This is a genomic window from Bradyrhizobium sp. Ken64 (assembly GCF_055807555.1).
Genome location: NZ_JBVVPA010000013.1, coordinates 1 through 112,799 on the forward strand (window position 1 = coordinate 1; position 112,799 = coordinate 112,799).

The window sequence follows — 112,799 nt, forward strand, 5'->3', positions numbered from 1 at the left end:
CGAACTGATCTCGATCTATCAGCGGCTGCGGAGCTTTGAGGCAAAGATCCACGGTGGGCCACTGCCGTCGATCGAGATAAGGAAGCCAGCCACATGATTCCTATAGCTGTAGGGAGTTGACGGACACCTGACCTTCCGTTCCGCGTCAATCGGTCGCAACGCTGCTGAATTGCTTAAGTTGTGAGAAGGGGCACTCGAGAGAATGGCGCTCGGCGTGGAGAAACTTAGCAACTGCATATCGGAACCCCCGTGACGTGTTGTTGTGGATGACGGCTAGCGCGCTGTTGCAGCGCGCGGACTGAGGCAAAGGGGCGGCGGATGGCTGTAGGGGCCATTACAGCCGCGGCGGGTAAGCTACAAAGCAGCCGCAGCGGGTTCATGACACCGAAGACTTGCTCCGAGAAAACAGCCATGAATCTGATTTGCTCCTGGAAATGGGTTCTCAGAGTCCACACCGCCTAGCTCTACAAATAAGTACCAGCGTGTCGTAAGTTCGACAGTCTGAGTCAGACACGCCTCAACGGTGTTGTCCCGCGAGCAATCATAATTGTGTCACACATGGCACCGGACACTGACTGACTAGCCAGAACGACCATGCGGGATGTTTCAAACTTGATCCGCCTCCATGGAATACGGTGCTAAACAGGGGTAGGCATTACGTGGGGCGGCGAGCCCTTGTGACCGCCGGATGTGTTGGTGTCCATTCTGGTTCTGGCGGAACGGTAATCGAGCCCAGTGGCACCCAAGCTCGTTCTAGCGTCACTGGATCGCGCAGCTGGGCGAAAGTTTCGGTGCGAATATCGAGCCACTCGAACCAGCGATCCTGGACGGCGACAAGCTGGGCTGGCCGGAGCACGCCGAAATTATCTCGAAGAGAAATTTTTATCACCGTAAGCTCAACTGTGAACCGTGCCAGAAGAGTTCAAGATGATGTTGCGTCGTGTTTCAACTACCAGAACCGGGATTTGACAACTCTGAGCCTGCGGACCAATCCGTTTCCGCCGAGCCGGAGCTCTGGCCGTGAACATGACCGCCAGATTGAGCAGCGTGGATTTCACAAGCGTGGCTCGCCGACTATAGCAACCGCGCCGCACATCCGGCTCAAAAGGCGCGACGAGCTCCTAAGCTGGAATTGGCGCGATCGAAACAAGCAATCCACTAAGGCTGCCCAATTCACGGCTCGGCGATCCTCACCAAATGCTTTACGAACTTTTGTTGATAGCGTCAGCAAGCGTCGACTTGAAAACCAAAGGACCTATCCGCAGGATGCTTTCTTAAGCCGTCATGCATCCAGAATGAGCGGAGCACGAACTGTCACATTACCGAAACCTAGCTCTTGTACTTGTAGGCTCGGCCGTCTCCCTTACTCCTCCCGCTCCCTGGAGCGAAGAAGGTTTATTCCGCACGGCTTTCCGGGGGCCACCGGCCAGGCGGGCCGGAGCCGAGGTCGGCCAGATCTCCGTTGTTTTTGGATTAGCGCCATGACACCGAAAACCAAACTATGCGCTTTGTTGCGAGGTGTTCTGGACGATGCGATCGGGATGGTGCCCGAAGCAAACCGGACGTCTTCGTTGAAGGCGTGCCTCGCCGAAAAGGTATTAGCTCTGGCCGCAAAAGGCCACTTGGATCCAACTGTCTTGACGCGTCTCGCGCTACGGAGTCTGCAGGAATCCTGTTGTGGTTGCTACGGGTGCGAACTGCAGAACCCCCTTCGAGGTGTGAAGAACCGAGAATGAACTCCAAACCTATTCCCCGCGCTCCGGCGTGGCTGACCGACTGGGTTTCGGCGGGTTGCAAGGCGACGCGAGACTAGAGTTCTGCCCGGCCATGGAGCTTGCGCCCGGCAGCGATGCCATCTGAGCGCGAGGGTTATGGCGTCCTGGCCGGAGAAACTCGGGTCAGTCCTGCTGTGGATGCCGCCTTGCTTCATCATGGAGTCGCCCGTGTCCGCGGCTTTCACTGACGTCATTGCGCCCCGCCCGCGGCACCGATGATTTCTCCTCGGTCCGCATCGGCGCTTGGCGCGCGATGTCGGCGATGTCGGAGGGCAGGTGCTCGCCTGCTCGGTTGCCGCTCGTAGCCGAAGCAGGCGAGGCCGAGTGATCCGAAAGATCGGACGGGCCGGTGAGATGCTGGAAAGCCGAGCTGCCTATCGTCCGGGTTCGCGACAGACGCGGATGAGCCGATCTATTATGTCCTCAACGCTTGCAGGCGGATCTTGCCGTGGCCGCCTCAGCGGAGGCAGCTGTGTTCGACGATCTCGTCTGCCTCGATTGCGACGGCGATGCGCCGCTTACCCTGGCAAGGCGGCAGCCGCAAGCTAAGCAGTATCATTCCCGCGGGATCGACGCAGGTTCCGAGCTCGTCGCCCTTGCGACTACCCTGTCCACGATTACGGCCGACTTTCGGTGTCGAATGTGCTCCAGCGCTGAGCCGGCGGTTCCCCGCCAAGTGCTGCCGAGCTTGCCGTCCGGAGAAGGAGGGATCGCAGGCCAGCGAAAGGCGAAGGGCCGGGATCGCGCGCTTGAATCTCACGTCGGAATTGCCTGAATGGCCGGGCTCTGAGCGGGCCATGCTTTCCTTCAAATGGCCCCGGCTAGGCCGGGGCCATCGACACAAGTACGGATCAATATTTCAGGAGAATCGGACCGCCAAACTTATAGTTGACCCGTACCGTGATAAGGTCGAGACCCTCGCGGATGCGATCGGCCCCACCGATGTTCCCGCTGAATTTCGCCGTGCGGGGCTGGAAGAACAGGTGGTCGTACTCGAAGCCCACCGTCCAGTTCGGTGCGAGGCCGTGCTCGAATCCGACCCCCAACACACCGCCCCAAAGAACGTCACTTTTCCTACTGGCTCCTGCCACGGTCGAGCTGATCTGATGGATGTTGCTCGTGACTGCGGCGCCGCCTTTGCCGTAAAGTACGTTGTTCCCGAAGGCATAACCAATCTGCCCCGTCATGAGACCGAACGCGTCAATCTTAGTCTGGTTGGTAGTATCGGAAAACGCGATGCTGTGATTGGACCCGGTCAAATCAGCCCAGTTGCCCTGGCCCTCAACACCCAGCACGATCTGGCCCATCTGCCATCGATAGCCGATCTGGAGGCCCACGCTACCGCCTGTCGGATGATGACAGCCCTCGGGCGTGCTGCCAAGGTACTCCCAACAACTCTCGCCTGAGCTCAGACCACCGTTCACGCCGAAATAGTAAGCACTCCAATCGAAGATTGCAGCCGCGACAGGTCCTGGAGCGGTGGTGTAGAGAGGCCTGATGGGTTGCGCAGGCAGATCAGCACTGAATGCGGGGGCCACCGCAGCAAGCGCCACCGTACTGACTGTCATAAGCAACAAGTTCTTCATTTCTATTCCCATGTCTTGAGTGCCCCCGAGCCGGCTGCGTCTTAACAACGTGCACGCAAATTGCTGTAACTGCATCGCAACATTGGCGCTGGAAGAAATGCGTGAATCAAACGCCGCGTCAGGTTGCGGCGTTGCAGATATCTCCAACTCCTTGACATGCCCCTTCGCTTGCGAGCGTAGATCAGCGCGGTGTCCTGCCTCTTGCGCACCCGACAGCTTGACGGCATCGCTCCACGTCGCGACGTAGTAGCGTGGTAGGTCGACGGGGCGCCCGGTAAGTGCGTGTTCCAGCCGTTCGTGATCACGAAGTCCAAGCCATCGTGATCGCCCATTCCAGAGCATCGTGATCACCGTTTCCAGCCGATCGTGATCGCTATTTCAGCGATTGCGATCGGGGGTAACCAGGAGGCGCGCACCGCTGACAGTCTGCAACCCAGCTACCTTGGTCTTTTGCCTAACTCCGACTGCTTCAGCTATGCGAACGCTACAAGCAATGGGCCGGCCCCCTCAAGCCCATCCTGTCCCCAGGTCCATGTCGCCGGCGAGAAGCTGTTCGTCGACTATTCCGGCCAGGCCATGGAGCTGGGTTGACGGAGTACGATACACGCCAGTCCTGCTCCGGCTCCGCGGACAAAACCGTCAATGCAGGAGCGATCGGTTGGGCTTTCGGTCAGGGGCGGCGCCGACGGAGCAACGAACCCGGAAACTCTCACGCAAATAACCGCACACGTTCTTAATGTGGGTCAGCGGTGTGAGGTCCGCGATAGGATCTCCCGAATCAGGCTCATAAGTGCCGCGGTTTCGCCCATGGCACAAGTACGGGTCTAATTAGGTTGTGGGCGCGTCCGCTCCGCGGACGGGGCTCTATGAGCCAGCTTGCCGAGCCATGCTGTCTCGGCCCTTCGGATCACGATGCCTCGCGCAAGCCATAAAGTGCTCCTCGCCGGGGGCACTCGGAAAACGGGCTCGCCTGTGGCGAGCGTTATCACGGCCCCGTTCCCGCGTACCGCTCAAACACCGGTGTTGTCGCTGCACTCGTCCCGCATGCCCCTTCGGGCCGCTATGCTCGCGGCCGGGCTGACATTTCTCTCGAGGCGAGCTAGGTGAACACTGAAGCTGATCCCGAAGGCGCTGCGGCTCGCCATGAAAGGGACGTAGAAAAATCTGCGCTTGTTCACGCTATCGCCCTCCAGCGCCCCAACGAAATCAAGAAGTTGGTATTCTGTTGCGATATCGTCAAACCAGAGTTTTCCGGCATCGTCTATCACGCCAACTATTTGCGCTTCATGGAGCGCGGACGGACCAACCATCTGCGACTGATGGGTGCCGAACAGCAGGCGCTGTTCGAGCAGGCCGAGACGGAAGACGCAAGCTTTGCCTTCGTGGTGCGTTCGATGCATCTCGATTTCCTCAAGCCTGCCCGGATGGATGACGTGCTCGATGTCGTGACCTGGCCGGTCGCCGTGAAGGGTGCGTCCATCGTGCTGGCGCAGGAGGTGCGGCGCGGGGAAAACGTGCTGGTGAAAGCCGAGGTGCGTGTCGCCTTCATCAGCGGCGGCCGCGCCCAGCCGATCCCGAAGTCGATCCGCGCCTTGATGAAGGCTGATCTGATTTCGTGATCGGGCGATAGCGGACGGCCTCTCGACTCCCCCGCGCGCGGCGATAGATTGCACTCCCGCCAACCGATGAGGCCATCATGTCGCGCCCGCCGCTTCCGCCCTTTACCCGTGAGACCGCAGCGCAGAAGGCCCGCATGGCCGAGGATGCCTGGAATTCGCGCGACCCGGTGCGCGTGTCGCTCGCCTATACCGAGGACAGCCGCTGGCGCAATCGCTCCGAGGTTTTTCAGGGGCGTGAAGCCATCGTCGCATTCCTCACCCGCAAATGGGAGAAGGAGCACGACTACCGCCTGATCAAGGACCTCTGGGCGTTCGACGAAAACCGCATCGCCGTGCGCTTCCAGTACGAATGGCACGACGCGAGCGGCCAGTGGTATCGCTCCTACGGCAACGAGCAGTGGGAGTTCGACGAGCACGGCCTGATGCGGCGGCGCGAAGCCTCGATCAACGACATCGCGATCGCGGAGAAGGACCGACGGTTTCACTGGCCGGCGCCGGGGCCGAGGCCTGCGGATGTGGTGGGGTTGGGGACGGATCCTTTCTGAGCCGAGAAACAACTGTCACCCCTCATGGTGAGGAGCCGCGAAGCGGCGTCTCGAACCATGCAGGCCCCCGTTGCAGCATCCGGGCCTCTATCCTTCGAGACGTGCGCGAGAGCGCGCCCCTCAGGATGAGGGGATGGATTTGCGCGCCAGAAATTTCGTAATCGCGCCCCCCAGCTTGGCGTGATCCAGCGGCTGCGCCAGTGACTTCCTCGCGGCGGCAACGACATCGTCCGGCGCTTTGCCGTCGCGCAGCTCGCAGCACACTTGCGCAAACTCCACGTCGAACTCCGGATGCGGCTGCACGGTGAGCGTTGCGCCGTTGGCGTAGAGCAGGCCGGCATGCGGGGTGAACTCGGAGGAGAGGATCGTCAGCGCATCATTCGGCGGCTCAATCACCTGGTCCTGATGCGAGCAGGCGATGGCGACCGCTTCGCCGTCGACGACGCCGTTGTCCGGCAGCACCCGATAGACGTGCCGGCCGATGCCCCAGCCCTTCTCCGATTTGCGCACGGTGCCGCCGAGCGCCTGCGCGATCAACTGATGACCGAAGCAGATGCCGACCATGGGCGTCTTGTTCGCATAGGCGGTGCGGACGAAATCCTCCAGCGGTGCGATCCAGTCGAGCCCGTCATAGACGCCGGCCGCCGCGCCGGTGATCAGCACCGCCCCCAAACTGCGCGGGTCGGGAAGCGCTTCGCCATTCGGGATGCTGACGATGTCGATCGTGGCCGTCGGATCCTCGGCGCGGACCATGCGTTCGAACATGTCCGGGAACGAACCGTGGCGCTCGCGATATTTTTGTGGGACCTGCCCGGTCTCGATGATGGTGATGCGTGCCATGTGCCCTCTGGTCAAGGTCAAGCTCAGTCGCTTCCTGCCCCATGTTGCTGGTGTGGCGCTGTGGGCTCCAGCAGCGCACTCTCTTTACGGACCTCGTTGAGAAACGCCTTGGCCAGGCGCGACAGCGGCTCGGCTTCCGACCATAGCATATAGGCCACCGCGTGCGTCGTCGGCGCGAACGGCCGTACGACAAGGCCGGTCCCGCCGTTCTGTCGCGGCGAGAAGGGGTCGACCACCGCGGCGCCGACGCCGGCGGCGGCGAGCACGCAGGCCGTGTTGCAGTAGCGCACCTCGACGGTCGGCTGGAACGGCGCGCCGGCGCGTGCGAAACTGTCGCGCACGGCCTCACCAAGCCGCGTGCCGCGCTCGAGCCCGATGAAGGGCAGGCCAGACAGGTCCGCGGCCGAGATCACCGGCCGGTCGGCGAGCGGATGCTGCGGCGGCAGCACGCAGACCATCTCGCCGGTGTGCACCACCTCATGGGCGATGCCTGGATGATGTGTCAGCCCGAGCGCAAAGCCGAGCTCGGCGACGCGGTTGAGCACGCCTTCGATGATGCCCTCGTAGCGCCGCACGTCGAAGAACACCCGCGTCTCCGGGCGGCGGCGCAGGAAGCCTGACAGCGCCGAGGGGATGATGCTGTAGGCGAGCGGCGGCGTCGCGACCAGCGCGAGATGCCCGGAACGGTTCTCGCGCAGATCGCGCACACGGTTCTCGAGCTTGGCGTGCAGCGCGAAGATCGCCTCGCTCTCCTTGTAGAGCGCCATCGCTTCCGTGGTCGGAAACAGCCGGTTGTTGACGCGCTCGAACAGCGCAAAACCCGCCTGCGCCTCCATCGTCTTCAGCGCATTGCTGACCGCAGGCTGCGACAGCGCCAGTTCGTCGGCGGCCGCAACCGTGGTGCGGTGGCGGATGACGGCGCGGAGAATCTCGAGCTGGCGCAGGTTCATATCACTGCCGATTATACTCTGGGCCAAAACATCATAGCAGAACGAATTGATTTTGCAGCCCCGCTTCCGCGTAATGGCAGCGGATTTGCACGTCGCATCAAAGGGTTCATTCGCCCATTGAGGCAGCACTGCGCACAGATTGGAGGCAATCTTGGTTCGTGTCCTTCGCGCCGCCGCCGCACAGATGGGGCCGACGCAAAAAGCCGATACGCGCAAGCATACGCTGTCGCGGATGCTTGCGCTGCTGGAGGAGGCGGCCGGCCGCGGCGCCAGCCTCGTGGTGTTTCCCGAGCTTGCCTTCACCACATTCTTTCCGCGTTGGCTGCTCGAAGGCGAGTCGCTCGACCATTATTTCGAACGCGGGATGCCGAACCCGAACGTCGCCGCCTTGTTCGACCGTGCGCGTGCGCTGCGCGTCGGCTTCTATGTCGGCTATGCCGAGCTGACGCCGGATGGACGCCGCTACAATTGCGCCATCCTGGTCGATCGCGACGGCGAGCTGCTCGGCCGCTATCGCAAGGTGCATCTGCCGGGCTCGGTCGAGCCGCGACAAGGTGCGCGCTACCAGCAGCTCGAGAAACGCTATTTCGACTATGGCGACCTCGGCTTTCCCGCCTTCCGCGCCGGCTCGGCCTGGGCCCACGCCATCATGGGCATGATGATCTGCAACGATCGCCGCTGGCCGGAATCCTGGCGCGTGCTTGGCCTGCAGGGCGTCGAGCTTGTCTGCATCGGCTACAATTCCGCGGCCTATGATCCCAATGGCGGCAGCACGGAGGATGCCTCCTTGCGCACCTTCCACTCCACGCTGGTGACGCAGGCCAACGCCTACATGAACGCGACCTGGGCGATCTCGGTGGCGAAGGCAGGCGAGGAGGACGGCTCCGGGCTGATCGGCGGCTCCTGCATCGTTGATCCCAATGGCCGTATCGTCGCGCAGGCCGCAACGCTGACTGACGAGGTGATCGTCGCCGACATCGATCTCGACCTCTGCCGCCAGGGCAAGGACAAGATGTTCAACTTCGCCGCCCACCGGCGGCCGGAGCAATACAGGGTGATCACCGAACGTGCCGGCGTGATCGAACCCGCGGTTCTCGACGCAGACTGACAGGACGTTCCAACAACGTTGGCAAAGGAGCTGACATGACACGCCTCTCGCATTTCCTCGGGTTCGCAGCGTTGGCTGCCGTGATGTCCGCGCAGGCGGCGGAGCTCCCGGCGGAGATCAAGCAGGCGGGCGCGTTGAAGCTCACGGTCAACTCCACTTACGCGCCGATGGAATATCGCGATCCCGCGACGAATGAGCTCGTCGGGCTCGATGTCGATCTGGCGAACGAGCTCGCCAAGCGTCTCGGCGTGAAGATCGTCTGGAGCGAGACGCCGTTCGCCGAATTGATCCCGTCGCTCCAGACCAGGCGCGCCGATTTCATCATTTCCGGCATCTCCGATCGCGCCTCGCGGCGCGAGACCGCGGATTTCGTCGATTATCTCGGGACCGGCCCGCAGTTCTTCGTGATGGCGGAGAACGAGGCCAAGGTCGCCACCGATCTCTGCGGCAAGAAGGTCGGGACTACCCGCAGCACCAGCTTCCCGGTCGAGATCGAGAAGTGGAGCAAGCAGAATTGCGAGCCGGCCGGCAAGCCGGCGATCCAGTACGTGCCGGGCGAGAACTCGATCGACGTTCGCAACCAGCTCAAGCAGGGCCGCATCGACGCCGCCGTACAGGGCAGCGAAACCCTGCCTTACGCGCAGACGCAGGAACCCGGCAAATACCGCGTGATCGGCGAGCCTTTTGCCAAAGGATATCAGGGCATCATGTTCCGCAAGGACGATGCGGCGCTTCGTGAGGTGGTGACCGAGAAGCTCACCGCCATGATCGCCGACGGCTCCTACAAGGCTGTCCTCGACAAATGGGGTCTCGGCGCCAACGCAGTCGAGAAGCCCATGCTGAACGCGGCGCCGCAATGAAGACGGTACCGGCACTCGCGGAGGGTTTTCCCGATCTGTCGGGGATGCGGATCGCGCGCGAGCCGCACTGGTTTCGCTGGCTCAGCGCAGCGCTGATCGTTCTTGTGCTCGCATTGATCGTGCGTGCGTTTGCGGCTGGCCAGATCGAATGGTCCTATGTCAGCCGCTTCCTCACGGCAAAGGTCATTCTCGAAGGCATCGTCAACACCATGGTGATGGCGGTGCTGGCGATGGCGCTCGGCATCTTCCTCGGCGTGGTCGTCGCGGTCATGCGGCTGTCGCCCAACCCGGTGCTGAAGACCGTCGCCGCTGGCTATACCTGGCTGTTCCGCGGCACGCCGCTGATCCTGCAGCTGCTGCTGTGGTTCAATCTCGCGCTGGTGTTTCCGACCATCGGCATTCCCGGCCTGTGGAGCGCGCGCGCCGTCGACGTCATGACGCCGTTCCTTGCCGCGCTGCTCGGGCTCGGCATCAACCAGGGCGCCTATACGTCGGAAGTGATGCGCGCGGGCATGCTGTCGGTCGATATCGGGCAATATGAGGCGGCGCAGGCGATCGGCATGGGACGCTTGCGTGCGTTGCGCCGGATCGTTCTGCCGCAGGCGATGCGGGTGGTGATCCCGCCGCTCGGCAACGAGTTCATCGGCATGGTGAAGGCGACCTCGCTCGCCAGCGTCATTCAGTATCCGGAACTGCTGCACAATGCCGAAAACATCTACTACGCCAATTCGCGCGTGATCGAGCTCCTGATCGTCGCCGGGCTCTGGTACCTGCTCGTCGTCTCGGTGCTGACGCCGCTCCAGATGCTGCTCGAACGCCGTTTTGCGCGCGGCACATTGCGGCTCACGCGATGACAAAACCCCTCGTCGCAATCCGCTCCGTCAGCAAGAGTTTTGGCGAGTTTCAGGCTCTCAAAAACGTCACGCTCGATGTCCGGCCCGGCGAGGTGATGTGTCTGATCGGCGCCTCCGGCTCCGGCAAGACCACGCTGCTCCGCTGCATTAACCAGCTCGCCGCGATCGACAGTGGCGGCATCTGGCTCGACGGCGAGCTCCTGGGCGTGCGCGAGAAGGGCGGGCGGCTCCATCGGCTCACCGAGCGCGAAATCGGGCGGCAGCGGCTGAAGACCGGCATGGTGTTCCAGCGTTTCAACCTGTTTCCGCACAAGACCGCCCTCGAAAACATCACCGAGGGTCCGCTTCAGGTTCAAGGCCGAAAATCCGACGAAGTGCGTGCGGAGGCGATCGAGCTGCTGCGGCGCGTCGGATTGTCGGCCAAAGCCGACTCGTATCCCGCCCAGCTCTCCGGCGGCCAGCAGCAGCGCGTCGCGATTGCCCGCGCGCTTGCCATGAAGCCGATGCTGATGTTGTTCGACGAGCCGACCAGCGCGCTCGATCCCGAGCTCGTCGGCGAGGTCTTGGCGGTCATGAAGGAGCTGGCGCGGAGCGGCATGACCATGATGGTCGTGACGCACGAGCTCGGCTTCGCGCGCGAGGTCGCTGACCGCGTCGTCTACATGGACCAGGGCGCGATCATCGAGCAGGGGCGCGCATCCGACGTCTTGGGCGCGCCGCGCGAGGAGCGCACCAGGGCATTTCTTTCGGCAGTGATCTGAATGGGGGCGTATCGATGATGAGACTTCTGGTTACGGCAGCACTCGTGGGCGCCATGAGCGCTCCGGTCATGGCAGTCGAGCTGCCGGCGGAGATCGCCAAGCGCGGCAGCATCAAGGTCGCGCTGGTGCCGAACTATCCGCCGATGGAGTTCCGCGATCCCGCCACCAACGCGTTGTCCGGTTTCGACGTCGATCTCGGCGAGGCCATCGGCCGCAAGCTTGGCGTCAAGATCGAATGGCAGGAGACCAGCTTTGCCGAGTTCATGCCGTCGATCTCGACCGGGCGGGTGGACGCCATCCTGTCCGGCTTCACGGACTATGCCAGCCGGCACGAGATCGCGTCCTTCGTCGATTATTTGCGCAGCGGTCCGCAGTTCTTCGTGCAGCAGTCGCGCAAGGCGGAGTTCAAGGACGCGGCCGCGCTCTGCGGCAAGAAGGTCGGCGCCAGCCGCCGCACCATGTTCCCGGCCCAGATCGCGGCCTGGAGCGAGAAGAATTGCGGTACCAATCCGATCCAGTTCGTCGGCACCGACGGATCGGCCGACGCCCGCACCCAGCTCAGGCAGGGCCGCATCGATGCCGCCGCCCAGGGCAATGAGACGCTGCCCTACATCATGGACCTCGAGCCCGGCACCTATGCGACTGTGGGCGAGCCCCTTGCGCAGCAATTCACCGGCATCGCTCTGCCGGTCAAGGAAAAGGCGCTGCAGCAAGCCATGCTGGAGGCGGTCGATGCGCTGATCGCGGACGGCACCTATCGTACGCTGCTGGCCAAGTGGAAACTGACTGACAACGCACTCGAAAAGGCGACCATCAATGCTGGACAGTAAGGCACTCCAGAGCATTCCGCTCACCCCAGCCAACACCGCGGATCCTGCGCCGGAATACCCCTGGCCGAAGCCGTACAATTCGGCGATGTTCCTGTCGTTCGACGTGGACGCGGAGAGCGCCTGGACCAGCAAGGACGCGATGCATGCGCAGCGGCTCATCACCATGAGCTATGGCGGCTATGAGGCGCGCGTCGGCACGCCGAAGCTCCTGGAACTGCTCGACCAGCTGGATCTCAAGGCGACCTTCTTCGTCACGGGATGGTCGGTCGACGCGCATCCGGCGATGGCCGAGGCCATTCTCAAGGCCGGTCACGAGATCGGCCACCACGGTTATCACCATCTCATACCCGATCCCGGCGATCCCTGGACCGAGGAGGAGCTTGAGCGCGGCTTCGAGACGCTCAAGCGCCGGCTTGGCGTCAAGCCGACCGGCTATCGCGCGCCCTACGGCGAGTTCACCGAGGAGCTGCGGGTGGCGTTGGTGCGCTACGGCATCGTCTACACCTCCTCGTTTCGCGACGACGTGCGTCCCTATCGCCATCGTCTCGCCGACGGCAAGCCGGGCACGATCGAGCTGCCGGTGACCGCAAGCTATGACGACTGGATGCACGGTCTGTCCGCGCGCTTCAGCCCGCGCTCGATTTTCCCCAAGGAGCATGTGCTTTCGATCTGGAAGGACGAGCTTGACGAAGTCCGCGACTGGGGCGCGATGGTGACAACCGTGCTGCATCCGCAATGCAGCGGTCGACCGATGCGGCTGCGCCTGCTGCGTGAGTTCCTGACCTACGCAAAGTCGTGCCCGGATGTCTGGATCACGACCGGCGAGAAGATCGCGGCCAACTTCCTGCGCCATGAGGCCGGAAAAAGCTGAGCCACACCATGACCCGCATCCTCGTCATCAACCCCAACTCCTCCGCATCGGTGACGGCGGCGATCGACGACGCCGTCGCGCCGCTGCGCATCGTCGGCGGACCCGAAATCGAGGTCGTCGGTCTTGCCGAGGGGCCGCCCGGCATCAGCTCGCAACGCGACGCCGACAGCGTCGTGATGCCGCTGGTCAATCGCGTCACGCGCGACGATGCGGATGCCTTCGTGCTCGCCTGTTTCAGCGATCCCGGCCTGCATGCGGTGCGCGAAGCGGCCGGCGGGCGCCCGGTGATGGGCATCGCCGAGTGCGGCATCTTTCGCGCGCTGATGCTGGGTGAACGTTTTGGCGTCATCGCGCTGTCGCCGTCGAGCATCCGCCGCCAGCAGCGCATGGTGCGGCTGATGGGCGTCGATAGCCGTTATGCCGGAAGCTGGTCGGTCGGCGCGAGCGCGGCGGAGACGGCGGGCGCGGACATCCGCGGACGGTTGATCGAAGCCGGCCGCGCGCTGATCTCGCAATGCCGTGCCGACGTCGTGGTGATGGGCTGCGCCGGCATGGCCTCGCATCGCGCGGCGATTGCGGAGGCCATCGGCGTTCCCGTGGTCGAGCCGGCGCAACAGGCGGTGGCTGCTGCGATCGGTGCCGTCTTGCTGAACACGTAAGATCCTTCAGGAGCCTCTTGCAATGCCCGTCTCCCGCCGTTCGCTCCTCAAGGCCGCAGCCGCTGTACCGGCGCTGTCATTCCCGGGCATCCTGCGCGCCGAATCCCAGACCACGCTGCGCTTCATTCCCGTGATCGACCTCGCCTTCGTCGATCCCATCTATTCGACGGCACAAGTGTCGCGAAACCACGGTTTCATGGTCTACGACACGCTCTACGGCATGAGCTCCTCCCTGCAAGTCTCACCGCAGATGCTGTCGGGCCACGCCATCTCCGGTGACCAACTCCAGTGGGATCTGACGTTGCGCAACGGCCTGTTCTGGCACGACGGCGAGCGCGTCCTTGCGCGGGACTGCGTTGCCAGCATCCGCCGCTGGGCCGCGCGCGACGGCTTTGGCGGTGAGCTGATGGAGGCGACTGACGAGCTGTCGATCACTGACGACCGCACCATCCGCTTCCGTCTCAAGCGTCCGTTCCCGCTGCTACCGCAGGCGCTCGGCAAGGCCGCGATCAACGCGTGCTTCATGATGCCGGAGCGGCTGGCGAGCCAGGATCCGTTCAAGCCGCTGACCGAAGTGATCGGCAGCGGCCCGTTCCGCTATCTCGCCGACGAGCGTGTGCAGGGCGCGCGCAATGCCTATGCCAAATTCGAACGCTATCAGCCGCGCGGCGACGGCAAGCCGGATTGGACCGCGGGTCCGAAGATCGTGCATTACGATCGGGTGGTCTGGACCACCACGCCCGATGCCGGCACCGGCGTCGCCGCGCTGCAGACCGGCGAGCAGGACTGGCAGGAGACCACGCCGCACGACCTGCTGCCGATCATCAAGGCGGCCGGCGACATAGAGACGCGCGTGCTCGATCCCCGAGGTTATGCCTGCATGCTGCGCCTCAATCATCTTCAGCCGCCGTTCGACAACCCTGCCGTTCGCCGCGCGCTGCTGGGGGCGATCGATCAATCCGCCTTCATGACCGCGGTGGCCGGTACCGATCCGAACTTTCAGGTCTCTCCCATCGGCTATTTCGCGCCGAATACGCCGATGGCGAGCGAGGTCGGCCTCGATGTCTTCCGCGGCCCGCGTGACTACGCCAAGGTGAAGGCCGATCTCAAGGCCGCGGGCTACAATGGCGAGAAGATCGTGGTGCTCGTCCCCACCAACTCGCTGGCGCAGAAGCCGCTTGGCGAGATCGCCGTCGACAGTCTGCGGAAGGCCGGCATGAACGTCGAATATGCCGGGCTCGATTTCGCCGTGGTGTTGCAGCGCCAGCTCAAGAAGGACCCGATCGGGCAGGGCGGCTGGAGCGCCGCGGTCGGCAATTGGCAGGGCATCGACTGGCTCAATCCGGCCGGCAACACCAACATCCGTGGCGAAGGCAAGGTCGCGGGCTGGTATGCGAGCGAGAAGATGGCCGGCCTGCGCAGCCAGTGGCTCGCGGCATCCGAGCTTGCCGAGCAGCAGCGCATCTGCCGTGAGATCCAGGCGGTGGCTTTCCAGGAAATCCCCTATATTCCGATCGGCCTGTACAAGCAGCCGACCGCCTATCGCAAAGCCATCACCGGCATCCTCGACGGCACCGCCGTCTTCTGGAACGTACGCCCCGCATGAGCACGATCGCAATCTTCGGCAGCTATGTGCTGTCACGCAAGGACGGCGCGCAGGACGTGTTGCGCGACCATTGGGTCTTGGTCGAAGGCAAGAAGATTGCCGCGGTCACGCGCGACAAGCCACGCGCGGACGAGGTGCATGACCGTCCCGGCCGCTTCGTTCTGCCCGGCCTGCTCAACCTGCACAATCACTGCTTCTCGGAAGCGGTTGCGCGCAGCCACACCGAAGACGGCAACGGCCGCCGCAACAACCAGAGCATTGTCTACACGGTGCTTTTGCCGCTGACCAAGCGCGGCGCAGATATCTTGTCGGCGGAAGAGCGCATGGCGGTCGCGCGGCTTGGCATCCTTCAACTCCTGAAGGGCGGCGCCACCACGGTGATGGAGCCGTTCCGGAATTCGATCCCGGAGATGTTCGACGCCGCCGAGGAGATGGGCATCCGTTTCTACGGCGCGCCCTATCTGTTCTCGACGTCGGACGCCAAGGCCGGCCCCGACGGCGTGGTTCACTACTCCGGTGATGACGGCACCGCCGACATGGCGACCTGGGATGCGCTCTACCAGCGCTGGAACAGCCGAGGCGACGGACGGATCGGTCTCGCGATGGCTCCACATGCCACCGACACCTGCGGCCCCGATCTCTTGAAGGCCTGTGCCGCACGGGCGCGCGAGCTTGGTGTGCCGATCACGACGCATATGGCGCAGAGCCGCGCCGAGGTTGAAACCATCGGCAAACGCTATGGCGGCCGCACGCCGGCGCAATATCTCGACTGGCTGGGCCTGCTGACTCCCGATCTGATGGCGGCGCACTGCATGTTCAGCACCGACGACGATCTCAAGCTGATGGCCGCGCGCGGCATGACGGTTCTCAACTGCCCGCGCGTGTTCGCGCGCGCCGGCGTCACCGCCGCATTCAGCCGGTTTGCGGAGCACGGCGTTCGCACCGTGGTCGGCACCGACGGCTACAACATGGACCTGCTCGGCGAGCTCAATGCGGCGTCGCTGATCTCCAAGATCACCTCGGCGCGCGCCGATGTCGCGAACGCGCCCGAGTTGATCGAGGCGAACACGGCAATCGCCGCCGATGTCATCAAGCGGCCCGACCTCGGCCGGATCGAGCCCGGCGCGACCGCCGACCTCACGATCGTCGATCTCACCCATCCGCATCTTCAGCCGCTGTTCGATCCGCGCCGCGCGCTGATCGCGCTCGCCAATCGCGCGAATATCGATCAGGTCATGGTCGACGGCCGCATGCTGATCGATGCCGGCCGCTATCTTGGCGCCGACGAGGCGGCGATCACGGCGGCGGGCACCGCTGCGATCGGCAAGATCTGGGACCTGCCCGAGGCGCAGGCTGCGTTCAACGGTTGAGGGGTCTCCTGGAGCCACGAAGGTGGTGCGCTCCCTCTCCCGCTTGCGGGAGAGGGCAGGGGGGAGAGGGTTCTCTCCATACGGGGACACTCCCGATGAGGAGAGAGCCCCCACCCGGCGCTTCGCGCCGACCTCCCCCCGCAAGCGGGAGAGGTTGCAGCGAGCCCGCGGCGAGATCGATTGAACTCAAATCGTTCTTGGCTAGTCGTCGAATTCGGCGAGCGACTTGCGCATGGTCTCCACCAGATCCAGCGCCACCGGCGAGGGGCTGCGCTGCGCTGGAAAGACCGCCGAGAATTCGAAGTCGATGCGAGGCAGAAAGCGGCGCACGACGATGCCGCGGGTCGAAAATTCCTGCGCGGTGAAGGGATCGCAGATGGCGACGCCAAGTCCCGACGACACCATGCCGCACATGATCTCCGACAGCGTGGTCTCGACCCTGAGCACGCGGCGGACATCGTGGCGATGGAAGACCTGGTCGACGAGATGCCGGCTTGATGATCCCGCCGACAACGAGATGAAGGTCTCGCCCTCGAAATCGCGGGGCTCCAGCACTTCCTTTTCCGCGAGGCGATGACCGGTCGGCAGCACCGCGACGCGGGCCGGCGCTGGCAGCTTCTGGCTCGGCAAGCCCGAATGCGCGATCGGCACCTCGGCAAAGCCGACGTCGCACTGGTTGTTCAGCACCCAATCGACCACGATCGGCGAGATCACGCCGAAGAAAGCGAGGTTGAGGTTCGGCCGCTCCTTCAGGAAGTGCCCGGTGAGCCGCGGCAAATAGCCATTCGACAGTGCTGGAAGTGCCGCGATCCGCAGCGAGCCGGTGCGGCGGCCGCGAATTTCTTCGGCTGCCGCGGTGATGCGTTCGAGGCCGACGAAGGAGCGCTCGACTTCGGTGTAGAGTGCCATGGCCGCAGCGGTCGGCACGAGGCCGGTGCCGCGCCGCTCGAACAGCTCCATCTTCAACAGCGCCTGGAGGTCGCGCAGCAACCGGCTGACCGCCGGCTGCGTCACCGTCATCAGCGCCGCCGCCTCGGTCACGCTGCCGGTCAGCATTGTGGCCCGGAAGGCCTCGACCTGCCGCGAATTGATCCGTGCCATCCTCAATTCCATTCATAACATTTAGGCATGCAAAGGGTGCCATTATTCATTGGACGATGGAAGCCTGGGTTTGCAATCTTTTTCATCAGGACTGGAGACAGCCCGCTTTTCCGGCAGATTGGAGGGGTTCGAACCTCCAGATCGCGCCAAACCCGCCAAGCAGGGGCCGGAGCCCTGATCAGAGAGGGATTTGCGCGGAAGGAAATGCGGCAACGCGCTTCGGCCAGCGAGACTCGTCGGCACATCACCTCATCCCGGTATGGAGATCGGACCACATGAAGACTTTTCGCCTTCTGACAGCGGTCAGCATCGCGGCGCTCATCGCCGCCCCGTCGGTCGCCACGGCCCAGCAAAAGACGCTCTATGTCGCCGGCTATGGCGGCTCGTTCGAGAAGACCATCCGCGACGAGGTGATCCCGACCTTCGAGAAGGAGAACGGCGTCAAGGTCGAGTACGTCGCCGGCAACTCCACCGACACGCTGGCAAAGCTCCAGGCGCAGAAGGGCAACCAGCAGATCGACGTCGCCATCGTCGACGACGGCCCGATGTACCAGGCGATCCAGCTCGGCTTCTGTGGCAAGCTCGAGGGCCTGCCGGCCGATCTCTACGACACCGCGCGCTTCAAGGACGATCGTGCGGTCGCCATCGGCATCGTCGCGACCGGTCTGATGTACAACACCAAGGTGTTTGCGGAGAAGGGCTGGGCGCCGCCGACCTCCTGGAACGATTTGAAGGACACGAAATACGCCAAGCAGCTCGTGATCCCGCCGATCAATAACACCTATGGGCTCGAAGCGCTGGTGATGTTGTCGAAGATGAATGGCGGCGGCGAGTCCAATGTCGATTCCGGCTTCAAAATCTTCAAGGAGCAGATCAATCCGAACGTGCTCGCCTATGAGCCGTCGCCGGGCAAGATGACCGAGCTGTTTCAGTCCGGCCAGGCCGTGATCGCGGTGTGGGGCACGGGCCGCGTGCAGAGCTTTGCCAATACCGGTTTCCCCGTCGACTTCGTCTACCCGAAGGAAGGCGCCGCGACGCTGCTGACGACCGCCTGTCCGATCACCAAGCCGAACGCCTCGCCGCTTGCGTCCAGCTTCGTCAAGATGCTGCTCGAACCCAAGATCCAGCTCGTGATGCTGAAGGATTACGGCTACGGCCCGGTGCTGAAATCGCTGGTGATCCCGCCCGAGCTCGGCAAGATGGCGCCGATCGGCGAGCGCGCGGCAAAGCTCTATAATCCGGACTGGACCGTCATCAACGAGAAGCGCGAGGAATGGACCAAGCGCTGGAATCGCGAGGTCGAGCGCTGATCGGTCATACCGGAGTCAGTATGATGGCCTATCTCGAGCTCGAAGGGGTCGCCAGGCAATTTGGAGCGCAGACTGTCGTCGACGACTTCAGTCTCGCGGTGGGGAAGGGAGAGTTCATCTCCTTCCTGGGTCCCTCCGGCTGCGGCAAGACAACGACCCTGCAAATGATCGCGGGCTTCCTCGATCCCACCCGTGGCGCGATCCGGCTCGAGGGCAAGGATCTGACCGCGATCCATCCGGCCAAACGCGGGCTCGGGATCGTGTTCCAGAGCTACGCGCTGTTTCCGCACATGACAGCGGCCGAGAATGTCGCCTTCGGCCTCGAGATGCGCAATGTGCCGCGCGGCGAACGGACCGAGCGCGTCCGCGCCGCGCTCGCGATGGTCGGGCTTGCCGGCTACGAGGAGCGTCATCCGCGCCGCATGTCCGGCGGCCAGCAGCAGCGCGTGGCGCTGGCGCGCGCGCTGGTGATCAAGCCGAGCGTATTGCTGCTCGACGAGCCGCTGTCCAATCTCGACGCCAAGCTGCGCGAGGAGATGCAGATCGAGCTGCGCCAGATCCAGCGCACCATCGGCACCACCACGATCCTCGTCACCCACGACCAGAACGAGGCGATGTCGCTGTCCGACCGCATCGTGGTGATGAGCCAGGGCCGGATCGAGCAGATCGGCACGCCGCAGGAGACCTATGAGAAGCCGGCCTCGGCCTTCGTCTCGCAATTTTTGGGCAAGACCAACGACTTTGCCGCGACGATCGATCAGACCAGTGCGCCTGCGCGATTGATCGCCGGCTCGTGGAGCGCGCCTGCGCCTGCCGGGCGCAGCGGTCCTGTCACCGTCAGCATTCGCCCCGAGCGGATCGACTTTGGCGACGCAGGCCTCAGCGCAAAGATCGTCACGCGCATCTTCCAGGGCAATCACTGGCTGTACCAGTGCGAGAGCGAATGCGGCCCGGCGACCGTAATCCGCCAGAATGACGGCCGGTCGCAGCCGGTCGAAGGCGAGGCAGTTCACCTCACCTGGAGGCCGGAGGACATGGGCGTGAGAGGCGTCGCATGAGCGCTTCCGCCGAGGAACGAAACGCACGCACGCCCTGGGCGCTGACCGCGCCCGCCTTGATGTTGTTCTTCGGCGTGCTCCTGATTCCGCTGGCAATGACCGTGATGCTGTCGTTCCACGATTGGGGCCAGTACAAGGGCATCGAGCCCGTCTTCATCCTCAAGAACTGGCGCGAGATCGTAACCGATCCCTATTACGCCGAGATGTTCTGGCGGACATTTCGCATCGCGATCCTGACCACGCTGCTCACGGCACTGCTCGGTGCGCCCGAAGCCTACATCCTCAATCGCATGGGCGGACGCTGGAAGAGCGTTTTCCTGCTGGTCATCCTGGGGCCGCTGCTGATTTCCGTGGTGGCGCGGACGCTCGGCTGGGCGCTGCTGTTCGGCGGCAACAACGGGCTCGTCAACAAGCTGCTGATGTCGGCCGGGCTGATCCGCGCGCCTATCCCCTTCATGTTCACCGAAACCGGTATGGTTGTCGCGCTTGCGCACGTGATGATGCCGTTCATGGTGCTGTCGGTGTGGGCGGCGCTGCAGCGTCTCGATCCGCAGATCGAGAATGCCGCGATGTCGCTCGGCGCCGCCCCTGTGACCATCATCCGCCGCATCATCATGCCGCAGATCATGCCGGGCGTGCTGTCGGGGGCGATCATCGTGTTCTCGCTCTCGGCCAGTGCGTTTGCGACGCCCGCCATCATCGGCGGCCGCCGACTCAAGGTCGCGGCGACGCTCGCCTATGACGAATTCCTCAACACGCTGAACTGGCCGCTGGGTGCGGCGGTTGCCACGCTGCTGCTGGCCGCGCTGGTGCTGATTGTCGTCGGCAGCAACGCGCTGATCGAGCGCCGTTACGCGGAGGTGTTCCGATGAGCCGGAACGGGCCGCTCGCGCTGATCTTCCACACCATCTTCGTCATCGTCATGGTGGCGCCGATCCTCGTCGTCTGCCTCGTCGCGTTCACGCCAGAAGGCTTCCTGTCGCTGCCGACCAACGGCTTTTCGCTGCGCTGGTTCAGGGCGATCGCCAACTATCCCGAATTCATCCATGCTTTCTGGGTCAGCCTTGGCCTTGGCGCACTATCCTCCTTCGTGGCGCTGCTGTTCGCGGTCCCTGCGGCGCTGGCGATCGCGCGCTATCGGTTTCGCGGTCGTGACACATTGGCGGCGTTGTTCCTGTCGCCGCTGATGATTCCGCATGTGGTGCTCGGCATTGCCTTCCTGCGCTTCTTCACCTCGGCTGGCCTCGGCGGCAGCTTCGCCGCGCTGATCATCGCGCATGTCATCATCGTGTTTCCGTTCGCGCTGCGGCTGACGCTGGCGGCGGCGACCGGCATGGACCTCTCGGTCGAGATGGCGGCGGTCTCGCTCGGCGCCGGCGGCTGGACGCTGTTCCGCCGCGTGACGCTGCCGCTGATCCTGCCCGGCGTCATCAGCGGCTGGGCGCTCGCCTTCATCCAGTCCTTCGACGATCTCACCATGACCGTCTTCCTCGCGGCACCCGGCACCGAAACATTGCCGGTGCGCATGTTTTTGTACATCCAGGACAACATCGATCCGCTGGTGACGTCGGTCTCTGCCTGCGTGATCGCGATCACCATGACCGCCCTCATTCTGCTCGACCGCTTCTACGGGCTCGATCGCGTGCTCGCCGGCAAGGGCGATACGGGGCGATAGGAGAATCCATGCGAACAGATTACGACGTCGCCGTCGTCGGCGGCGGATTGCTCGGCTCCGCCATCGCCTGGGGCCTCGGCCGGCTCGGCAAGCGCGTCGCCGTGCTCGACGAAGGCGACATCACCAAGCGTGCCTCGCGTGCCAACTTTGCGCTGGTCTGGGTGCAGAGCAAGGGCCTCGGCATGCCGGCCTATACGGTGTGGACCGTGCAGGCGTCACAGGCATGGAGCCGGCTCGCGTCCGAGCTGAAGCAGCAGACCGGCCTCGACGTCTCGCTTCAGCAGAATGGCGGCTTTCATCTCACGCTCGGCGAAGACGAATTCGGCCAGCGCGCCGAGCTGGTCAAGCGCATGCACAACCAGACGGGCGCTGCCGACTACAAGATGGAGATGCTGCCGGCGTCCGAGGTCAAGAAGGTGCTGCCGCTGATCGGGCCTGAAGTCTCCGGCGGCAGCTTTTGTCCACTCGACGGTCACGTCAATTCGCTGCGCACGTTTCGTGCGTTCCACACCGGCTTCAGGGCATTCGGCATCGATTATCTTCCGGAGCGCCCGGTCTCGTCGATCAGCCAGAACGGCGGCGAATTCCGCCTGATAACGCCGCAGGGCGAGCTCCGTGCCGCCAAGATCGTGCTCGCCGCCGGCAATGCCAACCAGACGCTGGCGCCGATGGTCGGTCTCACCGCTCCGATGGGCCCGACCCGCGGCCAGATCGTGGTGACCGAACGCACCATGCCGTTTCTGCCGCACCCGCTGACCACGATCCGCCAGACCGATGAGGGCACGGTGATGATCGGCGACAGCAAGGAAGACGAGCTCGACGACCGCACGCTGAAGCATTCGATCAGCGCGGTGATGACGGATCGCGCCCAGCGCATGTTTCCGCATCTCGCGCGGCTCAACGTGGTCAGGAGCTGGGCCGGCATCCGCGTCATGCCGCAGGACGGCTTTCCGATCTACGACCAGTCGGAAACGCATCCCGGCGCCTTCGTCGCCTGCTGCCATTCCGGCGTGACGCTCGCCTCCAACCACGCTTTCGAGATCGCGCGCATGGTCGCGCAAGGTTCGCTCGAGCCGGAGCTGGTCGGCGCGTTCTCGGCCAGCCGTTTCGGCGGCGCGGGCGCTGCGAACAATAGCGGCTACTAGGGATATTGAAGGAGCCCAGATGTTCAAACGATCCGAACAGGACAAACGGCCGCCGGTGCAAATCTTCGTCGATGGCGTTGCCGTCGCCGCGCGGCAGGGCGACACCGTCTCCGCGGCGCTGCTGGCCTCGAGCTGCGATGCACGCCGTTCGACCGCGGTGAGCGGCGCGCCGCGTTTGCCCTATTGCATGATGGGCGTGTGCTTCGATTGTCTCGTCACCATCGATGGCGTCGGCAACCGACAGGGCTGCCTGGTGCCGGTCACTGAAGGCATGCAGATCGAGATCCAGAAGGGCAAGCGGGAGATCGGAAAATGATTATGGCTCCCAAGCGCGAAGATTATGATGTGGTGGTGATCGGTGCCGGCCCCGCCGGCCTCGCCGCCGCCGCGACATCCGCCGAAGCCGGCCTGTCGACGCTACTGCTCGACGAGAATATCGGCCCGGGCGGCCAAGTGTTTCGTGCCATCGCCTCGACGCCCGTGACCGACCGCAAACAGCTCGGTGAGGACTATTGGGTAGGCACCGAACTCGTGCAGGCGCTGCGCGCGAGCGACGCCGAGGTCATCCACCGTGCCACCGTCTGGAGCCTCGACCGCAATCTCGACATCGCCGTCTCGGTCGGCGGCGCGTCCGCCTTCGTCAAGGCCAGGCGCGTGATCCTCGCGACCGGCGCGCTGGAGCGGCCGTTTCCGATTCCCGGTTGGACGCTGCCGGGCGTGATGACCGCGGGCGCCGCGCAGACGATGCTGAAATCGTCGGCCCTGGTGCCGGATGGCCGCACGGTGATCGCGGGGCAGGGGCCGCTGCTCTGGCTGCTCGCCGCGCAGATCTTGCGTCTCGGCGGTCGCATCGATCGCATTCTCAACACCACCGAGCGCGGCAATTACTTCGCGGCTCTTCCCCACGCCTTTGCTTTCCTGACCTCGCCGTATTTCGCCAAGGGCCTCTCGATGATGCGCGAAGTGAAGGCGAAGATGCAGGTCGTGTCCGGCGTCACCGAGCTTTCGGCATCCGGCGACGGCCAGCTCGCGAGCGTGAGCTATGTCGCCGGCGGCAAGCGCGAGACCGTCCTTGCGGATCTCTTGCTGCTGCACCAGGGCGTCGTGCCCAATGTCAATCTGGCGATGGCGGCCGGAATCGAGCATCGCTGGGATGATCTGCAATTGTGCTGGTCTCCGGTGCTCGATGCCAGCGGCAATTCATCGGTCGCCGGCATTGCGATCGCCGGCGACGGCGCCAGCATCGGCGGCGCGAATGCAGCCGTGGTGCGCGGTCGCATCGCGGCGCGCGCGGCAGTGGAAGCATTGGCGCCCCCGGCCGCCGCGAAGCTTCCAGCAATGGCGAGCCTCCGCGCCGATCTCGCCAAGGCCGAGCGTGGCCGTGTCTTCCTCGACACGCTGTTTCGCCCGGCGCCGCAGTTTCGCATTCCCGCGGGCGACACCATCGTCTGTCGCTGCGAGGAGGTCACCGCAAAGGACATTCTCGACGCCGTCGCCATCGGCGCGACCGGGCCGAACCAGCTCAAGGCCTATCGCCGCACCGGCATGGGTCCGTGCCAGGGCCGGCTCTGCGGCCTCACCGTCACCGAACTGATGGCGCAGGCGCGGGGCAAGAGCCCGCAGGAGATCGGCTATTACCGGCTGCGCGCGCCGGTCAAGCCGATCACGCTCGCCGAGCTTGCCGCGGTTCCGAAGAGCGAAGACGACATCAAGGCGGTGGTGCGCGGATGACGAAAAACGTGGATGCGATCGTCGTCGGCGGCGGCATCCACGGGTGCTCGACTGCGCTGCATCTGTGCCTTGCCGGCCTGAAGCCGGTGCTGATCGAGAAGGACTATGCCGGCCGGCATGCCTCGGGCGTCAACGCCGGCGGCGTGCGCCAGCTTGCGCGGCACATCCCCGAAATCCCGCTCTCGATCCGCTCGATGGGAATCTGGGAGAAGATCACCGATCTTCTCGACGACGATTGCAGCTTTGAGAGCTATGGCCAGGTCCTCGTCGCAGAGAACGAGGAGGAACTCGTGGTCTGCCGCGCGCGTGTGGCCGAGCTCAACGCGCTCGGCTTCACCCACGAGGAGCTGATCGATGCGGCCGAGTTGCGACGCCTCGTGCCTGCGGTCGCCGAGAGCTGTCCCGGCGGCGTGGTCTCGCGCCGCGACGGTGCGGCCAATCCCGCGCAGGCAACGACGGCGTTCCGGCGCAAGGCAGGGCAGCTCGGTGCGACCGTGCGCGAGGGCATTGCGGCCACGAATATCCGGCACACCGATGGCCTCTGGCACGTCGATGTCGGCGTGGAGAGCTTTGCCGCGCCGGTGCTCGTCAATGCCGCCGGCGCCTGGGCCGGGACCATCGCAGCGGCGCTCGGTGAGCCCGTTCCGGTCGAGACCGTGGCGCCGATGCTGATGATCACCTCGCGCGTGCCCCACTTTATCGATCCCGTCGTGATCCTGCGCGGCCGAAAACTCTCCTTCAAGCAATTCAAGAACGGCACCGTGCTGATCGGCGGCGGTCATCTGGCAACGCCCTACCAGGATCGTAACGAGACGGTGCTGGACTGGAAGAGCCTCGCGACCAGCGCCCGCACCGTGTTCGAGCTGTTCCCGGTCATGCGCGACGCGACGATCATGCGGGCCTGGGCCGGCATCGAGGCCAAGACGAAGGACGATCTGCCCGTGTTCGGGCCGAGCAGCCGCCACAAGGGCCTCTATCACCAGTTCGGCTTCTCGCTGCACGGTTTCCAGCTCGGCCCCGGCGCCGGCGCCGTGATGGCGGAGCTGATCGTCAACGGCGGCACCCAAACCCGCATCGGCGATCTCGGCATCGATCGCTTCCATCCCTCCACGCTCTAGCAACAAGAGGACATCATGAGCATTACCCGCAGCATCCGCACGCCCATCATGCACCGCGCCGTCGAAGCCAACGGCTTCGTCTTCATTGGCGGCACCATCGCCGACGACACTTCGCTGTCGATGGGCGAGCAGACCCGCAACATCCTCGGCAAGATCGCGGGCTATCTGAAGGAAGCGGGCACCGACAAGTCGCGCGTCGTGAGCACCTCGATCTTCGTCACCGACCTTTCGAAGAAGAAGGAGATGGACGCGGTCTGGACCGAGTTCTTCGGCGACAATCTGCCGACCCGCGCCACCGTCGGCGTCGCCGATCTCGGCGGCAGCGCGCTGATCGAGGTCGTGGTCACCGCGCTCAAGGACTAACGACGTCTGCCGATGTGGACTGAAGCCGGGCGTCCAGCCGCCGGAACGATGATGCAGATCCGGGCCGCCGACGGCGCGCCGATCCCGGCGCGTCGTCCCTCACAGTGATTATCAAAAACCCGACGCCCTGCCCCCAGCGCGTCGGGTGGAAAGAATGAGTATCAATCCGTGATCCCAACCCGGTTGTTGTGGCGCGTTGCGCATTGATTGACCACTCCGGGAAACTACCGCGTTGGAACCGGACTCCGCCATACTTGCGCGCGGCCTAGGAGGCGGCGCTGCCGCCCGGTTCGAGAGCCTCACCCATCTCCAGCGGATGGGCCATGGTCTCGTGCAGCGCATCGCGGTCGAGCTCGCCTTCGGAGATGCTGATGACGACGCAGGCGACGCCGTTACCGATCAGATTGGTCAGCGCGCGGCACTCGCTCATGAACTTGTCGATGCCGACCAGGATCGCGATCGACTGGATCGGGATGTCGGGCACGATCGAGAGCGTCGCCGCGAGCGTGATGAAGCCCGCCCCGGTCACGCCCGAGGCGCCCTTCGAGGTGATCATGGCGATGCCGAGAATGCCGAGCTCCTGCCAGATGGTCAGATGGGTATTGGTCGCCTGCGCCAGGAACAGCGTCGCCAGCGTCATGTAGATGTTGGTGCCGTCGAGGTTGAAGCTGTAGCCGGTTGGAATGACGAGGCCAACCACCGAACGCGAGGCGCCGAGATGCTCCATCTTCTGGATCATCTGCGGCAGCACCGTCTCCGACGACGAGGTGCCGAGCACGATCAGGAGCTCGTCCTTGATGTAGGCGATGAAGCGCAGGATCGAGAAGCCGGCGAGCCGCGCGATTGCGCCGAGCACGACCACAACGAACAGGATGCTGGTGAGATAGAACGTGCCGATCAGGGCCGCGAGGTTGAGCAGCGAACCGAGGCCGTAAGCGCCGACGGTGAAGGCCATCGCGCCGAACGCTCCGATCGGCGCCACGCGCACGATGATGCGGATGATGCCGAAGAACATCTTTGCGGCCTTGTCGATCGCTTCCGCAATGGGCTCGCCGGCCTTGCCGAGAAACGCGATGGCGAAGCCCGACAGGATCGAGATCAGCAGCACCTGCAACAGATCGCCGCGTGCGATGGCGCCAAGATAGCTGTCGGGGATGATCGCCATCAGATGGGCGACGATGCCTTCTTCCTTGGCCTTGGTGACGTAGGTCGCCACCGATTTCGGGTCGATCGTGGCGGGATCGATGTTGAAGCCGTGTCCGGGCTGGAGCACCTCGCCGACCAGCAGGCCGACCGCGAGCGCCACGGTCGAGACCGTCTCGAAATAGATCAGCGACTTCAGCCCGACCCGGCCGACGCGCTTGAGGTCGCCCATCGAGGAGATGCCGTGCACCACGGTGCAGAAGATCACCGGCGCGATCATCATCTTGATCAGCGCGATGAAGCCGTCACCGAGCGGCTTCAGGGCCTTGCCGAGATCGGGATAGAAATAACCGATCATCACGCCGAGCGCGATCGCGATCAGCACCTGGATGTAGAGGATCTTGTACCAGGGTTGGTGCCGGCGATGGATGGCTGGCTGGATCGCAATCTGTGTCATAGAATAGGCCCCGGAACGTATTGATCTTGTTTGATTTGCATCATGTGATGGTCGCCGCAGAAGCGACAATCACATTTTTGTCTGTTCGCACGAAGATCGGTCGCTGCACCGCAACTGGGGGGAACATGCCGATTGCAACGGGCTCCGAACAGCGAGCGCAAGGCTATTTTCCGCGTTGGACTCTGAAGTCCTCCGGCGTGATCATGCCCGAGGAGCGGCTGCCGCTTGCCCAGACCGTCGTCTCCGGTCTCCAGCATTGCGTCGCAATGTCGGGCTCGACGATCATCGCGCCGCTGCTGATGGGGTTCGATCCCAATGTTGCGGTGCTGTTTTCCGGCATCGGCACGCTGATCTTCTTCGTCATCGTCGCGGGGCGCGTGCCGAGCTATCTCGGCTCGAGCTTCGCGTTCATCGCGGTCGTCATCGCCGCCACCGGCTACGTTGGGCACGGGCCGAACCCGAACCTGTCGGTTGCGCTTGGCGGCATCGTCGGGGCCGGCGTCCTCTACGGTGTGATCGCGCTGGTCGTGATGTGGTCGGGGGTTGGCTGGATCGAGAGACTGTTGCCGCCGGCCGTCACCGGCGCCGTGGTCGCAGCCATCGGCCTCAACCTCGCACCGGTGGCCGTCAAGGCAGTGAGCGCCGATGCGTTCGACACAGGAATCGGGCTTGCGACCGTTCTGATCATCGGCGTGGTTGCGGTTGCCGCACCTGGCCTGTGGCGCCGCCTGCCGATTATTTTCGGCGCGATCGGCGGATATCTTTTGTACCTGCTGTTCGCGAACGGCCTCGGCTTCGGCAAGCCGATCAACTTCACCCCGCTTGCGGCTGCGCCGTGGATCGGCTTGCCGAGTTTTACGACGCCGACCTTCCAGACCGATGCGATCGTCCTGATCGCGCCGGTCGCGATCATCCTCGTCGCCGAGAACCTCGGTCACATCAAGGCCGTCGGCGCCATGACGGGCCGGAGCCTCGATGACTATCTCGGCCGCGCCTTGCTCGCCGACAGCCTCGCGACCATCGTAGCGGCCTGCGGCGGCGGCACCGGCGTCACCACCTATGCCGAGAACATCGGCGTCATGGCGGCGACGAAGGTCTATTCGACCTTGCTGTTTGCCTTCGCGGCGCTGGTGTCGATCGTGCTCGGCTTCTCGCCGAAATTCGGCGCGCTGATCCTGTCGATCCCGGGTCCGGTCATCGGTGGGCTCTCGATCGTGCTGTTCGGATTGATCGCCGCGATGGCCGGCCGTATCTGGGTGGAGAACAAGGTCGACTTCGCCAATCCCGCCAACCTGATCACGGTCGCGGTCGCTCTGACTGCGGGGGCTGGCGATCTCACGCTCAAATTCGGCGCCTTCACGATGGGTGGGATCGGCACCGCAACCTTTGGCGCCATCATCCTCTACCAAATCCTGACTTCGCCGCTGGCTCGCCGCGAGAAGTGAATCCCAGCGATGCGCTGAGGGATGGAACAAAACGCCGGTTCCGTCCATGTTGATGTGTCCTCGGAGAACAACGATGCCACATACCGACCGCTCGACCACCTTTTCCTCGCGCCTCGTCGGCCAGTACGCGCTGGTGACGGGCGCCTCCCAAGGCATCGGGCGCGCCGTCGCCATCCGGCTCGCGCAGGAAGGTGCGACCGTCGCCATCAACTATGTCGATCACCCTGAAAAGGCTGAGGAGACGCTCGCGCTGGCACGGACGGCATCGAGCGATCGGGGCCACGGCAGGCTCGATCATGCCATCGTCAAGGCCGACGTGAGCAATGAGCAGGAGGTCGCCGCGATGTTCGAGACGGTTTTGGCGCGCTGGAAGCGCCTCGACTGTCTCGTCAACAATGCCGGCTTCCAGCGGGAATCGCCGAGCGAGGCGCTCGACATCGATACCTATCGCCGCATCATCGACGTCAATCTCAACGGCGCCGTGCTCTGCGCGCAGAAGGCGCTCGCGCATTTCGTCGCGCGGGGCGCAGGCGGCAGCATCATCAACTGCTCCAGCGTGCACCAGATCATCCCCAAACCCGGCTACCTCGCTTACTCGATCAGCAAGGGCGGCATGGCCAATCTAACGCGTACGCTGGCGCTCGAATTTGCCGGCCGTGGCATTCGCGTCAATGCGGTCGGTCCCGGCGCGATCGACACGCCGATCAACGCGGCCTGGACCGGCGATCCGGAAAAGCGTGGCGTGGTCACCAGCCACATTCCGCTCGGCCGCGTCGGTACGCCGGAAGAGATCGCCGCCGTGTTCGCCTTCCTCGCCTCGGATGAAGCCAGCTACATCACGGGGCAGACCATCTACGCCTGCGGGGGCCTGACGCTGTTTCCCGAATTCCGCGAGAACTGGGCGAGTTAACGGGCTTCCTGGCCATCTGGCAAAACCGAGCGCAGCAGACTACATCTGCGCCATGGAAAAAGCTCCGCTCGAAGACTTCGTTCAGCGGCACGAAAACCTGTTCGTGCTGACCGGTGCTGGCTGCAGCACCAATTCGGGCATTCCCGATTATCGCGACACTCACGGCAACTGGAAGCGGGCCCAGCCGGTGAACTTCCAGGCTTTTATGTCGGAAGAGCATACGCGCCGGCGCTATTGGGCGCGCAGCCTGATCGGCTGGCGGCGGTTCGGCCAGGCGAGGCCGAACGATGCGCATCACGCGCTCGCCCGGCTCGAGGCAAGCGGGCGTTGCGGAATGCTGCTGACCCAGAATGTCGACCGGCTGCATCAATCCGCCGGGCACCGCCAGGTGATCGACCTGCACGGCCGGCTCGATCTGGTCCGCTGCATGGGCTGTGGGCAAAAGACGCCGCGGCGCGAATTCCAGGAGACGCTCGGCCACGCCAACGCAGAATGGTTGACGCTCGACGCCGCCGATGCACCCGATGGCGATGCCGACCTGGAGTATGCGGATTTTTCGTCGTTCACGGTGCCTCCTTGCGAAGCCTGCGGCGGCATCGTCAAGCCGGATGTCGTGTTCTTCGGCGAGAACGTCCCGCGCGACGTCGTCGCCACCGCGCAGGATCATCTGGCGCAGGCCGACGCCATGCTCATCGTCGGCTCCTCGCTGATGGTCTATTCCGGCTTCCGCTTCGTCAAGGCGGCCGCGCAGCGCAACATTCCGATCGCTGCGGTCAATCTCGGACGCACCCGCGCCGATGATCTCCTCACGCTCAAGATCGAGGAGCGCTGCGAAGCGGCGCTTGCATTCCTGCTCTGATCGCGCAGGCTGCGACATGCCTTGCCTATTGCATGGGTGCCAAGCAGAATAGCTGGACACAGCATGTTCCTGTCATCCATGGCATGGAAATTGCTGCGCTTTTGTCCTCAGTCTTGACGATCAGCACGGAGAATTTGGAATGCTTGAGGGAGCCGAGGTGCGGCTTGCCGTCGATATCGGTGGCACGTTCACCGACATCGTGCTGGACGTGGGGCAGGATCGCAAGACGCGCAAATTGCTGACGACACCGCAACGGCCCGAGCAGGCGGTGCTGGACGGCATGCGGCTCATTCTCGCTGATGCGCGCGCGCATATCAGCGACATCGACGTCTTCATTCACGGCACGACGCTCGCGACCAACGCCATCATCGAGCGTCGCGGCGCCAGGACGGCGCTGATCGCGACCGAGGGCTTTCGTGACGTGCTCGATATCGGCACCGAGAGCCGCTACGACCAGTATGACCTCAGCATCGACAAGCCGAAGCCGCTGGCGCCACGATCCCTGCGCTTCACCGTGCCCGAGCGTATCGACGCGCACGGTCGCGTCCGCCTCCCGCTGGACGAAGCGGCGGTGCGCGCTCTCGCGCCAAGATTGCGCGCGCTGAACGTCGAGAGCGTCGCGGTCGCCTTCCTGCACTCCTATGCCAATCCCGAACACGAGCGCCGTACGGCAGCGATCATCAGCGAGGAGATGCCCGGCGTTTCCGTGACTGTATCGTCCGCGGTGTGCCCGGAGATCCGCGAATATGAGCGGACATCGACTGCGGTGGCCAACGCCTATGTGCAACCGCTGATCGACGGCTATCTCGCCCGCATGTCCGACGCCTTGCAGGTCGAGCAGTACCGCGGCGCGATCTATCTCGTCACCTCCGGCGGCGGTGTCACCTCGATCGAGACGGCGCGGCGCTTTCCGGTGCGCCTCGTCGAATCCGGTCCTGCCGGCGGCGCCATTTTTGCGGCGCAGATCGCGTCACGTCTCGGCGAGAGCAAGGTGCTGTCCTTCGACATGGGCGGCACCACGGCAAAGATCTGCCTGATCGAAAAATACCAGCCCGAGACCTCGCGCGTGTTCGAGGTCGATCGCGCAGCGCGCTTCCTGAAAGGTTCGGGTCTGCCGGTGCGGATCCCCGTGATCGAGATGGTCGAGATCGGCGCCGGCGGCGGCTCGATCGCCCATGTCGACGCGATGAAGCGCGTCACCGTCGGCCCCGAGAGTGCCTCGTCGGAGCCCGGGCCCGCCTGCTACGGCCGCGGCGGCCTGCGCCCGGCCGTGACGGATGCCGACGTTGCGCTCGGCCTGATTGATCCCGATGCCTTTGCGGGTGGAACGATCAAGCTCGACCCTGCGCTCTCGAAGCAGGCGCTGCTGCGCAGCGTCGGCGAGCCGCTCGGCCTGTCGGCGGAAACCGCGGCCTATGCCGTGCACGAGGTCGTTTGCGAGAACATGGCGAGCGCGGCGCGCGTGCATGCGGTCGAGCGCGGCGAGATTGTCGGTCAGCATACGCTGATCGCCTTCGGCGGCGCGGCACCGCTGCATGCAGCGCGCGTCGCCGAGAAGATCGGCGTCTCCCGCGTGATCGTCCCTTCCAATGCCGGCGTCGGGTCGGCCGTCGGCTTCCTTGCGGCTCCGATCGCCTATGAGTTGGTGCGCAGCCGTCACGTGCGGCTCGACGATTTCGACACCGAGGGGGTCTCCGACCTGCTCCAGGAGATGGTGACCGAAGCGCGTGCGCTGGTCGAGACGGGTGCGGCAGGCGCGCAGGTTCGCGAGCGCCGCGCCGCCTTCATGCGCTATGTCGGCCAAGGCCATGAGATATCGATCGAACTGCCGAACCGGCGGTTGGCGACGGCCGATCTGGCCGGCCTGCGCCAGAAGTTCGAGGCGGATTATGCGGCGATGTTCGAGCGATCGATTCCGGGTGCCGCGATCGAGGTGTTGAGCTGGTCGGTGCTTGCGACGACCGAGGCACGCAATCCGCCGCGCGTCGCCGACGTGGCACGCATGCCCGCGGGCAAGGCGTCGGGCAGTCGAAAATTCTTCGACGGCCGCGCAGGGCAGGTGATCGAGATCCCGCTCTACCGCCGCGAGGACATGGCGCCGGGCGCGACGATTGCAGGTCCCGCCGTGATCGCGGAGGACGAGACCTCGACATTCGTCTCTAACAGTTTTGATGCCCATATCGATGGTGCCGGCAGCATCGTCATGGAACGGAAGGCGGCCTGATCATGAGCAAGGCAAGCGGCGCGAGCCTGATCGACCTTCAGATCATGTGGCACCGGCTGATCGCCGTGGTCGAGGAGCAGGCGCAGGTGCTGCTCCGCACCGCCTTCAGCCCGATCGTGCGCGAATGCGGCGACCTCTCGGCCGGCGTGTTCGATCTCAGGGGACGGATGCTGGCGCAGGCGGTGACCGGCACGCCCGGCCACGTCAACTCGATGGCGGAATCGGTCAAGCACTTCATCGCCCACTTTCCCATCGAGACGATGAAGGAGGGCGATGCCTACATCACCAACGATCCCTGGATGGGCACCGGCCATCTCAACGATTTCGTCGTCACCACGCCCTGCTTCAAGGACGGCAAGCCGGTCGCGCTGTTTTCCTGCACCAGCCATCTCATGGACATCGGCGGCATCGGCTTCGGACCCGACGCCACCGACGTGTTCATGGAGGGGCTCTACATCCCCATGCTGAAGCTGATCGACCAGGGTGTCGTCAACGAGACGCTGATGGCGATGATCCGCACCAACACGCGGCTGCCGATCGACACCGAGGGCGACACCTACTCGCTCGCCGGCTGCAACGACGTCGGCTGCGAGCGCCTGGTCGAGATGATGACCGAGTTCGGCATCGACTCGCTCGATGCGCTCGGCGACTACATTTGCGACCGCTCGCGCGAGGCCGTGCTGGCCGAGATCGCCAGGCTGCCGAAGGGCACCTGGCGCAACACCATGGTGGTCGACGGCTATGACGCGCCGGTCTCGCTTGAGGCGACGCTGACGATCTCGGACGAAGGCATCCACGTCGATTTCGACGGCACCTCGGCCGCGTCCAGATTCGGCATCAACGTGCCGCTGTCCTATACCATCGCCTACACCGTGTTCGGTCTCGGTTGTGTCGTCGCCTCCCAGATCCCGAACAATGCCGGCTCGCTCTCGCCGCTGACGGTGTCGGCTCCCCCAGGCGCGATCCTCAATGCGCCGAAGCCGGCGCCGGTCGCCTCGCGTCACATCATCGGCCAGATGCTGCCCGACGTCGTGTTCGGCTGCCTGCGTCAGATCATTCCCGAGAGCGTGCCCGCGGAAGGCACATCGTGCCTGTGGAATCTCAACGTGCGCGGCCAGACCCGCTCGGGCGCCGGCGGCAATTACGGATTTTCGATGGCGGTAACTTCCAATGGCGGCACCGGCGCGCGCTTCGCGAAGGACGGGCTGTCGGCGACCGCCTATCCCAGCGGCGTGCGCGGCACGCCGGTCGAGATCGCCGAGACGCAGACGCCGCTGATCTTCTGGCGCAAGGAGCTGCGTCCGGATTCCGGCGGGGCAGGGCGCACCCGCGGCGGCCTCGGCCAGATCATCGAGGTTGGCAGCGGCGTCGATGCGCCGTTCGACATCCTGGCGGCGTTCGACCGCATCGATCATCCGCCACGCGGCCGCGATGGCGGCAAGAACGGCGAGGCCGGCTATGTCGGCCTGAAGTCCGGCAAGAAGCTGCGTGGGAAAGGCTTTCAGCAGGTGCCGCCGGACGACCGGCTGGTGGTGCTGACACCAGGCGGCGCCGGCATCGGCGATCCCCGGGAGCGCGCGCCGACAGCCGTCAACGACGATATCGAAAGCGGCCTCGTGTCGGCCGACAATGCGGTTGCAGTTTATGGGCATACGCGATGACGCTCCAGGCGTCGTGCGCGTAGCAAACGGAGGGGCTCAATGATCACGCGACGGAATTTTACAGCGGGCGCAGCGACGCTGCTCGCGGCCGGCCACATCTCGACCCGTGCGCAAGCGGCGACGGTGAGCTGGGACATGTCGACGGTATGGCCCGACGGCAATTTCCACACCCAGAACGCGTTTGCCTTCGCGGAGGAGGTGAAGAAGCAGAGCGGCGGCGCGGTCGCGATCACCGTGAAGGCCGGTGGCCAGCTCGGCTTCAAGGGCCCCGAGCATCTGCGCGCCGTGCGCGACGGCCTGGTGCCGCTTGCCGACGTTCTCAACATCCAGCAGGTCGGCGACGAGCCCTTCATGGGCGTCGAGAGCATTCCCTTTCTCTGCGGCTCGATGGACGAATTGAAGGTGCTGCACAAATATGTGCGGCCCGAATACGAGAAGGTCGCCGCGCGCAACAACCAGAAGATTCTCTACATCGTGCCCTGGCCGACCCAATATCTGCACCTTAAGGTCAAGGTCGCCGATGTCGACGGCTTGAAGAACATCAAGATCCGCGTGCCCGACAAGAACGCCGTCGAGATGCTGGCCGTGGTCGGCATGGCGCCGGTGATGATCCCGTGGGGTGAGACGATCCCGGCGCTGGCCTCGGGCGCGGTCTCCGGCGTCTCCACCTCGGCGGTGTCGGGCGTCGACGGAAAATTCTGGGAATTCCTGAAATACATCTACGCGACCAACCACGTCTGGTCGTCGCAGATGCTCACCGTCAACCTCGATTCCTGGAAGGCACTGAGCGCCGATCAGCAACAGCTCGTCGCAGGCATCGCCGCGAAGATGGAGCCGGGCTTCTGGGCGAACTCGCTCAAGGCGGATGTCGACAGTCTCAACCGGCTCAAGGAAGGCGGCATGGAGGTGGTGCCGGTCTCGGAGGCCATGATGACGGACATTCGCGCCAAGACCGCGCCGCAGCTCGACGCTTTCGTCAAGCGCGTGCCGGCGGCCGACAAGCCGGTGCGGGCCTATCTCGCCGAAATGAAGCGCTGAGGACGGACCGTGGCAAGCGTTTCGCCCGCAGCGCCGCAGAGTCTCAACGCAGCGGCGCCGGCGCCACTGCGCATCCTGCTCGACGGCATCGATCGTCTTGGCCGGCTGGACGGCTGGATCGGCGGCGGCTGTCTCTTGATGCTGACGCTGCTGATGCTGTGCGAGGTCGCAACGCGCTTCCTCTCGAACTTCCTGTCGTTCTTTCCGCCCACGATCTCGATCGCGTGGGAGTATTCCTCCTATCTGATGGCGGCGTCCTTCACCTTCGGGGCTGCCATGACCCTGCGCGTCGGTGGCCATATCCGCGTCGTGCTGCTGCTGAAGAACGTCTCGGCCCTCTTTCAGCGCGCGATCGAAATCCTGTCGGCCGCCGCGGGCTTCGCCTTCATGGCCTTCCTGACCTCGTCGATGGCGAAGTTCGCCTTCGGCGCCTATGTGCGCGGCCAGGTTTCGACCTCGAGCGATACCCCGCTGTGGTTTCCGCAAGGAGTCGTCACCTTCGGCATGCTGCTGCTGACGCTCCAGTTCCTGGCGCGCGCGATCCAGGCCGTGCTCGGCCTGCCGCTGGAGGATCACCGCATGAAGGCTTCGCCCGTCGAATGATCGCCTTGCTCGCAATCGGATTCACGACCGCATGACCATCGAAGTCGTCGCTCTCTTCGCGATCCTGTTTGCGCTTCTGGCATGCGGCGTATGGATCGGCCTGACGCTTGCGCTCACCGCGACGCTGCTGCTGGCGATGTTCCGCTCGATCCCGCTCGACAAGCTGCTGCCGCAATACGCCTGGAACATCCTGACCACGCAGGAGCTGCTGGCGTTGCCGCTGTTCATCCTGATGGGCGAGCTGCTGTTTCGCACCCGTCTATCGCGTTCGCTGTTCCAGGGACTCGCACCCTGGGCAGGGCTTCTGCCGGGTCGTCTTCTGCATGTGAACGTAATCGGCTGCACCATCTTCGCGGCGATCTCCGGCTCGTCGGCGGCGACGACGCAGGTGATCGGCCGCATGTCGCTCAACGAGCTCACGCGCCGCGGCTATTCCCGTGACATCGCGATCGGCTCGCTCGCCGGCGCCGGCACGCTCGGCTTCCTGATCCCGCCCTCCAACATCATGATCATCTACGGCGTGCTGGGCGACGTTTCGATCCTGAAACTGTTCACGGCCGGCGTGCTGCCCGGCCTGCTGCTGGCCGCCACCTTCATGGGCTGGGTGATGCTGCACACGACCCTCAACCCCAGCATGGTGCCGGAGACGGAAGCCAAACTCTCGCAGGTGCCGTGGCGCGAACGTTTTGCGGCGCTGAAGGACCTCGCGCCGGCGCTGTTCCTGATCGCCTGCGTGCTCGGCTCGATGTATGGCGGGCTGGCGACGCCGTCGGAGGCCGCCGCGGTCGGCGTGTTCGGCGCGGCGCTGGTCGCCTGGGCGCAGGGCTCGATGTCGCAGCAGGTGATGCGTGACGTGCTGATCGGCTCGGTCGTGACCTGCTCGATGATCGCGCTGATCGTGCTCGGCGCCTCGATCCTCGGCAACGCCGCGGCCTTCCTGGGCATCCCGCAGGCCGTCGCCGCCTTCGTGAAGGGCTTGGGATTATCGCCCTTCATGCTGATCGTGGTGCTGATTATCTTTTATCTGATCCTCGGCTGCTTCCTCGATGGTTTCTCGATGATCGTGATGACGCTGCCCATCGTGCTGCCGATCGTGAAGGGCGCCGGCTTCGACGAGATCTGGTTCGGCATCTTCCTCGTGCTTGCGGTCGAGATGGCGCAAATCACCCCGCCGGTCGGCTTCAATCTGTTCGTGATCCAGGGCTTGACAGACGATGGCCTCGGCTACATCGCACGCGTCACGATGCCGTACCTGCTCATCATGGTGGGCTTCGTGCTGCTGCTGACGCTCTGGCCCGGCATCGTCACGATCCTCCCGCGCGTGCTGTACGGGTAAATCCTTCCTCGAGCCTTGGCGCTATCGCGTCCACCCGCAGCAGTCTGAGACTGCGAGGCCAAACGAACCGGACAGCGCAACTGACGTTTGTGATCCGCGCCGCGCGTCAAATTCGCGCCGTGCGCGTGTTCCATCTTTGCGCTCCTCGTCATCCGGCGTACGCTGCCGGAGCGAGGATAAGCACAACTGCAACCAATCCAGAGAACGTAGCACCTTTTGGCGATGTCCGCCGAGAGCGATCGAGAGCCGTTGGCGGCTCGTCTGCAATGGAGAAGAACCGACAGATAGCGGACTGCAACATCCCTCGCGGCGGCGTCTGTGAGACGCAAGTTAAACAAACTTAAAAGCGGGAGGAACGGATGAAGAAGCGTTGGTGTAAGTCTGGTCTACCTCTTATTGCCGGCGCGACGCTGGTGGTGTCGTCGGCCTTGGCCCAGTCCGTGGATACTGCGCGGATCGAAAACGGCGGTCAGAACGATTGGCTGACCTACCACGGTTCATACAAATCCTATCACTACAGCCCGCTGGCGCAGATCAATGCAAACAATGTCGGCAATCTGAACGTTGCCTGGACCCACATTCCAGGGCGCTCGACCCGCGGCCTGCAATCGATGCCCCTCGCGGCCGATGGCGTGCTCTATTACTCGGGTTCTTACAGCCGGGTTTTTGCGCTCAACGGCGCGACAGGCGAGGTGATCTGGTCCCATTTTCCGGAGCTGGACGAGGCCCTGATCTCCCGTCAGACCCATTCCCCCTACAATCGCGGCGTAGCGCTCGGCGAGGGCAAGGTTTTCGTCGGCACCATGGATGGCAGGGTCCTCGGCCTGGATATGAAGTCGGGGAAGGTCCTCTGGGAAACCAGGCTGATCGACTCGCAGAAGCTCACGGTCGGTTTCACCGGTGCACCGCTTTACGCAAAGGGTACGGTGATCATCGGAGCGCAAGGTGGTGAATGGCCGGGCCGCGGCCCGATCTTCGGCCTGGATGCCACCACCGGGAAGAAGAAGTGGGAGTTCTTGACCGTCGCCGGTACCGACGAGGCCATGAAGACGTGGGGGAACGATTCCTGGCGCACGGGCGGGGGTGGCGGCTGGATGCCGGGCACTTACGATTCCGAGACCAACACGATCCTGTGGGGCACCGCAAATCCGGCGCCGCTCTACGATTGGTCGGGCGCCGATTACAAGACGCAAGGCGCGCGTCCCGGCGACAATCTCTACACGAGTTCGGTGATCGGTCTCGACGTCGATACCGGCAGGCTGAAATTTCATCATCAGGAATTGCCCCACGACGCCTGGGATTTCGACAGCGCGGTCGGCGAGTTTGTGATGCTGGAACGCGACGGTCAGAAGTTCGTGGTTCACCCGAACAAGGGCGGTTTCGTCTTCGTCTATGACCGCAATCTCGCCGTGAAAAATGTCTGGCGGCTCGTTGAGAACATCAATTTCGTCAAGGATATCGATCCCAAGACGGGTGCCTTGATCGGCCGTCGCGACTTCACCGCCGGGAAGGTCACCGAACCGCCGCTGTGCCCCTTCATCGGCGGCGGCGTCAGCTGGAACGCCGGCTCCTACAACCCGAAGACCGGCCTGTACTACAAGATCGGCCAGGAATGGTGCATGACGCTCGACGTCCAGAAGACGACGCCGGTCACAGCGCCTCAGGTCCAGCTCAACATCGGCGCCGATTTCAAGATGGTACCCCCTCCGGGCGGAGAGATTTATGGACATCTCGACGCGCGCGACCCCATCACCGGCGCCAAGAAGTGGGAGGTTCGCTATCCTGAGCCGCCGCTTGGAAGCGTGCTGTCGACTGCGGGCAATCTCGTATTCGTGCCCGACTCCCGCGGCATCCTTCATGCCTACGATGCCGAAACCGGGGCCGAGCTATGGAGTCACAACAACGGCACCGGCCACCAGGGCGGCATCGTTTCCTATTCCGTCAACGGCAAGCAGTACATTGCCGTAGTCGCAGGCTTTGGCGGCATGCTGGCGGACGAATACGCGCCAAACTTCGGCGGCGCCTACAAGAGCATGCCGCGTGATGACGGGGCGCTCGTCGTCTTCAGCTTGAAATAGATCATCGCAGATTGCCGGGGAGCAGGCGCAAGCTTGCTTCCCGTGCATTGGAATTTCCGGGCGTGCTTCAGGACTCGTGCTTCGGGGCGTGGCGCTTCAGGATATGGAGCCGGATACCTTGAACTTGCATGTGAAGAAGATCACCGCGCTGCTATCGGCGGTGCTGGGCGCCTCGTCGCTGTATGCCGCACCGGTTCAGGCGCAATCTGCCACTCCCGTACCCGACAACGGGACGTTCGACGTCGAGCAGTTATTCGCAGGGACTTGCGGCTTTTGTCACTCCGCTGGCGGCCGGGCCGCCGGCAAGGGACCTCAGCTGATGAATTCACCGCGCGACGACGACTATCTGCACAGCCGCATCAAGAACGGCAAGTCTGGTGCGATGCCGGCATTCGGCGGGGCCTTCACCGACGCGCAGATCGACCAGATCGTCAAATATATCCGCGCCCTGAAGCCGCGCGATGGCTGAATAGCAGGCCGATGTCGATACGAGGACGCGGAATGAAGACAGTTCTCCCGCTTGTGGTCGGCGCCGTAATCGCATTGCTGAATCCTGCGCAGGGGCGAACCCTGGACGCGATCCGCGCATCCGGTGTGCTCGGATTATGCGCCCATCCGAACTCGCTTCCGTTCGCAAGCAAGGCCGCCGATCCTCCCGGCTTTCAGATCGAATTGGGCGAGGCGCTGGCACACGAGCTCGGCGTCTCGCTGCGTCTCGACTGGATCATCACCCAGTACCAGATGCGGAGCGCCGGATGCGACATTGTTCTGGACGTCATCGCCGACCGCGAAGCGCAGGGTGAAACCCGCTTGAGATTCTCAAAACCGTATTATCGCACAGGCGTCGCGCTCGCCGTCCCCTCATCCAGCGCGCTCGCCTCGTTCCAGAGCCTCAACGAGCATACCAAGGTCGGGGTGCAGGTCGGATCCGTCGCTGCCATGATCATCAGTCAACGGCACGTCGCGACGTCGACTTTCGGCTTCGAGAGCGACAGCCTCGATGCCTTGTCAAACCATGAGATCGATGCCGCTGCGGTCACACCCACTGCAGCGAGTTATTTCAATCTGACGCATCCAGACAAGGCATTTCGTATCCTGGATCGCGACGAGTCCGTGGCCGATCTCAACTGGAACGTCGCGGTCGGCATGGTCCGTCCGGATGATGCATTGCGCGACACCATCGATGGAGCGGTTGAACGGCTGCGAAACGACGGCACGATCGATCGGATATACGGCCGCTACGGGGTCGTACTGCAGACGCCGAGATAGCCAATTGTTCCGGACCCGTCGTCCCGGCCGCATTGGCCGGAACGACGGTCGTTTCGAATGCCGCTTACGCCGCGGCCTTCTTCCGCGCCTGCTCGGCCTTGTACAGCTCGAACTCTTCCGCGATCGCCTTGGCGATCGACGGTCGCTGACGCAGGCGTTCGTAATAGGCCTTCACGTTCGGCCATTTGGCGAGCTCGATCGGCGGCGTCGCCATGGTCCAGTTGATGACCGTGACGAGATAGGCGTCGGCGACGCTGAAATGGTCGAGCAGGAAGTCGCGCCCCTTCAGGTAATTGTCGAGGTAATCCAGCCGCGACAGGTTCTTCTCCAGCGCATAGGCTTTCGTCTCCTGCGGCGCCTTGCGGTCGAGCACCGGGATGAACAGGCCCTTGTGCAGCTCGGTGCCGATGAAGCAGAGCCATTGATGAAGCCGCGTGCGCTCGATGCCCGCCGCGGCACCGAGGCCCGATTGCGGGAAACGGTCGGCGATATATTGCAGGATCGCGGCGTTCTCGGTCAGCACCACGCCCTCGTCGGTGCGCAGTGTCGGCACCAGGCCGATCGGGTTCACGGTTCGGAAGTCAGTGCCGTCGCTCAGCACTGTCTTGGTCGGCGGATCGACTTCGAGATATTTGGCTTCGGCGCCGGCTTCATACAGCGCGACGCGGCTCGCCATCGAACAGGCGAGCGGCGAGAAATAAAGATCCATCTTGAGCCTCCTTGGGCAATTCCTCGATGTGACTTTTGGAGTGTCGCTCAACCTGGCCAGATTGATTTTTGTACTGTCTTGCATATTATGAGGACGGTCAAGGATTAAATTGCAAAATGGTACAAAAAGCCAAGCCGCCAGCTGCTGCCAGCGAACCCAAACGCCGCGGCCGTCCGCGCGCCTACGAACCCGACGTCGCGCTGGGCAAGGCGCTCGATCTGTTCCGCACGCAAGGTTTCGCGGCGACCTCGCTCGACGATCTCAGCGAAGCTACCGGAATGAATCGCCCGAGCCTCTATGGCGCCTTCGGCGACAAGCGCGAGCTCTACATCAAGAGCTATCAACGCTACCGCGAGGATGCGCGCGCATCGATGGTGGAGATCTTTCGCCAGGAGATGCCGGTGCGCCAGCGGCTGGAGCGTATCTTCGCCTCCGCGCTGAACATCTATCTCTCCGGCGAGACCGGCCCGCGCGGCTGCTTCACGGTGGTCACGGCGGCCTCCGAAGCGATCGGCGATCCCGACATCCGGGCCATGGTGCTCGATGGCCTCAACGAACTCGACAAGGCATTTGCGAGTTGCTTCCGCCGCGCCAAGGAGAAAGGCGAGTTGCCCGAGAGCGCCGATCCAGCAGTGCTGGCACAGCTCGCTTCAGCGACGGTGCATTCAATCGCTATCCGCTCCCGCGCCCGCGTGTCGCGGAAGGAGCTCGAGGCGATCGTGAAGGGGGCGATCGACGTGATGGTGGGACGAAAGAGCTAGGCGGTTGCGTGGCGCGAGCTATCTCCCAAACGTCGTCCTGGCGAAAGCCAGGACCATAGGCACCCGAATCTGGTTTGGCGAAGATTCGGAGTTGCCGCCGTCGCGCCGCAGCTCCTCCCTGGGGTAATGGGTCCTGGCTTTCGTCAGGACGACACTGAGTTTGTAGCCTGCTACGCCGCGCGAATATGCGCGAGGAAACGGTCCACCTCGTCCCGCAGCCGCTGCGATTGCTTTGATAGCTCGATCGCCGAGCCCAGGACTTCCTCCGCCGCTGTCCCGGTCGCGGCGATGCCGGCGGTGACGCCCGCAATGTTTTGCGAGACCTCGCCGGTGCGGGCGGCTGCCTGCTGGACGTTCTGGGCGATCTCCTGCGTCGCGGTGCCCTGCTGGCCGACGGCGGCGGCGATCGCAGCGGAGATCTCGTCGACCTCCTGGATTGTGGCGCAGATCGACTGGATGCCGTCCACTGCGCCGGTGGTCTCGCCTTGCACCGCCGTCACCTGCGCGCCGATCTCCTCGGTCGCCTTGGCGGTCTGGGTTGCCAGCGCCTTCACCTCGGAAGCGACCACCGCAAAGCCGCGGCCAGCTTCGCCCGCGCGCGCCGCCTCGATCGTCGCGTTGAGTGCCAGCAGATTGGTTTGCTCGGCGATGCCGCTGATGAAGGAGACCACGTCGCCGATTTTCTGCGCGGCGTCGGCCAGGCTCTGCACGCGCTCATTCGACCGTCGTCCGTCACTCGCAGCTTTGCCGACCACCGCGGTCGCGTGCGCAAGGCGCCGGCTGATCTCGGTCATCGACGACGACAGCTCTTCCGCGGCGGCAGCGACCGTCTGCACATTTTCCGAGGCGAGCGCCGAGGCTGACGACACCGTGCCGGTCTGCTGCCGCGACCGCTCGACGATATCAGACATTGAGCGCGCGGTGTTCTCCATCTCGACCGCTGCCGAGGAGACCGTGGTGACGACGTCGCGGATGCTGGCTTCGAAATTGTCGGCGAGCGCGGCGAACGCGCGCCGTTTCTCCGCTTCGGACTGCGCCTTGGTGTCGGCCTGATCGGCCTGGAGCTTGTTGAAGTTGACGGCGTTGTCGCGGAACACTGCGACCGCCTTGACCATTGCGCCGACCTCGTCATTCGCTTTGCTGGCGGGGACGGCGACATCGAGGTGTCCGTCTGCCAGCTCGCGCATCACGGTGGTGATGGAGATGATCGGACGCGAGATGCTGCGGGCGATGAGATAGCCGACGATTGCGGCGAGCACGAGCCCGAGCGCGGCGATGCCGAATGCCAGCAGCCAGGCACGGTCGGCGGAGGCCACATAGTCGGCATTGTCCATCACCAGTTCGACCGCGCCGAGGGGCTTGCCGGAAAAATCCCTGATCGGTCCGAGCAGCGCGGCCACCGGCGTCGTGTCGAGCTTGGCCTGCCGCATCGTGAAGTCACCGCCGGCGGCGCGGCCGTAATCGGTCGCGTCGAAGAAGCTCTTGCCCTTCAGCGTTCCGCCGAACAGCTTGAAACCGCCGCCGTCCGCGAGATGGAAGGCGATGTCGACATGGCGGTTGGTCTTGAAGTCGTCCAGGAAAGACTGGCCGAAGGTCAGGCCAAACTCCACTGAGCCGAGATGCTTGCCGCCTTGCGCGATCGGCACGACGCCGCGGATGCCGAGCCCGGCCAGGCCGCCCTCGAGGCCGACCACGACCTTGCGCTCCTGGTTGGCCATGATCACGGTCTTGCGGAAGCCCGAGAGGTCGTCGCCAAATTTGGCAGGCTGGTGCACGCGCAAGAATGAGGTCGCGGGCGCCACGTGGAACTGGAACTGTTCGACGCCGTACTCCGATTTGGTCGCGGCAAAGACCGGCCCGAACAGGCTGACCAGGGCATTGCGATCCTGTTTGGCCATGGCGTCCTGCGTCGCGGGCATCGCGGCGACGACGGCGCTCATGGCGGCGGCGCGGCGGGACTCTTCGGTGATGCGCGATTGCAGGGCATCGTAATGGCTGCGCAGCTCGCGCTGGTCGGCGCGGTCGATGATCCCCGCGATGATCCACATTGCACCGAGCACCGCAAATAGCGCGGTCGCGGCTGCCGTCACCGCCAGCGCAACCGTGATCCGCATCCTGAGGCCGAGCGTCAAGCGCATGTCCGACTCGTTCGTTGAGCGTTGATTAAGGAGACCTATCAACTTCTCGCTAAGAGAGGGTGAACGGGATACCGGCCGAGCGGGTGCCTTCGTGGGGGGACGGAGTGACCGAGAACTCTGGCGTCGTCCTGGCCTTCGCCAGGACGACACCGGGAATGAGGCGCCGCGTGCGGCCTAATACCCCCGCGTCCGGTCCACCACGTTCTCCAGCACACCACCGGCCTCGAACCGCGCGATCTGCTCGGCGACATAGGCCGAGATCGCATCGGCGTCGGTGTCGGCGGCGTTATGTGGCGTCAGCAAAACCTTTGGATGGGTCCAGAACCGGCTGTCCTTCGGCTGCGGCTCCTGCACGAAGACGTCGAGCGAGGCGGCGCCCAGCGTGCCGTCGTCGAGGCAGGCCAGGATGTCGGCTTCGTTCTGAAGGCCGCCGCGGCCGGCGTTGATCAGCACGGGCGCACCGAGCGGGCTCTTGCGGTTGAGCTTGGTGAAGACGTCGCGGTTGAGGATGCCGTGTGTATCGGGCGTCAGCGGCAACAGGCTGACCAGAATATCGGTCGTGCGCAGGAATGCGTCGATCTGCCCGGCGCCATGGAAGCATTCGACACCCGCGATGGTGCGCGGGCTGCGGCTCCAGCCGGCGACGCCGAAACCAAGCCGCCGCAGCACATCGGCCGCGTCGGCACCGAGCGTGCCCAGTCCCATGACACCAACCGTGACGGCGCTCGCCGGCCATTGATAGGTCGGCTCCCAGCGCTTTTCGCGCTGCGACTGGCGCAGATAAAGCTCCTGGCGGTGGTGCATCAGCACGTGCTGCACGACGTATTCGGTCATGCGGCCGGTCAGGTCAGGCACGGCGACGCGCACCAGCGGCACGTTCGGAAGGCTCTTGTCCGCCATCAGCGCATCGACGCCGGCGCCAAGATTGAAGATCGCCCGTAGATTGGGGAAGGAGCCGAGGTCGCCCGGCACCGGCTTCCACACCGCGGCATAGTGCACCTCGGCCGGATCGAGCCCGGCATCGGGCAGCAGCACCACGCGGCGGCCGCCGCTGACCGCGTCGAACCGGGCCTTCCAGCGCTCCGGCAGCCAGTTTTGCTGCGTGCTGTTGATCAGGACGGCCAGTGTGCCCACGGTCATTCGAAGTGCCTCTTTAAGTTCCGTTTTTGAAGGCCCTCCTTGGCACGATCTGCCGGATTTTTCTTGCAATTTTTTTCCGCAGCCATGTCGGGGCGGGGCATAGTGGATCGTCTTCAAAACAAGCGTTCAGAGAAGGTACTGCCCATGCTTTATGCGATCCTTTGCTATCACGACGAGGACTTCGTCGGCTCATGGAGCAAGGACCAGGATGAGGCCGTGATGAAGAAGCTCGCCGTGGTGCAGGAGAAGCTGACACAGCAGGGCCGGCTCGGCCCGGTGGCGCGGCTGCTGCCGACCACCGCGGCTGCGACGCTGCGCAAGGAGGACCCGCCGTTGGTGCTCGACGGCCCCTACGCGGAGACCAAGGAGCAGTTGCTCGGCTTCTATATCGTGGATTGCAAGAATCTCGACGACGCACTCGATGTCGCCCGCGACCTCGGCGCCGCCAATCCCGGCGGCGCCTACGAGGTGCGCCCCGTCGGCGTGTTCAGGCCCGGAGGGAATCTGACGTGAGCGAGGCCGATACCGCCTGGATCGAGACCGCGCTGACCTCGGCGCGCCCCCAAGCGGTCGGCGCACTGCTGCGCTATTTCCGGGATCTCGACACCGCGGAGGAGGCCTTCCAGAATGCCTGCCTGCGCGCGCTGAAGACCTGGCCGCAGAACGGACCGCCGCGCGATCCCGCGGCCTGGCTGATCATGGTCGGCCGCAACGTTGCCATCGACGAGGTGCGCCGTACCCGCAAGCAGCAGCCGCTGCCGGAGGACGACCAGGCGATCTCCGATCTCGACGACACCGAGGGCGCGCTCGCCGAGCGGCTCGACGGCTCCCACTACCGCGACGACATTTTGCGGCTGATGTTCATCTGCTGCCATCCAGGCCTGCCGGCGACGCAGCAGATCGCGCTGGCGCTCCGTATCGTCTGCGGCCTGACGGTGAAGCAGATCGCGCGCGCCTTCCTGGTGTCGGATGCGGCGATGGAGCAGCGCATCACGCGTGCCAAGGCCAAGGTCGCGGAGGCCGGGACGCCGTTTGAAACGCCGGGCGCGGTCGAGCGCTCGGAGCGGCTCGCCGTCGTCGCCGCGATGATCTATTTGATCTTCAACGAGGGCTACTCGGCGAGCGGCGACACCGCCGAGATCAGAAAGCCGCTGTGCGAGGAAGCGATCCGGCTGGCGCGGCTGCTGTTGCGGCTGTTCCAGAGCGAGCCGGAGATCATGGGCCTCACGGCGCTCATCTTGTTGCAGCATGCGCGCAGTGCCTCGCGCTTTGCCGCGGATGGCTCGCTGATCCTGCTAGACGACCAGGATCGTTCGCTGTGGAACGGCACCGTGATCGCGGAAGGCCTCGCGCTGATCGACAAGGCGATACGCCATCGCCGCAGCGGGCCCTACCAGATCCAGGCCGCGATTGCCGCGCTGCATGCCCGCGCGTCCACGCCCGCGGAGACCGACTGGGCGCAGATCGACCTGCTCTATGGTGCGCTGGAGGTGGTTCAGCCCTCGCCGGTGGTGACGCTCAACCGCGCGGTCGCGGTTTCCAAGGTGCGCGGACCGCAAGCCGCGCTCGACCTGATCGAGCCGCTGGCGCCAAAGCTTGCCAACTACTTCCACTTCTACGGCGTGCGCGGCGCCTTCCTGATGCAGCTCGGCCGCAACGACGAAGCCCGCATCGCCTTCGACCGCGCCATCGCCCTCGCTAACACGTCCGCAGAAGCCGCTCACATCCGCATGCATCTCGATCGCCTGATCCGGGACAGCCAGCCCAAGGGCGCAAATGGCGGCGCCAGGCAAGACGCCAAGGTCGAAGGCGCCAAGGTGAAGTAGGGAGCGCCTGTTTCGGGCGTTGCAAAATTTTTGCTTCGCCTTGTCGGGCTCGACCCCCTCCCTTCGTCCTAGGAGCGTATCCAGGGAGCCATTCATGTTGAAAGCCATTGCCGTCATCGTCATCCTGCTCGGGGTCGGAATCGTGGGCGTGCTCGGCTTCGCCCTGACGAAGCCCGACACATTCCGCGTCGAGCGCAGCCTCGCCGTGAAAGCGCCGGCCATTGCGGTCTATCCCTTGGTCGCCGATTTCCATCGCTGGACGGCCTGGTCCCCCTACGAGGGCCGCGATCCCGCCATGAAGCGCAGATTCGGCGGAACTGAAGGAAGGGGCGCGACCTATGCCTGGGACGGCAACAACAATGTCGGCGCCGGCCATATGGAGATCCTCGAGGCGAGTGCGCCGTCAAAACTACGCATCAAGCTCGATTTCGAGCGGCCTTTCGAAGGTCACAACACCGCCGAGTTCACCTTTGTGCCGCAAGGCGATGCCACACTGGTCACGTGGGCGATGTCCGGTCCGGCCCCGTTCCTGTCCAAGGTCATGCAGGTGTTCATCAACATGGACAACATGATCGGCAAGGATTTCGAGGCGGGCCTGGCCAGCCTGAAGAAGCTCACCGAGAAGTAGCGCCGTCACCCCGAACGAAAGCAAAACGGAGAGAAACGATGCTCAATCCCTATCTGTTCTATCAGGACACCTGCGAAGCGGCGTTCAATTACTACGCCAAGGTTCTCGGCGGCAAGATCGACGCCATGATGCGTTCGTCGGACGCACCGCCGGACATGGCCGCGGCGCCCGGCCGCGAGAAGACGATCATGCATGCGCGGATGTCGCTACCCGACGGCAGCGTGCTGATGGGGTCGGATGCTCCGCCCGAGCATCGTCACAAGCCGCAGGGCTTTTCGATCTCGCTCACGGTCGCGGACCCGGCGGAGGGCGAGCGCAAGTTCAATGCGCTCGCCGATGGCGGCAACGTCACCATGCCCTTCAGCAAGACCTTTTGGGCCAAGGGTTTTGGCATGTGCGTCGACAAGTTCGGCATTCCCTGGATGGTGAATTGCCCGGCCGAGGGAATGTGACAGGCGCGATCGCCTGACGCGCCAAGCGGCGATCCCCTCTCCACGACGATGCGGGAGAGGGGCGCGCATGAGGACGTTGCGTCATGGGCCGATCGACCGCGTGCCCTATCAGCGGATCGATCCGGTCACGTCATTGCTCGGTGGTTGGGAGGAGGGAACGCAGCGCGGACAGATTACGAGCTTGGTCCCGAGCTGCCTGTCATTCTCCGCTTCGATTTCGTCATGGATTGCCCACCATGCCGCGGAGTACGGGCGCAAGGTGCCGAGGACTCTCTCCCGCTCCTGATTCGAATCACTCGCCGCGGGAGCTTGGGTCGCCACGCGACGCTTGATGACGGAGGGACGGTTCGGATCCTGACCGATGCCGTCCCATGCGATCGGACGGCGTTCCTGCGCCGGCGCGACCACGCATCCCATGAGCGTTGCGCAAAAAGTGAGCAAGACAAAGCCGTGTCGCATCATGCCGGGCCCTTGGGTGTTGTATGCGACGCGCCAAGTCCGCTTGCCGAAGCTTGCCTCGCACCGCTCAAATGGAACCTAAGGGAAACGCCTGGCCGACACGGCCGAATATGGATGTTGCTGTCGCACCACATTGCGAGAGCAGTGAGGCCGGTTCGTGAAATCATGCGGACCGCATCGCACAACAACTGGCGCAATATTAGGCTGTGAACTCCGGGACAGAATCGTTATTTATTCCGCCATAAATTCTAAAAACTGGGGCGGGCGGACTTGGAAGGGGAGCGACCGATGGCGGCGGCGCTGCAGATCAACTTTGCACTTTGGGGTATGCTCATCTGCGCGAGCATGGAATTGGCCCAGCTGATCCAGAGTTATTACTAGACCTCACGAAGCATGTGACCGGCGCAATTTTGCCGGCGCGCTTGTTCGCTGGCTCACGTGCAACGCGATGGCCGTGAAGTTGACGCTCGCGATCATCGAGGCGATGTAGTTGCGCGGCCCTACCGTGCGGGCGCTTGCGTCCGCCTGATCATCACCGGCAGCGCGGATAGATCGCGGCGAGGTCGCGTCCCTTCAGCAGAAGCAACCGCGACGAGAGGCCGCCGCGGCGGCTGATCCAGTCGCGCACCGGGCCGGGATAGGCCGCAAGCACCGCATCTGATGCTTCCGGCTCGGCGTAGAAGCGTCCGCGCCGATCGATCGAGCGCGCCGCATGGAAGCCGAGCACGGCACGCTTGGTGACGCATATCCGCTCGCCCGGCACGATGCTCAGTACCAGCGTGCAGGCGGACAGGCAGGGACCGTCGATCACCACGCGCTCGCCGCTCTCGCGCACCTTCTCGAACAAATCGAGGAACGGCCCGACCTGTCCACCGGGCGACTGGACGATGCGGATTTCGGCCGAGACAGGCGTGGCGGCGAGCAGCGCGGATGCGAGCATCAAGGCTCTGAGCAAGGTGACGCGTCGCATGAAGCCTCCGCGAATTCGAGTCCGTGGGATAGGCCGACGAGAAGAGGTGGGTGACGCTTCGCTAGGCCACCCTGCGCCGTGTCTATCCGTTCCGCCGTTCGCCGCGCAGCGTCGGCAGGCCGATGCCCGCCGCATCGAAGCCGCCATCGACGGCCAAAATTTGGCCGGTGATGTAGCTGGATCGTTCCGAGCACAGGAAGTAGATGGCTTCGGCGAGTTCCTCTTCCAGGCCGTAGCGGTTGAGCGGGATGGCGTCGTGATAGTCGGCGCGGATCTCCCTGGTGTGCACCTGCTTCGCCATCGCGGTGTCGACCGGTCCCGGCGCGACCGCGTTGACGCGGATGTTGAGGGACGCGAGCTCGACCGCGAGCTGCTTGGTGAGGTGCGCGAGGCCCGCCTTGCTGGTGCCGTAGGCCGAGCGCAGCGTCGAGGCGCGCACCGCCGAGATCGAGGTGACGTTGACGATGGCGCCGCCATTGCCGTCGCGCATCAGCGGCACCGCCGCCTTGGTGCAGAGGAACGGGCCGGTGAGGTTGACCTCGAGCACGCGCCGCCAATCGGTCTCCGACGTCTCCATCAGCGGCGCGAACACGGCAATGCCGGCATTGTTGACGAGCGCGTCGAGCCGGCCAAACCGCTGTTCGACCGTCGTCATCGCAGTGGCAACCGCGGCTGCGTCCGAGACGTCGCAGGTCAACGCCAGCGTGGCTTCGTCCCGGCCGATCTCGGCGACCGCGCGGCCAAGCAGTTCGCCCTCGATGTCGAGCAATGCCACCCGCCAGCCCTCGGTCAAAAATTTCTTCGCGGTCGCAAGTCCGATGCCGCGTGCGGCTCCGGTGACGAGGGCGATCTTCTGCGGGGAGCCGGTCATAGCTTATCCGTGGTTCGGGAATTGAGGCGGTCTCCCTACCACGAAAGCCGCGAGGAGACGCGACAAACTATTGCGCCGTTAGCTCGTCGAGGCTCTCCTGTTGCGGCCGCGCAGGTCGGCTCAAGCCAGCTCCGCCGTGGCGCGTTGCATGTTGGCCGACATGTCGGCCGTCACGATGCTCTGTTCCTCGACCGCGGCGGCGGTAGAGGCGATGAACTCGTTGACGCCGGCGATGGCGACCTTGATTGCGGTCAGCGAGCTTGCAACGTCGCCGGAGATGGTGTTCAGCGCGTCGATTTCTGATGTGATGGTGTCGGTCGCCTGCTTGGCCTGATTGGCTAGGCTCTTCACCTCGGAGGCGACCACGGCGAAGCCGCGGCCGGCTTCGCCCGCGCGCGCCGATTCGATCGTGGCGTTGAGCGCGAGCAGGTTGATCTGGCCGGTGATGCCCGAGATCATCTCGACGATGCCGCTCATCGCCTGCGCCGCTGCGTTCAGCCGCTGCGCCTGGCCATCGGCGGCCTCGACGCGGGTGGTCGCGACCTTCGAATTCTCGCGCGACTTCGCCATGGTCGCGGAGATCTCGCGGATCGAGGCGCTCATCTCTTCGCTGCCGGCCGCGACCGCCTCGATCAGACCGCGCGCGTTGTCGGCCTTCTTGCGGCCGATCGCCTGCGCGGTGATGTCGGTGGCATATTTCACCACCTTGTAGGGTTTTCCGTTGAGGTCGAGGATCGGGTTGTAGGACGCCTGGATCCAGATTTCGCGGCCGCCCTTGGCGATCCGCTTGTATTCGGCGGCCTGGTATTCGCCGCGGTTGAGCGTCTCCCAGAACTGGCGGTAGGCCGTCGAATTCTTCACGTTCGGCTCGACGAACATGGAGTGGTGCTGTCCCTTGATCTCTGCCAGCGAATACCCCATCGCCTTCAAGAAGTTCTCGTTGGCGGTGCGGATGGTGCCGTCCATGTTGAATTCGATCACCGCTTGCGATTTCTGGATCGCGGCGAGCTGTCCGTCATTGTCGGCCGCCTTCATCTTCTGCGCGGTGACGTCGGTCGCAAACTTCACTACCTTGAACGGCCTGCCCATCTCATCGAGGATCGGGTTGTAGGTTGCCAAAATCCAGATTTCGCGTCCGCCCTTGCCGATCCGCTTGTATTCGGCGGCTTCGAACTGGCCGCGGTTCAGCCGCCCCCAGAAGTCGGCATAGGCAGAGCTCGCGCGATCCTCCGGCGTCACGAACATGCTGTGGTGCTTGCCCTGGATCTCGTCGAGCGAGTAGCCCATTGCGCCCAGGAAATTCTCGTTGGCGGTGAGGATGGTGCCGTCCATGTCGAATTCGATCACGGCCTGGGCACGGTTGACGGCGGCGATCTTGCCCGCGTCCTCCATGGTCTTGACCTTGTATGCCGTGATGTCGGTGGCGAACTTGATGAAGCTGACCACCTTGCCGTTCTCGTCGCGCAGCGGCGCGTAGGAGGCGTGGACCCAGACTTCCTTGCCGTTCTTGCCGAAGCGCTTGTATTGCGTGGTCTGGAACTCGCCGCGGTTCAGGCTGGCCCAGAAGTCGCGGTAACGGGCGCTCTCGCGTTCAGTCGGGCTGACGAAGATGCTGTGATGCTTACCCTTGATCTCCGAGAGCGTATAGCCGCTCATCTTGAGGAGATTTTCGTTGGCATCGAGAATGGTGCCGTCGAGGCCGAATTCGATCACGGCCTGGGACCGGTCGAGCGCCTCGACTTCCGCGATCGCGTGCCTGACTTTCTTGCTTTGGAAATTGAACACGTAAGCTCCGCCTAATGCTGAGGGGCGAATCAGCCGGATTGTCATACCGTTTCGCTCAAGCTAAAAAGTTGCATGGGCTTCTTTAGCAACTGTAAATTCCTGCACGAGACGTTGCCCGCTCTGTATTTCGCACGCGTCCGCCATGTTGCTCAGGTTGCAAGCATTCTTGATTCATATGCACGGCGGAGGTCATAGAACGAGCCGTATTTGTACGGGCCGCCGCGTGCATTATTTTTCGCGTGGTTGCTGCCGGACGTGATGTCGGCGCGGCTGCGCGTCAATCGTCTTCAAGACGATGCTGATTACGGAACCGTTCGATGACGAATCCCGAGCGCCTGATTCGACACCTCTTCGCCGCCTATCTCGGCAACGACCGGCAACGGGTCGCCGACGCGTTGGCCGACGATTTCCGCTTCACCAGCCCGTTCGACGACGACCTCGACAAGGCGGCCTATTTCGAGCGTTGCTGGAGGGACACCGGCTGGATCGTAAGGCACGACATCGAGCGGATTTTCGTCCAAGGCGACGAGGCCTTCGTCACCTATTTTTGCTTGGCGACAGATGGCAGGAGCTTTCGCAACACGGAGTTCTTCACCTTTGCCGGCGACAAGGTTCGCCGCATCGAGGTTTATTTCGGCGCTGCCCGGCAGGACGGGCGTTTCCTGCCGCAGCCCCGCTAGCAGCCAGCCAACAATCTCCAGAATAATTTTCGTCACCTGTCGGTTTCGTCAAGGTTCCTTCGTCTTGGAGGTGAGGGCGGGCGGCCCGGGCCGTCGCTCCCGTCCATCCGGAGTGGCGCCTCGCCGCGCAACCCGAACGACAAAAGCGCGCAAGGAATGCTCATGCGATTCATGATGCTGATGATCCCGCTCGGCTACGAGACCGCGGCGCCCGACGTTCAACTCGATCCCGAGCGGGTCGCTGCGATGATGCGCTACAACGAGGTGCTGAAGGACGCCGGCGTGCTGATCACGCTCGACGGCCTGCACCCGCCCTCGATGGGCGCGCGCGTCTCGTTTGCGGCCGGCGAGCCCATCGTGACCGATGGTCCCTTCGCCGAGGCCAAGGAGGTCCTGGGCGGCTACTGGATGATCGAGGTTGCCTCGCGTGCCGAGGCGATCGCCTGGGCCAGGCGGTGTCCGGCCGCACCGAACGAAATCATCGAGATCCGTCAGGTGCAGGAGATGAGCGACTTTCCGCCTGACGTGCAGGAGGCCGCCGCCGGTTTCGGCGACCTGAAGAAATAGCCGCAGCTTCGTTTATCCATCATCAAGGGAGAGAACCGATGAGCACCGACACCTATCTCGCCGTTTTCCTCGGCAGCAAGACCAGCTCCAAATGGGCCGCATGGAATGCGATGCCCGAGGTCGAGCGCAAAGCAAAGGAGCAGGAGGGCATGGCGGCCTGGAAGGGCTGGGTGGAAAAGCACCGGGGCGCGATCGAGGCCATGGGCGGGCCGCTCGGCAAGACCAAGAAGGTCGAAGGCAAGGGCATCGCCGACATCGCCAACGAAATGGGCGCATTCACCGTGGTGCGCGCGGCGTCCCATGAAGCCGCGGCCAAGATGTTCGAGAACCACCCGCACTTCACGATCTTCCCCGGCGAACGCGTCGAGATCATGCCGGTGCTCCCGATCCCCGGCGGCTAGGATCTCGGCCGCCGCCCCGGACCGGGAAGAATACGGGTCGATCAAACCCGTCGCCGCTAGTGACCTTCCTGCCCGGCTCATGTAAAGGTCGTTCACATGAGCTGGCGCAAGGAGACGCGCCGCGCCGAGCGCGGCTATCACCACGGCAATCTGAAGGAAGCCCTGTTGCAGGCCGCCCTCGGGCTGATCGCCGAGAAGGGCGCGGCCGGCTTCACCTTTGCCGATGCCGCGCGCATGGCCGGCGTCAGTGCGGCAGCGCCGTACCGGCATTTTCGCGACCGTGAAGAACTGCTGTCCTCGATCGCGCAGCGCGGCTTCGAGCAGTTTGAATCGCGCCTGACCGCGGCCTGGGACGACGGACGGCCCGACACCGTCACGGCGTTCGAGCGTGTCGGTAAAGCCTATCTCGCCTTCGCCCGCGAGGAGCCCGCGTTCTACAACGCGATGTTCGAATCGGGCGTGCCGGTGGATTCCAATCCGGCGCTCCAGGCCGCCAGTGAGCGTGCTTTCAACATCATTCGTGCTGCGGCGGAGCGGCTTGCCGCGCTGGCGCCGCCGGGCACGCCGCGGCCTCCGGCGATGATGATGGCGCTGCACATCTGGTCGATGGCACATGGCGTGGCCTCGCTGTTCTCCCGCGGTGACGCCGCGCGTCGAAAGCTGCCGATGTCGCCGGACGAGCTGCTCGAAGCCGAGGTGCTGATATATCTGCGCGGTCTCGGCTTCCCGACCGATCGCCGTCCTCCGGCGAAAAGCGCCGAGCCGCCGCCGGTGCCACCGGAGGCATCCTCCGGTTCAGGCGTGCCGCCCGGTGGTCCCTGGGGCAAGCCGAAATAAAGTTACACAAATAATTGCGTGGCCCTGTCAGGCGGTCGGCTTGACAAAATCGAGGGATGATCTACCTATGTAAATGTTATTTACATTCACAACGGCGCTGATGCCGTCATGGAGAGGGAAATGGCCTACACCGCTGATGTCAATCGATGGCGCGGCCCTTCGGACCAACACTACGAGCGCCCCCACATGCTCAATACGCCCTGGCATCCCGGCTGGATCGCCGTGACCATCGTCGGCTTCATCATCTGGTGGCCGATCGGACTCGCCCTTCTCTTTTTCACACTCGGGAGCAGAAGAATGTCGTGCTGGAGCAACCAGGATCGCTGGCAGAACAAGATGGAGCGGATGCAGTACAAGATGGATCGTATGCGCGGCCGCATGGAGCGCCACGGTTTCGGCTTTGGCTTCGGCCCGCCCTCGAGCGGCAACCGCGCCTTTGACGAGTACCGCACCGAGACACTGCAGCGGCTCGAGGAAGAGCAGGTCGAGTTCAAGAATTTCCTCGACCGTCTGCGTCACGCCAAGGACAAGGAAGAGTTCGACCAGTTCATGGCGCAACACAAGACGCGCCCTACCCCGCCGCCGACCGACCAGCAGCAGGGTTGATCTCAAACTTGATCTCGGGACTGACGCCTCTCAAAGCCGTCAGGCGCATGCCCCCAAAGTCCTGATGGCCCCGAGCCGCCCGCCTGCGCAACCCGCAGGCGGGCGGTTTGGTTTGGGGATGCGCGTCAGGCTGCCGCGACCGTCCGGATTGCCTTGGTTTGGAAAAAGCTTGGTCTGGAAAGTCTGGTCCGGAGAGACTTGGTCAGCGCGCCGTGGCGAGCTGCGCGCGAACCGACTCCATGAAGTGTTCGTAGGCGTAGTCCACGATCTCGTTGAGCGATCGCGTGCGCGCGAACATCGCCTTGGCCTCGGCGAGAAACTCCTCGCGGGTCGGAATCTTCGGCAAATGCAGATGCGTCAGTGCATCGACGCCTTCGTGCGCGCGACTGAGGATGTCGTGCAGCGTCGGCAGTTGCAGCTGGGCCAAATCGGCTCGGCGTAGCGCCGACGAGATCGCGTGCGCCAGGGTCTGCGCATCGAACCGTCCAGCAAGCTCGCGGCCCGCCCGGTTGATCACGCGTGCGCCGAGCGGCTGCTCGTTGCGCAGCACCTGCTCGGGCGGCGACTTCATGTTCCAGACGATGCCGAACCAGGACAGCACCTTCAGGATGTAATAGGTGATGTCGATTTCCCACCAGCGAAAACCTTGTCGCACGCTGCTCTGGTAAGCGTGGTGATTGTTGTGCCAGCCCTCGCCGAGGGTGAACAAGGCCAGCAGCCAATTGTTGCGGGAATCATCGCCGGTCACGTACCGCTTGCGTCCATGCACATGGGCGAGGGAATTGATGCAGAAGGTCGCGTGATAGACCAGCACGGTGCTCCACAGGAAGCCGACGACGAGACCGGACCATCCGCCAACCAGGAAGCAGAGCGCAGCCAGCGTGACGGCTGGGAGGAGTTCGAGGCGATGCAGCCACATCAGCTCCGGATAGGCGGCGAAATCGCCGACCTTCACGAGGTCGGTGCCATCGTGCTGCCGGTAGAAAATCCAGCCGAGATGACTGTAGAGGAAGCCCCGATGACGCGGCGAATGCACGTCGTCTTCGGTATCGGAATGCAGATGATGATGCCGATGCTTGGCCGCCCACCACAAAACGCTTTTCTGCGCGGTGCTTTGCGCAAGCCAGGCCAGGATGAATTGAAACACCCGGCCGGTCGCGAAAGCCCGATGGGAGAAATAGCGGTGGTAACCCGCTCCGATCGCAAACATGCGGACGACATACAGCGAGGCGCAGATCGCGATGGCCTGCCAGGTCACGCCGGTCCAGATCGCCGCAATGCAGCCGAGATGGACCAGCAGGAACGGCAGGGCGGAGGGATACATGATGTCGTCGTGTTGGTCGTCGGCGGAGGCGTTAGGCGACATGGATTGGCGTGACCTTGGATGACGGGATTCCGGAGTCGCTTCGGCAGCATTGAGGGCCGCTGTGTACGACAAACCCGGGGGGTGGCGGACCGCTGCGGGGCTTCGAACGAGATACTTTGCCTGAACAACCCGGGCCAGCGCGACAGCACGATCCTGAGACCATAGCTTCGGCCGGGAACTCGACTGATCCCATATATATGATCCCGTCCGCTTGGCATGCAAGCTCGTAGCCTCACGGGGTGCGTGGCGCGCGGGCTGCCGACGCTCTATATCCGTCAGTGAAAAGGAAGCGTCAAAACATCGCAGGCGGCAACGATGACGGAAGCGGCGATGATGGCGAGCGAAACCCTCTGGCAGAAGATCCGCGACGAGGCGCAGCGCGCAGCGGCAGCAGACCCCATATTCGGCCGGACTCTTGGCGGCCTCATCTTCGCCCATGACGATTTTACCGCCGCACTATCCGACCTGATCGGACGGCGGCTTGGCGACAGCGCGGCCGAACGCGGGCGCTTCAGGACATTTTCCCGCGACGCCTTCAATGGCCAGCCCGATCTGATCGAGGCGGCCGGCCGCGACTTGCAAGCCATCGTGCTCCGCGATCCCGCCATCACCGGACTGTTGGCGCCGCTGCTGCATTTCAAGGGCTACGTCGCCTTGCAGGCCTGGCGCGTCTCGAACTGGCTCTGGCATCACGACCATCGCGACGCGGCGCTGCTGTTTCAGAACGAGGCCTCGAACGTCCTGCAGGTCAGCATTCATCCGGCGGCGAGCTTGGGATCATCGGTGTATCTCGACCACGCCACCGGCATAGTGATCGGCGCCGATGTGGTGATCGGCGACGAGGCCACCATCCTTCAGAACGTCAGCATCGGTCGCGGCACGGAACTGCCGGCGCGCTCGCCTCGCATTGGTCGCGGCGTGTTCATCGGCTCCGGCGCGACAATTCTCGGCAACGTCAGGATCGGCGATTTTGCAAAGATCGGCGCCGGCACCGTCGTGACGTGCGACGTGCCCCCGGGCTGTACCGCAGTCGGCAATCCGGCGCGGCTGACCAATTGCCCCGAACCCGCCTCGGCGGCCTGACTCGCCCTCACGTCATCAGGCGACGTGCTCCTCGGTCAGGCGGCGCGGCGGCGGCTCTCGCCGCCATGATGCGGCGTGACTGGCTTCGAACTGGTCTGGCCCGGTGCGTCCAGTACCGCGACATGATGCCGGTAGACCATTTCCCAGCCCTTCCATCCCGTGAACAGGAGGATGCCGACCACGATCAGCGAGAGCACCACGCCCCACGGCTTGACCGCAGCCTCCGCGCCTTGCGCGTAGCGGAGGTAGAAATTGATTGCGGCGAGCACGACCGCCACGAGATTGCCGACCATGTGATACCAGGCATCGTTGAGGCTGCGGATACGGGCGTCGCTGAAGAAGTCGGTGAAGCCGGCCACGGCGGCAACGAGCGCCATGACGATGCCGGCGCCGATCAGCCAAATCGCGGCTCTGGCCCAGAAGCCGTCACCGGTTCCGATGAAGGCGAGATCGGCGATGGGCGCGCCGACCAGGAAGGCGACGGGGAACGGGATGATCATGGGGTGGAGCGGATGATCGCCGATGGCGGCGGTCGACTTGGGGTTGATGCTCATGGCAAAACCTCGCGAGAAGTGATTTTCGGGACAAATTTTCGGGCGAGGGCTGGTTCCTCCGACGTGATGTCAGCACCCGCCGAGGCCGGCAGATTGCCAACCGCCTGCAACGCCAGGCTTTCCTGGGGCCAAATTCAGTCCCGGTAACCCAGCATTAACCATCGCCGGGCTCTGGTAATTGCGGACAATCGCGCCCAAAGCCCGAAGTCTGAGCCTTGGGTCGAGGCCCATAGTTTTGACATCTTGGCAGGGAATGCAGGCGGCCGGCTTTGGACGAGCCCTGCACCCCAGAAAGACAAGGCTTTGAGCGGGCTTGCCGGCCGCGCCGGGTTCTAGCGCGGCCATTGGGGAACCGGCGGCCATTTGCTGGCCGGGACATTAGGTCGGGACATCAGGTAACGATCGCCTTGAGAGGATACTGCTTATGAATCCGGCCGACGTGGCTCAGTCAGCCCTTCCGGTTGCCGCTTCCGCGGACGTGTCGCTGATCGCGCTGTTCTGGCAGGCTCACTGGATCGTGAAAGCGGTGATGCTGGGGCTTCTCGCCTGCTCGGTCTGGGTCTGGGCAATCGCCATCGACAAGATCTTCCTGTTTGCCCGCACCCGCCGCTCGATGGACCGTTTCGAGCAGGCCTTCTGGTCCGGCGAGTCGATCGAGGACCTCTATCGCACGCTCTCGGCCAAGCCGACGCATTCGATGGCGGCCTGCTTCGTCGCGGCGATGCGCGAGTGGAAGCGTTCGTTCGAGAGCCAGGCCCGCTCGGTCGCGGGCCTTCAGATGCGCATCGACAAGGTCATGAATGTCTCGATTGCCCGCGAGGTCGAGCGGCTGGAACGCCGGCTGCTGGTGCTCGCCACCGTCGGCTCCGCAGGCCCCTTCGTCGGCCTGTTCGGCACCGTTTGGGGCATCATGTCGAGCTTCCAGTCGATCGCGGCGTCGAAAAATACCTCTCTGGCGGTGGTGGCCCCCGGCATCGCGGAGGCGCTGTTTGCGACCGCCGTCGGCCTTATCGCCGCCATTCCTGCCACTATTTTCTACAATAAGTTCACCTCCGAGGTGAACCGGCAGGCCCAGCGGCTCGAAGGCTTCGCCGATGAATTTTCAGCCATCCTGTCGCGCCAGATCGACGAGCGGGGCTGACGGACGGCATGTATAGTGTGAAGGGCAATTTGGGCACCAGACCATGGGCATGAACGTTGCGAGTTCGTCCGGAGGCGGTGGGCGCCGTGGCCGGCGCAAGCCGGTCGTGGCCGAAATCAACGTCACGCCGATGGTCGACGTGATGCTGGTGCTGCTCATCATCTTCATGGTGTCGGCGCCGATGCTGACGGTCGGCGTGCCGCTCGACCTGCCGCAGACCCAGGCCAAGAGCCTCGAAAATAACGACCAGAAGCCGATCCAGATGTCGGTCGACATCAAGGGCAAGGTGTTCATCAACGACGCCGAGATCGCGATCAACGACCTGATCCCCAAGCTGAAGGCGATCACGGACGCGCGCGGCGGGCTCGAGGAACGCATCTATCTGCGTGCCGACAAGAAGGCGGATTACGGGACGGTGGCCAAGGTCATGGGACAGTTGTCCGGCGCAGGCTTCAAGAAGCTGGCGCTCGTCACGGAAGCGGATCAGGGGTAGACCGTGAAGGTGAAGGTCGACAAGACACTCGTTGCGTCGATTGCCCTCCACGTCCTCGTGCTGGGATGGGGGCTCGTCACCTTTAGCAGCAGGGCTTTCGTTCCGGCCGAAGAGTCGCTGCCGATCGACATCATCTCCACCGACCAGCTCGCGCAGATGATGTCGGGGCAGAAGACCGGCGACAAGAAAGAGCCGAAGCCGAAGGTCGAGAAGATCGCGGAAGCCAAGCCCGAGGAAGACGCTGTCGGCAAGGTCACCGAAAAGAAAGAGCTGATCAAGACCAACTCGACGCCCGAACCGCCGCCCAAACCCGTCGAGAAGCCGGTCGAGAAGAAGCCCGAGCCGCCCAAGCCCGTCGCCGAGGCGAAGCCGAAGGAAGAACCGAAGCCGCCGGAAAAAAAGCCTGACCCGGCCAAGGAAGATCCGATCGCCGAGCTGCAGAAAAAGCTCGAAACCAAGAAGCCGCCGCCCAAGCCGCCGGAGCAGAAGGTCGCGGCGGTGCAGCCGCCGCAGGTCCCGAAGCCCAAGGAGCGCAGCTTCGATCCCGCGCAGATCCAGCGCGATCTCGACAAGCGCGCGGCGACCCGCCACGAACTCGCCGGATCGACGCTGAATGCATCGGCCTCGCTGGGATCGACGACCGGAACGGCCGCCAACAACATTGCGACCTGGCGGGGGGCGTTCCAGGGGGCGGTGAAGCGCTGCTTCACGCCGACCTATAACGGGCAGGATGCAGATCAATACGAAGCCGACATCGACATTCCCATGAAGATCGACGGATCGCTCGCGTCCGAGCCGATCGTCGTCGCGGTGAGGGGACCGTCGCGGTCGATCGCACAGGCGGTGGCGGAGAGTGCCAGGCGCGCCATCGTGCAGTGTCAGGTCTATTCGTTCCTGCCGAAGCAGCAATACGAGAGCTGGAAACTCATTCCGATGACTTTCGGCCTGAAAGACATGTTGTGACATCCGAACAAAAGAATTTTGCGATGAATGACGTTCGATCGATGAACCGCCGCCGCTTCATGACCCTGACCGGATCGACGCTCGCGATGCTGGGGGGCGGACAGGCCTTCGCCCAGCAGCCGCAGGGACGGCTTCGCATCGACCCCACCGAGTTTCGGCCAATTCCGATCGCGATCACCAATTTCGTGCCGGGCTCGCCGGCCGACGGCGACGTCGGCAACGGCGTCACACAAGTCATCACCAACAATCTGAAGCGCTCGGGCCTGTTCGCGCCGGTCGACCAGGCCGCCTTCATCGAGCGCATCAGCAACATCGACGTCGCGCCGCAATTCGAGAACTGGAAAACCCTCAACGCGCAGGCCCTCGTCACGGGCCGCATGACGCGGCAGCCGGACGGACGCCTCAAGGCCGAATTCCGCTTGTGGGACGTGGTCACCGGCCAGCAGCTCGCCGGCCAGCAATATTTCACCTCGCCGGAATATTGGCGCCGCATCGCCCACATCATCTCCGACCAGATCTATGAGAAGCTGACCGGCGAGAAGGGCTATTTCGACAGCCGCGTGGTGTTCGTCGACGAGACTGGGCCGAAGGAGCGTCGCGTCAAGCGGCTCGCGATGATGGATCAGGACGGCGCCAATGTGCGCTATCTGACCCGCGGCTCCGACCTCGTGCTGACGCCGCGCTTCTCGCCGAACTCGCAAGAGATCACCTACATGGAGTTTGGCCAGGGCGACCCGAAGGTCTACCTGTTCAACATCGAGACCGGCCAACGCGAGATCGTCGGCAACTTCCCGGGCATGACCTTTGCGCCGAGGTTCTCGCCAGACGGCCAGCGCGTCATCATGAGCCTGCAGCAGGGCGGCAATTCCAACCTGTTCGTGATGGATCTGCGCTCGCGCTCGACCACGCGCCTCACCGACACGCCCGCGATCGACACCTCGCCTTCCTACTCCCCGGATGGCACCCGCATCTGCTTCGAGTCCGATCGCGGCGGCAGATCGCAGATCTATGTCATGGCCGCGGGCGGCGGAGCGGCGCAGCGCATCTCCTTCTCCAAGGACGACAACAACGCCACCTATTCGACGCCGGTGTGGTCGCCGCGCGGCGATTACATCGCCTTCACCAGGCAAGGTGGCGGGCAGTTCTCGATCGGCGTCATGAAGCCGGACGGCTCCGGCGAACGGCTTCTCACCTCCGGCTATCACAACGAAGGCCCGACCTTCTCGCCGAACGGCCGCGTGCTGATGTTCTTCCGCGATCCCGGCGGCAGCGGCGGGCCGTCGTTGTTCTCGGTCGACATCTCGGGCCGCAACGAGCTGAAGGTGCCGACGCCGGGCTTCGCCTCCGACCCGGCATGGTCGCCGCTATTGTCCTCGACATCGGGCTAGCCGCCGCCCGCGGCGCGCGATGATTTGACCGCGCGCCTTTTCCGAAAACTTTGCCAGATGTTTCCCCGCAATAATTGTTCTTTAAGGTTGCACTCGGCAAACTTTTCCCATGGGTTTGTTTCTATTGATGTATTTCGACTATTGGTCACTCAAAACAACTCGACTTTAACGATGTTCCCTCAGAAAGACTTCATACCGGATCGGTAAAACTGCGCTCCAGACAGGACGCGCGTAGACACCAGATGCAGTTTGCAAGTCAGAGCGGAGAGCCGGAACAGCGGCCGCCGAAAACTTCGGCGGCGCAAATCGATTCGCTGTTCGAAGCGCCTGGTCCGCTGCTGGCCGGACTCGTTTTCGTGTCGATCGGTGCGGCCCTGACCGCGCTGAGGACGGGCGAGCCGTTGATATGGGCGTGCGTCGCACTTCTTGTCCTGGCCGGGACCGCGCGGGCGATCGACCTGCGCCTCTATCAGGCACGTCATGCGGTCATGACCGTCGAGGCGGCCGCACGCTGGCAGAAGCGATATCAGATCGGGGCAAAGATCCAGGCGGCTGCGATCGGCATCTGGTGCGCCACGGCCCTGTTGGCCACGGACGACGCCGTGGCCCACATGATCGCCTTGTCGGTCACCACCGGAATCGCGGCGGGCGGCGCGGGCAGGGCATATGGCCGGCCTGCGATCTTCCACCTCCAGGCCGTGCTGATTTTCGGCCCGGCCGTGCTTGCCTTGGCGCTGCGTGGAACGCCCTACTACATCGCGATGGCGCTGGTCAGTGCCGCGTTCCTGATGGCGATCATGCAGCTCTCGGTGAATCTGCACCGAATCTTCATGGGAGCGGTCGTCGCACGGGAACGTGAAGCCGCGCTCGCCGGCCAGTTCGACACGGCGCTGAACAACATGCCGCACGGCCTGTGCATGTTCCGCGTCGACGGACAGCTGGCGGTCATGAACCACCGCTTCGGCGCAATGATGAATCTGCCGGAAGGTCTGGCGCAACGCGGCGTCAACGCGCGTGACATCGTCGCGGCATGCGTCAGCGCCGGATCCATCTCGGCTGGGAGCGGCGAGCGGATCGTCGCGGACATCGAGAGTTCGCAAGCCAAGGAGATCATCACCGCCGATCCCGATACGCAGCGAAACCGGTCGTTGTCCTGGACTGTCCAGCCGATGGCTGACGGCGGCGCGGTGGTGCTGCTCGAGGACATTACCGACCGTCGCAGCGCCGAAGCCAAGATTACGCATCTGGCGCGCTACGACGACCTCACCGCGCTCCCCAACCGCGTTCATTTTCGCGATGAGATCGAAAGGCTGCTGGCGATTTCGCACGATTCCGAGCGCCTGTCCGCGCTGCTGTTCGTCGACCTCGACCAGTTCAAGCAGGTCAACGACACGCTCGGCCATCCCTGCGGCGACCAGCTGCTGTGCGCGGTCGCCAACCGTCTGCGCGAGATGCTGCGCCCGGAGGATTTCGTCGCCCGCTTCGGCGGTGACGAATTCGTCGTGTTCCAAGAGAACATCTCCTCGCCGGAGGACGCCGCTGCACTGGCGCGCCGGATCGTCGAGCGGCTGAGCGAGCGCTACCGCATCGACAATCATCTGGTCGAGATCGGTGCCAGCGTCGGCATCGCGTTGACCTCGCCGGAGGGCGTCAGCGCGGACACGCTGCTCAAGAACGCCGACATGGCGCTGTACCGGGCCAAGGCCGACGGCCGCGGCACCTTCTGCTTCTTCCGCGACGAGATGGCGGCGACCGTCGAGGCGCGCCGCATCCTCGAGCTCGATCTGCGCAAGGCGCTCGCCAACGAGGAATTCGAGCTGTTCTACCAGCCGCTGGTCAATCTGAAGTCCGGCAAGATCACGACGTGCGAGGCGCTGCTGCGCTGGAATCATCCGGTGCGCGGCACGGTCTCGCCGATCGACATCATCCCGGTCGCCGAGGACATGGGGCTGATCGTCGATCTCGGCCGCTGGATCCTGCGCCGCGCCTGCATGGAATGCATGAAATGGCCGGAGGGCGTCAGCGTCGCCGTCAACTTCTCGCCGCAGCAATTCCACCAGCGCGACGTCTTGAGCGAAATCCGCTACGCGCTCGAGGTTTCGGGGCTCCCGGCGCATCGGCTGGAGATCGAGATCACCGAATCCTCGCTGTTGCGCAACACCCAGCTCACGCACGACATCCTGTCGCAATTGCATGCGATCGGCGTGCGCATTTCGCTGGATGATTTCGGCACCGGCTATTCGAGCCTCAGCTACCTGCACAATTTCCCGATGCAGAAGGTGAAGATCGACCGCTCCTTCCTCGAAGGCATCGATGCCGACCGGCCGCTGACGCTGCTGCGCGGCGTGGCGCGGCTGTCGGCCGATCTCGGCATGGCCGTCGTGGTCGAGGGCATCGAGACCAATGACCAGCTCGAGCTGATCAGCGCCGACGGCACCGTGACCGAAGGGCAGGGCTATCTGTTCAGCCGGCCGGTGCCGGCAGTCCGGATTCGCCAATTGCTCAATGCCTCGCATGGCCGTCGCGGGGCTGAGGACCAGATCGTCATGGTGTCCTCCCGATCGATCGCCTGATCTTTCACTGCCTGCTCCTTCAACGCCTTGGCTCTTGTGCGCCCCGTGTTTTTGCGGGCTGCAAAGGTTAACCCTAACGTTTCTAAGCCTTTGCAATTCCGTTAATGAACCATTAATCTCGTCACACTCGTAGAAGTTGCTTGGAGTGTAGGGGTACTGGATGACGTCTGGAGCCGAACCGCAAACGGTGCTCCTTCCGCGGGGAGCCGCTCTGTTTGACCGCATCGATTACCGCCTGATCGAAACTCCTGAGGACCGAGACAACCTCTATCTGATGCGCTACCGGGCCTATTTGCACGCCGGACTGATCGAGCCGTCGGAGTCGCGGCGCGTGACCGATCGCTTTGACGATGCGCCCAACACCTGGAATTTCGGGGTCTATGTCGATGGAGAGCTCTGCAGCTCCGTTCGCATTCACGTCCTGACGTCCGACTGGCGGATGTCCTACACGACCGAAGTGTTTGGCGACGTCCTGCATCCCCGCCTCGACCGCGGCGAAGTTCTCATCGATCCATGCCGGTTTGTTGCCGACCCCGAAAAGCACCAGCGTTTTCCGGAGCTGCCCTATCTGACGGTGCGGCTGGCTTTTGTGGCTTGCGATCATTTCAACGCCGACACCGGGCTGGCCATGATCCGGACCGACCATCAGGCGTTCTATCGTCGCGTCTTCCTGCACGAGACCATTTCACCGGAGCCCCGCGGGTTTCCGGGCTGGCCCACCAAGAAGGCCGTGCTGATGGCGTCCGATTTCCGGAACCAGCGGGAAAAGGTCCTGACGCGCTTTCCGATCATGCGCTCCAGCGCTTTTGAGCGGCGCATGTTGTTTCAACGCAGCAGCCCGCGCCAGGCGGTCCCGCGCCCGGTGTCGCTGGCCACCCAGCGGACCCCGGACGTCGCCGCCTCGGCAACGGGTTCTGCCCGCTAGGCCCCAGGGTCTGGCGCCGGGTCTGGCCCCAGCGCCTCCACGCGACGAGCCTAAAATTCCGGCAAAAGCCGCGGTTTTTGCCGGTCGGGGCGGCTTGCCTTCACCATCGCGCCACATTTACAACCCATTAACCATGACGGTTGCTTTTCGCTGGTTGGGGGCATTTGACCGGCTGTGGCAAGGTTCCATCAAGGTTGACGGAACGTTCGCTTAACCAACCCCCTGTAGACCGGACAGCAGTGGACGAAAACGTGAGCGTGGAGGCTCCGGAATGAAACATCCTATGCGCATCCTCCAGGGATTGAAGCTGGCCGCGGTGCTTGCCGTCGCGTTGTCGATGGGTGCCTGCGCCAACAAGAACGCTGCCACGGATGCGATGGCCAACGCGGCGACGCCGGGCAGCCAGCAAGACTTCGTCGTCAATGTCGGCGACCGCGTGTTCTTCGAAAGCGACCAGACCGATCTGACCCCGCAGGCGATCGTGACCCTGGAGAAGCAGGCGCAGTGGCTCCAGAGCTATCCGCGCTACAGCTTCACCGTCGAAGGTCATGCCGACGAACGCGGCACCCGCGAATACAACATCGCGCTCGGCGCCCGGCGCGCCCAATCGGTGCGTTCGTTCCTTGCCTCGCGCGGCATCGATCCGAACCGCATGCGCACGATCTCGTACGGCAAGGAGCGGCCGGTGGCCGTTTGCAACGACATCTCCTGCTGGTCGCAGAACCGCCGCGCCGTCACCGTGCTGAACGCGAGCTCCTGACGATCGGTCAGACGCCGTTCATCTTCAGAGACCGATTATGCCGGCGCCCTCTCGGGCGCCGGTTTCGTTTCAGCGATCTGTGACAGAAACCCGTTTGTTACAGTCACAGTTTTGGCGTACTCCCCTTCAATGTGTGGCGCGTCGAATGTTCGGTCGCAGGCCATTTCGCTTTCGTCGTCAGGGCAAGATGTCATCCAGATTTAAGGTCTTCACCGGCACCGTGGCGATCGCCGCGCTGCTCTCGTTGTGCTCGCCCGCCCTCGCACAGACGGACGATGCAGATCCCGAGATGCGGATCGAGCGGCTGGAGAACCAGTTGCGCCAGCTCACCGGCCAGAACGAAGAGCTGCAATACCGCAACCGCCAGCTCGAAGAGCGGCTGCGAGCGCTCGAGGGCGGCGCACAAGCTGCGCCCGGCCAGGCGCCGGTCCAGCCCAATGTCGCGGCCATGCCGCCCGCCCAAGCCGCGCCGGCCTATCGCCAGCAGCCGCCGCACCAGCAAGCGGCCCAGCCGAATTACGAGCAGCCGCAGATCGCCTCTCCGGCGCCGATCGTTCAGGAGCAGCCTGCGCCCGGCGCGCCGGGCACGCGCCGCCGCGGCGATGCCTTCGACCCGAGCCAGAGCCCGAATGCGCCGGGTGCGCCGCGCGCGCTCGGCGGCGGGCAGCAACCGATGCCTGCAGGTGCCCCGGGCGGCGCGCCCGGCGGCCGTGGCGCCGGCGAACCGCTCGATCTCGCCAACACCGGTCCGCGCTACCAGCAAGGCGTGCCGCCGGCAGCGCAGCCCGGCTATCCGCCGGCCCCGTCCGGCTCTCCTGCGCCATCAGGCGCCCCGGCGCTGACGACCCTGCCGCCCTCGGCCACGCCGCGCGACGAATTCGACCTCGGCATCGGCTACATGCAGCGCAAGGACTATGCGCTGGCCGAGCAGACCATGAAGAATTTTTCGCAGAAATATCCGAGCGACCCGCTGCTCGGCGACGCGCAATACTGGCTCGGCGAGAGCTATTTCCAGCGCCAGCAATATCGCGACTCCGCGGAAGCCTTCCTCGCCGTCACCACCAAATACGACAAATCCGCCAAGGCGCCGGATGCCCTGCTGCGGCTCGGCCAGTCGCTGGCGGCGCTGAAGGAGAAGGAGGCCGCGTGCGCCGCCTTCGGCGAAGTCGGCCGCAAATATCCGCGCGCTTCCGCCGGCGTCAAAGCCGCGGTCGACCGCGAGCAGAAGCGAGTGAAGTGCTGACCGGCCGCGATTGATCCTGACAAGATTGATGGCGCTGCGCTAAACAGTCGGTCCATCCGCGGACGATTGCAGCGTCATGTCAAAGGACAATTCACCGATCTCGGCGCGTGAGGCCAAGCGCCTCTTCGCAGGCCTGAAAGGCGCGCAGGGACTGCTGCTCGCGGTCTCCGGCGGGCCCGACTCGGTGGCGCTGATGTGGCTTGCGGCGCGCTGGCATCGCAGCCTGGCGCGCGGCCCGCGTCTCACCGTCGTCACCATCGACCACGGCTTGCGGCCGGAGGCGGCGCGCGAGGCGCGCGAGGTCAAGCGTCTCGCGACCGGGCTTGGCTTGCCGCACCGGACCGTGCGCTGGCGCGGGGCAAAGCCGAAAACGGGACTGCCGGCCGCCGCGCGCGAAGCCCGCTACCGCCTGCTTGTGCAGGCCGCGCGCGTCGCCGGTGCGAGCCACGTGCTGACCGCCCACACCCGCGACGACCAGGCCGAGACCCTGTTGATGCGTCTTGTCCGAGGCAGCGGATTAGCCGGGCTGTCGGCGATGGCCCGTCTCACCGAGCGCGACGGCGTCGTTCTTGCGCGTCCACTGCTCGATGTTCCGAAGTCGCAGCTGATCGCGACCTTGAAGCGGGCGAAGATCGGCTTTGCCGACGATCCCACCAACCACGACGCCGCCTTCACCCGGCCGCGGCTGCGTGCGCTGCTGCCGCAGCTCGCGGCGGAGGGCGGTGATGCCCGCAGCCTGGCTCGGCTCGCGGCAAGGCTGGCGCGCGCCAATGCGGCCGTCGAGGTGCTGACCGATGGAGCCGAGCGCTTCCTCCGTTTGCGGGATCGCGGCGATGCGCCGCAGGCCGGCGTTCGAAGCTTCGAGGCCCCCGTGTTTGCCGCCCTGCCGGATGAGGTCCGGCTGCGGATCCTGCTGCGAGCCATCAACGCGTTCGGGCATGAGGGACCGGCGGAACTCGGCAAGGTCGAATCCCTCCTGGCCGCGCTCGATCAGGCCATTGCCGCAAGTCCCCGCGCACCCGCAAATGGCCGGCCGGCCCTGAAGCAGACGCTTGCGGGAGCCTTGATCAGCCTTGCCGGGGGACGTATCCGCATCGCGCCGGCGCCGGCCCGGCGCAAGGGTTGATCGAGGGGTGATCAAGGGTGGATAAGGGCGGATCATGGCACCGGCTCGTTTCGCGACCGCGCCGTGAGGACACCTTAACCAGGCAGGAAAAACCCGGATCCGGGCGCCATTATTTCAGCGGGAATCGGACTAAGATGGGCTAAATAGTCCCATCTCGTTCCCTTGGCAGCGACCGGAGCGACACCTAGATTGTATCCGTCTAACCGAGAGGATTCCTTGGGGATTTCCTCGCGCTGCCCAAATAACTGCCCAAGGCTCAGGCCGCGATCCGCGCGACCACGAAGGAAGATCGATGAACGCCAATCTGCGCAATTTCGCCCTCTGGGTCATCATTGTCCTGCTGCTGTTGGCGTTGTTCACGCTCTTCCAGAATCCGGGTCAGCGCGCCTCCTCGCAGGACATCGCCTTCTCCCAGCTCTTGAGCGAGGTTGACCGCGGCAATGTGCGCGACGTCGTGATTCAGGGGCCGGACATTCACGGCACCTTCACCAACGGCTCGAGCTTCCAGACCTATGCACCGAGCGATCCGACGCTCGTGAAGCGCCTCTATGACAGCAAGGTGCAGATCACCGCGAAGCCGCCCGGCGACAACGTGCCGTGGTTCGTCTCGCTCTTGGTCTCCTGGCTGCCCTTCATCGCGCTGATCGGCGTGTGGATCTTCCTGTCGCGGCAGATGCAGGGCGGCGCCGGCAAGGCGATGGGCTTCGGCAAGTCGCGCGCAAAAATGCTGACTGAAGCGCATGGCCGCGTCACCTTCGAGGACGTCGCGGGTGTCGACGAAGCCAAGCAGGACCTGCAGGAGATCGTCGAATTCCTGCGCGACCCCGGCAAATTCCAGCGCCTCGGCGGCCGCATTCCGCGCGGCGTGCTGCTGGTCGGCCCTCCCGGCACCGGCAAGACCCTGATCGCGCGTGCGGTCGCGGGCGAAGCCAACGTGCCGTTCTTCACCATTTCGGGTTCGGACTTCGTCGAGATGTTCGTCGGTGTCGGCGCCAGCCGCGTCCGCGACATGTTCGAGCAGGCCAAGAAGAACGCGCCCTGCATCATCTTCATCGACGAAATCGACGCCGTCGGTCGCCACCGTGGCGCCGGCCTCGGCGGCGGCAATGACGAGCGCGAGCAGACGCTGAACCAGTTGCTGGTCGAGATGGACGGCTTCGAGGCCAACGAGGGCGTGATCCTGATCGCCGCGACCAACCGTCCCGACGTGCTCGATCCCGCGCTGCTGCGTCCCGGCCGCTTCGACCGTCAGGTCGTGGTGCCCAACCCGGACGTCGTCGGCCGCGAGCAGATCCTCAAAGTCCACGTCCGCAAGGTGCCGCTGGCGCCGGATATCAACCTCAAGACCATCGCGCGCGGCACCCCGGGCTTCTCCGGCGCCGACCTGATGAACCTCGTCAACGAAGCCGCGCTCACCGCCGCCCGCCGCAACAAGCGGATGGTGACCCAGGCCGAGTTCGAGGAAGCCAAGGACAAGGTGATGATGGGCGCCGAGCGCAAGTCGCTCGTCATGACCGAGGAAGAGAAGCTGCTGACGGCCTATCACGAGGGCGGGCACGCCATCGTCGGCCTCAACGTCGTCGCGACCGACCCGATCCACAAGGCGACCATCATTCCGCGCGGGCGTGCGCTGGGTATGGTCATGCAGCTGCCCGAGCGTGACAAGCTGTCGATGTCGCTGGAGCAGATGACCTCGCGCCTTGCCATCATGATGGGTGGCCGCGTCGCCGAAGAGCTCATCTTCGGCCGCGAGAAGGTGACTTCGGGCGCGTCGTCCGACATCGAACAGGCGACGCGTCTGGCGCGCATGATGGTGACGCGCTGGGGCCTGTCCGAGGCGCTCGGCACCGTGTCCTACGGCGAGAACCAGGACGAGGTTTTCCTGGGCATGTCGGTGTCGCGCACCCAGAACGCATCGGAAGCGACGGTTCAGAAGATCGATACCGAGATCCGGCGCTTCGTCGAAGAAGGCTACAACGAGGCGACGCGTATTCTCACCGAGAAGCGCGCCGATCTCGAAGCTCTCGCCAAGGGCCTGCTCGAATTCGAAACGCTCTCCGGCGACGAGATCATCGACCTGCTCAAGGGCAAGAAGCCGAACCGCGAATCCGTGCTCGAGCCGACCACGCCGCGCGCCTCGGCCGTGCCGCCGGCCGGCAAGTCGCGCCCGCGACCCGATCCGGATCCCGGCCTGGAGCCGCAGCCGCAGGCGTAATCGAGAGCGGCAGATTGAATTGAAAAACGCGGCGGAAACGCCGCGTTTTTTGTTGGCGATGGTGATTTGTGGGTGGTGCCAACTCAGCGCCCCGTCATCGCGAGCGCAGTGAAGCAATCCAGAATCGTTCCGCGGTGACAGCCTAGATTGCTTCGCTGCGCTCGCGATGACGATTCGCCAGCCCTAGATTGGATTCAGGAATGCGGCGACATTGCCGGCTCGCCAGACCCCGCCGGACTGCGCAACGCGCTGAAGACGACGCCGATGAGAGCGACGATGAGGAGCGGCGATAGTCGTCCCGCCGGAATATACACCGCCGGGCTGAGCAACGGCACCATCCAGATGCCGAGCCCGATCAGCCAGTCGCGAAACCGTGGAGCATCGATCGATGCGGCAAGCCACAGCACGACGGCGACCGTCAGCAGTGTCGCGTCATAAGGGCCCGAATGCGGGGCCGCCAGCACCGTTGCCGCAAGCAGTACGATCAGCTTGTTGTTGGTACTGAGCGAGGAGCGAAAGGCCGCGAATGTCGCCGCCGCGCTCGAAAGGATCGCGGCCAGCTGCAGGATGGAGGCCAGCCGCTCCGGCAGGCCCAGCAGCATCGCGCAGGCCCACACGCTGTGACCCCAGATGCGGCCATAGGCCAGCCATTTCGCGTCGGGGCTGACCAGATTGTTGTACGCCTGCGGTATCCACCAGAGCCACAATTCGACGCCAAAAATCATGGCACTTGCAGCCGCCAATGCGAATGCCGAGCATGCAGCAGCGCACAGGCTGCCATAACGGCGCGCCCCCACTAGCGCGAAGGGGACGAGCAGGAAGAATTGCGGCTTGAAACTCAGCAGCCCGAGGATTGCCCCGGCAAGGAGCGGTCGCGGTCCGAGCAGCCTGACGCCCGCGACCAGCAGTGCGGCAACGAGAAAAGCGCATTGTCCATCGGCCAGGTTGAGAGACGCCGATGGCGAGACTAGCGCAGCCGCGATGATGTAGGGCGTCAGTTGCGGCTGATCCGCACGGTTGCGAAGCGCCCAGGCCAGGAAGCCTGCGGTCGCGGCCTGGAATGCGACATAGGAGCCGATGAAGCCAAGCGACGCGAATGGCAGCAGCAGAACGAGGAAGCTGGGCGGATAGAACCATGGACGGAACTCCAGAGGCACCGAGAGCCATGATGCGAACGACTGGTTGAGATAGGCCGTGAACGCGTCGCCATCGATGACCAGCGCAAGATTGCCGGCGAGCAACGATCTGACGGCGCCGTAAAACACCATCCAGTCGGTTCCGGGGGCGACGTGGTTCAGCCCGATCCAGCCGGGATGCGTGAAGGTGGAGATCAGGACGCCCCAGGCGAAGAGCGTTGCGATCGAAAACGCTGGCAGCATCACGACGGGAATTCCGATCCAGCGGCGCGATGGACCGGATATCGGCTGTTGAGCGGACGCGCTCACTTGACGGTTTCCTTCGAGGACTCCGCTTCCGGCGTCGCGCCGGCCTCTGTGCCGCCGGTTCGCACGTGGATCACGGCGATGTCGTCGGCGTAGAGCCGCTTCCAGCCCTTGATGTGGTCCAGCACCTGGGCGGCCGGCGCGTCCGGGACCATGAGCGTGGCGTCGATCTTGTACGCGTCGAGCAGCCGCGTCAGAGTGTCGAGCTTCTTGAGCTCCACGGCCTTGAAGACGTCCATGGCGAAGGTTTCGCCGTAGAGCTCGGCGCGGCCGTCGATGAAGACCGGGATGTCACGCGAGATCAGATAGCCGCCGAACCGGTAGGCGTTGAAGATGCGCTGCGCCTTGCGTTTCTCGAGCAGATCGACAGCGGCGACCGGTGTCTGATCCATCGTGAAGGTGAAGCGGTGATGCGCCATGTAAAGTGAGGTCGAGGTCCAGCCCGCGGCCACGATCATCAGCGCGCCGGTTGCGGTGACGTAGCGGGCAGCCCAACTCTCGCCGCCCTGCATGCCAGGCTGCGGCAGCGCAGACCGTTCGCCGAGGGGCTTGGCCAGCACCAGCGGCACCAGGAAGGCAAAGGCCTCGATGCTCCTGACGTGGGTGAGCGCCATCCAGGTCAGAAGCAGGATCAGAAGAATGCGCGGCGGCGAGAGCGTCAGGCCGCGATACAGCCCGAGTGCGATCAGGCCGAACAGCGCGCCTTCGAACGCATTGAAGGATGCGAAGCTCGCGGGCGACCATTCGGAGATGATCGTCAGCAGCTCGCCGAGATTGAGGATGTTGATCGCGCCAAGCAATGTGCGCCAGCCATAGGGTGTGACGCAGCTTGCAGCGAGTGCCGCAACACCGAACAGGAACCAGCGCGACAGCAGCCGGACCTGCTTGCCGGACTCCATGCCCCAGAGCGCCACAAACGACATCGGGCCGATCAGCGCCAGGCCCAGCACGAAGCCGCCATGCAGGTTCGACCACAGGGACATCAGCGGCAGCCAGTACCATGACGGGGCGCCCTTGCGGTCGGCTGCGGCCATCAACACGCCGACCCACGCGATCATCACGGGCAGCGCCAGCATGTGCGGCCGCGCCAGAATATGGTGCAGCGACAGCAATAGCGCGAACATCGCGAACAGGACCGCGCGCGGAATTTCCAGATGGGCCTCGAGCAGGCCGACCAGCATCGCCGCCGACAATGCGACCGCAAGCGCGGTGAGGATCACCGGGCCGGCCCAATCCCATTGCGCATAGGAGAGGGCGAACAGCACCTGCGACAGCCATGAGGTCGAAACCCAGGGCGCCCCCGGTCGGGTGAAGGAATAGAAGTCCGTGTAGGGAAGCGCGTGGTGATCCAGGATCCATTGTCCGATCTTGATCTGCCAGAGCGAGTCGGAGTCCTGAAGCAGCGTGTCGCCGACATACACGAAGAAGAGATAGGCGCCCGCACCGACGCATAGCGGCACCAGCGCTCGCGCACGACCCTGCACGGTGATGCTGTTGGCAAAGGAAAGGGACATGCCGCCTCGTCGTCCTGGTGTTTTTGTCGTTGTGCCGAACGATCGACATTGGACCACGGCGGTCATAATTCCGGGTAAACCGGTGAGGCCGGGCCGGCTTGATGTCTCGACAATTTAACGGATCGTTTTAGATTTCGGTTTACCATCGACGAATACACGCAAACCGCTCTGTGTTTCCGCAGTCGAATTAACTGCGGCGCAATTCTTTGCCACTACGTTCGGTTCCATGGTCAAGCGGCGCTGGGAAGCCAAAAGGACCAGATCAGTTGTAGCCTCGTGTACTCATTTGGAGCTCTTTATGAAGAACCTCGTTGCGCGTTTTGCGAAGGATGAATCCGGCGCCACCGCCATTGAATACGGTCTGATCGCCGCCGGCATCGCGCTGGCGATCATCACTGTCGTCAATAACCTGGGCACCACGTTGAACGCCAAGTTCACTTCGATCTCGAGCAGCCTCAAGTAAGGCTGTACGAATCGCGAATTCAGAGAGCCCCGTCCTTGACGGGGCTCTTTTCTTTTGGCGGACGATTTCCGGATCTGAGGTCGCCAAGCTGTAGCGAGCTTGTGGGGCGGCAAGGCGTCTGCCGCGGCTCCAAGAGCGCAGGCGTTCCCACCGTCGAGAACATTGAAATTGAAAGTTGCTGGTGGGCACGGCGCTGCGCGCGGACCCTAGGGCAACTTGCCGGCTGTCATTCCGCGAGGCCGGGCTGCCAGACCGGCGACGGCGCAGGCGCGGCAGACGTTTGCCGCGCGCGGCGGTGCCATTCGAGATAGAATTTCGCCGCCCAGATCGACGCTGCGGCGACTGCGATTCCGCCGGCGACGTCGATGACGTAATGCGCGCCGATCACCGGTGTTGCCGCAATCATCAGCAGATTGAGCGCGGCCGCGATGCCGCCGAGGCCGCGCACCGGCCACAGCGCCCACATGTAGAGCACGGCGGATGCGGCGTGGAAGCTCGGAAACGAGACAATGCCGGCGAGGAAGAACAACCGGAGCTCGTGCAGGCTATCGTCGCGAAGCGCGAGGATGTCGCGCAACTGCCCGGCATAGACCGCGGTGTTGATTTCGGGAAAATGCGCGGCGGACAGCTGCAGCCCCCAATAGGTGCCGATCGCGGGCACGACGGCGGAGATCGCGATGGTGACCGCGAGCGCTAGGCTCATCGCGAGCATGAACAATTGCAGCCGCATATAGTGCGCCGTCAGCGCCAGCACGATTGGAATGCCGAGCAGCGGCAATTTGATCAGCCCGTATCCGCGAGCCAGGCAGTCCGCGAGCCAGGGATGGTCGTTGACGTATCGCGCGATCGGTTCGGGATCGAGGCCGAGTGCACGGTCGATCGCAAGCAGCGCCTGATCCTGCAGCGGCCAGTTCAGCTTGGCCGCGACATAGCTGAGCGGTCCGACGATGGCGCAGGTGAGAATGATCTGTCCGATGGTTCCGAGCGAAAACAGCAGCTTCGGGTCGGCAAGCTCGCCTTTGACGATGCGGTGGCCATAGGCCAGCGCGAGCAGGACTGCAGCAACTGCCAGCGTCACCCAATAGGCGACCGGTTCGAGGCTCAGGCCGGTGAAGGGGAGGCCCAGCGCCAGCAGGCTGCCCATGGCTGCGATGGGAAGCCAGTTCAGGTGGAAGAGCTGCCAGGCGGTCCGGGCGTCCGTGTCGACCATGCTGCACCGAGGTGGGATCGCAATATCGCAGCACAGTCGCGGAGCAGGTTTAAGATGGGGGTAACGATCGTGGTTACCCCTTCACCAAAGCAGTTCGCCGCGTTTTTAGCTGTTTGAGCTCGCAGCTAATTTTGGCGTGACGCTTCATGCATTTGCACCTTGTCATCCACTCTGAATAGTTGTTCAGTCCTTGCGGGGCGATTTGCGATATCAGTGACGAAGCGTTCGGCCGCAGGGCGTGCGGCCGGCGTGTGGGACAGGAAGCGCGCCATGGTTTATCGGCGAACGCATCAAGTGGTGAAGCGCCTTGCAGCCCGGCGCAGTGCGATACTGGCGGCGGCGCGGGAGGCGGCGGCGGAAGGCGGGATGGCGGCGGTGCAGATTGCGCCGGTCGCCGTTCGCGCCAGCGTCGCAGCGGGCACGGTCTACCGCTACTTCCCCTCCAAGGCCGATTTGATCTCCGAGTTGATCGCCGAAGTCTCCCGCGACGAGCTCACGGCGATCCGGCGAGCAGCCGATGCCGCGCCGGGGCCGTCCTCGGCGCTGGCGGCGGCGGTGACCACCGTGGCGGTGCATACCCTGTCGCAGCGCAGGCTCGCCTGGGGCATCCTGGCCGAGCCGGTCGATGTCGATGTCAGCGCTTCACGCCTTGCCAGCCGGCGCGAGATCGCGGGCGAGATGGCCTCGCGGATCGACGCCGCCGTGCGCGCCGGCCACCTGCCGGCGCAGGACACCGCGCTCGCCGCCACCGCGCTGCTCGGCGCCTTGCACGAGGCCTTGGTCGGACCGCTTGCGCCGGACAATCTCGACGATCCCGCCAGGATGCGCGATGCCGTGCAGACCGTGACGCTGCTGGCGCTCCGTGCGGTCGGCGTCATGGACGCCCGCGCCAGGGGTCTCGTCGTGCAGCAGACGCTGCTGCCGGCGGCGAAAGCGCTGGTTGGGGCCTAAAACGTCCGCCTGATCGACCGGCCGACCTGATCGCGCCCAAGCCGTTGCCCGAGCTCGCCTTTGCGAAAAACCCCAGCATTTTCGCCGGACCCGCCGGCTACTGTGCATGGGGTTGTTTTCGACATTTTTTGTTTGCCGCGTGCCGGCGGGCCTAGATATTCGCTTCGCCCTCGGGGCCGACCGAGGCGATGCGCACCATGTTGGTGGTGCCGGGGATGCCGAGCGGCACGCCGGCGACGATGATCACGCGCTGGCCCGCCCGGACGAAGCCGTCGCGGAACGCGATCTGGCCGGCGCGGCTCACCATGTCGTCCTGGTCGCGCGCATCTTCCGCCACCACGCAATGCACGCCCCAGACGACCGACAGCCGGCGTCCCGCCGCGACGTTCGGCGTGATCGCCACGATCGGCGGCTTCGGCCGCTCGCGCGCCACGCGCACCGCGGTCGATCCCGAGCTGGTCCAGCAGATCAGGGCCGGCAGGTCGAGCGTCTCGGCGATCTGCCGCGCGGCGTCCGCGATGGCATCGCCGGCGGTGGCTTCCGGGGCGGGGCGCTGTGCGGTGATGACCGAGCGATAGATCGGGTCGCGCTCGACCTCTTCGCCGATGCGATTCATGGTCGAGACGGCCTCGACCGGGAATTTTCCGGCCGCCGATTCCGCCGACAGCATGATGGCGTCGGCGCCTTCGTAGACGGCGGTGGCGACGTCGGAAACCTCGGCGCGGGTCGGCACCGGCGACTGGATCATCGATTCCAGCATCTGGGTCGCGATCACCACCGGCTTGCCGGCGCGCCGCGCCATGCGCGTCATCTGCTTCTGCAGGCTCGGCACGCGTTCCAGCGGCAGCTCGACGCCGAGGTCGCCGCGCGCCACCATCAGGGCGTCGGAGGCGTCGATGATGTCGGCGAGGCGATCGATCGCCTGCGGCTTCTCGATCTTGGCCATCACCGCGGCGCGGCCGCGGATCATCTTCTTGGCCTCGAGCACGTCGTCGGCGCGCTGCACGAAGGACAGCGCGATCCAATCGACGCCAGTGACCAGCGCCGCCTCGAGGTCGGCGCGGTCCTTCGGCGTCATCGCCGAGACCGGCAGGTCGGTGTCGGGCAGGCTGACGCCCTTGCGGTCGGACATCCGGCCGCCGACCACGACGCGCGTCACGGCGTGGTCTTTCGTGGTCTCCTCGGCGATCAGCCGCACCTTGCCGTCGTCGAGCAGCAGCGAATGGCCCGGACGAAGCGCGGCCAGGATCTCCGGATGCGGGAGCTGGACGCGGGTGGTGTCGCCCGGCGCCTTGTCGGAATCCAGCGTGAAGGTCTGGCCGTTCTGGAGCTGGACCGCGCCTTCGGCGAAGGCGCCGAGCCGGAGCTTTGGCCCCTGGAGATCGACCAGTATGCCGATCGGCCTGCCATAGCTGCTCTCGACGTTGCGGATCGTCGCCACCAGCTCGCGCATCTTGTCATGCGGGGTGTGGCTCATGTTGATGCGGAACAGGTCGGCGCCGGCCTCGAACAGGCGGCGGATCATCGCGAGGTCCGAAGAAGCGGGTCCAAGGGTCGCGAGAATCTTGATACGGCGAAGACGCCTCATGGCTTATTTCCAGACGGGGGCGAGGGAGCTGGCGGGAGGCCAGGCGGGGCGGGCGGCGTACCACCGGGCGGTCCATTGGGCAAACCCGGAACTCCCGGACCAACCGGGCCGGGGAGGCCGGGCACGCGCTGCTGCTTTGACGGCTGCTCGTTGGCATCGGTGAGCTGCACCGTCCAGGCCCGCTGCTCGCCGGTATCGACCTCGAAATAGCCGGTCCGGTCATAGCCCCGCGCAAGGCAATCCTCGGTGCCGCGGATGGTGAACTCCTTGTCGCGCGAGCACATGAAGGCCTGGCCCGACCATTCGCCCCCGCGGTCATAGTCGATGGCGTAGATGTAATAGAAGCGGGCCACCAACGTTCCGCGCAGCAGGGTCTCGCAGGAGCGCGACGAGATGTTCCACCAGCCTTCGGTGGTCCAGCCCTCGGCATCCTTGTAGCCGAGCGCGATGCCGACCCGGCTCGATGTGTTGTTGCAGAGCCGGAAATCGGCGGAGGCCGGGCTGGCCCAGAAGCATAGCAAGCCAACCACCAGCACCGGGACCAACCGGGCGAGCAGGCGAAGGCGGGAGCGGGGAGATTCGGCGATCATTGTCGCGGAAGGTATATCAGATCATTGACGATTTGGCGTAGGGCCCGGGAACTGCCTGAAGCCGGCTTCGCGCCCGTTTGCGCCGCGATATGGCAAAATCTGTGACAGGCCCCACCTGATCTCGTAAGGGTGACCCATCCAGGTCACAGCCAATTTCGCAAAGCCGAGGGATCCAGCCATGGCAATCGACGACAAAACCAGAACGGAACTCGAGGCTGCCGCTTTCCGGCGCCTGGTCGATCATTTGAAGACGCGGACAGACGTCCAGAACATCGACCTGATGAATCTCACAGGCTTCTGCCGCAACTGCCTGTCCAACTGGCTCAAGGACGCCGCCGACGCCCAGGGCGTCGCCTTGAGCAAGGACGAGAGCCGGGAAGCCGTCTATGGCATGCCCTATGAGGCCTGGAAGGCGAAATACCAGGGCGCGGCCTCGCCTGAGCAGCTCGATGCCATGAAGAAGGTTCATCCCGGGCACTGAACGGCCTCGCCGGCAGCCCGATATGCGGTGCCTTTGAGTCGCATCACACAACAGCTTTCTTCGACAGCCGCAGGAAGGTGTGGGCGCGCTGTGGACGAGCGCGATGCTGCCTTGAACGCGAGAGGTCCGAACCCTAAGGGTCTACCAGCACGCGCGGTGAGGATGCCGGCGTCACCTCGTTTTGCCAGTTTTATTGGGAGTACCAAGATGGCCACCTCCGCCGCCGTCCGCGACGACGAGCCCGCGACGAAATTTGCCAAGGACCAGCTCAAGTCCATCATCGAGCGCATCGAGCGGCTGGAGGAAGAGAAGAAGGCGATCTCCGACGACATCCGCGACGTCTTCGCCGAGGCCAAGGGCAACGGCTACGACGTCAAGGCGCTGCGCACCATCGTGCGCATGCGCAAGCAGGATCCGAACGAGCGCGCCGAGGCCGAGACGATCCTCGAGACCTACATGCAGGCACTGGGGATGATCTGAGCCCCGGTGTCGTCCTGGCGAAGGCCAGGACCCATTACCCCAGGGAGCAGTTTGGCGAAAATTCGTCGCTTGGTATCCGTACCGCGTGAACCAGATGGATCACGCGGTATGGGTCCTGGCCTTCGCCAGGACGACGACAGAGATTTTGGTAACAGTGGGGCTTATCAGCCTTAGCGCAGCGAAGCCGTCCGCATGACGAACGACGTCGTCTCGAGCTTGGCGGTGGCGGTGCCCGAGAAACTGTCGCAGGACAGGCCCTGCATCGGATCGTCGGCAAAACCCATGGCGATTACGGACTGCGGCTTGACGAAGTAGGCGCGCATTGCGGCCATATCAAGCTCGCCCATCAGCGTGACCGACATCGCGCGGCTGGCGCTCGGCGACAGCATCACGATCTTGAGCCAGATGCTTTCGCCCTTGGCTGCGGAGAGCCGGGTCGCGGTTGCGACCAAGCCGTCGACGCGCTTGCCGACCACCGTGTTGATCTCGGTCGCGGGCGCAAGGTTGCGCGACGCGGCGGGACGGGCGGAGCGTGGGATCGGCGCGGAGGCGGCGACGACATTGGCGCGGTCGACCGGGGAGGCGGACGCCGGCGCGTAGGCCAGGGCCTGATAGGCGGCGCTGGACACGCTCGCGGTCGGCTGTGGATCGGTGGCGGCGGCAAGCGCCTGGCGGGCCTTCAGCGCAGCCACTTGGGCCGGCGTCGCCTGCTGCGGAGTAGCCGGGGCGTCCCAGAAGCCACGGGCATTGATGATATCAGCGGGGGTCTCGGGCTTGGCGTCAGCGGATTTGCCGGCGGCCGGCTTGTCAGCCACGGGCGCCGGCTTCGGCTTGGGCAGCGTGACCATCTGCGCATCGGCCGAGGCGAGCTGAATCGTCGCTGCGACTGACGGCTTGGCGCGGGGCGTCGGCACCGGATCGGCCGGCTTGGTCGCGGCGGCGACCACGGTCGGCGCGACAGTCTTCGCGGACGGGGCGGGCGTGCCCTCGTCATCCTCGTCGTTGCTCGCGGCGGCCGGAGCCGACTTGCCCTTGAACAGGGCGGCAAAGAAATTCGACTTGCTGCCGGAATCCTCGCCGCTGCCGCGCCGCTCGATCTCGGCCTTTGCGAGCTCATAGCCCTTCAGCGGCGTGCCGTCGGTCGGGACGTGGACGGTGCGTCCGTCCGGGAAGACCCGAGCGAGCTGGTCATGCGTCATGCGCGGCCAATGCCGGATGCTGCCGGTGTCCAGATGCACGAACGGCGAGCCGGAGGTCGGGTAGAAGCCGACGCCGCCGCGCTGGAGCCGCAGGCCGGCGAAGCGGATCTGCTCCAGCGGCACGTTCGGGATGTAGAAGTCCATCGCATGCCCCAGCATGTGCTGGCTGAAGCGCGCGACGCCGGAGGAGCGGCGGCGGAGCATGGCGTTGGTGGCGGGCGAGCGGTAGGAGGAGATGATCTGGATCGGCTGCTTGGCGTCGACGTCGCGATAGACTTCCCAGAGGATGTCGAAGAGGTGACGGTCCATGACCGTCTCGTCCTGGGTGCGCCAATCGCGCAGGAAGTGGTTGAGCTGCTTCAGCGCCGGTTCGTCGTAGCGCCCGTCGCGCTTGAAGGTGACGGTGAGGTCTTCGCCGGAGTGGGTGTGGTGAAAGGAGAGCGTCTTGGTCTCGTTCAGCGCGGCGGCGTTATGAACCGAACCCGCGGCAGCAAGCAGCAATACGGCAGCGAGGCCGATCCGGGATCCGGCCTTCACTCCCGCATGGGACAACGACAGCACAGCGAATTGGCGTGCGATACCAGTCAGCACGTTAGAGCCCACCCAGTCGACGAGCGTTCAAAATGGACTCTCCCGCTAACCCCGTTAGCGCGCGAAAGAGGATGAACGCTTTGTTAAAGCGAGAAGGTTAATTCGAGGTTGACCTTCCCGCCCCCAAACCAAGTCAGATCGCGAACCTAACCGGGTGAGTGTGGCGAAAAAACGCCCGCTGCCCGAGCTCAGGTGGAGAATGGTTAACGTTAAGCGACCCCATCCAGAGGATGAGGTCGCTGATCTTGTTGCAGAATTTCAGGATATTAGGCTTCCGGGGCGGCCTGGCTCAGCGGGTGAATACCCGCTGCTGCTGCGGACGGCGGCCGATCGGGGCCGGCGGCGGGGTCGGCGCTCCGAACAGCCGCTCGAAGAAATTCGGGCCGGACGAGCCGCCATTGTTGGCCGCCAGCACGCCGTTCGGCAGCGTCGTTGCCGGGCGTGAATAGCTCGGCTGGGAGTGCGCGACGACGTTCTCGAGATCCTTGCCGCGGCCGTTCTTCAGGATGTTGATCATGGTCGCGTCGCGGCCATAGACGTCCTTGCGGAATTGCAGCTTGCCGCCATCGTCCACGAATGCGGTCTGATAGATAATGTTGACCGGGATCGGGGTCGGGAATTTCAAGTCGATCTCGCTCTTGCCGTACATGCTGCGGATGCGTTCCGGCGTGTACTTCTCGTTTGGCATCGCGATGTTGAGCAGAACCGACGCGTACTGATCCGGGTTCTGCACGCGCATGCAGCCGTGGCTGAAGGCGCGCTCGTCCCGGGCGAACAGGTTCTTGTCCGGCGTGTCGTGCTGATAGACCAGGAACTTGTTCGGGAAGTTGAAGCGGATGCGGCCGAGCGCGTTGGCTTCACCGGGCGGCTGCGAGATGTGCACTGAACCATCGCGGTTCTGCTCGAGCTTGAGGCCCATGCGCTGGAGCACGGTCGGGTCCTGCTGAAGCGCCGGCAGATATTCGTTGTAGACGATCGACGGCGGCACGTTCCAGGTCGGATTGACCGTGATGTACTTCATCGTCTCGGTGAGCAGCGGGGTCGCATGCGTGCCGGGCTTGCCGGTCACAACGCGGGTGGTCCAGACCTGCTGGCCGCGCTGCATCACCTTCAGCGTGTAGTCGGGAATGTTGAGGATGACATAGGCGTCGCCCAGCGAGGGCACGCCCAGGTCGCGCGGCAGCCAGCGCCAGCGCTCCATGTTCACCAGCACCACGTCGATCTGCTTGTCGCGCTTCGGGGTGTTGATCGCCTTGACCGTCTTGTCGTCGAGGATGCCGGTCGCCTTGAGCTCGGCGCTGTTCTGGAACTTGCGCACGGCTTCGGCGACCGCCGCGTCATAGCGGGTGTCGCTGGCGTTCTCGGCGATGCCGAGCTTGACGCGCAGCTGCGGCACGCGCGAATCTTCAACGACGATTTCAGCCTGCTTCTTGCGGGCCGGGGTGTATTTCAGCGTCGGACCATCCGCGATCTCGATCACCGGGCCGTTGCCCTGGCCGCGGAGCTCCGCGAGCTTCGCCTTCAGCTCCTTGTAGAGCTTTTGCGGCGGATTGTAGCTCTCGAGCGCCGCGGAGGCGTCCGCCGCGGTCGCGACCTTGGCGAGCACCTCGTTCGGATCGACCGGATGCTCGGGATAGAGGATGTCGCCGCTGACCTGGGACCAGTGCATGCGGCCGCTCTGGGCCTGCCGCGCATAGTCGAACATGCTGGCGGTGAGCTTGAGCTCGGCATCGGCGAGCGCATCGGGCGTCGTGGCGGCTGCGAAGTCCGGCAGCGGGTAATCGGCGGGATTGAGACCGTCGGACGCCGCGTCCTTCAGCCGTGCGATCACGCCCTTGGCCGCAGCGGTCAGGCTGCCGCCCTGGGTCCAGACCGGCGCGAAGTCGCGTGCACCGTAAAACTTCTCGATCGCCGCGCGTTCGTTCTTACGGTCGAAATAGCGCGCAGTCTTGGTGCCAATGATATCCTTGAGCTTGTCGGCGACCGGCTGGTCGGCCGCGGGAACGTTGCTCGCGGCCTTCACCGGCTCCGAGGCCGGAGCAGCAGCGGCGGCGGGCGCGGCCTGCGTTGGGGGTGCCGTGTCGGCCTTGGCAGGTTCGATCTTGGCGGGTTCAGTCTTCGCCGTCTCGCTCTTCGTCGGCTCGGCGGCGGGCGTGGTGGCGACGTCGGACGGCTTGGTCTCGACCTTGTCTGGCGCGGGAGCGGATTCGGCCTTCAAGGGTTCCCTGGCGGGCTCCTTAGCAGGGTCCACCACCGTGGCGGTGGTATCGAGCTTGATGTCGGATGCGGTCGGGGGCGGGACGTTTGCGGGTTCGGGGCGCGGGATCGCGGCTTCGATCGCGAGTTCGGCAGCGCTGCTGCGCGCCTGATCCTGCGCCAGGGCCGAGCTGGCCGATACCGTGAGGAAGGTCGCCGCGACCGTCATCAAGACACGGTCAAAGCCTGCACGGTGGTTCAAACAGTCACGCATTGTGTCGCACCCCTCGGGTGAACTGTCCCCCGTGGAACAGCTTCGTTATCGCCTATTGAGTTTCGGCTAAACCGCGCCGGCCTCTCGAAAGTTGCACGCCTGCACGCAACGATTCCTACGCAGACGATATACAGGCCCCGATTTCGCAGCCAGCGCTACCCGGGACAACTCACGACAAACTGACTTCAAGCACGCCTCTTGGCAACGGATTGTGCGCTTCTGCCACGCGCTTTTCCCTGTGTCTGTCACTTCCAAGTCACGGTCGAGTCACGGTTCACGTCGCAGTCGAATTCCGTCGTCATGCGAACGGCTTACGGTCGTCTCGCACCGCCTGCACGAACCTCCGTTCGCATCAGGCTCAGTGCGTCTCCTCACCGCTTTTGCCGCCATGGCCGGGAACTCCGGCTTCATCGAGTTTGCGGTAGAGGGTGGACCGGCCGATTTTGAGGCGGCGGGCGACCTCCGACATCTGCCCGCGGTAATGCGAGATCGCGAAACGGATGATCTCGTTCTCGATGTCCTCCAGCGGCCGGACGTCGCCGGTCGCGGTCAGCATGGAGAGAGCACCAGCTTGCGGCAGCGGCGCGATCGGTATTTCATTACCCGAAACGACGGAGGGGGCCGCGATTGGCTCTAGCATCAGCGGCACGGTCGGAATGTCCGTTCCCGGATGCGGCTGCGAGGCGATCAGAGGGAAGTCGTCGAGGCCAAGCTGGTCGCCCTCGCTCATCACCACGGCGCGATAGACCGCGTTTTCGAGCTGGCGGATGTTGCCGGGCCAATCGAGCTGGGCAAGGTGCGCAACGGCCTCGCCGCTGATGCCGGTGATGGGGCGGTTCTCCTCGGCGGCAAAGCGCGCCAGGAAATGCCTGAGCAGATGCGGAATGTCTTCGCGCCGGGCGCGCAGCGATGGGATCGTCAGCGGCAGCACGTGCAGGCGATAGAACAAGTCTTCCCGGAAGTGGCCCTGCTTGACCCGTTCAAGCAGCCTGCGATTGGTCGCCGAGATGATGCGGACGTCGACCTTCATGGGTTTGCGGCCGCCGACCGCCTCGACCGCGCCTTCCTGGAGTGCGCGAAGCAGCTTGACCTGCGCGCTCAACGGCAGCTCGCTGACCTCGTCCAGGAACAGCGTGCCGCCATGGGCTTCGACGAACTTGCCGGTGTGGCGTTCGGTGGCGCCGGTGAAGGCACCCTTCTCGTGACCGAACAGGATGGATTCGACGAGGTTGTCGGGGATCGCGCCGCAATTGACCGCGACGAACGGCTTTGCCTTGCGCTCGCCGCTGCCATGGATGGCACGCGCGAACATCTCCTTGCCGACGCCGGACTCGCCCTCGATCAGCACCGGGATCGATGAGTTTGTTGCTTTCTGCGCCGCGCGCATCACGCCCGCCATCGCCTCGGCGCGGGTGATGATGTCGGAGAAGGTCAGCCGGCCCTCGCGGCTGTGACGGATGCGCTGCAATTCGCCCTTGAGCGCGGACGAATTGAGCGCGTTGCGAAGAGAGACCTGGAGCCGCTCGAGGCCAACCGGCTTGACCACGAAATCGGCCGCGCCCGCGCGCATCGCCGAGATCACATTGTCGATGCCGCCATGGGCGGTCTGCACGATGACGGGGATGCTAAGACCCGCTTCGCGGATTTTCGCCAGCACGCCCATGCCGTCGAGGCCGGGCATCACAAGATCGAGGATGACGCCGTCGATGGCCGCGTCAGGGGCGGTGAGGGCGGCGATCGCCGCGTCGCCGGAATCCACCACGATCGTCTCATAGCCGCATTTCTGCACCATGTTTTCGACCAGCCGGCGGGCTACAGCGTCGTCGTCGGCGATCAAAATACTGGCAGCCATGGTGTTCCCCGCACGCTACTACTATCTGTCTCGAATCGGGGCACTCTGGCCGAAGCCGATTAACGCACTGTTAAATCCTGATGCCCCCGCCCGCCGTCGCGCTTGTTGAACACAGGTTTCCCACACAATGAATTCGCGCTCCAAGCCTGCTCTCAAAAAGTCTGCTCTGAAAAAGTCTGCTCTGAAAAAGTCTGCTCTCCGCAAGCCAGCCACCAAGAAATCCGTCGTCAAGGCAAAGTCCTCCAAACCTTCACCCGCAAAGCCTCCGAGCAAGACCGGCAAGCTTCCGGAGTGGAACCTCGCCGACCTCTATTCCGGGATCGATGCGCCGGAAGTGGCGCGCGATCTCGAAAGGATGGATGCCGATTGCGTCGCGTTCGAGACGGATTACAAAGGCAAGCTCGCAACAGGAACAGCAAAGGAAGATGGCGGAAAATGGCTCGCTGAAGCCGTGCGACGCTATGAGGCGATCGACGACCTCGCCGGCCGGCTCGGCTCGTACGCCGGCCTCGTTCATGCCGGCGACAGCGTGGACCCCAAGATTTCAAAGTTTTACGGCGACGTTTCCGAGCGCCTGACGGCGGCATCGACGCATCTGCTGTTCTTCGCGCTCGAGCTCAATCGTGTCGATGACGATATTTTGAACCGCGCGATGCAGGCCACCGAGCTCGCGCACTACCGTCCCTGGATCGAGGATTTGCGCAAGGAGAAGCCGTACCAGCTCGACGACAAGCTCGAGCAGCTGTTCCTGGAGAAGGCGCAGACCGGCTATTCCGCCTTCAACCGGCTGTTCGACCAGACCATCTCGAGCCTGCGTTTCAAGGTCGGGCCCAAGGAGCTCGCGATCGAGCCGACGCTCAATCTGTTGCAGGACCGCGACGGCGCCAAGCGCAAGGCCGCGGCAGAGGCGCTCGCAAAGACCTTCAAGGCCAATGAGCGCACCTTTGCGCTGATCACCAACACGCTGGCCAAGGACAAGGACATCTCCGACAGCTGGCGCGGCTTCAAGGACGTCGCGGATTCCCGGCATCTGAACAACCGCGTCGAGCGCGAGGTGGTGGATGCGCTGGTCGACTCGGTGCGCGCGGCCTATCCAAAATTGTCGCATCGCTACTACGCGCTGAAGGCACGCTGGTTTGGCAGGAAGCGCCTGGCCTATTGGGACCGCAACGCGCCGCTGCCTTTTGCGGCGACCGACGTGATCGGCTGGGGCGACGCGCGAAGCATGGTGCTCTCCGCCTATCGCGGCTTCTCGCCAAAGATGGCTGACATCGCCGAGCGCTTCTTTACCGACCGCTGGATCGATGCGCCGGTGCGCCCGGGCAAGGCGCCGGGTGCCTTCTCGCATCCGACCACGCCGTCCGCGCACCCCTACGTGCTGATGAACTACCAGGGCAAGCCGCGCGACGTGATGACGCTCGCCCATGAGCTCGGTCACGGAGTTCACCAGGTGCTGGCGGCCAGGAATGGCGCGTTGATGGCGCCGACGCCGCTGACGCTGGCGGAGACCGCGAGCGTTTTCGGCGAGATGCTGACCTTCCGGCGGCTGCTGGCGCAGACCAGGAGCGCAAAGCAGCGCCAGGCGCTGCTCGCCGGCAAGGTCGAGGACATGATCAACACCGTGGTGCGGCAGATCGCGTTCTATTCCTTCGAGCGCGCGGTCCACACCGAACGCAAGAATGGCGAGCTCACCGCGACGCGGCTCGGCGAGATCTGGCTCTCGGTGCAGGGCGAGAGCCTGGGGCCGGCAATCGAGATCAAAGCGGGCTACGAGAATTACTGGATGTACATCCCGCACTTCATCCATTCGCCGTTCTACGTCTACGCCTATGCGTTCGGCGATTGTCTCGTGAACTCGCTCTACGCCGTCTACGAGAACGCGGCCGAAGGCTTTGCCGAGCGTTATCTCGACATGCTCGCCGCCGGCGGCACCAAGCATTATTCGGAACTGCTGCGGCCGTTCGGGCTCGATGCCAAGGATCCAAAGTTCTGGGACGGCGGCCTGAGCGTCATCGCCGGCATGATCGACGAACTGGAAGCGATGGGCTGAGCCCGAACCGTCTTCGGCGCTGCAGCGAGCAGGTCAGGTCGGCCGTCCGAGCGTCGCGTTGTTCCGACGACGGGCGAAGCGGGTTGCATAGATCCCGCCCTGCACATTGAACGTTTGTGCCTGGGGCAAGACTAATTCTTGCAGACGGGTTCGATCTGCAATGCAATCTATGATTGTTGATCGTCGTGGTGTGCTCGGCCAGGGAGGCGAACATGGCCAGGATCAGTGCCCCAGACCCCAAGGTGGAGCCGCCACGGGCTGTCGAGGAACAGCAGCTGTGGGGGACGCAGCACCGCAAGATCGTCAAGCGCGAGCTCGCAGCCATCAACAACCGCCGCCGCGCCCAGGGCATGGATCCCGTCGCATACCCTGGCGACGAAAAGGCGATCGATACGGTCGGACTTGCGCTGTCGGGCGGCGGGATCCGATCCTCCGCAATCTGCCTCGGCGTCTTGCAGGCTTTCAATCACCACGGGCTGATCAAGCACATCGATTATCTGTCGACCGTTTCGGGTGGCGGTTACACCGGCTGTTCGTTCACGGCGACCATGACGCGGGCGCAGAATTTCGTCTTCGGAAGCACGTCGACACCCGGAGCCGAGAGCGCCAATGAGATCAGTGACACGCCTGCGGTGGGCCATATCCGAAACTACTCGAACTACCTCGTTCCAGCCGGCGCGCGCGACCTGATCACCGGCGTCGCAATCGTCGTGCGTGGGCTCGTTGCCAATCTGAGCCTGACGCTGCCGGTCGTACTGCTCGTCGCCGTGATCACGATCCTGTCCAACGCCGCACGCTCGTCACTCTATACGACCAATTTCTTCGGGCTGAGCGTCGACGACACCCACAACCTTGGTCCCCTCTCCAGCCTGGGATTGATGCCTGCCTACTTTCTTGTCGGCCTTGTTGCCGCCTTGCTGCTTTTGTTGGTCGGGCGCCTTTTCAAAGTCGGGCGGCGCGAGCTGTTTCGCTACCTGGCTGGTCTTGCGTTTGCGATGGGACTCATCTGCGCGATCGCCAGCTGCCTGAACGTCGATCATTTTGGCCTTTCGCTTGCAGCGCTCCTGCTCGGCCTCGCGCTTTTCTTCGGCTGGGCGGTGCTGCGATCGATTTCGTCGACCAAGGGAGGTGAATTCCGCGGCTATCCGTCGACTGTCGGCGCGACCTATCTCGTTCTGCTTGCCGCCATCTGCTTCTTCGAATTCCAGCCCTTCATGATCGCCCAGATGTTCGATGTCGCCGACGCCAACACGGCTCAGTCCGGCGGCATCGTTGGGGGCGTTGCAATCAAATGGGTCCAATCGCTTGCGGCCATCACTGCGCCGGTTGCGGCGGCCGTGACGCTGTTCCGGCAGCAATTCGCCGACCTGCTGAAGGGCGCCGGCGCCTCGGATCTTGGCTCACGCCTGCTCGCCCATGCGGCGAAAGCAGCCGTGCTTGTCGCGGGACTGGCGCTGCCCTTACTGATCTGGGTCGGATATCTCTATCTTTGCTATTGGGGCATCGCGAACGACAAGACGCTCGACGCCGCCTACCGCCAATACCCCATGATCGAGGAGTGGGGAGCGGCTGGCGTGCAACCCGTGCCGCCCGCGGCCGGTGTCGACGTCAAGGGAAATGTCCGGTTCGACTCGGCGACGCGCAAGCTCTCGGCCGAGATCACCAATGCCGAAGCGAAGGTCGTCGTCTCCAAGCCGGTGGGACCGATCTCGCACATCCCCGCATGGCTGTTTTCCGTTGCGTCATTGCAGTCCCCGGGCACATTCACTTGGTCGAAGTACCGGTTCGGCAACAGTGTCAGCTGGCGGATGGTGCTGCTCTACTTCTTGTCGGGCTCGGCCCTGTTCGGCCTGTCGTGGGTTCTCGGGCCGAATGCCAATTCGTTGCACCGGCTCTATCGTGATCGCCTCAGCAAGGCCTTCTTGTTCAATCCGCTCTACTACGCTGACGGGGAGCCGTCGCGGAACATGCCGAGCCTGGACCAGGGAAGGGATTTCCTTCCGCTCGACGAGGAGAAGCTGAGCGGTCTGTTACATCAGTTGGACTACGGCGTAGATCCAGCGGGAGCAATGACGGTCACGACATCGAAAAAAAGCAGCCTGGCCTCGCCATATCCTATCATCAACACCGCCCTGAACATCCAAGGATCCGACTTCGCCAATCGGCGGGGACGGAACGCTGATTTCTTCATATTCTCGCCGCTGCACGTCGGCAGCGAGGCCACGGGTTATGCGAATACACCGGCATTCGAGAAGGTCGCGCCGGGCCTCGATCTTGCGACCGCGATGGCGATCTCCGGGGCCGCCGCTTCGTCGAACATGGGCTCGGGGTCGATCCGCTCCCTGACCCCGACCCTGGCGCTCCTCAACGTACGCCTGGGGTACTGGTTGAAGAACCCGCGCTGGGTCTCGACAAAGGACAAGCCGCAGCACCACTCGACCCCTTTGTTTCTATGGTCTGAGATCTCGGGCCGGCTTTACGAGAATGCCGATGCGGTCTACCTGACGGACGGCGGACACATCGAGAATCTCGGCGTCTACGAGTTGTTGCGACGACGCTGCAAGGTGATCATCGCGGTTGACGCCGAAGCCGATGCGCCGATGAATTTCTCGTCCCTGGTGACGCTGCAGCGTTATGCGCGCATTGATCTCGGGATCATCATCGACCTGCCGTGGACGCCGATCCGCAACACGACGCTGGAGTGGATGAAGTGCAACGCAACCAAATCCCCGCCGGCGGCCCGGCGCGCGGCGGGCGGACCGCACATGGCGGTCGGCACCATCGACTACGGCTCGGGGGAAAAGGGGTACCTCGTGTACATCAAATCGTCCCTGACCGGAGACGAGAACGACTACATCCGCGACTATGCACGCCGCAACGACACCTTCCCGCACGAAACCACCGGTGACCAGTTCTTCTCGGAGGAGCAGTTCGAGGTCTACCGCGCGCTGGGTTTCCACATGACGCACGGTTTCCTCACTGAGGACGCCGGCGCGGATGCGATCGTCGTCAACGTTCCGGGAGAACGCTGCGCAAAGCGAAACTTCTGCGACAGCAAGGTGGAGCCGATTGGCGCAGTCCGCCGTGCGCTCGGCCTGCGCTGAGAGGCCTTGGGGATCGCGGCACCGGAGAGCGCCTCCAACGCGCGGACCACCGGTCTGAGCGGGATTCCGCCAATTGGAATTCCAAATGACCTGATTTGCCGGGAAACCGCGCCTCCGTGCCGTTGCCCTGCCCGGAAGTTTGCGGTATCCCAGCCATGAAATTCGACTTTCGACTGGGGACAATTCATGGCTGACCATAGCGAAGTGGCGTACAGCACCGCCGACGGCAACGACTACGTTGCCCACGAGCAGACCTACGAGGGCTTCATCAAGCTGGTGAAGTACGGCACGGTCTCGGTCGCGCTTATCGTGATCCTGATGGCGATCTTCCTGACCTGATCCATCGCTTGCAGCACCGCCAGCGTCGTCGGTGCCCATAAAATTTGCAATCAAGCCGGATTGAAAACCGGTATCCAACGTTGCGGGAGTAACGCTAAGTTCGCGTGCGCGCTCTTTCCCGCGTCGCCGGAGGGCCTATGAAGATCGCCGTTGCCAAGGAAATCGATCCGTCGGAGCCGCGGGTCGCCGCTTCGCCGGATACGGTGAAGAAGTTCAAGGCGTTGGGCGCCGAGATCGCGGTCGAGCCGGGCGCCGGCCTCAAGTCGGGCCTGCCGGACTCCGAATTCACTGCCGTGGGCGCCACCGTCAGCGCCGACGCGCTGAAGGATGCCGACATCATCATCAAGGTGAGGCGCCCTGAAGCCTCCGAGTTGGCACAGTACAAGCGCGGCGCGCTCGTCATCGCCATCATGGACCCCTACGGCAACGAGGCCGCGCTGAAGACGATCGCCGATGCCGGCGTCTCCGCCTTCGCGATGGAATTGATGCCGCGCATCACGCGCGCGCAGGTGATGGACGTGCTGTCCTCGCAGGCCAACCTTGCCGGCTACCGCGCGGTGATCGAGGGCGCCGAGGCCTTCGGACGCGCCTTCCCGATGATGATGACCGCGGCCGGCACGGTGCCCGCCGCCAAAGTGTTCGTGATGGGCGTCGGCGTCGCCGGCCTCCAGGCGATCGCGACCGCGCGCCGTCTCGGCGCCGTCGTCACTGCGACCGACGTCCGGCCCGCCACCAAGGAGCAGGTCGAATCGCTCGGTGCGAAATTCCTCGCCGTCGAGGACGAGGAATTCAAGAACGCGCAGACCGCCGGCGGCTACGCCAAGGAGATGTCCAAGGAGTACCAGGCCAAGCAGGCCGCGCTCACCGCCGAGCACATCAAGAAGCAGGACATCGTGATCACCACCGCGCTCATTCCGGGCCGGCCGGCGCCGAAGCTCGTCACGGCCGACATGGTCAGGTCGATGAAGCCGGGGTCGGTGCTGGTCGATCTCGCCGTCGAGCGCGGCGGCAATGTCGAAGGCGTCAAGGCGGGCGAGGTCGCCGATGTCGATGGCATCAAGATCGTCGGCTACACCAACGTCGCCGGCCGCGTCGCGGCGTCGGCCTCCAGCCTCTACGCGCGCAATTTGTTCAACTTCATCGAAACGATGGTCGACAAGACCAGCAAGGCGCTGGCCGTGAACTGGGACGACGAGCTCGTCAAGGCGACCGCGCTGACCAGGGACGGCGCCGTCATCCATCCGAATTTCCAGCCGAAAGCGTAAGGAGAGCCGTCATGGAGCATGTTGCACAGGTCGTCGACCCCTTCGTCTTCCGGCTGTCGATCTTCGTTCTCGCCGTCTTCGTCGGCTATTTCGTGGTGTGGTCGGTGACCCCGGCGCTGCATACGCCGCTGATGAGCGTGACCAACGCGATCTCCTCGGTGATCGTGGTCGGCGCGCTGCTCGCCGGCGGGGTTGCGAATGTTTCGAGCGGCTCGGGCTGGGCGCGCGCCTTCGGCTTCGTTGCTTTGATTTTTGCCTGCATCAATATCTTCGGTGGCTTCCTTGTCACCCAGCGCATGCTGGGGATGTACAAGAAGAAGCCGAAGTGAGCGGCCACCTCGGGCTGATGGGATCAATGGGGACCTGAGATGAGCGCCAACCTCTCTGCATTTTTGTATCTCGTGGCGGGAGTGCTGTTCATCCTGTCGCTGCGCGGGCTTTCAAGCCCGGCTTCGTCGCGGCAGGGCAATCTGTTCGGCATGATCGGCATGGCGATCGCGGTCGCCACCACGCTGGCCAACCATCCGCCCGCAGACGGTCTCGCCTGGGTGCTGGTGATCCTCGGTATCGCCATCGGCGGTTCGATCGGCGCGGTGATCGCGCGCCGCGTGCCGATGACCTCGATGCCGGAACTGGTCGCCGCCTTCCACTCGCTGGTCGGCATGGCCGCGGTGCTGGTCGCCGCCGGCGCGTTCTACGCGCCCGAGGCGTTCGACATCGGTACGCCCGGCAACATCCATGCGCAGAGCCTGGTCGAGATGTCGCTTGGCGTCGCCATCGGCGCGCTGACCTTCACCGGCTCGGTGATCGCGTTCCTGAAATTGTCCGCGCGGATGAGCGGTTCGCCGATCATCCTGCCGTTCCGTCACATCATCAACATCGCGCTCGCGATCGCGCTCGTCGTCTTCATCGTCGGGCTGGTGATGACGGGCAGCGCGCTCGACTTCTGGCTGATCGTCATCATCGCGCTGGCGCTCGGTGTCCTCATGATCATCCCGATCGGCGGCGCCGACATGCCGGTCGTGATTTCGATGCTGAACTCGTACTCGGGCTGGGCCGCGGCCGGCATCGGCTTCACCCTCGGCAATTCCGCGCTGATCATCACCGGCGCGCTGGTGGGATCGAGCGGCGCGATCCTGTCCTACATCATGTGCCACGCGATGAACCGCTCCTTCATCTCGGTCATTCTCGGCGGCTTCGGCGGCGAGACCGCGGCGGCCGGCGGTGGCGGCGGCGAGCAGAAGCCGGCCAAGCTCGGCTCGGCCGACGATGCCGCCTTCATCATGAAGAACGCGCAGAAGGTCATCATCGTGCCCGGCTACGGCATGGCGGTGGCGCAGGCTCAGCATGCGCTGCGCGAAATGGGCGATATCCTGAAGAAGGAAGGCGTCGAGGTGAAATACGCCATTCACCCGGTCGCCGGCCGCATGCCCGGCCACATGAACGTGCTGCTGGCTGAAGCCAACGTGCCCTATGACGAGGTGTTCGAGCTCGAGGACATCAACTCCGAATTCGCGCAGGCCGACATCGCTTTCGTGATCGGCGCCAACGACGTCACCAATCCGGCGGCGGAAGAGGACAAGACCTCGCCGATCTACGGCATGCCCGTGCTCCAGGTCTGGAAGGCCGGCACCGTGATGTTCATCAAGCGCTCTCTCGCTTCGGGCTATGCCGGCATCGACAATCCGCTGTTCTATCGCGACAACACCATGATGCTGCTCGGCGACGCCAAGAAGGTCACCGAGAACATCGTCAAGGCGATGTAGCGCGGGCAAGGGGGCCATTGCCAAAGCGACGCGCGAGCAGCGCGTCGCATGGCACACCGCTCACCAGGCGGCGTGCGGTCGGCGCGCCTTGGGCGGTGTCATGAAATTGCTGCGGAGCCGGTGCAAGCCCTCAACCGGGGCCAAGCCGCGTCACCATGATCATCGTCAAGTGGATCGCCATCCTGCTCGTGACCGTCTATTGCGCCGGTCTCCTCGTGCTGTATGTCAGGCAGCGCGAGATGCTGTTTCCGATCCCGCCCGTCGGTCGCACCACGCCGGACGCCGCAGGCCTCCCTGAGGCCGAAGAGCACGTCCTGACCACCTCCGATGGCGAGAAGGTCATCGTCTGGCAGGTGCCGGCGAAGCCCGGCCGTCCCGTGATCCTGTATTTTCCGGGAAATGGCGATTATCTCGCCGGTTGCATCAGCCGTTTCAAGGCCATGACGGCGGAGGGCACCGGCCTCGTCGCGCTGTCCTATCGCGGCTATGCCGGCGCGAGCGGGGCGCCGAGCGAGGCCGGCCTGCTGCGCGATGCCGCGGCCGCCTACGCCTTCACCACTGCGCGCTACGCGGCGGAACGAATCGTCGCCTGGGGCTTTTCGCTCGGGACCGGCGTGGCGGTCGCGGTCGCCTCGGAGCATCGTGTTGGAAAACTCATCCTGGAAGCTCCCTATACATCGACGGCCGATATTGCAGCTTCATCGTTCTGGTTCGTTCCGGTGCGTCTGCTGATGCGCGATCCATTTCATTCCGACGAGCGTATCCCGCGCGTCACTGTGCCGCTATTGGTGATGCATGGCACCAATGACCTTGCCATTTCGATCGTGTTCGGAGAGCGTCTGTTCGCGCTTGCGCACGAACCGAAGCAGTTCGTTCCCTTTGCAGGCGGTGGACACGACAATCTCGATGCGTTCGGTGCGATTGAAACGGCGAGGCGCTTCATTGCTTCCTAGATGGCTTGTCGTTCGGCGCGCGAGCGGGTTCATCGCCGCACTCCTCGTCGTGTTGTTGCCACAGCACGCATGGGCGGCGGCCGGGCTCGACGGCGCGGCGATGCGCTGGCCCTATGCGCTGCCCTTTGCCGGCCTCCTGCTGTCGATCGCGCTCGGCCCGCTGCTCTTTGCAAAAGTCTGGCACCATCATTACGGCAAGATCGCCGCGGCCTGGTCGCTGCTGGCACTCGCCTCGCTGGTCATCCTTGCCGGGAGCACGGCGACGTTGGCCGCGCTCGTTCACGCCATGCTCGCCGAATATCTCGGCTTCATCGTGCTGCTGTTCTCGCTCTATGTCGTGGCGGGGGGCATTCTCGTGACGGGCGACATCAAGGCGACACCGGCGGCCAACGCCGGCATCCTCGCGCTCGGTACGGCGATGGCGAGCGTCGTCGGCACCACGGGGGCGGCCATGATCCTGATCCGCCCTCTGATCCGCGCCAACCGGCCGCGGCGCTACAACGCCCATGTCGTCATCTTCTTCATCATCCTGGTCGCCAACGTCGGCGGCGCGCTGAGCCCGCTCGGCGATCCCCCGCTGTTCGTCGGCTTCCTGCACGGCGTCGACTTTTTCTGGACCACGCGGACCATCTGGCTGCAGACGGCGATCGTTGCCGGACTGCTGCTCGCGATTTTCGTCGTCATCGACGTCTGGCGCTTCCGTAGCGAACCCTTGCCCGGCGCCGCCGGCGCCGCGAAGCCCGTCCGCATCCGCGGCCTCGTCAACCTGGTGCTGATCGCAGCCATCGTCGGGAGCTTGCTGGCCTCGGCAATGTGGAAGCCCGGCATCGCCTTCGACATTCTCGGAACCAGGCTGGAGCTGGAAGACATCGCCCGCAACGCGGCCCTTTTGGCCATAGCGGGCCTGTCGGTGTGGTTGACGCCGGACGAGCACAGGCAGGCCAACGGCTTCACCTGGGAGCCGATCCGCGAAGTCGCAAAGCTGTTCGCCGGCATTTTTATCGCGATCATCCCGGTCATCGCCATGCTCGATGCCGGCCATCACGGCGCGTTCGCCTGGCTGTTGTCGGCCGTGACCTCACCGGACGGCACGCCGCGCGAGGTTGCCTATTTCTGGTTCACCGGTCTGATGTCGGCGTTCCTCGACAATGCGCCGACCTATCTGTTGTTCTTCGAGCTCGCCGGCGGCGACCCGCAGGTGCTGATGCACGAGCTCTCGGGCACGCTCGCCTCCATCTCCATGGGCGCAGTCTACATGGGCGCGCTCACCTATATCGGTAATGCGCCGAACTTCATGGTGAGCAGCATCGCCAGCGAGAACGGCATCGAGATGCCGAGCTTCTTCGGTTATTTCGTGCGCGCCGGCGCGGTGCTCATTCCGCTGTTCGTGCTGCTGACGCTGCTGCCGTTCGCGCCGATCCTGCACCTGCATTGAATCTGCCGGCCGATTTGCTACTGCTCGCCCAAGATGCGATGAATTTGCGCGAAGCAATTGGAGCCGATGGATGAGCGCGCACAATCCGATGCCTCGGTCGGCCTGGATCTTTCCGGCGCTGGCCGTGCTGCTGTTCGCGGCCGTCAGCGCGACGGGCTACGTGTTTACGCTGTCGTTCGGCGGGCTCGTCTTCGCCCTCGTGCTCCTCGTCATCCTGTTCGGCACGGTGTTTGCCGCGGTCCATCATGCCGAAGTGATCGCCGAGCGGGTCGGCGAACCCTACGGCACGCTGGTGCTGACGCTCGCGGTGACCATCATCGAGGTGGCGCTGATCACCACGATCATGCTGGGCGACAAGCCCGCTCCGGAACTGGCGCGCGACACCGTGTTCGCCGTGGTCATGATCGTCTGCAATGGCCTCGTCGGGCTCTGCATCTTCATCGGCGGCCTGCGCTATCGCGAGCAGGGTTTTCAGCTCTCCGGCGCCAACGTCTATCTCAGCGTGCTGTTCGCGCTCGCGACCATCACCCTGATCATGCCGAACTACACCACGACCACGCCGGGCCCGGTTTATTCGGCGGTTCAACTCGGCTTCGTCGACGTGGTCACGCTCGCGCTGTACGGGGTGTTTCTCTACACCCAGACCGTGCTGCACAAGGATTACTTCGTTCACGACCGGGCGGGCGGCGGGAGCGGCGAGGCGCATCTGGCGGGCCGGACGATGGTGCTCAGCGTCGTGCTGCTGCTGATCGCGTTGCTGGCGGTCGTGCTGCTGTCCAAGAAATTCTCGCTGGTCGTCGACGCCGTCGGGGCCAAAATTGGTGCGCCGCCTGCCTTTGCCGGACTTCTGGTCGCGCTCCTGATCCTGCTGCCGGAAGGCGTCGCGGCCGTGTCGGCCGCCCGCAAGAACGACCTCCAGAAGAGCATCAATCTCGCGCTCGGCTCGTCGCTCGCCACCATCGGGCTGACCATCCCGGCCGTCGGTGTCGCAACCTATGCACTCGACAAGGAGCTCACGCTCGGCCTCAGCGACCAGGGCAGCGTGCTTTTGCTCCTGACCTTCTTTTTGAGCATGCTGACCTTCGGTACGGGCAGGACCAATGTCCTGTTCGGGCTGGTCCATATGGTGGTATTTGCCGTCTACGTGTTCATGGTTTTCGTGCCCTGAACCGATTTTCCGGATATGCCCCAGGAGAGTTCCGATGCTTGCCGCCAAGTCCGAGGTTCAGGTCGACAATGAGCAGGTTCGGGTGACCGAGTGGCGGCTCGCGCCAAACAGCGCCACCGGGCATCACACCCACGGCATGGACTACGTCATTGTTCCCGTGGTCGCAGGGGAAATGACCATCGTGGCACCCAATGGCGAGCGGTCCAAAGCACAGCTTGCGGCCGGGAAATCCTATTTTCGCAAGGCCGGCGTCCAGCACGACGTGCTTAACGAAACCGCAACCGAGATCGTGTTCCTTGAGGTTGAGCTGAAGTCGTAAGTCCGGCGTACCCCTTTGCCATTGATCTGTCGCAGTTGATCCCTCACTATGCCTCAAAGTTCCCGCATCAGATCGCGCGGGGAGTGGCCGGAATGCTGAAATACGTCGCTAAAATCTCGATGGACATCTTCCCCTCGGTGCTCGCAACGATCATCGGGGCGTACATCGTTAATCATTACATCAACGCCAAGCCGGCGGCGGATGCGCCCGCGGCCGTGATGGCGCCCGCCGAGGCGGGCAAGAACGGCAAGCCCGCGGATGTGGCCAACCTCCCCGCGCCCGGCGTCAAGGCCAAGGGCATTTCCGAGAAGAAGGTGACGGACAAGCCGGCGGCCGAGAAGGCTGCGGATCAGCCCGCCGCGGAGGCCAAGACCGCGGACGTGGCACCGGCCGAGGCCTCGCCGCGCGGCAAGCCGTCCGCGCGCGAGAAGGCGGTCGCCAAGTCCACCCCGGCCGTCAGTGCACCCGCCCCCGCCACCCCGGTGGTGGAGGCCAATTCGGCGCCGGCTGCTGCCGCGCCGGCCGCAACCCCCGACGCCAACGATCTCGTGCGCGCCGCGATCGAGCGCCTGCGCAAGTCGCCTGAGAGCAAAGCGGCTGAGGCCAAATCTTCCGACACCAAGTCTTCCGACAACAGGTCTTCGGAGACCAAGTCGCCCGAGAAGACTCAGGAGCCTGCGGTGCGTGAAGCCGCCCGCACCCCGGAGGCCCCGCGTATCATTCCCGTGGATACGTCATCGGTTCGTCCGTTGCCGCCGCCGATCACGGTCTCGACACCCGCAGCGGAGGCCTATGGCAATGGCGGCTCGTCGCAGCCGAGCCCGCCCTATACCGCTTCGGTCGGCAACGAGAACCCGAATCGGCTGACACCGCCGGCTGATATTCCGGTCCCGATGATTGCGCCCCCGCTCGATCTGCGCGCCGATGCCGGCGCGTCCATGCCGCGGCCGAAGACCAATGTCGCCGACGACATGCTGTCGGGCGTCAAGTCCATGTTCCACTCCGTTCTGCCGAAGGGCGTCACCCCGGATTAAGACGGCGCCTGCGTGGCGCCAGAATCGTCAGCCGCCGACGCGGGCGAGGCCGCTGCGGGCGGCATCGTCGCGCGGACGAAGCGAGACCGCCTTGGTGTAGGACGCCGCCGCCTTGGTCCTGTCGCCCAGCCGTTCATAGGCTTGCCCGCGGATGGTCCAGACCTGGGCATTATGTGGATCGGCCTCGGAAGCCTCATCCAGATCGGCCGCGGCCTCCTTGGCCTTGCCGAGGGCGAGATAACTGGTGGCGCGGCCGAGCAGCGGCTCGACCTTCTGCGGGTTAAGGCCGCTCGCTGCGCTGAAATCGGCGATCGCGAAATCGTGCTGGTTCTTGCCCTGGTAGATCAGGGCGCGGCCATAGAGTGCCTGCGCATTATAGGGATCGAGTTCGACCGCGTGATTGAATTCATCGAGCGCGGCCGCCGTCTCGCCGGACGTTGCCAGGGCCTGGGCCTTGGCCGTATGAGCCTGGGCTTCGCTGACGTTGACTGCGCTGACCACGTTCTCGGCGGTCGCAGCTGCCTTGGGTGCCTCCTGCGGCTTCTCCTTCTCCGGCGTCAGCGATCCCAGGTCGAAGGAGCAGCCGCACAGCGAAATCCCCACAACCGCAAGCGCAAACTGCTGCTGCAAGATCTGGCGTAGCCGCGCCAAGCCGCGCTTGGGGAAAGGGGAGGCCATCTACGGTTCGCTCGCGCCAGTGCCGCATCGGTAGTGCCCCATCCCAGCAAGGCACCGCTCACAAAACAATAACGCGGGCCAGGGGCCCGCGTCATCGAAAACTGAAGTCTCTCAAGTCCGGAAAATCAGCGCGGTCCGCGCGGACCGGCACTTGCACCTGCGCCAGCACCAGGGCCACCGCGACCGCCACGATCGCCGCCGGGGCCGGCGCCGAACACCGGCTTCGGCTTCATCGGCAGCAGGCCTTCGCGCTGCAGCTTCTTGCGGGCCAGCTTGCGTGCGCGACGCACGGCTTCGGCCTTTTCACGGGCCTTCTTCTCGGAGGGCTTTTCGTAGTGACCGCGGAGCTTCATCTCGCGGAAAATACCCTCGCGCTGCATCTTCTTCTTCAGCGCCTTGAGGGCTTGGTCGACATTGTTATCGCGAACGAGAACCTGCACGCGGCATCCTCTTCAGTGGATCGGATTTGAATTCTGGTAAGTCAAAGGGGATGGCGAAACGCACAAGCCCTTAACCTTGAGGGCGCGGATGTATCAGACAAAACCTGGGATGTCCACCGGCCAAGCGGGTTTTCGGGCCAAGTTCAGCCATTAAATGAGGCAAAATACCTCTGTGCGGCCCTGATTTGGGAGATTTGACGCCAAGGGTGGGGCCGTTTCCGGGGCTTTGTTCCGGAATCTTTGAAAGCAGGGGACGACACATGGATATGAAGAAATACGCAGCCGAGGCTATCGGCACCTTTTGGCTTACATTCGCAGGTTGCGGAAGTGCTGTGATCGCAGCCGGCTTTCCGCAGGTCGGTATCGGCCTGGTTGGTGTCTCCTTCGCATTCGGGCTGAGCGTGGTCACCATGGCCTATGCGATCGGCCACATCTCGGGCTGCCATCTCAATCCGGCCGTCACTGTCGGTCTTGCTGCCGGCGGACGTTTTCCGGCCGGACAGATCCTGCCTTATGTGATCGCACAGGTCGCCGGCGCGATCGTGGCCGCGTGGCTGCTCTACGTCATCGCAAGCGGAGCTTCCGGCTTCGACGTCAGCAAAGGGTTCGCGTCCAACGGCTACGACGCCCATTCTCCTGGCCAGTACAGCATGATCGTGTGCTTCATCACCGAGGTGGTCATGACCATGATGTTCCTGTTCATCATCATGGGCGCCACCCACGGCCGCGCGCCGGTGGGCTTTGCACCGCTGGCGATCGGGCTCGCACTGGTGATGATCCATCTCGTCAGCATCCCCGTCACCAACACCTCGGTGAACCCGGCGCGCAGCACGGGGCCCGCGCTGTTCGTCGGCGGCTGGGCGCTGTCGCAGCTCTGGCTGTTTTGGGTCGCGCCTCTGATCGGCGGCGCGCTGGGCGGGGTGATCTATCGCTGGCTCAGCGACGAACCCACCGGCGTCGTCGCGGGCGCGAAGACGGCGTAATCGCAAAGCGGGATCGCGGCATGCGCCGCGGTCCCCGTTAATTCCCGGTCGTGGGTCGCACTTCGGTGACATGTCCCATCTTGCGGCCCGGCCGCGGCGCGCCCTTGCCGTAGATGTGCACGGTCGCGCCCGGCACGCTCAGCCACTTGTCATATTCGTTGATCTCGTCGCCGATCAGATTGGTCATGGTGACGACTTCGCCGTGGCGCACGGGCTTGCCGAGAGGCCAGCCGGCAATGGCGCGAATGTGCTGCTCGAACTGCGAGACGGACGCACCGTCGAGCGTCCAGTGTCCGGAATTGTGCACGCGCGGAGCGATCTCGTTGACCAGCACCTTGGGTCCGCTGCCGTTGGCGAGCACGAACATCTCGACGGCAAGCACGCCGACATAATCGAGCGCGCCCGCGATCCTGCCGGCGATGCTGCGCGCTTCCTCGGCGAGCACGTCCGGGATCCGCGCGGGCGCACGGGAGATCTTCAGGATGTGGTCGCGGTGCTCGTTTTCGGTGACGTCGAAACACTCGACCTGGCCTGTGGCCGAGCGGGCGGCGATCACGGAAATCTCACGCTCGTAGGGCACGAAGGCTTCCAGGATCGCCGATTTGGTGGCGAGACTGGTCCACACTTTCGCGATGTCGTCGCCCTCGCGGATGATGGCCTGGCCCTTGCCGTCATAGCCGAAGCGGCGGGTCTTCAGCACCGCCGGAAGGCCGATCCTGGCGATCGCCTCGCGCAATGAGGGGACCGAGGTGACGTCGGCATAGGCTGCGGTGCCGATGCCCAGCCGCGTCACGAAATCCTTCTCGGCGAGCCGGTCCTGGGTGGTCTCGAGGATCTTGCGGTTGGGCAGCACCGGGCGGCGAGCATCCAGCACCATCGCTGCTGCGGACGGCACGTTCTCGAATTCGTAGGTGATGACGTCGACGTCGTTGGCGAACAGCTCGAGTGCTTCGACATCGGCATATTCGGCGCAGGTCGCATTCAGGACGACGTCGAAGGCCGGTGAGTCCGGATCGGGCGAGAACACCTGGCAGCGCAGGCCGAGCCGGGCCGCCGCCATGGCCAGCATCCGCCCCAATTGTCCGCCGCCGAGGATGCCAATGGTGTCGCCGGGCTTCAGCTTCACCTGCTTTGCGTCAGTCACGCCTTGTCCTCCGGACGCTCGGCCACGGCCTCGGTTTGCGCCTTGCGCCAGGCGGCGAGGCGGTCGGACAAGGCCGGGTCGGACAAGGCCAGCACGGCAGCCGCCAGCAGCGCCGCATTGATGGCACCGGCCTTGCCGATGGCGAGGGTGCCAACCGGGATGCCTGCGGGCATCTGGACGATCGAATAGAGCGAATCGATACCCTTGAGCGTCCTGGATTCTATGGGGACGCCGAACACGGGCAGTTCCGTCAGCGCCGCCGCCATTCCGGGCAGGTGGGCTGCGCCACCCGCGCCGGCGATGATGACCTTGTAGCCAGCCGTCTTGGCGCCTTTGGCGAACGTAAACAGCCGGTCGGGGGTGCGGTGTGCCGAAACGATGCGGGTATCGGCGGCAACGCCGAGTCCTGCGAGCGTATCGGCGGCATGCCGCATCGTGTCCCAGTCCGACTGGCTTCCCATGATGATGGCGATCGGCGCGGTCATGACGTGAATTGTGCTCGAAAAACAGGAAGATAGGCCAGATTAGCGGTTCCGGCCGGTGGCTCGCAAGGCGGTGGCAAGGAGAAGGGAATGCACTATCCTGTCTTGGTGAATCCCCGCAAGCCTTCATTGAGCAGGATGCCCATGAAGAAACCAAAAAGGGCGAGCGCTGCGAAGGCCAAAAAGGGCCCGAAAACCAGCGCCGGTCGCTCCAAAGTTGCTCTCAAGCGTCGGGCCAAGAGGCCGCCCGAGAGTCCCGCTAAGCGTCCGGCGCGGCGTCCGGCCAGACCGCCGCGGCGCGAAGCGTCTGCCGATGGCGGCGCCAAGCCGGCCATTAAGGCGGCTATCAAGCCGGCCATCAACGCGACCATCCGCGAGCTCCGGAGCAAGCTCAGGGGGGCGCTGCGGCGGGTCGCGGAGCTGGAGGCTGCCGCCGACACCGACTTCCTGCTCGAAATTCCGAACCGGCGCGGCTTCGAACGCGAGCTCGCACGCGCCGTCGCCTACATGAAGCGCTACCGTGCCAGCGGCGCGCTGATCGTGCTCGACGTCGATCGGCTGAAGCCGATCAACGATTCCTTCGGCCATGCGGCCGGCGACGAGGTGCTGAAGGCGATTGCCACCACGCTGACGCGGCAGATCCGCGCCTCCGACGTGGTCGGCCGGCTCGGCGGCGACGAGTTCGCGCTGCTGCTCTGGAATCTCAGCGAGACCGACGCCAAGGCGAAGGCCGCAGCCTTCGAGCAGGCCATCGACGAATTGTCCTTTGTCTTTCGCGGCCAGCACGTGAGCGCGGGTGCTTCCGCCGGCGTTGCCCTGCTTGGGGTGCAGTCCGACGCCGCGCGCGCCCTGGAGGAGGCCGATGCCGCGATGTACGTGCGCAAGGCGCACCGGCGGCACGAGCCGCGCATCAGGCTCGTCAGCAGCTAGTCAAAGCGTGCCGAGGTCTTTCGGTACGTCGCCGAAGCTGCGGAGCAGTTTGGCGTCACCGAATTCGCCGGTCATGGGATCGCCGCTGCGGCTGAACGCGACCGCGCCGGTGTGGCCGGCGCCGTGCGACATAATCTCGGCGCGCCGTAGCGCGGCCGCCGCGCTCTGGCATTCCTCGGCCGCACCTGCGACCGGCGATCCGTCCTCGTCGGTCAGGAAGGGTAATGCAACGTAATAGGTGACATCGGACATGGTCGGCTCCGATAGCTGACAGCTCAGGCGGCGCTGCTCTTGCTCCGCATCTTGCTGCGCGAGGTCTCCGGAATGCACCCGGCGGAAACCGCCGCCTGCAATTCCTCCAGCTCGGCCTCCAGATATTCATTGGCCATGATCAGCGCCTTGATGGTGCTGCGCAGATTGCCGTCGCACATCGCGATCGCCTGATCGCAGGCTTGTTCATAATGGCTGTTGTCGAGAAGGGCGGTTGCCGACATCTGCGTGTTCCTTGGACGGTTTCCCCGGGGGCTTGGGTGCTCAAATGTTCTTATTTTGTTCCTTTCGAGTCAAGCGGATTTACGTGCCGGGGGGGGCCGCCAAGTTTCTACCTGTGGATCAGGCGATGATGTCGGGCGTGATCTGGTCTTCGATGAACGCGATACGGTCACGCAACAACAGCTTGCGTTTCTTCAACCGCTGCAACCGCAACAGGTCGGGGGCGGGCGATTGATGCAGTGCATCGATCGCCACATCGAGATCTCGGTGTTCCTGGTGCAACCGGGCGAGCTCGGATTCGAGTTCGCGCGCATCTTCATTGGTCATGTCTGCGGTGGCCGAAAAACCGATAGGCGTGAGATTAAGGCTGTGGATGCCCTGTGGAAACTATCGTCCTTGCGCGCCGTGATCGCAAGCGATCTCCGGCTGTCCCGCGTCGATCTCCCGCGAGATATTTCTGCGGTCGCTCCGGCGTTGCGCAAGCGCATTGATATCACGGATTTTTCCCGCGTGGTTCCCTTACTCACGCTTCGTTACATATGTATTTTCAAAAATGACACTGCGACGACGGATACCCATCGACAGAACGAATCGGTGATGTACACTTCGTCGTCCGGTCGAATCCAAGGTTCACCCCTACCGAGGAGGTTTCGAATGACAATTCAGGCACATCTGGTTGAATTGGAACGGAAGCACAAAACTCTCGAAAACGAATTGCACGAAGCTCTCGTGCACCTTTCAACAGACGACCTGCAAATTGTTGAGTTGAAGCGCCGGAAGTTGATGGTCAAGGACCAGATCGAGCGTCTCAGGCACGGCGACACGCTCCACTAGTAACCCCGTAACAGCGTAGAGTTGATCGCACCCTTTCCGCAGGGATGGGAGCCTTTGCGCTCATCCCTGCTGCGAGGCGCCCACGTGCAAGGATTTGCGCGGCTCTAGCTTCTTGCCTGGACGCGGTTCTTTAAGCGCACCCAGAATCCCCTTCGCCTCGAAACTAGCTATTTGCGAGTTCGGCGACGTGATCCGCGATCGCGAGCGACGACGTCAATCCGGGCGACTCGATGCCGAACAGATTGATCAGGCCTTCGACGCCGTGATCGCGCGGGCCCTGCATCAAGAAATCCTGCGTGGCCACCGCCGGCGGCACGATCTTCGGGCGGATGCCCGAATAGCTCGGCATGAGCGCGCCGTCAGGCAGCGTCGGCCAGTATTTGCGGATCGCCGGATAGAAGCGCTCGGCGCGTGACGGGTCGACCTCATAGTCGATGGTCTCGATCCACTCGACGTCGGGGCCGAAACGGGCCTGCCCTGCCATGTCCAGCGTCAGATGCACTCCTAGGCCACCGGGCTCTGGCACCGGATAGATCAGGCGCGAGAACGGTGCCCTGGCATTGCAGCTGAAGTAGTTTCCCTTGGCGAGGTAGGCCGTCGGGATCCGATCCAGCGGCATGCCCTCGATGTTGCGCGCCACCGTGGTCGCCGAGAGCCCGGCGGCGTTGACGAGGAGGCTGCATTGCAGGGTCATCGGCGCTTCGCCGCCCGCCTCGATCTCGATGACGCCGGCGGTCGCCTTGGCACGGATCAGCGGGGTGTGGAACGCGAAGGCCGCGCCCGCATCCTCGGCTTCGCCGCGCAGCGAGAGCATGTAGGCGTGGCTGTCGATGATGCCGGTCGACGGCGACAGCAGCGCGGCGTCGCAGGCGAGCGCCGGCTCCAGCGCACGTGCCGCATCGCCCGCGAGCAGCTGCATGTCGAGCACGCCGTTGGCCTCGGCATGCGCCTTGATCGATTGCAGCTTCTCGGTCTCTTTCGGATTGGTCGCGACGATCAGCTTGCCGCAATTCCTGTGCGGGATGCCGCGCTCGGAACAGTAACGGTAGAGCGCGTGCTTGCCGTCGACGCACATGCGCGCCATCCAGCTTCCGGCGCGATAGTAGATGCCGGCATGGATCACCTCGCTGTTGCGCGAGGAGGTGATGGTGCCAATAGCCTCGGCTTCCTCGAGCACGACCACCTCGCGCCCGGCTTGCGCCAGCTTTCGAGCCACTGCGAGCCCGATCACGCCGGCTCCGATGACGACGCAATCGACCCTATCCATGGTTGTGCAGGACGTCCGCTCGAAGCGACGATGGCCTCACGCCTGGGGACGGCGGCGCGGGGGCGTTTTCCGTTAAGGAAGAATTTATCATGTCAGGGCAATTGCCGTATTTGATGCCACATTTTTCCGTTGCGCGTACAGGCGTTTACCCGATCCAAACCCGCGAGACCAGACAATCCGACGTTGAAATCGCGGGTGGCTGATGGCTGAGAAGAACTGGCACGCGGGCAGCGCGCTTCCGATTGCGGTGCAGGCCGTCGCGTGCCTGGCCGCAGCGGTAGCGCCTGCGCGCGCCTTTGCCCTCTCCGACAGCTTCACTCCTCCGAGCTATCTCGGCGAGCTCAATCCCGACGTGATCTGGGAAGCCCTGATCGCGGGTGTCGTGATCTGCTCGTTCCTCGTCGCGATCGCGCTGTGGATCCATTCCTCGCTGCGCCGGACCAGGCGCCTGCAGCTGCGGCGCAATGCCTTCGTCTCCTCCGCGATGAACAATCTCAACCAGGGCGTGGTGATGACGGATGCGCAGCGGCGCATCATCTTCTGCAACGACCGCTATCTCGATATCTATGGCTTGATGCGGTCGGACATCTGGGCCGGAATGACCGGCCACGACATCCTCGAGCTGCGGCGCCAGCGAGGGGTGCTCGGTGCTTCCGACGATGAGTTCTACGAGAAGGCGGCAAGCCCGAATGGCCTGATCACCGAACTGCCGGACGGGCGGGCCATCCTGGTGAAGTATTTCGTGCTGCCCAACGGCGGCTCGGTGGCGACGCATCTGGACGTCACCGAGCAGCGTAAGCTGTCGCGGCAGCTCGCCTCCACCAAGCAGTTCCTGGAAACATTGCTGGACCACGTGCCGGCCTGCGTGGCCGCGAAGAACATCGAGGATGGTCGCTACATCTTCGCCAATAGCGCCTATGAGCGCTTCTGGGGATTTTCGCGGGACCAGGTTGTCGGCAAGAACGCGCGCGAGCTGTTCGGGCCGAAATCGGCGGCCAGCATCGAGGCGACCGATCGGGCGGCGCTGATCGCGCCCGCCGGCCAGTACCGCAACGAATTCGAGGTCGAGCGCGGCGCGACCCAGCGCATGGTGGCCTCGATCCGGATCGTGGTCCGCAACGAGAGCAACAAGCCTGAATTCCTGCTGGTGGTTTTCGAGGACATTACCGACCGCCGCTCGCTGTCGCAGGAGCTGGAGAGCACGAAGAAGTTCCTGGAGCTCGTGGTCGATAACATTCCGGTGGCGCTGATCGTCGAGCAGGTCAAGGACGGCCGCTACCTGCTCGCCAACCGCAGCGCTGAGACGATCCTCAACCGCAGGCGCGAGGAAGCCACGGGCCTGACCGCGTCCGACATTTTCAATCCCAAGGAAGCCAAGCTGATCATCGCGCGCGACGAAGCCGCGATCAAGAAGCGTGGGATGATCACCGAAGAGCACCCGATCTCAACCAAGGACGGCCTGCGGCTGTTCCTCACCCGCCGCGCCACCGTGCTGAGCGACACCGGGGAGCCGCAATATCTGATCAAGACCCACGAGGACGTCACCGATCGCCGGCAGACCGAGTCGCGCATGGCGCACATGGCCTATCACGACGGCCTCACCGATTTGCCGAACCGTGCCGCTTTCCTGCAGGCGTTGACCCAGATGATCGAGGCCTGCGAGGGCACCGGCGAGGAGTTCGCGGTTCTGTGCGTCGATCTCGACGGCCTCAAGGAGGTCAACGACGTCTTCGGTCATGCGCACGGCGACAAGCTCCTGGTCGAGGTGGCCCAGCGGCTCCAGGACTCCGCGCGCGGCGGCGTGGTGGCGCGCCTGTCCGGCGACGAGTTCGGCCTGATCATCGACGGCAAACAGCCGGACGCAGGTCTCGCCCTGGCGCAGCAGATCGGTGCTGCGATCGCAAAGGAATTCCAGATCGAGGGCCGCCCGGTCCGCGCCGGCGTCACCACCGGCATGTCGATCTTCCCGCACAACGGCGCCGACGCCGCCTCGTTGCTCGCCAATGCCGGCGCAGCGCTGTTCCGCGCCAAGCAGAAATCGCGCGGCACGATCAGCCTGTTCCAACCGGAGATGGACCAGCAGATCCGCGATCGCCGCGTGCTGCACCAGGACCTTTCGGTGGCGATCAAGAACGGCGAGCTGTCGCTCGCCTTCCAGCCGCAGGGCGCCGCGGGCCACAGCGTCGCCGAGAGCGAGATCATCGGCTTCGAGGCGCTGGCGCGCTGGCAGCATCCGGTGCGCGGCCAGGTCTCCCCGGCCGAATTCATCCCGATCGCGGAGGAAAGCGGCCTGATAGTCGAGATGGGCGAGTGGATCCTGCGCGAGGCCTGCCGCGAGGCCGCGTCCTGGCCGAAGCCGCTTCAGATCGCGGTCAACCTGTCGCCGGCCCAGTTCATGCACGGCGACGTGGTCGGGCTCGTCCATTCCATCCTGCTCGAGACGGGTCTCGCACCCGGCCGGCTCGAGCTCGAGATCACCGAGGGCGTGCTGATCGAGGACTTCGATCGCGGTCTTGCGCTGCTGCGCCGGCTCAAGGCGCTCGGCGTGCGCATTTCCATGGACGATTTCGGCAGCGGCTATTCCTCGCTGAGCTATCTCCAGGCGTTCCCGTTCGACAAGATCAAGATCGACCGCGCCTTCATCATCAATCTCGGCCGCAACCCGCAATCGGCGGCGATCGTGCGCGCGGTGATCGATCTCGGCCATGGCCTGGACATGTCGATCGTCGCCGAGGGCGTCGAGACGCTGGAACAGCTCGTCTTCCTCGCCGAAGAAGGCTGTGATGGCGTGCAGGGCTATCTGCTCGGCAAGCCCCTGCCGATCGGGCAATATGCCGGCCTCGTCGGTCGCGCCGAAGTCATGGAGCTTGCGCTCAAGACCGGCTAGTCATGGTGGGCGCTTCTTTTGCTCCCATACGACGGCCTCATGGCGGACTACGACCTTGCGATCATCGGCGGCGGCCTGAATGGTGTCAGCCTCGCGCGCGATGCCGCCGGCCGCGGCCTGCGGGTCATCCTGTTGGAGCAGGGCGATCTGGGCGGCGCGGCGTCCTCGGCAACGCCGCGGTTGATCCACGGCGATCTCTCGGTGCTGGAACGGCGCAGCTTCCGACGGGTGCGCCGGGCATTGGCCGAGCGCCGGACCTGGCTCCGGATCGCGCCGCATCTGGTTCGGCCGATGCGCTTCGTGATCCCGGCGCATTCCGACGAGCGCCCACCATGGCTGCTGCGCGTCGGCCTATTCCTCTACGACAGCCTCACCAGCCGGAGCGGCCTGCCTGCAACGGCGACCCTCGACATCACGCATCATCCGGTCGGCAACGCGCTGAAACGACCATTCGGCACGGCCTTCGAATATTCGGACTGCGTCGTCGACGATTCCCGCCTAGTGGTGCTCACGGCACTGGATGCGGCCGAGCGCGGTGCCGTGATTCGGACTGGAGCGCGCTGTGTGCGCGCCGATCGAACCGACACATGGCGGCTCGCGGTGGTCGACCGCGGCCATCGTCGCACGATCACGGCCCGGGCACTGGCCAACGCCACCGGCGGCTGGACGTCGATGGTCGCCGAGACCGTGCTGCGGCAGCCGCAACCCGCCATGGCGGCGATGCAGATGAGCCAGATCATCGTCCCGCGCTTGTTCGATTCCGACAACGTCTACGTCTTCCAGAACAGCGATGGCCGGCTGATCTTCGCGAGTCCCCTCGAGCGCGACTTCACCCTGATCGGAACAGTCACGCACGATTTCACCGGCGATCCCGCGATCGTCGCGATGCCGGGTGCCGACGTCAGCTATCTCTGCGAAGCGGCCAGTCGCTATTTCCGCGAGCGCGTTGCCCCGACCGACGTGGTGCGCGCGGTCTCCGGCGTCAACCTGACGCTGGCGTCCGCGCGCGGGCGTAATGGCACGACGCTGTTCCACGCGCGCCGGCGCAAGGCGCCGCTGATCACGATGTTCGGGGGTGACGTCACCACCTCGCGCCAGCGGGCGGAGCGCGCGGTGACGAAGTTGACGCCGTTCTATCCGATGTCGCCGCCCTGGACCGCAGGCGCGGCGCTACCGGGCGGAGATTTTGCCTGGGATCGTTTCGACATCGAAGTCGATCTTGCGCGTGACCGCTGGCGCTTTCTCTCGGAGACGCAGGCCCAACGCCTCGTGGCGGCCTATGGCTCGCGGCTATCGGCTGTGCTTGCCGAGGCGAAGACCCGGGACGATCTCGGCCCCGCCTTCGGTCCCGAACTGACCGGGGCCGAGGTGCGCTATCTCGTGGCCCACGAATGGGCGCGTTTTCCCGAGGACATCCTGTGGCGCCGCTCCAAGCTCGGCCTGACGATGTCAGCGCAGGAACGCGATGCGCTGGCCGCGTTCATGGCGAATGCGTGAACGAACCGCCTCTAACCGGTTGAGTGAGGGACGATCGGCCGCTAGCGTGCGGCGGGATTGGGGTTGGCAGGGACATGACTGACGAATTGCCCGGAACAGACGCCGCCGCGGATGCGGTCGGAGAGACGCAGTTCACGGCAGGCGAGCCGCTGCTGCGCATCGAGGGCGTCGCCAAGACGTTCGGGACGTTCCGGGCCGTCGACGGCGTGTCGCTCGACATCAAGGCCGGCGAGTTCTTTGCACTGCTCGGGCCCAGCGGCTGCGGCAAGACCACGCTTCTGCGCATGCTCGCCGGTTTCGAAGCGCCGGATCAAGGGCGCATCCTGCTCGGCGGCAAGGACATCGCGCAGGCGCTGCCGCATGAGCGGCCGATCAACATGATGTTCCAGAACTACGCGCTGTTTCCGCACCTGTCGGTGCGCGACAACATCGCCTTCGGCCTGAAGCGCGCCGGCATGGCGCGCGCCGACATCGTCACGCGCGTTGCGGAGATGGTCGCGCTGGTGAAGCTCGATGGGCTCGAGAAGCGCAAGCCCGATCAGCTCTCCGGAGGGCAGCGCCAGCGCGTGGCGTTGGCGCGCGCACTGGCGCGGCGCCCGCAGCTCCTTCTGCTCGATGAGCCGCTCGCAGCGCTGGACAAGAAGCTGCGCGAAAGCACCCAAGGTGAGCTGATGGAGCTTCAGCGCCGGCTCGGCATGACCTTCATCATCGTCACCCACGATCAGGAAGAGGCGATGACGATGGCGAGCCGGATCGGCGTGATGAGGGAGGGCAAGCTCGCGCAGGTGGCGAGTCCCCGCGAGCTCTACGAGGCGCCACGCTCGCGCTGGATCGCGGAGTTTGTCGGCGACATCAACCTGTTCGACGCCGAGTCCAAATTACGCGACGGTCATCGTCTGGTCATAGGCACGCGTGATGCGGGACCGCTGGTGGTGGCGGAGCCGCGTGGGCCGTTCGGTGAGGTCAGATTATCGGTTGCGATCCGCCCCGAGAAGATCAAGCTGTCGCGCCGTGGTCCGGTGAGGGAAGCCGGTCATGAAACGGCGATCAACCAGCTGGACGGCGTGATCGCCGACATCTGCTATCTCGGCGGAACCACCACTTACAAGGTGAAGCTCGATGCCGGAGGGATGCTGCAGGCCTCGGTCGCCAACAGCGCGCGCCTTGACGTCGACGCCTACAGCCTGAACCAGCCTGTCGTCGCCTGGTTTACGCCCGACGACTGCGTGGTGCTGCCCTCATGAGAGCGCGCCGCATTTTTGCGCGACCGGCTCGACTTGCCGCGATCGCGCCCTATGTCTGGATGGTGCTGTTCTTCCTGGTGCCGTTCGGCTTCGTGCTGAAGATCAGCCTGTCGCAGACGGCGATCGCGCAGCCGCCTTACGAGCCGGTGTTCGACCTGATGGCGGGATGGGGGGCGCTGAAGGCCGCCTTTGCCGCGCTGTCGATCGACAATTTCCGGCTGCTCGTCTCCGACGACATC

At 64.3% G+C, this 112,799-nt stretch carries 104 protein-coding genes (1 of these 104 running past the window's edge); 74 read left to right on the forward strand and 30 right to left on the reverse strand.

The genetic code is table 11. The annotated features are described in order from the left end of the window. Positions 1–2,626: 2,626 nt before the first annotated feature. Positions 2,627–3,361 carry an outer membrane protein gene (locus AC0L2F_RS21125; protein ID WP_473249845.1) on the reverse strand — a complete coding sequence of 245 codons (735 nt, stop codon included), beginning with the start codon at positions 3,359–3,361 and terminating at the stop codon, positions 2,627–2,629. A gap of 1,214 nt (positions 3,362–4,575) precedes the next feature. Between AC0L2F_RS21125 and AC0L2F_RS21130 the strand changes: the two genes are divergently transcribed. After that, the gene (locus AC0L2F_RS21130; protein WP_231170991.1) at positions 4,576–4,980 is read left to right on the forward strand and encodes a YbgC/FadM family acyl-CoA thioesterase; all 405 of its coding nucleotides are present in this window, start codon (positions 4,576–4,578) and stop codon (positions 4,978–4,980) included. 77 nt (positions 4,981–5,057) lie between these two features. After that, complete coding sequence (locus AC0L2F_RS21135; protein ID WP_063994732.1) at positions 5,058–5,525, forward strand: nuclear transport factor 2 family protein; 468 nt, start codon at positions 5,058–5,060, stop codon at positions 5,523–5,525. Positions 5,526–5,645: 120 nt separating this feature from the next. On the opposite strand, the gene AC0L2F_RS21140 is transcribed toward AC0L2F_RS21135, so the two are convergent. Together AC0L2F_RS21140 and AC0L2F_RS21145 are read right to left on the reverse strand one after the other, a co-directional pair. After that, the gene (locus tag AC0L2F_RS21140; RefSeq protein ID WP_063994733.1) at positions 5,646–6,365 is read right to left on the reverse strand and encodes a type 1 glutamine amidotransferase; all 720 of its coding nucleotides are present in this window, start codon (positions 6,363–6,365) and stop codon (positions 5,646–5,648) included. 23 nt (positions 6,366–6,388) lie between these two features. Next, complete coding sequence (locus tag AC0L2F_RS21145; protein WP_063994734.1) at positions 6,389–7,315, reverse strand: LysR family transcriptional regulator; 927 nt, start codon at positions 7,313–7,315, stop codon at positions 6,389–6,391. 151 nt (positions 7,316–7,466) lie between these two features. Between AC0L2F_RS21145 and AC0L2F_RS21150 the strand changes: the two genes are divergently transcribed. The 9 genes from AC0L2F_RS21150 to AC0L2F_RS21190 are packed head-to-tail and all read left to right on the forward strand — an operon-like array spanning position 7,467 to position 16,234. Then, positions 7,467–8,423 carry an N-carbamoyl-D-amino-acid hydrolase gene (locus tag AC0L2F_RS21150; RefSeq protein WP_473249721.1) on the forward strand — a complete coding sequence of 319 codons (957 nt, stop codon included), beginning with the start codon at positions 7,467–7,469 and terminating at the stop codon, positions 8,421–8,423. A 35-nt stretch (positions 8,424–8,458) separates the two neighbouring features. Then, on the forward strand, positions 8,459–9,283 hold the full coding sequence (locus tag AC0L2F_RS21155) for an ABC transporter substrate-binding protein (RefSeq protein WP_473249722.1): 825 nt from the start codon (positions 8,459–8,461) through the stop codon (positions 9,281–9,283). Then, a complete protein-coding gene (locus AC0L2F_RS21160) occupies positions 9,280–10,137 on the forward strand; it encodes an amino acid ABC transporter permease (RefSeq protein ID WP_473249723.1) in 858 nt (285 codons plus the stop codon). Before AC0L2F_RS21155 ends, AC0L2F_RS21160 begins: the two co-directional genes overlap by 4 nt. Further along, the gene (locus AC0L2F_RS21165) at positions 10,134–10,898 is read left to right on the forward strand and encodes an amino acid ABC transporter ATP-binding protein (RefSeq protein WP_473249724.1); all 765 of its coding nucleotides are present in this window, start codon (positions 10,134–10,136) and stop codon (positions 10,896–10,898) included. The genes AC0L2F_RS21160 and AC0L2F_RS21165 overlap by 4 nt, the downstream gene beginning before the upstream one ends. Positions 10,899–10,912: 14 nt before the next feature. Further along, complete coding sequence (locus AC0L2F_RS21170; RefSeq protein WP_473249725.1) at positions 10,913–11,728, forward strand: ABC transporter substrate-binding protein; 816 nt, start codon at positions 10,913–10,915, stop codon at positions 11,726–11,728. Beyond that, positions 11,715–12,599: a polysaccharide deacetylase family protein gene (locus AC0L2F_RS21175; protein ID WP_473249726.1), complete on the forward strand. Its 885-nt coding sequence runs from the start codon at positions 11,715–11,717 to the stop codon at positions 12,597–12,599. The genes AC0L2F_RS21170 and AC0L2F_RS21175 overlap by 14 nt, the downstream gene beginning before the upstream one ends. 8 nt (positions 12,600–12,607) lie before the next feature. Further along, positions 12,608–13,258, forward strand: coding sequence for an aspartate/glutamate racemase family protein (locus AC0L2F_RS21180; protein WP_473249727.1), 651 nt, complete (start codon positions 12,608–12,610; stop codon positions 13,256–13,258). A gap of 22 nt (positions 13,259–13,280) precedes the next feature. Then, on the forward strand, positions 13,281–14,864 hold the full coding sequence (locus tag AC0L2F_RS21185; RefSeq protein ID WP_473249728.1) for an ABC transporter substrate-binding protein: 1,584 nt from the start codon (positions 13,281–13,283) through the stop codon (positions 14,862–14,864). Beyond that, complete coding sequence (locus tag AC0L2F_RS21190) at positions 14,861–16,234, forward strand: amidohydrolase family protein (protein ID WP_473249729.1); 1,374 nt, start codon at positions 14,861–14,863, stop codon at positions 16,232–16,234. Before AC0L2F_RS21185 ends, AC0L2F_RS21190 begins: the two co-directional genes overlap by 4 nt. Positions 16,235–16,435: 201 nt before the next feature. On the opposite strand, the gene AC0L2F_RS21195 is transcribed toward AC0L2F_RS21190, so the two are convergent. After that, complete coding sequence (locus AC0L2F_RS21195; RefSeq protein WP_007614361.1) at positions 16,436–17,335, reverse strand: LysR substrate-binding domain-containing protein; 900 nt, start codon at positions 17,333–17,335, stop codon at positions 16,436–16,438. A 275-nt stretch (positions 17,336–17,610) separates the two neighbouring features. On the opposite strand from AC0L2F_RS21195, the gene AC0L2F_RS21200 reads away from it, so the two are divergent. From AC0L2F_RS21200 to AC0L2F_RS21240, 9 genes are read left to right on the forward strand one after another with little or no spacing between them, the layout of a single operon-like run. Next, complete coding sequence (locus AC0L2F_RS21200; protein ID WP_063994743.1) at positions 17,611–18,645, forward strand: ABC transporter substrate-binding protein; 1,035 nt, start codon at positions 17,611–17,613, stop codon at positions 18,643–18,645. Between the two features lie 23 nt (positions 18,646–18,668). Beyond that, entirely contained in the window at positions 18,669–19,703 is a 1,035-nt protein-coding gene (locus AC0L2F_RS21205; protein ID WP_473249846.1) for an ABC transporter ATP-binding protein, read from the forward strand. Continuing rightward, positions 19,700–20,575, forward strand: coding sequence for an ABC transporter permease (locus AC0L2F_RS21210; protein ID WP_473249730.1), 876 nt, complete (start codon positions 19,700–19,702; stop codon positions 20,573–20,575). The genes AC0L2F_RS21205 and AC0L2F_RS21210 overlap by 4 nt, the downstream gene beginning before the upstream one ends. Beyond that, positions 20,572–21,378, forward strand: coding sequence for an ABC transporter permease (locus AC0L2F_RS21215; RefSeq protein ID WP_007614354.1), 807 nt, complete (start codon positions 20,572–20,574; stop codon positions 21,376–21,378). Before AC0L2F_RS21210 ends, AC0L2F_RS21215 begins: the two co-directional genes overlap by 4 nt. A gap of 8 nt (positions 21,379–21,386) precedes the next feature. Then, positions 21,387–22,523 (forward strand): NAD(P)/FAD-dependent oxidoreductase, encoded by a 1,137-nt coding sequence (locus AC0L2F_RS21220; protein WP_473249731.1) that lies wholly within the window; start codon positions 21,387–21,389, stop codon positions 22,521–22,523. 19 nt (positions 22,524–22,542) lie between these two features. After that, positions 22,543–22,839: a (2Fe-2S)-binding protein gene (locus AC0L2F_RS21225; RefSeq protein WP_007614350.1), complete on the forward strand. Its 297-nt coding sequence runs from the start codon at positions 22,543–22,545 to the stop codon at positions 22,837–22,839. Continuing rightward, complete coding sequence (locus tag AC0L2F_RS21230; RefSeq protein WP_473249732.1) at positions 22,836–24,254, forward strand: FAD/NAD(P)-dependent oxidoreductase; 1,419 nt, start codon at positions 22,836–22,838, stop codon at positions 24,252–24,254. The genes AC0L2F_RS21225 and AC0L2F_RS21230 overlap by 4 nt, the downstream gene beginning before the upstream one ends. Next, the gene (locus AC0L2F_RS21235; protein ID WP_473249733.1) at positions 24,251–25,372 is read left to right on the forward strand and encodes an NAD(P)/FAD-dependent oxidoreductase; all 1,122 of its coding nucleotides are present in this window, start codon (positions 24,251–24,253) and stop codon (positions 25,370–25,372) included. The genes AC0L2F_RS21230 and AC0L2F_RS21235 overlap by 4 nt, the downstream gene beginning before the upstream one ends. Positions 25,373–25,387: 15 nt before the next feature. Continuing rightward, on the forward strand, positions 25,388–25,735 hold the full coding sequence (locus tag AC0L2F_RS21240; protein WP_007614340.1) for a RidA family protein: 348 nt from the start codon (positions 25,388–25,390) through the stop codon (positions 25,733–25,735). A 265-nt stretch (positions 25,736–26,000) separates the two neighbouring features. On the opposite strand, the gene AC0L2F_RS21245 is transcribed toward AC0L2F_RS21240, so the two are convergent. Then, positions 26,001–27,335, reverse strand: coding sequence for a dicarboxylate/amino acid:cation symporter (locus AC0L2F_RS21245; RefSeq protein ID WP_473249734.1), 1,335 nt, complete (start codon positions 27,333–27,335; stop codon positions 26,001–26,003). Between the two features lie 125 nt (positions 27,336–27,460). Here AC0L2F_RS21245 and AC0L2F_RS21250 point away from each other — a divergent pair, with 125 nt between their 5' ends. From AC0L2F_RS21250 to AC0L2F_RS21300, 11 genes are all read left to right on the forward strand, one after another. Beyond that, on the forward strand, positions 27,461–28,780 hold the full coding sequence (locus tag AC0L2F_RS21250) for a solute carrier family 23 protein (protein WP_473249735.1): 1,320 nt from the start codon (positions 27,461–27,463) through the stop codon (positions 28,778–28,780). A 73-nt stretch (positions 28,781–28,853) separates the two neighbouring features. Continuing rightward, on the forward strand, positions 28,854–29,690 hold the full coding sequence (locus AC0L2F_RS21255) for an SDR family oxidoreductase (protein ID WP_473249736.1): 837 nt from the start codon (positions 28,854–28,856) through the stop codon (positions 29,688–29,690). Between the two features lie 52 nt (positions 29,691–29,742). Further along, complete coding sequence (locus AC0L2F_RS21260; RefSeq protein WP_007614332.1) at positions 29,743–30,549, forward strand: NAD-dependent protein deacetylase; 807 nt, start codon at positions 29,743–29,745, stop codon at positions 30,547–30,549. A gap of 139 nt (positions 30,550–30,688) precedes the next feature. Beyond that, positions 30,689–32,773, forward strand: a complete 2,085-nt coding sequence (locus AC0L2F_RS21265; protein WP_473249737.1) for a hydantoinase/oxoprolinase family protein — start codon at positions 30,689–30,691, stop codon at positions 32,771–32,773. Positions 32,774–32,775: 2 nt separating this feature from the next. Beyond that, entirely contained in the window at positions 32,776–34,434 is a 1,659-nt protein-coding gene (locus tag AC0L2F_RS21270; RefSeq protein WP_473249738.1) for a hydantoinase B/oxoprolinase family protein, read from the forward strand. Between the two features lie 39 nt (positions 34,435–34,473). After that, on the forward strand, positions 34,474–35,472 hold the full coding sequence (locus AC0L2F_RS21275) for a TRAP transporter substrate-binding protein (protein ID WP_473249739.1): 999 nt from the start codon (positions 34,474–34,476) through the stop codon (positions 35,470–35,472). Between the two features lie 9 nt (positions 35,473–35,481). Then, positions 35,482–36,075, forward strand: coding sequence for a TRAP transporter small permease subunit (locus AC0L2F_RS21280; protein WP_473249740.1), 594 nt, complete (start codon positions 35,482–35,484; stop codon positions 36,073–36,075). 31 nt (positions 36,076–36,106) lie between these two features. Then, a complete protein-coding gene (locus tag AC0L2F_RS21285; protein ID WP_473249741.1) occupies positions 36,107–37,411 on the forward strand; it encodes a TRAP transporter large permease in 1,305 nt (434 codons plus the stop codon). Between the two features lie 359 nt (positions 37,412–37,770). Beyond that, positions 37,771–39,489 (forward strand): outer membrane protein assembly factor BamB family protein, encoded by a 1,719-nt coding sequence (locus tag AC0L2F_RS21290; protein WP_473249742.1) that lies wholly within the window; start codon positions 37,771–37,773, stop codon positions 39,487–39,489. 103 nt (positions 39,490–39,592) lie between these two features. Continuing rightward, positions 39,593–39,958, forward strand: a complete 366-nt coding sequence (locus AC0L2F_RS21295; RefSeq protein ID WP_473249743.1) for a c-type cytochrome — start codon at positions 39,593–39,595, stop codon at positions 39,956–39,958. Between the two features lie 32 nt (positions 39,959–39,990). Then, complete coding sequence (locus AC0L2F_RS21300) at positions 39,991–40,758, forward strand: substrate-binding periplasmic protein (RefSeq protein ID WP_473249744.1); 768 nt, start codon at positions 39,991–39,993, stop codon at positions 40,756–40,758. 64 nt (positions 40,759–40,822) lie between these two features. Here AC0L2F_RS21300 and AC0L2F_RS21305 read toward each other — a convergent pair whose 3' ends face one another. Continuing rightward, positions 40,823–41,467 (reverse strand): glutathione binding-like protein, encoded by a 645-nt coding sequence (locus AC0L2F_RS21305; RefSeq protein ID WP_007614301.1) that lies wholly within the window; start codon positions 41,465–41,467, stop codon positions 40,823–40,825. Positions 41,468–41,583: 116 nt separating this feature from the next. Between AC0L2F_RS21305 and AC0L2F_RS21310 the strand changes: the two genes are divergently transcribed. Beyond that, positions 41,584–42,228, forward strand: a complete 645-nt coding sequence (locus tag AC0L2F_RS21310) for a TetR/AcrR family transcriptional regulator (RefSeq protein WP_007614300.1) — start codon at positions 41,584–41,586, stop codon at positions 42,226–42,228. 170 nt (positions 42,229–42,398) lie between these two features. Here AC0L2F_RS21310 and AC0L2F_RS21315 read toward each other — a convergent pair whose 3' ends face one another. Next, complete coding sequence (locus tag AC0L2F_RS21315) at positions 42,399–44,366, reverse strand: methyl-accepting chemotaxis protein (RefSeq protein ID WP_063994759.1); 1,968 nt, start codon at positions 44,364–44,366, stop codon at positions 42,399–42,401. A gap of 174 nt (positions 44,367–44,540) precedes the next feature. Further along, a complete protein-coding gene (locus tag AC0L2F_RS21320; protein ID WP_007614298.1) occupies positions 44,541–45,506 on the reverse strand; it encodes a 2-hydroxyacid dehydrogenase in 966 nt (321 codons plus the stop codon). Positions 45,507–45,650: 144 nt separating this feature from the next. Between AC0L2F_RS21320 and AC0L2F_RS21325 the strand changes: the two genes are divergently transcribed. The 4 genes from AC0L2F_RS21325 to AC0L2F_RS21340 all read left to right on the forward strand — a co-directional run bounded on the left by AC0L2F_RS21325 (position 45,651) and on the right by AC0L2F_RS21340 (position 48,412). After that, positions 45,651–46,019, forward strand: coding sequence for a YciI family protein (locus AC0L2F_RS21325; protein WP_007614296.1), 369 nt, complete (start codon positions 45,651–45,653; stop codon positions 46,017–46,019). Further along, a complete protein-coding gene (locus AC0L2F_RS21330; RefSeq protein ID WP_473249745.1) occupies positions 46,016–47,332 on the forward strand; it encodes an RNA polymerase sigma factor in 1,317 nt (438 codons plus the stop codon). The genes AC0L2F_RS21325 and AC0L2F_RS21330 overlap by 4 nt, the downstream gene beginning before the upstream one ends. A 94-nt stretch (positions 47,333–47,426) precedes the next feature. Continuing rightward, complete coding sequence (locus tag AC0L2F_RS21335) at positions 47,427–47,960, forward strand: SRPBCC family protein (protein ID WP_473249746.1); 534 nt, start codon at positions 47,427–47,429, stop codon at positions 47,958–47,960. Between the two features lie 38 nt (positions 47,961–47,998). Further along, positions 47,999–48,412 carry a VOC family protein gene (locus AC0L2F_RS21340; protein ID WP_007614293.1) on the forward strand — a complete coding sequence of 138 codons (414 nt, stop codon included), beginning with the start codon at positions 47,999–48,001 and terminating at the stop codon, positions 48,410–48,412. Between the two features lie 108 nt (positions 48,413–48,520). Here the strand turns inward: AC0L2F_RS21340 and AC0L2F_RS21345 are convergent, their stop codons facing one another. From AC0L2F_RS21345 to AC0L2F_RS21360, 4 genes are all read right to left on the reverse strand, one after another. Then, positions 48,521–48,874, reverse strand: coding sequence for a hypothetical protein (locus AC0L2F_RS21345; RefSeq protein ID WP_473249747.1), 354 nt, complete (start codon positions 48,872–48,874; stop codon positions 48,521–48,523). Positions 48,875–49,403: 529 nt separating this feature from the next. Then, positions 49,404–49,841, reverse strand: a complete 438-nt coding sequence (locus tag AC0L2F_RS21350; protein ID WP_473249748.1) for a hypothetical protein — start codon at positions 49,839–49,841, stop codon at positions 49,404–49,406. Between the two features lie 82 nt (positions 49,842–49,923). Then, positions 49,924–50,712, reverse strand: a complete 789-nt coding sequence (locus AC0L2F_RS21355; protein WP_473249749.1) for an SDR family NAD(P)-dependent oxidoreductase — start codon at positions 50,710–50,712, stop codon at positions 49,924–49,926. A gap of 120 nt (positions 50,713–50,832) precedes the next feature. Continuing rightward, positions 50,833–52,497: a methyl-accepting chemotaxis protein gene (locus AC0L2F_RS21360; protein ID WP_063994765.1), complete on the reverse strand. Its 1,665-nt coding sequence runs from the start codon at positions 52,495–52,497 to the stop codon at positions 50,833–50,835. Between the two features lie 317 nt (positions 52,498–52,814). Here AC0L2F_RS21360 and AC0L2F_RS21365 point away from each other — a divergent pair, with 317 nt between their 5' ends. The 5 genes from AC0L2F_RS21365 (at position 52,815) to AC0L2F_RS21385 (ending at position 55,588) form a co-directional block, all read left to right on the forward strand. Continuing rightward, positions 52,815–53,177 (forward strand): nuclear transport factor 2 family protein, encoded by a 363-nt coding sequence (locus AC0L2F_RS21365; RefSeq protein ID WP_473249750.1) that lies wholly within the window; start codon positions 52,815–52,817, stop codon positions 53,175–53,177. A 162-nt stretch (positions 53,178–53,339) separates the two neighbouring features. Next, on the forward strand, positions 53,340–53,744 hold the full coding sequence (locus AC0L2F_RS21370; protein ID WP_063996805.1) for a YciI family protein: 405 nt from the start codon (positions 53,340–53,342) through the stop codon (positions 53,742–53,744). Positions 53,745–53,782: 38 nt separating this feature from the next. Beyond that, on the forward strand, positions 53,783–54,145 hold the full coding sequence (locus tag AC0L2F_RS21375) for a hypothetical protein (RefSeq protein WP_063994767.1): 363 nt from the start codon (positions 53,783–53,785) through the stop codon (positions 54,143–54,145). 96 nt (positions 54,146–54,241) lie between these two features. Beyond that, positions 54,242–54,982, forward strand: a complete 741-nt coding sequence (locus AC0L2F_RS21380) for a TetR/AcrR family transcriptional regulator (RefSeq protein WP_473249751.1) — start codon at positions 54,242–54,244, stop codon at positions 54,980–54,982. A gap of 120 nt (positions 54,983–55,102) precedes the next feature. Continuing rightward, a complete protein-coding gene (locus AC0L2F_RS21385) occupies positions 55,103–55,588 on the forward strand; it encodes a DUF2852 domain-containing protein (RefSeq protein WP_007614282.1) in 486 nt (161 codons plus the stop codon). Positions 55,589–55,790: 202 nt separating this feature from the next. Here AC0L2F_RS21385 and AC0L2F_RS21390 read toward each other — a convergent pair whose 3' ends face one another. Beyond that, positions 55,791–56,954: an acyl-CoA desaturase gene (locus AC0L2F_RS21390; protein WP_063994769.1), complete on the reverse strand. Its 1,164-nt coding sequence runs from the start codon at positions 56,952–56,954 to the stop codon at positions 55,791–55,793. Positions 56,955–57,269: 315 nt separating this feature from the next. Here AC0L2F_RS21390 and AC0L2F_RS21395 point away from each other — a divergent pair, with 315 nt between their 5' ends. Further along, the gene (locus AC0L2F_RS21395) at positions 57,270–58,037 is read left to right on the forward strand and encodes a serine acetyltransferase domain-containing protein (RefSeq protein ID WP_473249752.1); all 768 of its coding nucleotides are present in this window, start codon (positions 57,270–57,272) and stop codon (positions 58,035–58,037) included. 35 nt (positions 58,038–58,072) lie between these two features. Here AC0L2F_RS21395 and AC0L2F_RS21400 read toward each other — a convergent pair whose 3' ends face one another. Beyond that, a complete protein-coding gene (locus AC0L2F_RS21400) occupies positions 58,073–58,591 on the reverse strand; it encodes a DUF2231 domain-containing protein (protein ID WP_007614277.1) in 519 nt (172 codons plus the stop codon). A gap of 424 nt (positions 58,592–59,015) precedes the next feature. Between AC0L2F_RS21400 and tolQ the strand changes: the two genes are divergently transcribed. The 10 genes from tolQ (at position 59,016) to ftsH (ending at position 71,418) form a co-directional block, all read left to right on the forward strand. Beyond that, positions 59,016–59,732, forward strand: coding sequence for a protein TolQ (tolQ, locus tag AC0L2F_RS21405; protein ID WP_007596319.1), 717 nt, complete (start codon positions 59,016–59,018; stop codon positions 59,730–59,732). Between the two features lie 43 nt (positions 59,733–59,775). After that, the gene (gene tolR / locus AC0L2F_RS21410; protein ID WP_007614276.1) at positions 59,776–60,225 is read left to right on the forward strand and encodes a protein TolR; all 450 of its coding nucleotides are present in this window, start codon (positions 59,776–59,778) and stop codon (positions 60,223–60,225) included. Between the two features lie 3 nt (positions 60,226–60,228). Beyond that, complete coding sequence (locus AC0L2F_RS21415) at positions 60,229–61,188, forward strand: hypothetical protein (RefSeq protein ID WP_007614274.1); 960 nt, start codon at positions 60,229–60,231, stop codon at positions 61,186–61,188. A 41-nt stretch (positions 61,189–61,229) separates the two neighbouring features. After that, positions 61,230–62,576, forward strand: coding sequence for a Tol-Pal system beta propeller repeat protein TolB (gene tolB, locus AC0L2F_RS21420; RefSeq protein ID WP_007614266.1), 1,347 nt, complete (start codon positions 61,230–61,232; stop codon positions 62,574–62,576). 242 nt (positions 62,577–62,818) lie between these two features. Continuing rightward, on the forward strand, positions 62,819–65,149 hold the full coding sequence (locus AC0L2F_RS21425) for a putative bifunctional diguanylate cyclase/phosphodiesterase (protein ID WP_473249753.1): 2,331 nt from the start codon (positions 62,819–62,821) through the stop codon (positions 65,147–65,149). A 160-nt stretch (positions 65,150–65,309) separates the two neighbouring features. After that, positions 65,310–66,074 (forward strand): N-acyl amino acid synthase FeeM domain-containing protein, encoded by a 765-nt coding sequence (locus tag AC0L2F_RS21430; protein ID WP_007614263.1) that lies wholly within the window; start codon positions 65,310–65,312, stop codon positions 66,072–66,074. Between the two features lie 271 nt (positions 66,075–66,345). Beyond that, positions 66,346–66,834: a peptidoglycan-associated lipoprotein Pal gene (gene pal / locus AC0L2F_RS21435; protein WP_007596304.1), complete on the forward strand. Its 489-nt coding sequence runs from the start codon at positions 66,346–66,348 to the stop codon at positions 66,832–66,834. Positions 66,835–67,021: 187 nt separating this feature from the next. Then, the gene (gene ybgF / locus AC0L2F_RS21440) at positions 67,022–68,077 is read left to right on the forward strand and encodes a tol-pal system protein YbgF (RefSeq protein WP_473249754.1); all 1,056 of its coding nucleotides are present in this window, start codon (positions 67,022–67,024) and stop codon (positions 68,075–68,077) included. A 76-nt stretch (positions 68,078–68,153) separates the two neighbouring features. Beyond that, the gene (gene tilS, locus AC0L2F_RS21445) at positions 68,154–69,203 is read left to right on the forward strand and encodes a tRNA lysidine(34) synthetase TilS (RefSeq protein ID WP_473249755.1); all 1,050 of its coding nucleotides are present in this window, start codon (positions 68,154–68,156) and stop codon (positions 69,201–69,203) included. Positions 69,204–69,495: 292 nt separating this feature from the next. Then, a complete protein-coding gene (gene ftsH, locus AC0L2F_RS21450) occupies positions 69,496–71,418 on the forward strand; it encodes an ATP-dependent zinc metalloprotease FtsH (protein ID WP_007596301.1) in 1,923 nt (640 codons plus the stop codon). 194 nt (positions 71,419–71,612) lie between these two features. Here ftsH and AC0L2F_RS21455 read toward each other — a convergent pair whose 3' ends face one another. Then, positions 71,613–72,863, reverse strand: a complete 1,251-nt coding sequence (locus AC0L2F_RS21455; RefSeq protein ID WP_473249756.1) for a glycosyltransferase family 87 protein — start codon at positions 72,861–72,863, stop codon at positions 71,613–71,615. Further along, positions 72,860–74,374, reverse strand: a complete 1,515-nt coding sequence (locus tag AC0L2F_RS21460; RefSeq protein WP_007614258.1) for a hypothetical protein — start codon at positions 74,372–74,374, stop codon at positions 72,860–72,862. The genes AC0L2F_RS21455 and AC0L2F_RS21460 overlap by 4 nt, the downstream gene beginning before the upstream one ends. Positions 74,375–74,672: 298 nt before the next feature. On the opposite strand from AC0L2F_RS21460, the gene AC0L2F_RS21465 reads away from it, so the two are divergent. After that, complete coding sequence (locus AC0L2F_RS21465) at positions 74,673–74,837, forward strand: Flp family type IVb pilin (protein WP_007614256.1); 165 nt, start codon at positions 74,673–74,675, stop codon at positions 74,835–74,837. Positions 74,838–75,063: 226 nt separating this feature from the next. Here AC0L2F_RS21465 and AC0L2F_RS21470 read toward each other — a convergent pair whose 3' ends face one another. After that, complete coding sequence (locus tag AC0L2F_RS21470; RefSeq protein WP_473249757.1) at positions 75,064–76,047, reverse strand: phosphatase PAP2 family protein; 984 nt, start codon at positions 76,045–76,047, stop codon at positions 75,064–75,066. Positions 76,048–76,317: 270 nt separating this feature from the next. On the opposite strand from AC0L2F_RS21470, the gene AC0L2F_RS21475 reads away from it, so the two are divergent. Continuing rightward, positions 76,318–76,998, forward strand: coding sequence for a TetR family transcriptional regulator (locus tag AC0L2F_RS21475; RefSeq protein ID WP_007614253.1), 681 nt, complete (start codon positions 76,318–76,320; stop codon positions 76,996–76,998). Positions 76,999–77,149: 151 nt separating this feature from the next. On the opposite strand, the gene pyk is transcribed toward AC0L2F_RS21475, so the two are convergent. Further along, positions 77,150–78,586, reverse strand: a complete 1,437-nt coding sequence (gene pyk, locus AC0L2F_RS21480) for a pyruvate kinase (protein WP_007614251.1) — start codon at positions 78,584–78,586, stop codon at positions 77,150–77,152. Then, positions 78,583–79,176, reverse strand: a complete 594-nt coding sequence (locus AC0L2F_RS21485) for a DUF1036 domain-containing protein (RefSeq protein WP_007614248.1) — start codon at positions 79,174–79,176, stop codon at positions 78,583–78,585. Before AC0L2F_RS21485 ends, pyk begins: the two co-directional genes overlap by 4 nt. A gap of 178 nt (positions 79,177–79,354) precedes the next feature. On the opposite strand from AC0L2F_RS21485, the gene AC0L2F_RS21490 reads away from it, so the two are divergent. Together AC0L2F_RS21490 and AC0L2F_RS21495 are read left to right on the forward strand one after the other, a co-directional pair. Beyond that, positions 79,355–79,657, forward strand: coding sequence for a DUF1244 domain-containing protein (locus AC0L2F_RS21490; protein WP_473249758.1), 303 nt, complete (start codon positions 79,355–79,357; stop codon positions 79,655–79,657). Positions 79,658–79,864: 207 nt separating this feature from the next. Beyond that, positions 79,865–80,137 (forward strand): DUF2312 domain-containing protein, encoded by a 273-nt coding sequence (locus AC0L2F_RS21495; protein WP_007596286.1) that lies wholly within the window; start codon positions 79,865–79,867, stop codon positions 80,135–80,137. Positions 80,138–80,307: 170 nt separating this feature from the next. On the opposite strand, the gene AC0L2F_RS21500 is transcribed toward AC0L2F_RS21495, so the two are convergent. The 3 genes from AC0L2F_RS21500 to AC0L2F_RS21510 form a co-directional block, all read right to left on the reverse strand. Next, entirely contained in the window at positions 80,308–81,927 is a 1,620-nt protein-coding gene (locus tag AC0L2F_RS21500; protein WP_473249759.1) for a peptidoglycan L,D-endopeptidase MepK, read from the reverse strand. 289 nt (positions 81,928–82,216) lie between these two features. After that, the gene (locus tag AC0L2F_RS21505; RefSeq protein ID WP_473249761.1) at positions 82,217–84,397 is read right to left on the reverse strand and encodes a L,D-transpeptidase family protein; all 2,181 of its coding nucleotides are present in this window, start codon (positions 84,395–84,397) and stop codon (positions 82,217–82,219) included. Between the two features lie 358 nt (positions 84,398–84,755). Next, on the reverse strand, positions 84,756–86,249 hold the full coding sequence (locus AC0L2F_RS21510) for a sigma-54-dependent transcriptional regulator (protein ID WP_473249762.1): 1,494 nt from the start codon (positions 86,247–86,249) through the stop codon (positions 84,756–84,758). A 127-nt stretch (positions 86,250–86,376) separates the two neighbouring features. On the opposite strand from AC0L2F_RS21510, the gene AC0L2F_RS21515 reads away from it, so the two are divergent. The 11 genes from AC0L2F_RS21515 (at position 86,377) to AC0L2F_RS21565 (ending at position 99,682) form a co-directional block, all read left to right on the forward strand. Beyond that, positions 86,377–88,299: a M3 family oligoendopeptidase gene (locus AC0L2F_RS21515; RefSeq protein ID WP_473249763.1), complete on the forward strand. Its 1,923-nt coding sequence runs from the start codon at positions 86,377–86,379 to the stop codon at positions 88,297–88,299. Between the two features lie 212 nt (positions 88,300–88,511). Beyond that, positions 88,512–91,403 carry a cell division protein gene (locus AC0L2F_RS21520; protein WP_473249764.1) on the forward strand — a complete coding sequence of 964 codons (2,892 nt, stop codon included), beginning with the start codon at positions 88,512–88,514 and terminating at the stop codon, positions 91,401–91,403. Positions 91,404–91,589: 186 nt separating this feature from the next. Beyond that, positions 91,590–91,742 (forward strand): aa3-type cytochrome c oxidase subunit IV, encoded by a 153-nt coding sequence (locus AC0L2F_RS21525; protein WP_007596280.1) that lies wholly within the window; start codon positions 91,590–91,592, stop codon positions 91,740–91,742. Positions 91,743–91,879: 137 nt separating this feature from the next. Continuing rightward, positions 91,880–93,007, forward strand: coding sequence for a Re/Si-specific NAD(P)(+) transhydrogenase subunit alpha (locus AC0L2F_RS21530; RefSeq protein WP_473249765.1), 1,128 nt, complete (start codon positions 91,880–91,882; stop codon positions 93,005–93,007). An 11-nt stretch (positions 93,008–93,018) separates the two neighbouring features. After that, positions 93,019–93,336, forward strand: a complete 318-nt coding sequence (locus AC0L2F_RS21535) for a proton-translocating transhydrogenase family protein (protein WP_007614230.1) — start codon at positions 93,019–93,021, stop codon at positions 93,334–93,336. 39 nt (positions 93,337–93,375) lie between these two features. Further along, the gene (locus AC0L2F_RS21540) at positions 93,376–94,773 is read left to right on the forward strand and encodes an NAD(P)(+) transhydrogenase (Re/Si-specific) subunit beta (protein ID WP_007614228.1); all 1,398 of its coding nucleotides are present in this window, start codon (positions 93,376–93,378) and stop codon (positions 94,771–94,773) included. 155 nt (positions 94,774–94,928) lie between these two features. Next, on the forward strand, positions 94,929–95,726 hold the full coding sequence (locus AC0L2F_RS21545) for an alpha/beta hydrolase (RefSeq protein WP_473249766.1): 798 nt from the start codon (positions 94,929–94,931) through the stop codon (positions 95,724–95,726). Then, entirely contained in the window at positions 95,680–97,161 is a 1,482-nt protein-coding gene (locus AC0L2F_RS21550) for a sodium:proton antiporter (RefSeq protein ID WP_473249767.1), read from the forward strand. Before AC0L2F_RS21545 ends, AC0L2F_RS21550 begins: the two co-directional genes overlap by 47 nt. A 70-nt stretch (positions 97,162–97,231) precedes the next feature. Continuing rightward, positions 97,232–98,329, forward strand: coding sequence for a calcium:cation antiporter (locus AC0L2F_RS21555; RefSeq protein WP_473249769.1), 1,098 nt, complete (start codon positions 97,232–97,234; stop codon positions 98,327–98,329). Positions 98,330–98,363: 34 nt separating this feature from the next. Continuing rightward, positions 98,364–98,648, forward strand: coding sequence for a cupin domain-containing protein (locus AC0L2F_RS21560; RefSeq protein WP_473249770.1), 285 nt, complete (start codon positions 98,364–98,366; stop codon positions 98,646–98,648). 92 nt (positions 98,649–98,740) lie between these two features. Continuing rightward, positions 98,741–99,682 (forward strand): hypothetical protein, encoded by a 942-nt coding sequence (locus tag AC0L2F_RS21565; protein WP_063994790.1) that lies wholly within the window; start codon positions 98,741–98,743, stop codon positions 99,680–99,682. A gap of 27 nt (positions 99,683–99,709) precedes the next feature. Here AC0L2F_RS21565 and AC0L2F_RS21570 read toward each other — a convergent pair whose 3' ends face one another. Both AC0L2F_RS21570 and rpsU read right to left on the reverse strand, forming a co-directional pair. Continuing rightward, complete coding sequence (locus AC0L2F_RS21570; RefSeq protein WP_473249771.1) at positions 99,710–100,360, reverse strand: tetratricopeptide repeat protein; 651 nt, start codon at positions 100,358–100,360, stop codon at positions 99,710–99,712. 125 nt (positions 100,361–100,485) lie between these two features. Then, complete coding sequence (gene rpsU / locus AC0L2F_RS21575; RefSeq protein WP_007614218.1) at positions 100,486–100,800, reverse strand: 30S ribosomal protein S21; 315 nt, start codon at positions 100,798–100,800, stop codon at positions 100,486–100,488. 260 nt (positions 100,801–101,060) lie between these two features. Between rpsU and aqpZ the strand changes: the two genes are divergently transcribed. Then, positions 101,061–101,783 (forward strand): aquaporin Z, encoded by a 723-nt coding sequence (aqpZ, locus tag AC0L2F_RS21580; protein WP_473249772.1) that lies wholly within the window; start codon positions 101,061–101,063, stop codon positions 101,781–101,783. Positions 101,784–101,820: 37 nt separating this feature from the next. Here aqpZ and AC0L2F_RS21585 read toward each other — a convergent pair whose 3' ends face one another. Both AC0L2F_RS21585 and purE read right to left on the reverse strand, forming a co-directional pair. After that, positions 101,821–102,927, reverse strand: a complete 1,107-nt coding sequence (locus tag AC0L2F_RS21585; RefSeq protein WP_063994793.1) for a 5-(carboxyamino)imidazole ribonucleotide synthase — start codon at positions 102,925–102,927, stop codon at positions 101,821–101,823. Then, positions 102,924–103,412 carry a 5-(carboxyamino)imidazole ribonucleotide mutase gene (gene purE, locus AC0L2F_RS21590; RefSeq protein WP_007614214.1) on the reverse strand — a complete coding sequence of 163 codons (489 nt, stop codon included), beginning with the start codon at positions 103,410–103,412 and terminating at the stop codon, positions 102,924–102,926. The genes AC0L2F_RS21585 and purE overlap by 4 nt, the downstream gene beginning before the upstream one ends. A gap of 141 nt (positions 103,413–103,553) precedes the next feature. Between purE and AC0L2F_RS21595 the strand changes: the two genes are divergently transcribed. Then, entirely contained in the window at positions 103,554–104,339 is a 786-nt protein-coding gene (locus AC0L2F_RS21595; protein WP_473249773.1) for a GGDEF domain-containing protein, read from the forward strand. On the opposite strand, the gene AC0L2F_RS21600 is transcribed toward AC0L2F_RS21595, so the two are convergent. The 3 genes from AC0L2F_RS21600 to AC0L2F_RS21610 all read right to left on the reverse strand — a co-directional run bounded on the left by AC0L2F_RS21600 (position 104,340) and on the right by AC0L2F_RS21610 (position 105,158). Then, complete coding sequence (locus AC0L2F_RS21600) at positions 104,340–104,591, reverse strand: hypothetical protein (protein WP_007614211.1); 252 nt, start codon at positions 104,589–104,591, stop codon at positions 104,340–104,342. A 23-nt stretch (positions 104,592–104,614) separates the two neighbouring features. Then, the gene (locus AC0L2F_RS21605; RefSeq protein ID WP_007614210.1) at positions 104,615–104,833 is read right to left on the reverse strand and encodes a hypothetical protein; all 219 of its coding nucleotides are present in this window, start codon (positions 104,831–104,833) and stop codon (positions 104,615–104,617) included. Positions 104,834–104,951: 118 nt separating this feature from the next. Beyond that, on the reverse strand, positions 104,952–105,158 hold the full coding sequence (locus AC0L2F_RS21610; protein WP_007596255.1) for a YdcH family protein: 207 nt from the start codon (positions 105,156–105,158) through the stop codon (positions 104,952–104,954). A 327-nt stretch (positions 105,159–105,485) separates the two neighbouring features. On the opposite strand from AC0L2F_RS21610, the gene AC0L2F_RS21615 reads away from it, so the two are divergent. Then, positions 105,486–105,665 (forward strand): YdcH family protein, encoded by a 180-nt coding sequence (locus AC0L2F_RS21615; RefSeq protein WP_007596254.1) that lies wholly within the window; start codon positions 105,486–105,488, stop codon positions 105,663–105,665. A gap of 163 nt (positions 105,666–105,828) precedes the next feature. On the opposite strand, the gene AC0L2F_RS21620 is transcribed toward AC0L2F_RS21615, so the two are convergent. Continuing rightward, positions 105,829–106,932, reverse strand: coding sequence for an NAD(P)/FAD-dependent oxidoreductase (locus AC0L2F_RS21620; protein WP_473249774.1), 1,104 nt, complete (start codon positions 106,930–106,932; stop codon positions 105,829–105,831). A gap of 202 nt (positions 106,933–107,134) precedes the next feature. Between AC0L2F_RS21620 and AC0L2F_RS21625 the strand changes: the two genes are divergently transcribed. The 4 genes from AC0L2F_RS21625 to AC0L2F_RS21640 all read left to right on the forward strand — a co-directional run. Then, positions 107,135–109,819, forward strand: a complete 2,685-nt coding sequence (locus AC0L2F_RS21625) for a sensor domain-containing protein (protein WP_473249775.1) — start codon at positions 107,135–107,137, stop codon at positions 109,817–109,819. A 39-nt stretch (positions 109,820–109,858) separates the two neighbouring features. Continuing rightward, positions 109,859–111,316, forward strand: coding sequence for a glycerol-3-phosphate dehydrogenase (locus AC0L2F_RS21630; RefSeq protein ID WP_473249776.1), 1,458 nt, complete (start codon positions 109,859–109,861; stop codon positions 111,314–111,316). 74 nt (positions 111,317–111,390) lie between these two features. After that, positions 111,391–112,560, forward strand: a complete 1,170-nt coding sequence (locus tag AC0L2F_RS21635) for an ABC transporter ATP-binding protein (protein WP_473249777.1) — start codon at positions 111,391–111,393, stop codon at positions 112,558–112,560. Then, on the forward strand, positions 112,557–112,799 hold the 5' end (the start) of the coding sequence (locus AC0L2F_RS21640; protein ID WP_473249778.1) for an ABC transporter permease. The gene runs 672 nt beyond the window's last position; 243 of the gene's 915 nt are visible here — the first part of the coding sequence; the start codon lies at positions 112,557–112,559; its stop codon lies beyond the right edge, outside the window. Before AC0L2F_RS21635 ends, AC0L2F_RS21640 begins: the two co-directional genes overlap by 4 nt.

Bases quoted from the DNA above. Each gene is read 5' to 3' on its own strand.
- AC0L2F_RS21125 (WP_473249845.1), bottom strand. From the start codon at position 3,361: ATGAAGAACTTGTTGCTTATGACAGTCAGTACGGTGGCGCTTGCTGCG.
- AC0L2F_RS21135 (WP_063994732.1), top strand. From the start codon at position 5,058: ATGTCGCGCCCGCCGCTTCCGCCCTTTACCCGTGAGACCGCAGCGCAG.
- AC0L2F_RS21140 (WP_063994733.1), bottom strand. From the start codon at position 6,365: ATGGCACGCATCACCATCATCGAGACCGGGCAGGTCCCACAAAAATAT.
- AC0L2F_RS21145 (WP_063994734.1), bottom strand. From the start codon at position 7,315: ATGAACCTGCGCCAGCTCGAGATTCTCCGCGCCGTCATCCGCCACCGC.
- AC0L2F_RS21155 (WP_473249722.1), top strand. From the start codon at position 8,459: ATGACACGCCTCTCGCATTTCCTCGGGTTCGCAGCGTTGGCTGCCGTG.
- AC0L2F_RS21160 (WP_473249723.1), top strand. From the start codon at position 9,280: ATGAAGACGGTACCGGCACTCGCGGAGGGTTTTCCCGATCTGTCGGGG.
- AC0L2F_RS21165 (WP_473249724.1), top strand. From the start codon at position 10,134: ATGACAAAACCCCTCGTCGCAATCCGCTCCGTCAGCAAGAGTTTTGGC.
- AC0L2F_RS21170 (WP_473249725.1), top strand. From the start codon at position 10,913: ATGATGAGACTTCTGGTTACGGCAGCACTCGTGGGCGCCATGAGCGCT.
- AC0L2F_RS21175 (WP_473249726.1), top strand. From the start codon at position 11,715: ATGCTGGACAGTAAGGCACTCCAGAGCATTCCGCTCACCCCAGCCAAC.
- AC0L2F_RS21180 (WP_473249727.1), top strand. From the start codon at position 12,608: ATGACCCGCATCCTCGTCATCAACCCCAACTCCTCCGCATCGGTGACG.
- AC0L2F_RS21185 (WP_473249728.1), top strand. From the start codon at position 13,281: ATGCCCGTCTCCCGCCGTTCGCTCCTCAAGGCCGCAGCCGCTGTACCG.
- AC0L2F_RS21190 (WP_473249729.1), top strand. From the start codon at position 14,861: ATGAGCACGATCGCAATCTTCGGCAGCTATGTGCTGTCACGCAAGGAC.
- AC0L2F_RS21195 (WP_007614361.1), bottom strand. From the start codon at position 17,335: ATGGCACGGATCAATTCGCGGCAGGTCGAGGCCTTCCGGGCCACAATG.
- AC0L2F_RS21200 (WP_063994743.1), top strand. From the start codon at position 17,611: ATGAAGACTTTTCGCCTTCTGACAGCGGTCAGCATCGCGGCGCTCATC.
- AC0L2F_RS21205 (WP_473249846.1), top strand. From the start codon at position 18,669: ATGGCCTATCTCGAGCTCGAAGGGGTCGCCAGGCAATTTGGAGCGCAG.
- AC0L2F_RS21210 (WP_473249730.1), top strand. From the start codon at position 19,700: ATGAGCGCTTCCGCCGAGGAACGAAACGCACGCACGCCCTGGGCGCTG.
- AC0L2F_RS21215 (WP_007614354.1), top strand. From the start codon at position 20,572: ATGAGCCGGAACGGGCCGCTCGCGCTGATCTTCCACACCATCTTCGTC.
- AC0L2F_RS21220 (WP_473249731.1), top strand. From the start codon at position 21,387: ATGCGAACAGATTACGACGTCGCCGTCGTCGGCGGCGGATTGCTCGGC.
- AC0L2F_RS21225 (WP_007614350.1), top strand. From the start codon at position 22,543: ATGTTCAAACGATCCGAACAGGACAAACGGCCGCCGGTGCAAATCTTC.
- AC0L2F_RS21230 (WP_473249732.1), top strand. From the start codon at position 22,836: ATGATTATGGCTCCCAAGCGCGAAGATTATGATGTGGTGGTGATCGGT.
- AC0L2F_RS21235 (WP_473249733.1), top strand. From the start codon at position 24,251: ATGACGAAAAACGTGGATGCGATCGTCGTCGGCGGCGGCATCCACGGG.
- AC0L2F_RS21240 (WP_007614340.1), top strand. From the start codon at position 25,388: ATGAGCATTACCCGCAGCATCCGCACGCCCATCATGCACCGCGCCGTC.
- AC0L2F_RS21245 (WP_473249734.1), bottom strand. From the start codon at position 27,335: ATGACACAGATTGCGATCCAGCCAGCCATCCATCGCCGGCACCAACCC.
- AC0L2F_RS21250 (WP_473249735.1), top strand. From the start codon at position 27,461: ATGCCGATTGCAACGGGCTCCGAACAGCGAGCGCAAGGCTATTTTCCG.
- AC0L2F_RS21255 (WP_473249736.1), top strand. From the start codon at position 28,854: ATGCCACATACCGACCGCTCGACCACCTTTTCCTCGCGCCTCGTCGGC.
- AC0L2F_RS21260 (WP_007614332.1), top strand. From the start codon at position 29,743: ATGGAAAAAGCTCCGCTCGAAGACTTCGTTCAGCGGCACGAAAACCTG.
- AC0L2F_RS21265 (WP_473249737.1), top strand. From the start codon at position 30,689: ATGCTTGAGGGAGCCGAGGTGCGGCTTGCCGTCGATATCGGTGGCACG.
- AC0L2F_RS21270 (WP_473249738.1), top strand. From the start codon at position 32,776: ATGAGCAAGGCAAGCGGCGCGAGCCTGATCGACCTTCAGATCATGTGG.
- AC0L2F_RS21275 (WP_473249739.1), top strand. From the start codon at position 34,474: ATGATCACGCGACGGAATTTTACAGCGGGCGCAGCGACGCTGCTCGCG.
- AC0L2F_RS21285 (WP_473249741.1), top strand. From the start codon at position 36,107: ATGACCATCGAAGTCGTCGCTCTCTTCGCGATCCTGTTTGCGCTTCTG.
- AC0L2F_RS21290 (WP_473249742.1), top strand. From the start codon at position 37,771: ATGAAGAAGCGTTGGTGTAAGTCTGGTCTACCTCTTATTGCCGGCGCG.
- AC0L2F_RS21295 (WP_473249743.1), top strand. From the start codon at position 39,593: ATGGAGCCGGATACCTTGAACTTGCATGTGAAGAAGATCACCGCGCTG.
- AC0L2F_RS21300 (WP_473249744.1), top strand. From the start codon at position 39,991: ATGAAGACAGTTCTCCCGCTTGTGGTCGGCGCCGTAATCGCATTGCTG.
- AC0L2F_RS21305 (WP_007614301.1), bottom strand. From the start codon at position 41,467: ATGGATCTTTATTTCTCGCCGCTCGCCTGTTCGATGGCGAGCCGCGTC.
- AC0L2F_RS21310 (WP_007614300.1), top strand. From the start codon at position 41,584: ATGGTACAAAAAGCCAAGCCGCCAGCTGCTGCCAGCGAACCCAAACGC.
- AC0L2F_RS21315 (WP_063994759.1), bottom strand. From the start codon at position 44,366: ATGCGCTTGACGCTCGGCCTCAGGATGCGGATCACGGTTGCGCTGGCG.
- AC0L2F_RS21320 (WP_007614298.1), bottom strand. From the start codon at position 45,506: ATGACCGTGGGCACACTGGCCGTCCTGATCAACAGCACGCAGCAAAAC.
- AC0L2F_RS21325 (WP_007614296.1), top strand. From the start codon at position 45,651: ATGCTTTATGCGATCCTTTGCTATCACGACGAGGACTTCGTCGGCTCA.
- AC0L2F_RS21335 (WP_473249746.1), top strand. From the start codon at position 47,427: ATGTTGAAAGCCATTGCCGTCATCGTCATCCTGCTCGGGGTCGGAATC.
- AC0L2F_RS21340 (WP_007614293.1), top strand. From the start codon at position 47,999: ATGCTCAATCCCTATCTGTTCTATCAGGACACCTGCGAAGCGGCGTTC.
- AC0L2F_RS21345 (WP_473249747.1), bottom strand. From the start codon at position 48,874: ATGATGCGACACGGCTTTGTCTTGCTCACTTTTTGCGCAACGCTCATG.
- AC0L2F_RS21350 (WP_473249748.1), bottom strand. From the start codon at position 49,841: ATGCGACGCGTCACCTTGCTCAGAGCCTTGATGCTCGCATCCGCGCTG.
- AC0L2F_RS21355 (WP_473249749.1), bottom strand. From the start codon at position 50,712: ATGACCGGCTCCCCGCAGAAGATCGCCCTCGTCACCGGAGCCGCACGC.
- AC0L2F_RS21365 (WP_473249750.1), top strand. From the start codon at position 52,815: ATGACGAATCCCGAGCGCCTGATTCGACACCTCTTCGCCGCCTATCTC.
- AC0L2F_RS21370 (WP_063996805.1), top strand. From the start codon at position 53,340: ATGCGATTCATGATGCTGATGATCCCGCTCGGCTACGAGACCGCGGCG.
- AC0L2F_RS21375 (WP_063994767.1), top strand. From the start codon at position 53,783: ATGAGCACCGACACCTATCTCGCCGTTTTCCTCGGCAGCAAGACCAGC.
- AC0L2F_RS21380 (WP_473249751.1), top strand. From the start codon at position 54,242: ATGAGCTGGCGCAAGGAGACGCGCCGCGCCGAGCGCGGCTATCACCAC.
- AC0L2F_RS21385 (WP_007614282.1), top strand. From the start codon at position 55,103: ATGGCCTACACCGCTGATGTCAATCGATGGCGCGGCCCTTCGGACCAA.
- AC0L2F_RS21390 (WP_063994769.1), bottom strand. From the start codon at position 56,954: ATGTCGCCTAACGCCTCCGCCGACGACCAACACGACGACATCATGTAT.
- AC0L2F_RS21395 (WP_473249752.1), top strand. From the start codon at position 57,270: ATGACGGAAGCGGCGATGATGGCGAGCGAAACCCTCTGGCAGAAGATC.
- AC0L2F_RS21400 (WP_007614277.1), bottom strand. From the start codon at position 58,591: ATGAGCATCAACCCCAAGTCGACCGCCGCCATCGGCGATCATCCGCTC.
- tolQ (WP_007596319.1), top strand. From the start codon at position 59,016: ATGAATCCGGCCGACGTGGCTCAGTCAGCCCTTCCGGTTGCCGCTTCC.
- tolR (WP_007614276.1), top strand. From the start codon at position 59,776: ATGGGCATGAACGTTGCGAGTTCGTCCGGAGGCGGTGGGCGCCGTGGC.
- tolB (WP_007614266.1), top strand. From the start codon at position 61,230: ATGAACCGCCGCCGCTTCATGACCCTGACCGGATCGACGCTCGCGATG.
- AC0L2F_RS21425 (WP_473249753.1), top strand. From the start codon at position 62,819: ATGCAGTTTGCAAGTCAGAGCGGAGAGCCGGAACAGCGGCCGCCGAAA.
- AC0L2F_RS21430 (WP_007614263.1), top strand. From the start codon at position 65,310: ATGACGTCTGGAGCCGAACCGCAAACGGTGCTCCTTCCGCGGGGAGCC.
- pal (WP_007596304.1), top strand. From the start codon at position 66,346: ATGAAACATCCTATGCGCATCCTCCAGGGATTGAAGCTGGCCGCGGTG.
- ybgF (WP_473249754.1), top strand. From the start codon at position 67,022: ATGTCATCCAGATTTAAGGTCTTCACCGGCACCGTGGCGATCGCCGCG.
- tilS (WP_473249755.1), top strand. From the start codon at position 68,154: ATGTCAAAGGACAATTCACCGATCTCGGCGCGTGAGGCCAAGCGCCTC.
- ftsH (WP_007596301.1), top strand. From the start codon at position 69,496: ATGAACGCCAATCTGCGCAATTTCGCCCTCTGGGTCATCATTGTCCTG.
- AC0L2F_RS21460 (WP_007614258.1), bottom strand. From the start codon at position 74,374: ATGTCCCTTTCCTTTGCCAACAGCATCACCGTGCAGGGTCGTGCGCGA.
- AC0L2F_RS21465 (WP_007614256.1), top strand. From the start codon at position 74,673: ATGAAGAACCTCGTTGCGCGTTTTGCGAAGGATGAATCCGGCGCCACC.
- AC0L2F_RS21470 (WP_473249757.1), bottom strand. From the start codon at position 76,047: ATGGTCGACACGGACGCCCGGACCGCCTGGCAGCTCTTCCACCTGAAC.
- AC0L2F_RS21475 (WP_007614253.1), top strand. From the start codon at position 76,318: ATGGTTTATCGGCGAACGCATCAAGTGGTGAAGCGCCTTGCAGCCCGG.
- pyk (WP_007614251.1), bottom strand. From the start codon at position 78,586: ATGAGGCGTCTTCGCCGTATCAAGATTCTCGCGACCCTTGGACCCGCT.
- AC0L2F_RS21485 (WP_007614248.1), bottom strand. From the start codon at position 79,176: ATGATCGCCGAATCTCCCCGCTCCCGCCTTCGCCTGCTCGCCCGGTTG.
- AC0L2F_RS21490 (WP_473249758.1), top strand. From the start codon at position 79,355: ATGGCAATCGACGACAAAACCAGAACGGAACTCGAGGCTGCCGCTTTC.
- AC0L2F_RS21495 (WP_007596286.1), top strand. From the start codon at position 79,865: ATGGCCACCTCCGCCGCCGTCCGCGACGACGAGCCCGCGACGAAATTT.
- AC0L2F_RS21505 (WP_473249761.1), bottom strand. From the start codon at position 84,397: ATGCGTGACTGTTTGAACCACCGTGCAGGCTTTGACCGTGTCTTGATG.
- AC0L2F_RS21510 (WP_473249762.1), bottom strand. From the start codon at position 86,249: ATGGCTGCCAGTATTTTGATCGCCGACGACGACGCTGTAGCCCGCCGG.
- AC0L2F_RS21515 (WP_473249763.1), top strand. From the start codon at position 86,377: ATGAATTCGCGCTCCAAGCCTGCTCTCAAAAAGTCTGCTCTGAAAAAG.
- AC0L2F_RS21520 (WP_473249764.1), top strand. From the start codon at position 88,512: ATGGCCAGGATCAGTGCCCCAGACCCCAAGGTGGAGCCGCCACGGGCT.
- AC0L2F_RS21525 (WP_007596280.1), top strand. From the start codon at position 91,590: ATGGCTGACCATAGCGAAGTGGCGTACAGCACCGCCGACGGCAACGAC.
- AC0L2F_RS21530 (WP_473249765.1), top strand. From the start codon at position 91,880: ATGAAGATCGCCGTTGCCAAGGAAATCGATCCGTCGGAGCCGCGGGTC.
- AC0L2F_RS21535 (WP_007614230.1), top strand. From the start codon at position 93,019: ATGGAGCATGTTGCACAGGTCGTCGACCCCTTCGTCTTCCGGCTGTCG.
- AC0L2F_RS21540 (WP_007614228.1), top strand. From the start codon at position 93,376: ATGAGCGCCAACCTCTCTGCATTTTTGTATCTCGTGGCGGGAGTGCTG.
- AC0L2F_RS21545 (WP_473249766.1), top strand. From the start codon at position 94,929: ATGATCATCGTCAAGTGGATCGCCATCCTGCTCGTGACCGTCTATTGC.
- AC0L2F_RS21550 (WP_473249767.1), top strand. From the start codon at position 95,680: ATGCGTTCGGTGCGATTGAAACGGCGAGGCGCTTCATTGCTTCCTAGA.
- AC0L2F_RS21555 (WP_473249769.1), top strand. From the start codon at position 97,232: ATGAGCGCGCACAATCCGATGCCTCGGTCGGCCTGGATCTTTCCGGCG.
- AC0L2F_RS21560 (WP_473249770.1), top strand. From the start codon at position 98,364: ATGCTTGCCGCCAAGTCCGAGGTTCAGGTCGACAATGAGCAGGTTCGG.
- AC0L2F_RS21565 (WP_063994790.1), top strand. From the start codon at position 98,741: ATGCTGAAATACGTCGCTAAAATCTCGATGGACATCTTCCCCTCGGTG.
- AC0L2F_RS21570 (WP_473249771.1), bottom strand. From the start codon at position 100,360: ATGGCCTCCCCTTTCCCCAAGCGCGGCTTGGCGCGGCTACGCCAGATC.
- aqpZ (WP_473249772.1), top strand. From the start codon at position 101,061: ATGGATATGAAGAAATACGCAGCCGAGGCTATCGGCACCTTTTGGCTT.
- purE (WP_007614214.1), bottom strand. From the start codon at position 103,412: ATGACCGCGCCGATCGCCATCATCATGGGAAGCCAGTCGGACTGGGAC.
- AC0L2F_RS21595 (WP_473249773.1), top strand. From the start codon at position 103,554: ATGAAGAAACCAAAAAGGGCGAGCGCTGCGAAGGCCAAAAAGGGCCCG.
- AC0L2F_RS21600 (WP_007614211.1), bottom strand. From the start codon at position 104,591: ATGTCCGATGTCACCTATTACGTTGCATTACCCTTCCTGACCGACGAG.
- AC0L2F_RS21605 (WP_007614210.1), bottom strand. From the start codon at position 104,833: ATGTCGGCAACCGCCCTTCTCGACAACAGCCATTATGAACAAGCCTGC.
- AC0L2F_RS21610 (WP_007596255.1), bottom strand. From the start codon at position 105,158: ATGACCAATGAAGATGCGCGCGAACTCGAATCCGAGCTCGCCCGGTTG.
- AC0L2F_RS21615 (WP_007596254.1), top strand. From the start codon at position 105,486: ATGACAATTCAGGCACATCTGGTTGAATTGGAACGGAAGCACAAAACT.
- AC0L2F_RS21620 (WP_473249774.1), bottom strand. From the start codon at position 106,932: ATGGATAGGGTCGATTGCGTCGTCATCGGAGCCGGCGTGATCGGGCTC.
- AC0L2F_RS21625 (WP_473249775.1), top strand. From the start codon at position 107,135: ATGGCTGAGAAGAACTGGCACGCGGGCAGCGCGCTTCCGATTGCGGTG.
- AC0L2F_RS21630 (WP_473249776.1), top strand. From the start codon at position 109,859: ATGGCGGACTACGACCTTGCGATCATCGGCGGCGGCCTGAATGGTGTC.
- AC0L2F_RS21635 (WP_473249777.1), top strand. From the start codon at position 111,391: ATGACTGACGAATTGCCCGGAACAGACGCCGCCGCGGATGCGGTCGGA.